The organism is Streptomyces sp. LN549, assembly GCF_043203805.1.
In the GTDB taxonomy this organism is placed as follows: domain Bacteria; phylum Actinomycetota; class Actinomycetes; order Streptomycetales; family Streptomycetaceae; genus Streptomyces.
In genome coordinates, this window is sequence record NZ_JAZHRI010000002.1 from 5257271 (window position 1) to 5369403 (window position 112133).

At 70.7% G+C, this 112133-nt stretch carries 117 protein-coding genes (2 of these 117 running past the window's edge); 83 read left to right on the top strand and 34 right to left on the bottom strand.

Annotated elements, in window-relative coordinates:
- Positions 1–173: the 3' portion of a DUF397 domain-containing protein gene (locus SH922_RS23915; RefSeq protein WP_393059921.1), read on the top strand. 37 nt of this gene lie to the left of the window's left edge; only the last 173 of its 210 coding nucleotides appear in the window; its start codon lies off the left edge, out of view; its stop codon occupies positions 171–173.
- 4 nt (positions 174–177) lie between these two features.
- On the opposite strand, the gene SH922_RS23920 is transcribed toward SH922_RS23915, so the two are convergent.
- The gene (locus SH922_RS23920) at positions 178–2346 is read right to left on the bottom strand and encodes an RNA repair domain-containing protein (protein ID WP_393059922.1); all 2169 of its coding nucleotides are present in this window, start codon (positions 2344–2346) and stop codon (positions 178–180) included.
- Positions 2346–4016, bottom strand: coding sequence for an RNA ligase family protein (locus SH922_RS23925; RefSeq protein ID WP_393059923.1), 1671 nt, complete (start codon positions 4014–4016; stop codon positions 2346–2348). The genes SH922_RS23920 and SH922_RS23925 overlap by 1 nt, the downstream gene beginning before the upstream one ends.
- 89 nt (positions 4017–4105) lie before the next feature.
- Between SH922_RS23925 and SH922_RS23930 the strand changes: the two genes are divergently transcribed.
- From SH922_RS23930 to truA, 32 genes are all read left to right on the top strand, one after another.
- Positions 4106–4315 carry a hypothetical protein gene (locus SH922_RS23930; protein ID WP_393059924.1) on the top strand — a complete coding sequence of 70 codons (210 nt, stop codon included), beginning with the start codon at positions 4106–4108 and terminating at the stop codon, positions 4313–4315.
- Between the two features lie 417 nt (positions 4316–4732).
- On the top strand, positions 4733–5041 hold the full coding sequence (gene rpsJ, locus SH922_RS23935; protein ID WP_003948644.1) for a 30S ribosomal protein S10: 309 nt from the start codon (positions 4733–4735) through the stop codon (positions 5039–5041).
- A gap of 14 nt (positions 5042–5055) precedes the next feature.
- Positions 5056–5700: a 50S ribosomal protein L3 gene (gene rplC / locus SH922_RS23940; protein WP_136328436.1), complete on the top strand. Its 645-nt coding sequence runs from the start codon at positions 5056–5058 to the stop codon at positions 5698–5700.
- Positions 5701–5704: 4 nt separating this feature from the next.
- Positions 5705–6355, top strand: coding sequence for a 50S ribosomal protein L4 (gene rplD / locus SH922_RS23945; RefSeq protein ID WP_363067025.1), 651 nt, complete (start codon positions 5705–5707; stop codon positions 6353–6355).
- A complete protein-coding gene (rplW, locus tag SH922_RS23950; protein ID WP_356322373.1) occupies positions 6355–6678 on the top strand; it encodes a 50S ribosomal protein L23 in 324 nt (107 codons plus the stop codon). Before rplD ends, rplW begins: the two co-directional genes overlap by 1 nt.
- A 39-nt stretch (positions 6679–6717) precedes the next feature.
- Positions 6718–7554 carry a 50S ribosomal protein L2 gene (gene rplB, locus SH922_RS23955; protein ID WP_145765090.1) on the top strand — a complete coding sequence of 279 codons (837 nt, stop codon included), beginning with the start codon at positions 6718–6720 and terminating at the stop codon, positions 7552–7554.
- A 12-nt stretch (positions 7555–7566) separates the two neighbouring features.
- Positions 7567–7848, top strand: coding sequence for a 30S ribosomal protein S19 (gene rpsS / locus SH922_RS23960; RefSeq protein WP_023539342.1), 282 nt, complete (start codon positions 7567–7569; stop codon positions 7846–7848).
- A gap of 42 nt (positions 7849–7890) precedes the next feature.
- A complete protein-coding gene (rplV, locus tag SH922_RS23965) occupies positions 7891–8238 on the top strand; it encodes a 50S ribosomal protein L22 (RefSeq protein ID WP_026290933.1) in 348 nt (115 codons plus the stop codon).
- Positions 8238–9074: a 30S ribosomal protein S3 gene (gene rpsC / locus SH922_RS23970; protein WP_123461067.1), complete on the top strand. Its 837-nt coding sequence runs from the start codon at positions 8238–8240 to the stop codon at positions 9072–9074. Before rplV ends, rpsC begins: the two co-directional genes overlap by 1 nt.
- A 5-nt stretch (positions 9075–9079) precedes the next feature.
- Complete coding sequence (rplP, locus tag SH922_RS23975) at positions 9080–9499, top strand: 50S ribosomal protein L16 (RefSeq protein ID WP_003966953.1); 420 nt, start codon at positions 9080–9082, stop codon at positions 9497–9499.
- Positions 9499–9723, top strand: coding sequence for a 50S ribosomal protein L29 (gene rpmC / locus SH922_RS23980; protein ID WP_024494976.1), 225 nt, complete (start codon positions 9499–9501; stop codon positions 9721–9723). Before rplP ends, rpmC begins: the two co-directional genes overlap by 1 nt.
- A complete protein-coding gene (rpsQ, locus tag SH922_RS23985) occupies positions 9723–10007 on the top strand; it encodes a 30S ribosomal protein S17 (protein ID WP_073786784.1) in 285 nt (94 codons plus the stop codon). Before rpmC ends, rpsQ begins: the two co-directional genes overlap by 1 nt.
- A gap of 107 nt (positions 10008–10114) precedes the next feature.
- Positions 10115–10483 (top strand): 50S ribosomal protein L14, encoded by a 369-nt coding sequence (gene rplN / locus SH922_RS23990; protein ID WP_003966950.1) that lies wholly within the window; start codon positions 10115–10117, stop codon positions 10481–10483.
- Between the two features lie 2 nt (positions 10484–10485).
- Positions 10486–10809 carry a 50S ribosomal protein L24 gene (gene rplX, locus SH922_RS23995; RefSeq protein WP_018550616.1) on the top strand — a complete coding sequence of 108 codons (324 nt, stop codon included), beginning with the start codon at positions 10486–10488 and terminating at the stop codon, positions 10807–10809.
- Positions 10809–11366: a 50S ribosomal protein L5 gene (gene rplE, locus SH922_RS24000; RefSeq protein WP_018550615.1), complete on the top strand. Its 558-nt coding sequence runs from the start codon at positions 10809–10811 to the stop codon at positions 11364–11366. The genes rplX and rplE overlap by 1 nt, the downstream gene beginning before the upstream one ends.
- A 2-nt stretch (positions 11367–11368) precedes the next feature.
- Positions 11369–11554 carry a type Z 30S ribosomal protein S14 gene (locus tag SH922_RS24005; protein WP_003948630.1) on the top strand — a complete coding sequence of 62 codons (186 nt, stop codon included), beginning with the start codon at positions 11369–11371 and terminating at the stop codon, positions 11552–11554.
- Between the two features lie 224 nt (positions 11555–11778).
- Positions 11779–12177 carry a 30S ribosomal protein S8 gene (gene rpsH, locus SH922_RS24010; protein ID WP_018519291.1) on the top strand — a complete coding sequence of 133 codons (399 nt, stop codon included), beginning with the start codon at positions 11779–11781 and terminating at the stop codon, positions 12175–12177.
- A gap of 21 nt (positions 12178–12198) precedes the next feature.
- Entirely contained in the window at positions 12199–12738 is a 540-nt protein-coding gene (rplF, locus tag SH922_RS24015; RefSeq protein ID WP_326738107.1) for a 50S ribosomal protein L6, read from the top strand.
- Between the two features lie 2 nt (positions 12739–12740).
- Positions 12741–13124: a 50S ribosomal protein L18 gene (gene rplR / locus SH922_RS24020; protein ID WP_018550612.1), complete on the top strand. Its 384-nt coding sequence runs from the start codon at positions 12741–12743 to the stop codon at positions 13122–13124.
- 47 nt (positions 13125–13171) lie between these two features.
- On the top strand, positions 13172–13774 hold the full coding sequence (gene rpsE, locus SH922_RS24025) for a 30S ribosomal protein S5 (protein WP_326738108.1): 603 nt from the start codon (positions 13172–13174) through the stop codon (positions 13772–13774).
- Positions 13774–13956: a 50S ribosomal protein L30 gene (rpmD, locus tag SH922_RS24030; RefSeq protein WP_018550611.1), complete on the top strand. Its 183-nt coding sequence runs from the start codon at positions 13774–13776 to the stop codon at positions 13954–13956. Before rpsE ends, rpmD begins: the two co-directional genes overlap by 1 nt.
- Position 13957: 1 nt before the next feature.
- A complete protein-coding gene (gene rplO, locus SH922_RS24035; protein WP_018550610.1) occupies positions 13958–14413 on the top strand; it encodes a 50S ribosomal protein L15 in 456 nt (151 codons plus the stop codon).
- 223 nt (positions 14414–14636) lie between these two features.
- Complete coding sequence (gene secY / locus SH922_RS24040) at positions 14637–15956, top strand: preprotein translocase subunit SecY (protein ID WP_351003254.1); 1320 nt, start codon at positions 14637–14639, stop codon at positions 15954–15956.
- Entirely contained in the window at positions 15956–16612 is a 657-nt protein-coding gene (locus tag SH922_RS24045) for an adenylate kinase (protein ID WP_393059925.1), read from the top strand. Before secY ends, SH922_RS24045 begins: the two co-directional genes overlap by 1 nt.
- 126 nt (positions 16613–16738) lie before the next feature.
- Positions 16739–17575, top strand: coding sequence for a type I methionyl aminopeptidase (map, locus tag SH922_RS24050; RefSeq protein WP_328895812.1), 837 nt, complete (start codon positions 16739–16741; stop codon positions 17573–17575).
- Positions 17576–17739: 164 nt separating this feature from the next.
- A complete protein-coding gene (gene infA / locus SH922_RS24055; protein ID WP_003956442.1) occupies positions 17740–17961 on the top strand; it encodes a translation initiation factor IF-1 in 222 nt (73 codons plus the stop codon).
- A gap of 60 nt (positions 17962–18021) precedes the next feature.
- Entirely contained in the window at positions 18022–18135 is a 114-nt protein-coding gene (rpmJ, locus tag SH922_RS24060) for a 50S ribosomal protein L36 (RefSeq protein WP_003956441.1), read from the top strand.
- A gap of 194 nt (positions 18136–18329) precedes the next feature.
- Positions 18330–18710, top strand: coding sequence for a 30S ribosomal protein S13 (gene rpsM, locus SH922_RS24065; protein WP_014154579.1), 381 nt, complete (start codon positions 18330–18332; stop codon positions 18708–18710).
- Positions 18711–18815: 105 nt separating this feature from the next.
- Positions 18816–19220 (top strand): 30S ribosomal protein S11, encoded by a 405-nt coding sequence (gene rpsK / locus SH922_RS24070; RefSeq protein ID WP_003956432.1) that lies wholly within the window; start codon positions 18816–18818, stop codon positions 19218–19220.
- A 137-nt stretch (positions 19221–19357) separates the two neighbouring features.
- Complete coding sequence (locus tag SH922_RS24075; RefSeq protein WP_003966937.1) at positions 19358–20380, top strand: DNA-directed RNA polymerase subunit alpha; 1023 nt, start codon at positions 19358–19360, stop codon at positions 20378–20380.
- A 205-nt stretch (positions 20381–20585) separates the two neighbouring features.
- Positions 20586–21089 carry a 50S ribosomal protein L17 gene (gene rplQ / locus SH922_RS24080; RefSeq protein ID WP_136328425.1) on the top strand — a complete coding sequence of 168 codons (504 nt, stop codon included), beginning with the start codon at positions 20586–20588 and terminating at the stop codon, positions 21087–21089.
- A 91-nt stretch (positions 21090–21180) separates the two neighbouring features.
- Entirely contained in the window at positions 21181–22035 is an 855-nt protein-coding gene (truA, locus tag SH922_RS24085) for a tRNA pseudouridine(38-40) synthase TruA (RefSeq protein WP_393059926.1), read from the top strand.
- A 7-nt stretch (positions 22036–22042) separates the two neighbouring features.
- Here the strand turns inward: truA and SH922_RS24090 are convergent, their stop codons facing one another.
- Both SH922_RS24090 and SH922_RS24095 read right to left on the bottom strand, forming a co-directional pair.
- Positions 22043–23914: a hypothetical protein gene (locus SH922_RS24090; RefSeq protein ID WP_393059927.1), complete on the bottom strand. Its 1872-nt coding sequence runs from the start codon at positions 23912–23914 to the stop codon at positions 22043–22045.
- Between the two features lie 53 nt (positions 23915–23967).
- A complete protein-coding gene (locus SH922_RS24095; RefSeq protein WP_393059928.1) occupies positions 23968–24822 on the bottom strand; it encodes a hypothetical protein in 855 nt (284 codons plus the stop codon).
- A gap of 67 nt (positions 24823–24889) precedes the next feature.
- Between SH922_RS24095 and SH922_RS24100 the strand changes: the two genes are divergently transcribed.
- The 4 genes from SH922_RS24100 (at position 24890) to glmM (ending at position 29779) form a co-directional block, all read left to right on the top strand.
- Complete coding sequence (locus SH922_RS24100; RefSeq protein ID WP_393059929.1) at positions 24890–26509, top strand: ABC-F family ATP-binding cassette domain-containing protein; 1620 nt, start codon at positions 24890–24892, stop codon at positions 26507–26509.
- Positions 26510–27230: 721 nt separating this feature from the next.
- Positions 27231–27674, top strand: a complete 444-nt coding sequence (rplM, locus tag SH922_RS24105; protein WP_266781688.1) for a 50S ribosomal protein L13 — start codon at positions 27231–27233, stop codon at positions 27672–27674.
- Positions 27675–27719: 45 nt separating this feature from the next.
- The gene (gene rpsI / locus SH922_RS24110; RefSeq protein WP_351003178.1) at positions 27720–28256 is read left to right on the top strand and encodes a 30S ribosomal protein S9; all 537 of its coding nucleotides are present in this window, start codon (positions 27720–27722) and stop codon (positions 28254–28256) included.
- Between the two features lie 164 nt (positions 28257–28420).
- On the top strand, positions 28421–29779 hold the full coding sequence (glmM, locus tag SH922_RS24115) for a phosphoglucosamine mutase (protein ID WP_393059930.1): 1359 nt from the start codon (positions 28421–28423) through the stop codon (positions 29777–29779).
- A 51-nt stretch (positions 29780–29830) separates the two neighbouring features.
- Here glmM and SH922_RS24120 read toward each other — a convergent pair whose 3' ends face one another.
- Entirely contained in the window at positions 29831–30796 is a 966-nt protein-coding gene (locus tag SH922_RS24120) for a DUF389 domain-containing protein (RefSeq protein WP_393059931.1), read from the bottom strand.
- A gap of 19 nt (positions 30797–30815) precedes the next feature.
- Entirely contained in the window at positions 30816–31811 is a 996-nt protein-coding gene (coaA, locus tag SH922_RS24125; RefSeq protein ID WP_219573703.1) for a type I pantothenate kinase, read from the bottom strand.
- 208 nt (positions 31812–32019) lie between these two features.
- Between coaA and SH922_RS24130 the strand changes: the two genes are divergently transcribed.
- Positions 32020–34122, top strand: a complete 2103-nt coding sequence (locus SH922_RS24130) for a hypothetical protein (protein WP_393059932.1) — start codon at positions 32020–32022, stop codon at positions 34120–34122.
- A 118-nt stretch (positions 34123–34240) separates the two neighbouring features.
- Here SH922_RS24130 and SH922_RS24135 read toward each other — a convergent pair whose 3' ends face one another.
- Entirely contained in the window at positions 34241–35149 is a 909-nt protein-coding gene (locus tag SH922_RS24135; RefSeq protein ID WP_393059933.1) for an NAD(P)-dependent oxidoreductase, read from the bottom strand.
- A gap of 84 nt (positions 35150–35233) precedes the next feature.
- Between SH922_RS24135 and SH922_RS24140 the strand changes: the two genes are divergently transcribed.
- Positions 35234–35596, top strand: coding sequence for a winged helix-turn-helix transcriptional regulator (locus tag SH922_RS24140; RefSeq protein ID WP_393059934.1), 363 nt, complete (start codon positions 35234–35236; stop codon positions 35594–35596).
- Positions 35597–35687: 91 nt separating this feature from the next.
- On the opposite strand, the gene argG is transcribed toward SH922_RS24140, so the two are convergent.
- The 5 genes from argG to SH922_RS24165 form a co-directional block, all read right to left on the bottom strand.
- Positions 35688–37133 (bottom strand): argininosuccinate synthase, encoded by a 1446-nt coding sequence (gene argG, locus SH922_RS24145; RefSeq protein ID WP_326738122.1) that lies wholly within the window; start codon positions 37131–37133, stop codon positions 35688–35690.
- A 137-nt stretch (positions 37134–37270) separates the two neighbouring features.
- Positions 37271–38194 (bottom strand): RNA polymerase sigma-70 factor, encoded by a 924-nt coding sequence (locus tag SH922_RS24150; RefSeq protein WP_393059935.1) that lies wholly within the window; start codon positions 38192–38194, stop codon positions 37271–37273.
- Between the two features lie 141 nt (positions 38195–38335).
- Positions 38336–38809, bottom strand: coding sequence for a carboxymuconolactone decarboxylase family protein (locus SH922_RS24155; RefSeq protein WP_393059936.1), 474 nt, complete (start codon positions 38807–38809; stop codon positions 38336–38338).
- 167 nt (positions 38810–38976) lie between these two features.
- The gene (locus SH922_RS24160) at positions 38977–39909 is read right to left on the bottom strand and encodes a zinc-binding dehydrogenase (RefSeq protein ID WP_393059937.1); all 933 of its coding nucleotides are present in this window, start codon (positions 39907–39909) and stop codon (positions 38977–38979) included.
- Positions 39910–39935: 26 nt separating this feature from the next.
- Positions 39936–40334: a nuclear transport factor 2 family protein gene (locus tag SH922_RS24165; RefSeq protein ID WP_393059938.1), complete on the bottom strand. Its 399-nt coding sequence runs from the start codon at positions 40332–40334 to the stop codon at positions 39936–39938.
- 143 nt (positions 40335–40477) lie between these two features.
- Here SH922_RS24165 and SH922_RS24170 point away from each other — a divergent pair, with 143 nt between their 5' ends.
- Positions 40478–41401 carry a LysR substrate-binding domain-containing protein gene (locus tag SH922_RS24170; RefSeq protein WP_393059939.1) on the top strand — a complete coding sequence of 308 codons (924 nt, stop codon included), beginning with the start codon at positions 40478–40480 and terminating at the stop codon, positions 41399–41401.
- Between the two features lie 220 nt (positions 41402–41621).
- On the opposite strand, the gene SH922_RS24175 is transcribed toward SH922_RS24170, so the two are convergent.
- The gene (locus SH922_RS24175; protein ID WP_393059940.1) at positions 41622–42050 is read right to left on the bottom strand and encodes a VOC family protein; all 429 of its coding nucleotides are present in this window, start codon (positions 42048–42050) and stop codon (positions 41622–41624) included.
- A 191-nt stretch (positions 42051–42241) separates the two neighbouring features.
- Entirely contained in the window at positions 42242–42643 is a 402-nt protein-coding gene (locus SH922_RS24180) for a YciI family protein (RefSeq protein WP_393059941.1), read from the bottom strand.
- Between the two features lie 503 nt (positions 42644–43146).
- On the opposite strand from SH922_RS24180, the gene SH922_RS24185 reads away from it, so the two are divergent.
- On the top strand, positions 43147–45030 hold the full coding sequence (locus tag SH922_RS24185) for an ATP-binding cassette domain-containing protein (protein WP_393063672.1): 1884 nt from the start codon (positions 43147–43149) through the stop codon (positions 45028–45030).
- A gap of 82 nt (positions 45031–45112) precedes the next feature.
- Here the strand turns inward: SH922_RS24185 and SH922_RS24190 are convergent, their stop codons facing one another.
- The gene (locus tag SH922_RS24190) at positions 45113–46096 is read right to left on the bottom strand and encodes an Lrp/AsnC family transcriptional regulator (protein ID WP_393059942.1); all 984 of its coding nucleotides are present in this window, start codon (positions 46094–46096) and stop codon (positions 45113–45115) included.
- Positions 46097–46229: 133 nt separating this feature from the next.
- Between SH922_RS24190 and SH922_RS24195 the strand changes: the two genes are divergently transcribed.
- The 9 genes from SH922_RS24195 to SH922_RS24235 all read left to right on the top strand — a co-directional run bounded on the left by SH922_RS24195 (position 46230) and on the right by SH922_RS24235 (position 55538).
- On the top strand, positions 46230–47711 hold the full coding sequence (locus tag SH922_RS24195; protein ID WP_393059943.1) for an MFS transporter: 1482 nt from the start codon (positions 46230–46232) through the stop codon (positions 47709–47711).
- A gap of 118 nt (positions 47712–47829) precedes the next feature.
- On the top strand, positions 47830–49677 hold the full coding sequence (gene glmS / locus SH922_RS24200; RefSeq protein ID WP_393059944.1) for a glutamine--fructose-6-phosphate transaminase (isomerizing): 1848 nt from the start codon (positions 47830–47832) through the stop codon (positions 49675–49677).
- A 28-nt stretch (positions 49678–49705) separates the two neighbouring features.
- A complete protein-coding gene (locus SH922_RS24205; RefSeq protein WP_393059945.1) occupies positions 49706–50074 on the top strand; it encodes a holo-ACP synthase in 369 nt (122 codons plus the stop codon).
- Positions 50075–50120: 46 nt separating this feature from the next.
- A complete protein-coding gene (locus tag SH922_RS24210; protein WP_393059946.1) occupies positions 50121–51587 on the top strand; it encodes an NAD(P)H-hydrate dehydratase in 1467 nt (488 codons plus the stop codon).
- Positions 51588–51639: 52 nt separating this feature from the next.
- Positions 51640–52026 carry a DUF488 domain-containing protein gene (locus tag SH922_RS24215; RefSeq protein ID WP_393059947.1) on the top strand — a complete coding sequence of 129 codons (387 nt, stop codon included), beginning with the start codon at positions 51640–51642 and terminating at the stop codon, positions 52024–52026.
- Positions 52027–52108: 82 nt separating this feature from the next.
- The gene (gene alr, locus SH922_RS24220; protein ID WP_393059948.1) at positions 52109–53278 is read left to right on the top strand and encodes an alanine racemase; all 1170 of its coding nucleotides are present in this window, start codon (positions 52109–52111) and stop codon (positions 53276–53278) included.
- A gap of 125 nt (positions 53279–53403) precedes the next feature.
- A complete protein-coding gene (locus SH922_RS24225; RefSeq protein ID WP_393059949.1) occupies positions 53404–54624 on the top strand; it encodes an alpha/beta fold hydrolase in 1221 nt (406 codons plus the stop codon).
- A gap of 39 nt (positions 54625–54663) precedes the next feature.
- Entirely contained in the window at positions 54664–55224 is a 561-nt protein-coding gene (gene tsaE, locus SH922_RS24230) for a tRNA (adenosine(37)-N6)-threonylcarbamoyltransferase complex ATPase subunit type 1 TsaE (RefSeq protein WP_393059950.1), read from the top strand.
- Positions 55225–55364: 140 nt separating this feature from the next.
- Complete coding sequence (locus SH922_RS24235; RefSeq protein ID WP_393059951.1) at positions 55365–55538, top strand: hypothetical protein; 174 nt, start codon at positions 55365–55367, stop codon at positions 55536–55538.
- Between the two features lie 115 nt (positions 55539–55653).
- Here the strand turns inward: SH922_RS24235 and SH922_RS24240 are convergent, their stop codons facing one another.
- Complete coding sequence (locus tag SH922_RS24240; protein WP_393063673.1) at positions 55654–56190, bottom strand: hypothetical protein; 537 nt, start codon at positions 56188–56190, stop codon at positions 55654–55656.
- A 195-nt stretch (positions 56191–56385) separates the two neighbouring features.
- On the opposite strand from SH922_RS24240, the gene tsaB reads away from it, so the two are divergent.
- The 4 genes from tsaB to SH922_RS24260 are packed head-to-tail and all read left to right on the top strand — an operon-like array spanning position 56386 to position 58905.
- Entirely contained in the window at positions 56386–57033 is a 648-nt protein-coding gene (gene tsaB, locus SH922_RS24245; RefSeq protein ID WP_393063674.1) for a tRNA (adenosine(37)-N6)-threonylcarbamoyltransferase complex dimerization subunit type 1 TsaB, read from the top strand.
- A complete protein-coding gene (gene rimI / locus SH922_RS24250) occupies positions 57030–57521 on the top strand; it encodes a ribosomal protein S18-alanine N-acetyltransferase (protein ID WP_393059952.1) in 492 nt (163 codons plus the stop codon). Before tsaB ends, rimI begins: the two co-directional genes overlap by 4 nt.
- Positions 57521–58624: a tRNA (adenosine(37)-N6)-threonylcarbamoyltransferase complex transferase subunit TsaD gene (gene tsaD / locus SH922_RS24255; RefSeq protein WP_393059953.1), complete on the top strand. Its 1104-nt coding sequence runs from the start codon at positions 57521–57523 to the stop codon at positions 58622–58624. Before rimI ends, tsaD begins: the two co-directional genes overlap by 1 nt.
- Positions 58621–58905, top strand: a complete 285-nt coding sequence (locus tag SH922_RS24260; RefSeq protein ID WP_393059954.1) for a hypothetical protein — start codon at positions 58621–58623, stop codon at positions 58903–58905. The genes tsaD and SH922_RS24260 overlap by 4 nt, the downstream gene beginning before the upstream one ends.
- Here the strand turns inward: SH922_RS24260 and SH922_RS24265 are convergent.
- Positions 58850–59152, bottom strand: a complete 303-nt coding sequence (locus SH922_RS24265; protein WP_393063838.1) for a hypothetical protein — start codon at positions 59150–59152, stop codon at positions 58850–58852. The two genes, SH922_RS24260 and SH922_RS24265, sit on opposite strands and share 56 nt — an antisense overlap.
- Here SH922_RS24265 and SH922_RS24270 point away from each other — a divergent pair.
- The 5 genes from SH922_RS24270 to SH922_RS24290 all read left to right on the top strand — a co-directional run bounded on the left by SH922_RS24270 (position 59042) and on the right by SH922_RS24290 (position 62833).
- Positions 59042–59875 carry an MFS transporter gene (locus SH922_RS24270; RefSeq protein WP_393059955.1) on the top strand — a complete coding sequence of 278 codons (834 nt, stop codon included), beginning with the start codon at positions 59042–59044 and terminating at the stop codon, positions 59873–59875. The genes SH922_RS24265 and SH922_RS24270 overlap by 111 nt on opposite strands.
- Positions 59876–59916: 41 nt before the next feature.
- Positions 59917–60273 carry a YciI family protein gene (locus SH922_RS24275; RefSeq protein ID WP_393059956.1) on the top strand — a complete coding sequence of 119 codons (357 nt, stop codon included), beginning with the start codon at positions 59917–59919 and terminating at the stop codon, positions 60271–60273.
- A 56-nt stretch (positions 60274–60329) separates the two neighbouring features.
- Positions 60330–61580, top strand: a complete 1251-nt coding sequence (locus SH922_RS24280) for an RNA polymerase sigma factor (protein WP_393059957.1) — start codon at positions 60330–60332, stop codon at positions 61578–61580.
- A 63-nt stretch (positions 61581–61643) separates the two neighbouring features.
- On the top strand, positions 61644–62114 hold the full coding sequence (locus SH922_RS24285; RefSeq protein ID WP_393059958.1) for a VOC family protein: 471 nt from the start codon (positions 61644–61646) through the stop codon (positions 62112–62114).
- A 53-nt stretch (positions 62115–62167) separates the two neighbouring features.
- The gene (locus tag SH922_RS24290) at positions 62168–62833 is read left to right on the top strand and encodes a hypothetical protein (RefSeq protein WP_393059959.1); all 666 of its coding nucleotides are present in this window, start codon (positions 62168–62170) and stop codon (positions 62831–62833) included.
- 24 nt (positions 62834–62857) lie between these two features.
- Here SH922_RS24290 and SH922_RS24295 read toward each other — a convergent pair whose 3' ends face one another.
- A complete protein-coding gene (locus SH922_RS24295; RefSeq protein ID WP_393059960.1) occupies positions 62858–64105 on the bottom strand; it encodes a methyltransferase domain-containing protein in 1248 nt (415 codons plus the stop codon).
- Between the two features lie 96 nt (positions 64106–64201).
- Here SH922_RS24295 and SH922_RS24300 point away from each other — a divergent pair, with 96 nt between their 5' ends.
- The 4 genes from SH922_RS24300 (at position 64202) to groL (ending at position 67839) form a co-directional block, all read left to right on the top strand.
- Complete coding sequence (locus SH922_RS24300; RefSeq protein WP_393059961.1) at positions 64202–65215, top strand: polysaccharide deacetylase family protein; 1014 nt, start codon at positions 64202–64204, stop codon at positions 65213–65215.
- Positions 65212–65541, top strand: coding sequence for a hypothetical protein (locus tag SH922_RS24305; protein ID WP_393059962.1), 330 nt, complete (start codon positions 65212–65214; stop codon positions 65539–65541). The genes SH922_RS24300 and SH922_RS24305 overlap by 4 nt, the downstream gene beginning before the upstream one ends.
- Positions 65542–65805: 264 nt before the next feature.
- A complete protein-coding gene (groES, locus tag SH922_RS24310; RefSeq protein WP_024490209.1) occupies positions 65806–66114 on the top strand; it encodes a co-chaperone GroES in 309 nt (102 codons plus the stop codon).
- 102 nt (positions 66115–66216) lie between these two features.
- A complete protein-coding gene (gene groL, locus SH922_RS24315; RefSeq protein ID WP_148020263.1) occupies positions 66217–67839 on the top strand; it encodes a chaperonin GroEL in 1623 nt (540 codons plus the stop codon).
- 81 nt (positions 67840–67920) lie between these two features.
- On the opposite strand, the gene SH922_RS24320 is transcribed toward groL, so the two are convergent.
- From SH922_RS24320 to SH922_RS24340, 5 genes are all read right to left on the bottom strand, one after another.
- Positions 67921–68949 (bottom strand): hydroxyacid dehydrogenase, encoded by a 1029-nt coding sequence (locus SH922_RS24320; RefSeq protein WP_393059963.1) that lies wholly within the window; start codon positions 68947–68949, stop codon positions 67921–67923.
- 36 nt (positions 68950–68985) lie between these two features.
- Positions 68986–69840: a carbohydrate ABC transporter permease gene (locus SH922_RS24325; protein WP_393059964.1), complete on the bottom strand. Its 855-nt coding sequence runs from the start codon at positions 69838–69840 to the stop codon at positions 68986–68988.
- On the bottom strand, positions 69837–70730 hold the full coding sequence (locus SH922_RS24330; protein ID WP_393059965.1) for a carbohydrate ABC transporter permease: 894 nt from the start codon (positions 70728–70730) through the stop codon (positions 69837–69839). The genes SH922_RS24325 and SH922_RS24330 overlap by 4 nt, the downstream gene beginning before the upstream one ends.
- Positions 70730–72058: an ABC transporter substrate-binding protein gene (locus tag SH922_RS24335; RefSeq protein ID WP_393059966.1), complete on the bottom strand. Its 1329-nt coding sequence runs from the start codon at positions 72056–72058 to the stop codon at positions 70730–70732. The genes SH922_RS24330 and SH922_RS24335 overlap by 1 nt, the downstream gene beginning before the upstream one ends.
- Before the next feature lie 134 nt (positions 72059–72192).
- A complete protein-coding gene (locus tag SH922_RS24340; protein ID WP_393059967.1) occupies positions 72193–73278 on the bottom strand; it encodes a substrate-binding domain-containing protein in 1086 nt (361 codons plus the stop codon).
- A gap of 214 nt (positions 73279–73492) precedes the next feature.
- Between SH922_RS24340 and SH922_RS24345 the strand changes: the two genes are divergently transcribed.
- On the top strand, positions 73493–75022 hold the full coding sequence (locus tag SH922_RS24345) for a right-handed parallel beta-helix repeat-containing protein (RefSeq protein ID WP_393059968.1): 1530 nt from the start codon (positions 73493–73495) through the stop codon (positions 75020–75022).
- An 8-nt stretch (positions 75023–75030) separates the two neighbouring features.
- On the opposite strand, the gene SH922_RS24350 is transcribed toward SH922_RS24345, so the two are convergent.
- Entirely contained in the window at positions 75031–75804 is a 774-nt protein-coding gene (locus SH922_RS24350) for an SDR family NAD(P)-dependent oxidoreductase (RefSeq protein ID WP_393059969.1), read from the bottom strand.
- 57 nt (positions 75805–75861) lie between these two features.
- Positions 75862–76527, bottom strand: coding sequence for an MOSC domain-containing protein (locus SH922_RS24355; RefSeq protein WP_393063675.1), 666 nt, complete (start codon positions 76525–76527; stop codon positions 75862–75864).
- Between the two features lie 89 nt (positions 76528–76616).
- Between SH922_RS24355 and SH922_RS24360 the strand changes: the two genes are divergently transcribed.
- A complete protein-coding gene (locus SH922_RS24360; RefSeq protein ID WP_393059970.1) occupies positions 76617–77507 on the top strand; it encodes a LysR family transcriptional regulator in 891 nt (296 codons plus the stop codon).
- Positions 77508–77580: 73 nt separating this feature from the next.
- On the opposite strand, the gene SH922_RS24365 is transcribed toward SH922_RS24360, so the two are convergent.
- Positions 77581–77907 carry a WhiB family transcriptional regulator gene (locus tag SH922_RS24365; protein ID WP_393059971.1) on the bottom strand — a complete coding sequence of 109 codons (327 nt, stop codon included), beginning with the start codon at positions 77905–77907 and terminating at the stop codon, positions 77581–77583.
- Between the two features lie 426 nt (positions 77908–78333).
- Here SH922_RS24365 and SH922_RS24370 point away from each other — a divergent pair, with 426 nt between their 5' ends.
- From SH922_RS24370 to SH922_RS24385, 4 genes are all read left to right on the top strand, one after another.
- Entirely contained in the window at positions 78334–78945 is a 612-nt protein-coding gene (locus SH922_RS24370) for a response regulator transcription factor (protein WP_003948568.1), read from the top strand.
- Positions 78946–79267: 322 nt separating this feature from the next.
- A complete protein-coding gene (locus SH922_RS24375) occupies positions 79268–79843 on the top strand; it encodes a sigma-70 family RNA polymerase sigma factor (RefSeq protein ID WP_148020273.1) in 576 nt (191 codons plus the stop codon).
- Positions 79844–79970: 127 nt separating this feature from the next.
- Complete coding sequence (gene guaB / locus SH922_RS24380; RefSeq protein WP_393059972.1) at positions 79971–81473, top strand: IMP dehydrogenase; 1503 nt, start codon at positions 79971–79973, stop codon at positions 81471–81473.
- Between the two features lie 105 nt (positions 81474–81578).
- Entirely contained in the window at positions 81579–82703 is a 1125-nt protein-coding gene (locus tag SH922_RS24385; protein ID WP_093692739.1) for a GuaB3 family IMP dehydrogenase-related protein, read from the top strand.
- Between the two features lie 79 nt (positions 82704–82782).
- Here SH922_RS24385 and SH922_RS24390 read toward each other — a convergent pair whose 3' ends face one another.
- Both SH922_RS24390 and SH922_RS24395 read right to left on the bottom strand, forming a co-directional pair.
- On the bottom strand, positions 82783–83352 hold the full coding sequence (locus SH922_RS24390) for a hypothetical protein (RefSeq protein WP_393059973.1): 570 nt from the start codon (positions 83350–83352) through the stop codon (positions 82783–82785).
- A 116-nt stretch (positions 83353–83468) separates the two neighbouring features.
- Complete coding sequence (locus tag SH922_RS24395) at positions 83469–84731, bottom strand: nucleotide sugar dehydrogenase (protein ID WP_393059974.1); 1263 nt, start codon at positions 84729–84731, stop codon at positions 83469–83471.
- A 248-nt stretch (positions 84732–84979) separates the two neighbouring features.
- On the opposite strand from SH922_RS24395, the gene SH922_RS24400 reads away from it, so the two are divergent.
- From SH922_RS24400 to SH922_RS24430, 7 genes are all read left to right on the top strand, one after another.
- Positions 84980–86686 (top strand): glycerol-3-phosphate dehydrogenase/oxidase, encoded by a 1707-nt coding sequence (locus SH922_RS24400; protein ID WP_393059975.1) that lies wholly within the window; start codon positions 84980–84982, stop codon positions 86684–86686.
- A gap of 467 nt (positions 86687–87153) precedes the next feature.
- Positions 87154–89115 (top strand): protein kinase, encoded by a 1962-nt coding sequence (locus SH922_RS24405; RefSeq protein ID WP_393059976.1) that lies wholly within the window; start codon positions 87154–87156, stop codon positions 89113–89115.
- Between the two features lie 179 nt (positions 89116–89294).
- Complete coding sequence (locus tag SH922_RS24410; RefSeq protein ID WP_393059977.1) at positions 89295–92054, top strand: protein kinase; 2760 nt, start codon at positions 89295–89297, stop codon at positions 92052–92054.
- A gap of 132 nt (positions 92055–92186) precedes the next feature.
- Positions 92187–93866, top strand: coding sequence for a serine/threonine-protein kinase (locus SH922_RS24415; protein WP_393059978.1), 1680 nt, complete (start codon positions 92187–92189; stop codon positions 93864–93866).
- Positions 93867–94083: 217 nt separating this feature from the next.
- Positions 94084–95712: a succinic semialdehyde dehydrogenase gene (locus tag SH922_RS24420; RefSeq protein WP_393059979.1), complete on the top strand. Its 1629-nt coding sequence runs from the start codon at positions 94084–94086 to the stop codon at positions 95710–95712.
- 55 nt (positions 95713–95767) lie between these two features.
- Positions 95768–97603, top strand: coding sequence for a GMC oxidoreductase (locus tag SH922_RS24425; protein ID WP_393059980.1), 1836 nt, complete (start codon positions 95768–95770; stop codon positions 97601–97603).
- A 309-nt stretch (positions 97604–97912) separates the two neighbouring features.
- Positions 97913–99667: a peptidase gene (locus SH922_RS24430; RefSeq protein WP_393059981.1), complete on the top strand. Its 1755-nt coding sequence runs from the start codon at positions 97913–97915 to the stop codon at positions 99665–99667.
- Positions 99668–100036: 369 nt separating this feature from the next.
- On the opposite strand, the gene SH922_RS24435 is transcribed toward SH922_RS24430, so the two are convergent.
- Positions 100037–100354, bottom strand: a complete 318-nt coding sequence (locus tag SH922_RS24435) for a chorismate mutase (RefSeq protein WP_393059982.1) — start codon at positions 100352–100354, stop codon at positions 100037–100039.
- 341 nt (positions 100355–100695) lie between these two features.
- On the opposite strand from SH922_RS24435, the gene guaA reads away from it, so the two are divergent.
- The 4 genes from guaA to SH922_RS24455 all read left to right on the top strand — a co-directional run bounded on the left by guaA (position 100696) and on the right by SH922_RS24455 (position 105306).
- Positions 100696–102282: a glutamine-hydrolyzing GMP synthase gene (gene guaA, locus SH922_RS24440; protein ID WP_393059983.1), complete on the top strand. Its 1587-nt coding sequence runs from the start codon at positions 100696–100698 to the stop codon at positions 102280–102282.
- A 173-nt stretch (positions 102283–102455) separates the two neighbouring features.
- The gene (locus tag SH922_RS24445) at positions 102456–103226 is read left to right on the top strand and encodes a class II aldolase/adducin family protein (protein ID WP_393059984.1); all 771 of its coding nucleotides are present in this window, start codon (positions 102456–102458) and stop codon (positions 103224–103226) included.
- A gap of 126 nt (positions 103227–103352) precedes the next feature.
- Positions 103353–104618: a hypothetical protein gene (locus tag SH922_RS24450; RefSeq protein WP_393059985.1), complete on the top strand. Its 1266-nt coding sequence runs from the start codon at positions 103353–103355 to the stop codon at positions 104616–104618.
- A gap of 178 nt (positions 104619–104796) precedes the next feature.
- Positions 104797–105306, top strand: coding sequence for a DoxX family protein (locus SH922_RS24455; protein WP_393059986.1), 510 nt, complete (start codon positions 104797–104799; stop codon positions 105304–105306).
- On the opposite strand, the gene SH922_RS24460 is transcribed toward SH922_RS24455, so the two are convergent.
- Positions 105213–105476, bottom strand: a complete 264-nt coding sequence (locus SH922_RS24460; RefSeq protein ID WP_393059987.1) for a hypothetical protein — start codon at positions 105474–105476, stop codon at positions 105213–105215. The genes SH922_RS24455 and SH922_RS24460 overlap by 94 nt on opposite strands.
- Positions 105463–106779, bottom strand: a complete 1317-nt coding sequence (locus SH922_RS24465) for a PspC domain-containing protein (protein WP_393059988.1) — start codon at positions 106777–106779, stop codon at positions 105463–105465. Before SH922_RS24465 ends, SH922_RS24460 begins: the two co-directional genes overlap by 14 nt.
- A gap of 172 nt (positions 106780–106951) precedes the next feature.
- On the opposite strand from SH922_RS24465, the gene SH922_RS24470 reads away from it, so the two are divergent.
- Together SH922_RS24470 and SH922_RS24475 are read left to right on the top strand one after the other, a co-directional pair.
- Positions 106952–108250 (top strand): PspC domain-containing protein, encoded by a 1299-nt coding sequence (locus SH922_RS24470; RefSeq protein WP_393059989.1) that lies wholly within the window; start codon positions 106952–106954, stop codon positions 108248–108250.
- Positions 108234–108938 (top strand): LuxR C-terminal-related transcriptional regulator, encoded by a 705-nt coding sequence (locus SH922_RS24475; protein ID WP_393059990.1) that lies wholly within the window; start codon positions 108234–108236, stop codon positions 108936–108938. The genes SH922_RS24470 and SH922_RS24475 overlap by 17 nt, the downstream gene beginning before the upstream one ends.
- Before the next feature lie 19 nt (positions 108939–108957).
- On the opposite strand, the gene SH922_RS24480 is transcribed toward SH922_RS24475, so the two are convergent.
- Positions 108958–109731, bottom strand: coding sequence for a GNAT family N-acetyltransferase (locus SH922_RS24480; RefSeq protein WP_393059991.1), 774 nt, complete (start codon positions 109729–109731; stop codon positions 108958–108960).
- Positions 109732–109774: 43 nt separating this feature from the next.
- Entirely contained in the window at positions 109775–110821 is a 1047-nt protein-coding gene (locus SH922_RS24485) for an NlpC/P60 family protein (RefSeq protein ID WP_393059992.1), read from the bottom strand.
- Between the two features lie 355 nt (positions 110822–111176).
- On the opposite strand from SH922_RS24485, the gene SH922_RS24490 reads away from it, so the two are divergent.
- On the top strand, positions 111177–111530 hold the full coding sequence (locus tag SH922_RS24490) for a hypothetical protein (protein WP_136327614.1): 354 nt from the start codon (positions 111177–111179) through the stop codon (positions 111528–111530).
- 113 nt (positions 111531–111643) lie between these two features.
- On the opposite strand, the gene SH922_RS24495 is transcribed toward SH922_RS24490, so the two are convergent.
- On the bottom strand, positions 111644–112133 hold the final stretch of the coding sequence (locus SH922_RS24495) for an NlpC/P60 family protein (protein ID WP_393059993.1). It continues 686 nt past the right edge of the window; the window shows 490 of its 1176 coding nt (coding positions 687–1176); its start codon lies off the right edge, out of view — the gene reads right to left on this strand; it ends in the stop codon at positions 111644–111646.

Consider the following 112133-nt stretch of genomic DNA (forward strand, 5'->3'; position numbering starts at 1 on the left):
TGAAGTGGTTCAAGAGCAGCTACAGCAGCGGCAGCGAAGGTGATTCCTGCGTCGAGGTCGCGGCAGCCCCCGACTCGGTACACGTCCGCGACTCGAAGAATCTGCCGGGGCCGCAGCTCACCTTCGGCGACGACGCGTGGGCGGGTTTCGTCCCGTACGCCGCTGGGCGCTGACTCCTTACATACGTACCGGGGCCAACGACGCGTCCCGGATGCCGCGCAGCACCTCCGCCCCGATCTCCGCCAGCCGGTGCGCCCCCGGCGGCGTCGCACCGAGCCCGATCGCGTACCCCGTGCGACCGCCGGCCGTGAGCGGGCGCGGCCAGATGCGGCAGTCGGCGGCGCCCGCGTCGGCGAGGGCGGCGGTCAGGGCGAGGAGCCGGCCGCGTAGCCGCCCCTCGTCGGGGCCGCCCGGGGGTACGGAGGCGAGGGCCCAGGAAGGGTGCAGGTCGGGGAGGCGCGGCGGCGCGCACAGCAGCGACCGCGGGTCGTCCCCGTCCCCCGCAGACTCCAGGATCTCCCAAGCCCGGTACAGCTCGGCGGCGAGCAGTTCGCGGCCGGCGACGGACACCTGCGCGGTGCAGGAACGCACCGGGGCGGTCGGGGTCAGCACCGTAACCGGGGCACCGGTTGCCGCAGCCCCGCCCACCGCCTCGTCCCAGTCCCACACCGCCCACGTCGCGAAGAAGTGCCGGAGCAGCGCGAGCGGCAGCAGGTCGCCGGCCTCGTGTGCGGTACGGGCCGCGAGCACGGACCAGGCGAGGCCCGGCAGGCCGCCGCAGGGCGCGGAGTCGAGGCCCCTCGCGCCCGCCCACGCCTTGACGTCCCGGGCGAGAGCGGCGAACGCGTCACGGTGCGGATCCGCCGCCGCGAGCACCGCTTCGGCGTCGCTGACCGCGCTGAGCGCGACCGCCGCCGCCTCGCCCAGCTCGGTGCGGCGGGCGACCGCCTCGGCGGGGGAGAGGGTGCCGGTCGCCACGGTGACCAGGTCGACTCGGAGGGCGTCGAGATGCCAGCGCAGGCCGGGCACCCGGGCGCCCGCCACCTCACGCAGATCCCGCGCCTCCGGGAACGCGGCGGTCAGTCGTTCCCGTACACCTGCCGGGTCGGGGGCGCCGGGCAGTGCGGCGACCAGGTCCAGGTCGGCCCCGGGTGCCGCACAGCCCATACGCCGGGAGCCGACGACGTGGACGCGGGCGCCGGGGAGGGCGGCGGCGATCCGTTCCGTAACCCCTTCAGCGGCAGCAAGGGGCGGGCCCAGCTCCACCCGTACCCCGTAGTGGTCGGAGACGTACAGGCCCCCCGGGTCGGGGGCGTCGCCGGTCAGGGCCGCCGACCGGGCTCGCAGCCTCTCCGTACGCAGCAGGACCCTGTCCAGCCGGGAGACGCGGCCCGACAGCGAGGAGACGGCGGCGAGGGGGTTCACCGACGGGTCGAAGGTGGGAGTGGTGTCGGCGGGGCCGTGCACCTCGATCCAGGCGTCCGTCATCGCCAGGCGGGCCTGCGGACGGTCGCCGCCGTCGTTGAAGTCGCCGACGAGCAGCAGTTCGCCCTCGATGGCGGCCAAACCCGTTGCCAGGTCGGCCAGTTCGGTGTCGCGGCGAGTGGCGCCCTCGGGGGAGTGGTCGCTGCTGAGATGGGTGACGGCCACCGTGACGGGGCCCTCGGCCGTCTCCACGACGGCCGCGGTCACCGCCTTGTGCGGGCCGAGTGCGTGCAGAGCCGCCTCGCTCACGGGTAGCCGGCTGAGCAGCAGCAGACCGCAGTCCGGTACGTCACGGCCCGCCGGGTCGGTGGCGAGGACGTACCCGTCCCGTACCCAGTCGCAGTTCAGCAGCAGCTCCAGCAGCGCGGGCTCCGCCTCCTGGAGCGCGATGACATCCGCGTCCGCCGCGCGCAGGGCATCGAGCAGCAGCGGGCGGCGCCGGGTGGTGTCGATGCGGTCGCTGTCGTACCGGTCCCAGAGGGTGTTCCAGGTGAGGACCGTGAGCGGGGCGGACGGGCCCGGCGGCCCGGGGGCGGCCGGTTCCCAGGTGCCCGTGGCCGGGGAGAAGGCGTGCGGGGTGCGGGAGGTGAAGTAAGGGGACGGGAGCCGACGCGGGGTCCGGATCCGGCCCGCGTCCGTGGTGTCGATCCGGTCGGTGCCCGTGGACCGGTCCCACACCACCTCGCCGTCCGCTTCGAAGAACAGCACCCGGTGCCAGGGGACGTCCCCGCCGGGGGTGAACCGTTCCAGCGGCACCCGCTTGGGGTCCCGGCCGCGCTGGGCGACGCCCAGGACGAAGCGCGCCGGGTCGAAACGGGCGTCCCAGCGGACCCGGTGGTAGATCTCCTCGCTCGTACGCATCAGGTCCGGTCCTCCACGGTTCCGCTCGTCCCGATGTACCAGGTGCGGTGGGCCTGGCCGGGATACGGGGGTACGAAGCGGCGCAGCTGGGAGGCCAGGACCTCCGGGGGCACCGGGTGGCTGCGCCGGCCGTTGCGCGCGGTCAGCTCGTCCTCGCCGATCCACGCCACGGCGTGGGTGATCAGGGCGTCCTTGCGGGCGGCGACCGCATGCACCAGGGAGCGCTGGTGCGGGTTGAGCGAGGTGGCGTCCCAGACCACGGTGGCGCCGGGGACCAGGGCGGCGTCCAGGCGGCCCAGCCCCTCGCGCAGGACGTCCGCGTTGGCGCTCTGGTCGGCACGCGATCCGCGGGCCTGGCGCAGGTCGTCGAGCGAGAGATACGTGGCGATGCCCGGCAGACCGCGGCCGAAGGTGCTCTTGCCGCTTCCGGAGGGGCCGACCAGGTGGATCAGGCGCGGGAAGTCCCCGGACCGCCACCGCCAGGTCGCGGCGACCGCCTCCTCCGCGGTGCTGATGCGGCCCAGCGCGTACGCCTCGCGGGCCTGCGCCAGGCAGCGCGCGGCGGCGTCCGGCTCCAGGCCGGAGAAGGCCTCGGGCAGTCCGTCCGGTTCGCGCACGTCCTGGGCGTGCAGGGCCGACCACTCCACTTGCTCGCGGGCCTCGGGCGTCTCGGTCAGCTCGGCGGCCAGTGCGTGCAGGACGGGCAGGTCGGCGGCGAGCGACATCCGCGCCAGGCCGCTGTGGCGCTCCTCGTCCGGGTACGGGCGGTGCAGCGCGGGGTACAGGCCGACGAGGTCCGCGGTCCGGCGGGCGAGCGGCATCCCCAGCGGTCCGGCGAGCGCCGGTGCGAGTGCGGACCGGCGGGTGCGGTGCAGCAGGGCGGCGAGCACCCCGGCCAGCCGGTCGTCGCCCGTACGGCCCAGCGCGTCCAGCGCGTCACCCGTCGCGAGAGCCGCGGCCGCGTCGCCCGGACCGGTGCCCGCCGCGACGGCGAGTGCCGCCGGGTCCACCGGGGCGCCCGAACGCACGGCCCACAGGGCGGCGGCCGGACCCAGCCCGTTCTCGACCACCTCCGCGTGCATCCAGTGCGTGTCCGTCGTCACGTGGCCCGGCCGCACCCACTTGGCCACCCGCCGCCCGAACGCAGCGGCCGGAAAGCTCTCGGCGGGACGGACGACGTACCCCTCCTGGCGCTCCGTATCCGGCTTCAGCGCGCGCAGCGCCTTCTCGGCCCGGACGTCGAACACTCCGCGCCACAGCACCGCCGGTGTGGGGATCCCCAGGTCCCGCAGGAAGTCCACGGTCCGGTCCCAGCCCAGGCAGAGCTCCCCGTCCCAGACGGAGAATCCGTAGAAGTGGCTCGCGAGGTCCTCGTACGGGATCGAATGCCGGGCGAACATGTTCTCGCCGCAGATCCGCCGCCCCGCCGGGATACGGGGACCGATGCGGCCCTGGAGCGCCTTGACCCAGCCCCGGGAGGGGTGGTGCGCCGAGTCGAGGGAGCGGGCGTGCAGTCCGTCCGCGTACAGGGTGGTGTTCTCGCCGTCCAGCTTCTCGGTGACCACGACCTCGGAGCCGGTCAGTCCGGCGAGGTCGGCCAGGCGCACGTCGTCCGAGGTGGCCCCGGGTGACCAGGGCAGATGCGCGGTCCTTGGATAGTGCGTACGCATCTGCCGTGCCCCCGTGAGTCGCCGTCCCCGGCCGGTCACTCTAGGGGCGCGGGCTTGCCACACTCGACCGAATTCCGGGTGAGGTGCGGGTGCACGCGAACTACACCTTCGTCTCGACGTACGCGTCCTATTTCTTCAACAACGAGTGCGGCGTCCACGACGGGTACTACCACCCCGTCTTCCCGGGCGCAGCTGACACCGGCGCCCCCGCCACCGGCCCGGCCAAGGACCCCTACGACCGCAGCCGGACCCTCCTGGAAGAGGATGTCGAGGGCTGCGGGACGAACACCCGCGACTGACGCCGCCGGCGGCCGGAGCGTGCCCGCGTTTGACCATTCATCCGCGGGGGGTAGGATCTCCGGCCCGATTGGCCAGGCTCGTGCCCCGTATGGCACACTGACCAGGTTGCTCGGTTGAGTGTCAATGCTGCGCGCCTCCCGCCGGGAGGACCGGAAGCGAGTCCCACAGTACTCGTCGGCCCTGTAAGGGCCGGACGTACGGGAATCTTTCGGGAAGCGTATGTGTGGCACCGGCCAGGCGCCCGGTGGGGTTTCACCCCCGGCATCCGCGGTCTCAGGCCCGCACCCCCTTGGTTGGGATCTTCTTCGGGAGATTTTCGTAGAGGGGATGCGACACGCCCGACCGCGTGGGTCGGAGGCGGAGTTACCAGAACCTCGGGTTCCAGAGCGTTACGAGAGACAGGACTACTAGTAGCCATGGCGGGACAGAAGATCCGCATCCGGCTCAAGGCCTACGACCACGAGGTCATCGACTCCTCGGCGAAGAAGATCGTCGAGACGGTGACCCGCACTGGTGCGTCGGTCGCGGGCCCGGTGCCGCTGCCCACTGAGAAGAACGTGTACTGCGTCATCAAGTCGCCGCACAAGTACAAGGACTCTCGCGAGCACTTCGAGATGCGCACGCACAAGCGCCTCATCGACATTCTCGACCCCACGCCGAAGACGGTTGACTCGCTGATGCGCCTCGACCTGCCGGCTGGCGTCGACATCGAGATCAAGCTCTGAGGGGACGGGCCGAGATGAGCAAGAACATCAAGGGCGTCCTGGGCGAGAAGCTCGGCATGACCCAGGTCTGGGACGAGAACAACCGGGTTGTCCCGGTGACCGTCGTCAAGGCCGGTCCGTGCGTCGTGACGCAGGTCCGCACGAACGACAGCGACGGCTACGAGTCGGTCCAGATCGCCTTCGGCGAGATCGACCCGCGCAAGGTGAACAAGCCCCTCAAGGGTCACTTCGCCAAGGCCGACGTGACCCCCCGCCGCCACCTGGTGGAGCTCCGCACCCCTGACGCCAGCGAGTACACGCTGGGCCAGGAGATCACCGCCCAGGTGTTCGAGTCCGGCGTCAAGGTTGACGTCACGGGCAAGAGCAAGGGCAAGGGCTTCGCCGGTGTCATGAAGCGTCACAACTTCAAGGGCCTCGGCGCCGGTCACGGCGTCCAGCGCAAGCACCGTTCCCCCGGTTCGATCGGTGGCTGCGCCACCCCTGGGCGTGTCTTCAAGGGCATGCGCATGGCCGGCCGGATGGGTAACGAGCGCGTCACCACCCAGAACCTGACCATCCACGCGGTTGACGCGGAGAAGGGTCTGCTGCTCATCAAGGGCGCAGTCCCCGGTCCGAACGGCGGCCTCGTCCTGGTCCGTACCGCGGCCAAGGGGGCTTGAGGTAATGAGCACCATTGACATCCTTTCGCCGGCAGGCGACAAGGCCGGTACCGTCGAGCTCCCCTCGGAGATCTTCGACGCGAAGACCAGCGTTCCGCTGATCCACCAGGTCGTCGTCGCACAGCTGGCAGCTGCCCGTCAGGGCACGCACAAGACCAAGACCCGCGGCGAAGTCCGTGGTGGTGGGCGCAAGCCGTACCGCCAGAAGGGCACCGGCCGTGCGCGCCAGGGTTCGACCCGCGCGCCGCAGTTCGTCGGCGGTGGCGTCGTCCACGGCCCGCAGCCGCGTGACTACTCGCAGCGCACCCCCAAGAAGATGAAGGCCGCCGCCCTGCGCGGTGCCCTCTCCGACCGGGCGCGTCACTCCCGCATCCACGTCGTCACCGGCGTGGTCGAGGGTGGAGTCTCCACGAAGGCCGCGAAGTCGCTGTTCGGCAAGATCTCGGAGCGCAAGAACGTGCTCCTGGTCGTCGACCGCAACGACGAGGCCGCGTGGCTCTCCGCACGCAACCTGCCCCAGGTGCACATCCTGGAGCCGGGCCAGCTGAACACGTACGACGTGATCGTCTCTGACGACGTGGTCTTCACCCAGGCCGCCTTCGAGTCCTTCGTGTCTGGCCCCCAGACCGCTGAGACCGAAGGGAGCGACGCCTGATGAGCGAGGCGACCGTTACCAGCAAGACCTACGACGACCCGCGTGACGTTCTCGTCAAGCCGGTTGTCTCGGAGAAGAGCTACGCGCTGCTCGACGAGAACAAGTACACGTTCATCGTCGCGCCCGGCTCCAACAAGACCCAGATCAAGCAGGCCGTGGAAGCGGTCTTCTCGGTCAAGGTCACCGGGGTCAACACGATCAACCGTCAGGGTAAGCGCAAGCGCACCAAGACCGGTTTCGGCAAGCGCGCTGACACCAAGCGCGCCATCGTGACCCTCGCTGAGGGCGACCGTATCGACATCTTCGGCGGCCCGACCTCCTAACGGAGGTCGAGTCGTCCGGAATCGGACGAGGACTGAGAAATGGGTATCCGCAAGTACAAGCCGACGACCCCGGGCCGTCGTGGCTCCAGCGTCGCCGACTTTGTCGAGATCACGCGGTCCACGCCGGAGAAGTCGCTGGTCCGCCCCCTGCACAGCAAGGGCGGCCGTAACAACACCGGTCGTGTGACCGTTCGCCACCAGGGTGGTGGCCACAAGCGCGCCTACCGCGTGATCGACTTCCGTCGTCACGACAAGGACGGCGTGCCGGCCAAGGTCGCGCACATCGAGTACGACCCGAACCGCACCGCGCGCATCGCGCTCCTGCACTACGCGGACGGCGAGAAGCGCTACATCATCGCGCCGCGTGGCCTGACGCAGGGCGACCGTGTCGAGAACGGCCCGGCCGCCGACATCAAGCCTGGCAACAACCTGGCGCTGCGCAACATCCCGGTCGGTACGACCATCCACGCCATCGAGCTGCGGCCCGGCGGCGGCGCGAAGTTCGCCCGTTCCGCGGGTGCCTCCGTGCAGCTGCTGGCGAAGGAGGGCACCATGGCCCACCTTCGTATGCCGTCGGGTGAGATCCGCCTGGTCGACGCCCGCTGCCGCGCCACGATCGGCGAGGTCGGCAACGCCGAGCAGTCGAACATCAACTGGGGCAAGGCCGGTCGCATGCGCTGGAAGGGCGTTCGCCCGTCCGTCCGCGGTGTTGCGATGAACCCGGTCGACCACCCGCACGGTGGTGGTGAAGGCAAGACCTCCGGTGGACGTCACCCGGTCTCGCCGTGGGGTCAGAAGGAGGGTCGTACTCGCTCGCCGAAGAAGGCATCGAGCAAGTACATCGTCCGCCGCCGCAAGACGAACAAGAAGCGCTAGGAGCGGGTTTAGATGCCGCGCAGTCTCAAGAAGGGGCCCTTCGTCGACGGCCACCTCATCAAGAAGGTGGACGTACAGAACGAGGCAGGCACCAAGAACGTCATCAAGACCTGGTCCCGTCGCTCGATGATCATCCCGGCCATGCTGGGTCACACCATCGCGGTGCACAACGGCAAGATCCACGTCCCGGTGTTCGTCACCGAGTCGATGGTCGGCCACAAGCTCGGCGAGTTCTCGCCGACTCGCACCTTCCGCGGCCACGTCAAGGACGACCGGAAGTCGAAGCGCCGCTAGCGCGGGGTGGAAACGACTATGACTCACACCGAAGGGACAACCATGGAAGCCAGGGCCCAGGCGCGGTACATCCGCGTCACGCCCATGAAGGCCCGCCGAGTGGTGGACCTCATCCGTGGCATGGATGCCACGGAGGCTCAGGCGGTCCTGCGTTTCGCCCCGCAGGCCGCGAGCGTGCCGGTTGGCAAGGTGCTTGACAGCGCCATTGCCAACGCTGCACACAACTACGACCACCCTGACGCCTCTTCGCTGGTCATCAGCGAGGCGTACGTGGACGAGGGCCCGACCCTGAAGCGGTTCCGTCCGCGTGCTCAGGGCCGTGCCTACCGGATCCGTAAGCGGACCAGCCACATCACCGTGGTCGTCAGCAGCAAGGAAGGAACCCGGTAATGGGCCAGAAGGTAAACCCGCACGGGTTCCGGCTCGGCATTACCACGGACTTCAAGTCCCGTTGGTACGCCGACAAGCTGTACAAGGACTACGTCAAGGAAGACGTTGCCATTCGTCGCATGATGACGAAGGGCATGGAGCGAGCCGGCATCTCGAAGGTTGAGATCGAGCGCACCCGCGACCGCGTCCGCGTTGACATCCACACCGCCCGCCCGGGCATCGTCATCGGCCGCCGCGGCGCCGAGGCCGACCGCATCCGTGGCGAGCTGGAGAAGCTGACCGGCAAGCAGGTCCAGCTGAACATCCTCGAGGTCAAGAACCCCGAGGTGGACGCTCAGCTGGTGGCCCAGGCCGTCGCCGAGCAGCTCTCCTCCCGCGTCTCCTTCCGTCGTGCCATGCGTAAGAGCATGCAGAGCACGATGAAGGCCGGCGCCAAGGGCATCAAGATCCAGTGCGGCGGTCGCCTCGGCGGCGCCGAGATGTCCCGCTCGGAGTTCTACCGCGAGGGCCGCGTGCCCCTGCACACCCTCCGTGCGAACGTCGACTACGGCTTCTTCGAGGCCAAGACGACCTTCGGCCGCATCGGCGTGAAGGTCTGGATCTACAAGGGCGACGTCAAGAACATCGCCGAGGTCCGCGCCGAGAACGCTGCTGCCCGTGCGGGCAACCGCCCGGCCCGTGGCGGCGCTGACCGTCCGGCCGGCCGCGGTGGCCGTGGTGGCGAGCGTGGCGGTCGCGGCCGCAAGCCGCAGCAGTCGGCTCCGGCCGCCGAGGCCCCCAAGGCCGAGGCGTCCGCCGCTGCTCCGGCGGCTGAGAGCACCGGAACGGAGGCCTGACCGAAATGCTGATCCCCCGTAGGGTCAAGCACCGCAAGCAGCACCACCCGAAGCGCAGCGGTATGTCCAAGGGTGGCACGCAGGTTGCGTTCGGCGAGTACGGCATCCAGGCGCTGACCCCGGCGTACGTGACGAACCGTCAGATCGAGTCCGCTCGTATCGCGATGACCCGTCACATCAAGCGTGGCGGCAAGGTCTGGATCAACATCTACCCGGACCGTCCCCTGACGAAGAAGCCTGCCGAGACCCGCATGGGTTCCGGTAAGGGTTCTCCCGAGTGGTGGATCGCGAACGTCAAGCCGGGTCGGGTGATGTTCGAGCTGTCCTACCCGAACGAGAAGATTGCTCGTGAGGCGCTCACCCGCGCTGCTCACAAGCTTCCGATGAAGTGCCGGATTGTTCGGCGCGAGGCAGGTGAGTCGTGATGTCGGCCGGTACCAAGACGTCCGAGCTGCGCGAGCTGGGCAACGAGGAGCTCCTCAACAAGCTCCGCGAGGCCAAGGAAGAGCTGTTCAACCTCCGCTTCCAGGCGGCGACCGGACAGCTCGAGAACCACGGCCGGCTCAAGTCCGTCCGTAAGGACATCGCCCGGATCTACACCCTGATGCGTGAGCGCGAGCTCGGCATCGAGACGGTGGAGAGCGTCTGATGAGCGAGAAGACTGTGACTGAGACGAACACCGACCGCGGTTTCCGCAAGACCCGTGAGGGTCTGGTCGTCAGCGACAAGATGGACAAGACCGTCGTCGTCGCTGTCGAGGACCGCGTCAAGCACGCGCTGTACGGCAAGGTCATCCGCCGTACGAACAAGCTCAAGGCTCACGACGAGCAGAACGCCGCCGGCGTCGGCGACCGTGTCCTCCTCATGGAGACCCGGCCGCTGTCCGCCACGAAGCGGTGGCGCATCGTCGAGATCCTCGAGAAGGCCAAGTAATTCCTGAGGGGCATTCCCCTCAGGCAGGTTCCGCCAGGCTCGGCGGGGGTTCGTTCCGGTAACGGAGCGGCCCCCGCCGGGAACCGGCAGACGATCAGGAGATAGACGTGATCCAGCAGGAGTCGCGACTGCGCGTCGCCGACAACACGGGTGCGAAGGAAATTCTCACCATCCGTGTTCTCGGTGGCTCGGGTCGCCGCTACGCGGGCATCGGTGACGTCATCGTCGCCACCGTCAAGGACGCGATCCCCGGTGGCAACGTGAAGAAGGGTGACGTCGTCAAGGCCGTCATCGTTCGCACCGTCAAGGAGCGTCGTCGTCAGGATGGCTCGTACATCCGCTTCGACGAGAACGCCGCTGTCATTCTGAAGAACGACGGCGACCCCCGCGGCACCCGTATCTTCGGCCCGGTGGGCCGTGAGCTGCGCGAGAAGAAGTTCATGAAGATCATCTCGCTCGCGCCGGAGGTGCTGTAAGCATGAAGATCAAGAAGGGCGACCTGGTTCAGGTCATCACCGGTAAGGACAAGGGCAAGCAGGGCAAGGTCATCGTTGCCTACCCTGCTCAGGACCGCGTCCTCGTCGAGGGTGTCAACCGGGTCAAGAAGCACACGAAGGCCGGTCAGACCGCTCGCGGTTCGCAGACCGGTGGCATTGTGACGACCGAGGCGCCCGTCCACGTCAGCAACGTGCAGCTGGTTGTTGAGAAGGACGGCAACAAGGTCGTTACTCGCGTCGGCTACCGCTTTGACGACGAGGGCAACAAGATCCGCGTTGCCAAGCGCACCGGTGAGGACATCTGATGACTACCACCACTGCGCCGCGTCTCAAGACGCGCTACCGCGAGGAAATCGCCGGCAAGCTGCGTGAGGAGTTCTCCTACGAGAACGTCATGCAGATTCCCGGTCTGGTCAAGATCGTGGTCAACATGGGTGTGGGCGACGCCGCCCGCGACTCCAAGCTGATCGATGGCGCCGTGCGCGACCTCACCACGATCACCGGTCAGAAGCCGGCCGTCACCAAGGCCCGCAAGTCGATCGCGCAGTTCAAGCTGCGCGAGGGGCAGCCGATCGGCTGCCACGTCACCCTCCGTGGTGACCGCATGTGGGAGTTCCTGGACCGTACGCTGTCGCTCGCGCTTCCGCGTATCCGTGACTTCCGTGGCCTGTCGCCGAAGCAGTTCGACGGCCGTGGCAACTACACCTTCGGTCTCACGGAGCAGGTCATGTTCCACGAGATCGACCAGGACAAGATCGACCGGGTCCGGGGCATGGACATCACCGTGGTCACCACGGCGACCAATGACGACGAGGGTCGTGCCCTCCTTCGTCACCTCGGCTTCCCGTTCAAGGAGAACTGACCGTGGCGAAGAAGGCTCTGATCGCTAAGGCCGCCCGTAAGCCGAAGTTCGGCGTTCGCGGGTACACCCGCTGCCAGCGCTGCGGCCGGCCCCACTCCGTCTACCGCAAGTTCGGCCTGTGCCGCGTGTGCCTTCGTGAGATGGCTCACCGTGGCGAGCTGCCGGGCGTGACCAAGAGCTCCTGGTAATTCTCCTTCGCCCTTTGGGCGTTGGGAATCACCGGAGACTCTCGGTAAGCATCTGGTCGGCAGGAGCCCGCCCTCACATGCCGTAGGCTTGTGGGGTTGGGCGCCTGCCGCCCAAGACCGACTTACTACGCCGTAGGTCCCCGCACCGCACCCGTCCTGCCTCTGAGTAGGGAGAGGGATGGCGCATACAGGAAACCCCGGCGAGAGAGGCCGAAGGCCAACTCATGACCATGACTGATCCCATCGCAGACATGCTCACGCGTCTGCGTAACGCGAACTCGGCGTATCACGACGACGTCACGATGCCGCACAGCAAGATCAAGTCGCACATCGCGGAGATCCTCCAGCAGGAGGGCTTCATCACGGGCTGGAAGGTCGAGGACGCCGAGGTTGGCAAGAACCTCGTCCTCGAGCTGAAGTTCGGCCCGAACCGCGAGCGCTCGATCGCCGGCATCAAGCGAATCTCGAAGCCGGGTCTGCGTGTATACGCAAAGTCCACCAATCTGCCGAAGGTTCTCGGCGGCCTGGGCGTGGCGATCATCTCCACGTCCCACGGTCTCCTGACCGGCCAGCAGGCCAGCAAGAAGGGCGTAGGTGGGGAAGTCCTCGCCTACGTCTGGTAGTCGGGAACGGAGGAATAGCTCATGTCGCGAATCGGCAAGCTCCCCATCCAGGTTCCCGCCGGTGTGGACGTCACCATCGATGGCCGTACGGTCGCGGTGAAGGGCCCCAAGGGCACCCTCTCGCACACCGTTGCGTCGCCGATCGAGGTCACCAAGGGTGAGGACGGCGTCCTGAACGTCGCCCGCCCGAACGACGAGCGTCAGAACAAGGCCCTTCACGGCCTGTCCCGCACGCTGGTGGCGAACATGATCACCGGTGTGACCCAGGGATACATCAAGGCGCTCGAGATCAGTGGTGTCGGTTACCGCGTCCAGGCGAAGGGCTCCAACCTGGAGTTCGCCCTGGGCTACAGCCACCCGATCCTGATCGAGGCCCCGGAGGGCATCACCTTCAAGGTGGAGTCCCCCACGAAGTTCACCGTCGAGGGCATCGACAAGCAGAAGGTCGGCGAGACCGCGGCCAAGATCCGCAAGCTGCGGAAGCCTGACCCGTACAAGGCCAAGGGCGTCAAGTACGCCGGCGAGGTCATCCGCCGCAAGGTCGGAAAGGCTGGTAAGTAGCGATGGCATACGGCGTAAAGATCGCCAAGGGCGACGCCTACAAGCGTGCAGCCCTCAAGCGTCGCCACATCCGCGTCCGCAAGCACATCTCCGGTTCGCCGGAGCGTCCGCGCTTGGTTGTGACGCGTTCCAACCGCCACATGGTGGCTCAGGTCATCGACGACATCGCGGGCCACACGCTCGCGTCGGCGTCGACCCTGGACGTCTCCATCCGTGGTGGCGAGGGCGACAAGAGCAGCCAGGCCAAGCAGGTCGGGGCCCTGGTCGCCGAGCGTGCCAAGGCCGCAGGCGTCGAGGCCGTCGTGTTTGACCGCGGTGGTAACCAGTACGCCGGGCGGATTGCCGCTCTGGCTGACGCCGCCCGTGAAGCCGGGCTGAAGTTCTAAGCCCCGGTTCCTACGCACAGCGGACGTAACAGAGAGAGGTAAATCCAATGGCTGGACCCCAGCGCCGCGGAAGCGGTGCCGGTGGCGGCGAGCGGCGGGACCGGAAGGGCCGTGACGGCGGCGCAGCTGCCGCCGAGAAGACCGCGTACGTCGAGCGCGTCGTCGCGATCAACCGTGTCGCCAAGGTTGTGAAGGGTGGTCGTCGCTTCAGCTTCACCGCGCTGGTCGTGGTGGGCGATGGTGACGGCACCGTCGGTGTCGGTTACGGCAAGGCCAAGGAAGTTCCCGCGGCCATTGCGAAGGGCGTTGAAGAGGCCAAGAAGAGCTTCTTCAAGGTTCCGCGTATCCAGGGCACCATCCCTCACCCGATCCAGGGCGAGAAGGCTGCGGGCGTCGTTCTGCTCAAGCCTGCTTCCCCCGGTACCGGTGTTATCGCCGGTGGCCCGGTGCGCGCCGTTCTGGAGTGCGCCGGCGTTCACGACATCCTGTCGAAGTCGCTCGGGTCTTCCAACCCGATCAACATCGTGCACGCGACCGTGGCGGCCCTCCAGGGCCTGCAGCGTCCCGAGGAGATCGCGGCTCGCCGTGGTCTGCCCCTCGAGGACGTCGCCCCCGCGGCTCTCCTTCGTGCTCGTGCGGCGGGTGTGTAATGGCTCGCCTCAAGATCACGCAGACGAAGTCGTACATCGGCAGCAAGCAGAACCACCGCGACACCCTGCGTTCGCTCGGGCTCAAGCGCCTGCACGACGTGGTTGTCAAGGAGGACCGCCCCGAGTTCCGCGGAATGGTTCACACCGTCCGCCACCTCGTGACGGTTGAGGAGGTCGACTGACATGGCGGAGAACAAGCCGCTGAAGGCGCATGACCTCCGGCCTGCCCCGGGTGCCAAGACCGCCAAGACCCGTGTGGGTCGTGGTGAGGCATCCAAGGGTAAGACCGCTGGTCGTGGTACCAAGGGCACCAAGGCCCGTTACCAGGTTCCGGAGCGCTTCGAGGGTGGCCAGATGCCCCTCCACATGCGTCTCCCGAAGCTCAAGGGCTTCAAGAACCCGTTCCGCACCGAGTACCAGGTCGTGAACCTGGACAAGCTCGCGACGCTCTACCCCGAGGGTGGAGAGGTCACGGTGGCCGACCTGGTCGCCAAGGGCGCTGTGCGTAACAACCACCTCGTCAAGGTCCTCGGACAGGGCGAGATCTCCGTGGCGCTGCAGGTTTCGGTTGACGCCGTTTCCGGCTCCGCCAAGGAGAAGATTGCCGCTGCCGGCGGCACTGTCACCGAGCTCGTCTGAGACAACTCGGACCATTCGGTGGCCTGAACATCCGACCGGGGATGCCTCTCATATGGGGCATCCCCGGTTGGTCGTTCCTAGGGGGGCATGTACGCCGGTAAGGTGGCCTCCGTTGCTGTGGTAAGCCCTGGGCGCAACCGCCCTGGGCTCTTTGGCTATTACGTATTCATCGATCCTCAAGACCGTCACCTCTACGCATTGCGCGGGGGTCGCAGGAGGCACCGTGCTCACCGCGTTCGCCCGGGCGTTCAAGACGCCCGACCTGCGCAAGAAGCTGTTCTTCACGCTCGGCATCATCGTGCTCTACCGGCTCGGGGCGCACATCCCGGTACCGGGAGTGAGCTACGAGAACGTCCAGACCTGTGTTGATCAGGCAAGCAAGGGCAACAACAGCCTCTTCGGCCTGGTGAACATGTTCAGCGGTGGTGCACTGCTGCAGATCACGATCTTCGCGCTCGGCATCATGCCGTACATCACGGCCAGCATCATTCTTCAGCTGCTGACCGTGGTGATTCCCCGACTCGAGGCGCTCAAGAAGGAGGGGCAGTCCGGCCAGGCAAAGATCACGCAGTACACGCGTTATCTGACGGTCGCACTCGCCATCCTGCAGGGCACCGGCCTGGTGGCCACCGCACGCAGCGGTGCGCTCTTCAGCGGATGCCCGGTCGCCGACCAGATCGTCCCGAACCAGTCGATGTTCACGACGGTCGTCATGGTCATCACCATGACCGCCGGTACCGCCGCCGTCATGTGGCTCGGTGAGCTCATCACCGACCGCGGCATCGGCAACGGCATGTCGATCCTGATGTTCATCTCGATCGCCGCCAGCTTCCCCGGCGCCCTGTGGGCCATCAAGACGAGCGGCAAGCTCGCGGACGGCTGGATCGAGTTCGGCACCGTCATCCTGATCGGCTTCGTGATGGTGGCCCTCGTCGTCTTCGTCGAGCAGGCCCAGCGCCGTATCCCGGTGCAGTACGCGAAGCGCATGATCGGGCGCCGGTCGTACGGTGGTACGTCCACCTACATCCCGCTGAAGGTGAACCAGGCGGGTGTGATCCCCGTCATCTTCGCTTCTTCGCTGCTCTACATCCCGGCCCTGATCGTCCAGTTCTCCAACTCCACCGCGGGCTGGGCGACCTGGATCCAGGACCACTTCGTCAAGGGCACCCACCCGTACTACCTGACGACGTACTTCCTGTTGATCGTCTTCTTCGCCTTCTTCTATGTGGCGATTTCGTTCAACCCCGAGGAAGTCGCCGACAACATGAAGAAGTATGGTGGCTTCGTCCCGGGTATCCGGGCCGGTCGACCTACTGCCGAGTACCTGAGCTACGTGCTCAACAGGATCACTTGGCCGGGATCGCTGTACCTGGGTCTGATCGCTCTTGTGCCGACGATGGCGTTGGCAGGCTTCGGTGGCGCGAACCAGAACTTCCCGTTCGGCGGGACGAGCATCCTGATCATCGTGGGTGTGGGTCTGGAGACCGTGAAGCAGATCGAGAGTCAGCTCCAGCAGCGCAATTACGAAGGGTTCCTCCGCTGATGCGAATCGTCCTCGTCGGCCCGCCGGGTGCCGGCAAGGGAACGCAGGCTGCGTACCTTGCCAAGAACCTGTCGATTCCGCACATCTCCACGGGCGACCTCTTCCGCGCCAACATCAGCCAGGGCACTGACCTTGGCAAGCAGGCCCGCGCCTTCATGGACGCGGGGCAGCTGGTGCCGGACGAGGTCACGATCGGGATGGCCAAGGACCGCATGTCCCAGCCGGACGCGGTCAACGGCTTCCTGCTCGACGGCTTCCCGCGCAACGTGGGCCAGGCCGAGGCTCTCGATGTGATGCTCAAGGACGAGGGCGTAAAGCTGGACGCGGTACTCGACCTCGAGGTTCCCGAGGACGAGGTCGTGAAGCGGATCGCGGGCCGCCGGGTCTGCCGCAACGAGAGCGCGCACGTGTTCCACGTGACGTACAACCCGCCGGAGAACGAGGGTGTCTGCGACACCTGTGGCGGCGAGCTGTACCAGCGCGACGACGACAGCGAAGAGACGGTCCGCACCCGGCTCGAGGTCTACCACACGCAGACCGAGCCGATCATCGACTACTACAGGGCGCAGAACCTGGTGGTCACCATCTCCGCGCTCGGCAAGGTCACCGATGTGACCGAGCGGGCCATGGAGGCTCTGAAGTCCGACGAGGGCTGAGAGAGAACACCCGTCATACATGCAGTGCAGTCGGCCGCGGCGTCCTTGGGCGCCGCGGCCGACTGTTTGCGCCGTATCGTTGAATACGCCGCAGCCGTCACCGTCCATCCAGAAAGGCGCCGCGCAATGGTGCAGATCAAGACCCCCGAGCAGATCGCGAAGATGCGTGAGGCGGGGCTGGTGGTCGCTGCCATTCACGCGGCCACCCGTGAGGCGGCGGTGCCCGGCGCCACCACGCAGGACCTGGACCAGGTCGCCCGCAAGGTGATCGCCGACCACGGCGCGAAGTCGAACTTCCTCGGGTACGGCGGATTCCCCGCGACGATCTGCACCTCGGTCAACGAGGTCGTCGTCCACGGCATCCCGGACGACAAGACCGTCCTCAAGGACGGCGACATCATCTCCATCGACGCCGGCGCGATCATCGACGGCTGGCACGGCGACGCCGCGTACACGGCCTTCGTCGGCACCGGTCATGCTCCGGAGCTCGTCGAGCTCTCCCGGGTGACCGAGGAGTCGATGTGGGCGGGCATCGCCGCGATGAAGGTGAACAACCGCCTGGTCGACATCTCGAAGGCGATCGAGTCCTACATCCGCCGTCAGCCCCGTCCGGCGACGGGCAAGTACGGCATCATCGAGGACTACGGCGGGCACGGCATCGGCACCGAGATGCACATGGACCCGCACCTGCTGAACTATGTCGCCCGCAAGCGCGGCAAGGGCATCAAGCTGGTCCCGGGCCTCTGCCTGGCCATCGAGCCGATGGTCTCCCTCGGCACGGCCCGCACCGAGGTGCTGGAGGACGAGTGGACCGTCATCACCACCGACGGCACCTGGTCCTCCCACTGGGAGCACAGCATCGCCCTCACGGAGCAGGGCCCGCTGGTCCTGACCGCTCCGGACTGCGGCCGCGAGAAGCTGGCGCAGTACGGGGTGGAGGCGGCGCCCGACCCGCTGGGCTGATTGAAAGCCACCGTGAGGTCTAAGGATCTCCCGCGGTGGGCAAACTTGACGGATTCGTCTTTTGGAGTCCGCTGACGTAGACTGACTCGTCGGCTCTCGTGCATCCGTGTGTCCACATACGAGTGACGGAAGTCGATCAAGGTAGCCGATTCGAAAGGCGAAGCGTGGCCAAGAAGCAAGGTGCCATCGAAATTGAGGGCACCGTGATCGAGTCCCTCCCGAACGCCATGTTCAAGGTGGAACTCCAGAACGGTCACAAGGTCCTCGCGCACATCTCCGGCAAGATGCGGATGCACTACATCCGAATCCTTCCGGACGACCGGGTCGTGGTGGAGCTCTCCCCGTACGACCTGACGCGTGGCCGGATCGTCTACCGCTACAAGTAGATCTTGCCCACATCTCGCTTCGGCGGGGTGGTGGCACTGACCCGGAGAACCTGACATCCCATGAAGGTCAAGCCGAGCGTCAAGAAGATCTGCGACAAGTGCAAGGTGATCCGCCGTCACGGTCGGGTCATGGTCATCTGCGACAACCTGCGCCACAAGCAGCGCCAGGGCTGACGCACGACCCCCTCGCATCTCGCAGTACTTCGCGCGACGCACGTAAACGTACATACGCAGTGCCCGTCCAAGCCACGGCTGACGACACCTCCGGCGGGGGCCGGGGACCCGGGCGTACCACCTCTCCCAGCGAGAGGTCGGCGGTCGGGAGTGGCGCTGCGGAAGACCCCCGACATAACAACTGGAGCCATTGAATGGCACGCGTTTCAGGTGTTGACATCCCGCGCGAAAAGCGCGTGGAGGTTGCCCTCACCTACGTCTTCGGTATCGGGCGCACCCGGTCCAAGGAGATCCTCGCCGCCGCCGGCGTGAACCCGAACACCCGCGTTCGTGACCTGGCCGAAGAGGACCTGGTCAAGATCCGCGAGTACGTGGACGCCAACCTCCGCACCGAGGGTGACCTTCGCCGCGAGATCCAGGGCGACATCCGCCGCAAGATCGAGATCGGCTGCTACCAGGGCATCCGCCACCGTCGCGGTCTGCCGGTCCACGGCCAGCGCACCAGCACGAACGCTCGTACCCGCAAGGGCCCGCGTCGCGCGATCGCCGGTAAGAAGAAGCCGGGCAAGAAGTAGTCCTCAGCGGACGCACTGCGAGCGTCCGGATCTCCGGACATCCGCAGTATCCAGCGGTCTTCGCTGTAGGACCGATCACCTCCCCTCTCCATCTGGAGTCAAGACATGCCCCCCAAGGGTCGTCAGGGCGCAGCCAAGAAGGTGCGTCGCAAGGAAAAGAAGAACGTCGCTCATGGGCACGCCCACATCAAGAGCACGTTCAACAACACCATCGTCTCGATCACGGACCCCTCGGGCAACGTGATCTCCTGGGCCTCCGCCGGCCACGTCGGCTTCAAGGGCTCGCGCAAGTCCACCCCCTTCGCCGCGCAGATGGCCGCCGAGTCGGCCGCCCGCCGCGCGCAGGAGCACGGCATGCGCAAGGTTGACGTCTTCGTGAAGGGTCCGGGCTCCGGCCGCGAGACCGCGATCCGCTCCCTGCAGGCCACGGGCCTGGAGGTCGGTTCGATCCAGGACGTCACCCCGACGCCGCACAACGGCTGCCGTCCGCCGAAGCGTCGCCGCGTCTGATTCGTCACGGCCGGTGACGGCCGTGCGTCAGTAGCGTGGGTACGGGCGGTATGCCCCCTACGGGGGTGTGCCGCCCGTATCCTTGTTTCATCTGTCGGGTGTCAAATAGTGGGCGCCCACGACTGAAGGATTCACACATGCTTATCGCTCAGCGTCCGTCGCTGACCGAAGAGGTCGTTGACGAGTTCCGCTCGCGGTTCGTCATCGAGCCGCTGGAGCCGGGCTTCGGCTACACGCTCGGCAACTCCCTGCGCCGCACGCTCCTCTCCTCGATCCCGGGTGCCGCTGTCACCAGCATCCGCATCGACGGTGTCCTGCACGAGTTCACCACCGTGCCGGGCGTCAAGGAGGACGTGACCGACCTCATCCTCAACATCAAGCAGCTGGTCGTCTCCTCGGAGCACGACGAGCCGGTCGTGATGTACCTGCGCAAGCAGGGTCCCGGCCTGGTCACCGCTGCTGACATCGCCCCGCCGGCCGGTGTCGAGGTCCACAACCCGGACCTCGTCCTGGCCACGCTGAACGGCAAGGGCAAGCTGGAGATGGAGCTGACCGTCGAGCGCGGTCGCGGCTACGTCTCCGCCGTCCAGAACAAGCAGGTGGGCCAGGAGATCGGCCGGATTCCGGTCGACTCCATCTACTCGCCGGTGCTCAAGGTCACGTACAAGGTCGAGGCGACCCGTGTCGAGCAGCGCACCGACTTCGACAAGCTGATCGTCGACGTCGAGACCAAGCAGGCCATGCGTCCCCGTGACGCCATGGCGTCGGCCGGTAAGACCCTGGTCGAGCTGTTCGGTCTGGCGCGCGAGCTCAACATCGACGCCGAGGGCATCGACATGGGCCCGTCGCCGACGGACGCCGCGCTCGCTGCCGATCTGGCGCTGCCGATCGAGGAGCTGGAGCTCACGGTCCGCTCGTACAACTGCCTCAAGCGCGAGGGCATCCACTCGGTGGGCGAGCTCGTGGCCCGCTCCGAGGCGGACCTGCTCGACATCCGCAACTTCGGTGCGAAGTCGATCGACGAGGTCAAGGCGAAGCTGGCCGGTATGGGCCTGGCGCTGAAGGACTCGCCTCCCGGCTTCGACCCGACCGCCGCGGCCGACGCCTTCGGCGCGGACGACGACGCGGACGCCGGTTTCGTGGAGACCGAGCAGTACTAGGACGCCTCCGGCCGGGGTGCCCAGGTTCTCTGGGTGCCCCGGACCGGGCGAGGGCTTCGTCCTCGATCGCCGGACGGGCTTGATCTTCGGGCTGAGGCTCGATGTCGGGCGCGGACGGCGTACGAAAACTTCCGTGTGGCGACCGCCGCACGGGAACTGACACCGGTACCTGATACGGCCGGTGCAGCACACAAGGAGAAAAACCATGCCTCAGCCCGCCAAGGGTGCCCGTCTGGGCGGCAGCGCTGCGCACGAGAAGCTTCTTCTCAACAACCTCGCGAAGTCGCTGTTCGAGCACGGCCGCATCACCACGACCGAGGCCAAGGCCCGCCGCCTGCGTCCGGTCGCCGAGCGTTTCATCACCAAGGCGAAGAAGGGCGACATCCACAACCGTCGCCTGGTGCTGCAGTCGATCACGGACAAGGGCATCGTGCACACGCTCTTCACCGAGATCGCCCCGCGGTACGAGAACCGCCCCGGTGGTTACACCCGCATCACCAAGATCGGCAACCGTCGTGGCGACAACGCCCCGATGGCCGTCATCGAGCTGGTCGAGGCCCTGACCGTGGCGCAGGCTGCCACCGGTGAGGCCGAGGCCGCCACGAAGCGTGCGGTCAAGGAAGACGCCCTCAAGAAGGACGAGACCCCGGTCGAGTCCGTCGAGGACGCCAAGCCGGCCGAGGCCGACGAGGAGTCCAAGGACGCCTGAGCGTTCTGAGACCTCTGGGACGGGCCCGCATCACCCTTCGGGGCGGTGCGGGCCCGTTTCGCTGTGTACGGATCTTGAGAGGATCGCTGGTGTGAGTGACGTGGTGGAGCCCGGCTTCGTACGGGTGCGGCTGGACCTGGCCTACGACGGCAAGGACTTCTCGGGCTGGGCGAAGCAGACCGGCCGGCGGACCGTTCAGGGGGAGATCGAGGATGCGCTGCGGACCGTGACCCGCTCCCCGCGCACCTACGACCTGACCGTGGCCGGGCGTACCGATGCCGGAGTGCACTCCCGGGGCCAGGTCGCACATGTGGACCTGCCGGCCGAGGTGTGGGCCGAGCACGCTTCGATGCTGCTGCGGCGGATGGCCGGGCGGATGGCGCCCGATGTGCGGATCCGGCGGATCGAGGAGGCGCCGGCCGGGTTCAACGCCCGCTTCTCGGCACTGTGGCGCCGGTACGCCTACCGGGTGTCGGACGGGCCCGGCGGGGTCGATCCGCTGGTGCGCGGTCATGTGCTGTGGCACGACCGGCAGTTGGACCTCGACGCGATGAACGCGGCGGCGGCGCGCATGACCGGGGAGCACGACTTCGCCGCGTACTGCAAGAAGCGCGAGGGTGCGACGACCATCCGGACGCTGCAGAAGCTGAGTTGGGTACGTGACGAGGCGTCCGGAATCATCACCGGGACCGTGCAGGCCGACGCCTTCTGCCACAACATGGTGCGTGCGCTGGTGGGGGCGATGCTGTTCGTGGGCGACGGACGCCGCCCGTATCCGTGGCCGGCCGAGGTGCTGGCGGCCCGGGTGCGCGATCCCGGGGTGCACGTGGTGCGGCCGCACGGACTGACGCTGGAGGAAGTCGCCTACCCGGCCGACGAGTTGCTTGCGGCCAGGGCGGTGGAGGCGCGCAACGTGCGGACGCTTCCGGGGGCCGGTTGCTGCTGACGGCCGGTCAGGGGGCTGTGCGCCTGCGCCGGCGCAGCGCGGCCATGAGGACCCCCGCCAGGTACAGGGCCGCGCCGCTCAGCAGCGAGGAGCGGAACCAGCCGACCCGTGGACTCCACCACGCGAGGACCGCGGCCGCGCCGACGGCCACCAGCGCTGCGGTACGGGTCAGCCACCAGCGGCCCGTCCGTGGGGTGTCGGGGCCGGGCGCGGGCGGATGGCTGCCGGTGCTCGTCGTCATCGTGTCGCGCATGCCCGCCAGGATGGAGCGGCGGGCCTGTACCCGGGCGCCGGGGATCTCGCCGAGGACCTCGGTGTCCCCGCCGAAGCCCGGCGGGGCCGGCGGCATCCCGAGGGCCGTCACCAGTTCGGCCTGGTGGCGTACCGGGTCGCCGGTGGCCCGCAGGATGTGGGCCAGCGGGCGCGGGTCCGCGAGCCGGTACAGGTGGGCCAGCTCCCCGGCGACGGCCTGCACATCGGCGTGGTCCGGGGCGGGGGACTCGGCGTCCCAGGTGTGCGTCGCGATCTGATGGCCCTGGTGGAGGGCGGTGACGGTGCAGCGCTCGGGGGTGCGGTGCAGGACCAGGACGGGCCAGCTCTCACCCATCGTGAAGATCTCGGCCGCCTCGGTCAGCGGCTCCTCCGGGAGCAGCGCCGCGCGTCGGCCGCGGAGGGCCTCCGGGACCACCTCGACATAGCTGTAGCCCTCGCCCGCCGGGGCCGTGCGCAGGGAGTACCCGCAGAACAGGGCCGCCTGTGCCACGGCGGCCGGGGGTGCGGGGATGATGGCGACCGCGCGCGGGGTGAGGGCCGCCCAGTCGGGGGCGGCGGCGGGCGCCCGGGGCGGGCGGCTGAAGAACGGGGTCTCGGCGGCGAGGTCGAGCCGGACCTCGGACCGGGCTTCGAGGAACTCGGAACGGGGGTCGCCCAGCCTGCTCCACGGGTACTCGGTGGCGTGGACGCCGATGGCCCGGAACACGTCGAGGGCCTCGGCCGGCCGGTCGGCCATGATCAGCATCAGGGCCAGGTCGTTGCGGAAGCCGGCCGCCTCGCGGTCGCCCGCCCCGTCGTAGGTGTCGGAGAGGGCCAGGGCGCGGGAGATGGCCGCCTCGACCTTCGGACCGTACGGGTCAGGGCCTTCGGGCTCGTCCGCCTCGGACAGCCGGTACTCCAGCGCCGCCTGGAGCGGCAGCGCGTGCAGCTTCGAACCGGGCGGGGCGGACTCGGCCACCTGCTCCGCGTACCGGAACATCTCCTCGTGCGAGCCGTACCACTTGGCGCACAGGTACTGCAGCGCCTGCGCGTGGCAGCCGAAGTGGTGCGGGTCGCGGGCCTCGGCCTCGGCGAGATACGCGTCGAAGACCTCGCGCGGGGCCTGCATGCCGCGGGCGTGGGTGAGCGCGATGCGCCACGGGACCGGGTCTGCGGGGTTGAGCTCGGCCGCGGCGCCGATCACCGGCACGGCGTCCTCCAGGAGCGCGAAGAAGGCCTGGAACTGGTCCCGTTCGACGTCCTTCGCGCGGGCGCCCGTCCGTACCTTCCATGCCTGGTGAAGGTGGAAGTCGGCGACGACCAGGAGGGCGTCGGGGTCGTCGGGGGACTCCGCGAGCCAGGCGTCCAGCCAGCCGTCGTGGTGCAGCGCGGTACGGGCCAGCCGGCTCACGTACGCGTCCCTGCGTTCCCACTGGGCGTGCTCCCGCGTCGCGGCGAGGAGTTCCCGGGCCGGGGCGTGGTCGCCCGCCGTGGCCGCGGTGAGGGCGGCGCGCAGCGGGGCGTCCGGCGGGTCCAGGACCACGGCCTCGTCGGGCGCCAGGTCGACGCCGACGGCATCGCGGTGGCGCAGGATGCGCAGGAAGGAGACCAGGAAGACGAGACGCACAGCAGCGGTCCTCCGCATCCGGGAGAGTTGGCTGAACCGAAGGACGGGCGGGGTCAGGTGGCGGGGGCGGTGGCCGCCGCCGAGGCCTGGACCTCGCCGCGGTGGCGGATCTGGCGGAACGTGAAGTTGGTCAGGTCGTCACCGACGGCGAACACGTTCTTGTCGGCCTTGGTCACGTCCTTCCCACTGGTGAAGCCGCTGATAGCGAAGTAGGCGTACCGGCCGTAGGAGTTGGCGGTGCGGCGGCACACGGAACCAGTGCCGCAGAAGACGGGCACACCGGATCCGCTGAGCGCCGCGATGCTGCCGCTGGACTGCCGGGCGGCCTTCTTGGCCTGGGCCTCCGTCTCGAAGACCGCGAGGCCGACCGTCACGGCCACCCCGCTGCGGCTGTACGTGGCCCGGATGAGCTGGTCACAGCCGTTGTTCGTGAGGATCGAGCCCAGCGCGTCCTTGGTGGCCGTGGCGCACTTCGAGGTGAGGTGCGTCGCGCCCTTGGAGTAGACGCGGTCGCCCATCGTCAGCTTCTTGCCGGGGAAGAAGGCGTCGACCGTGAAGGGCGCCCGGTCCTTCTTCGCGTCGGATATGTAGTCCTTCGGGTCCGGCGGGGGCGGCGGGGCCACCGACGAGAACGACGGTTCGGGCTCTGCCGTGTCGCTCGGCAGAGCGGTCGCCGACGGCAGCTCGCTCGCGTTCTTCCCGGACGTGCCGCCGGAGTCGTTCTTGTTGGTCGAGATGACCGCGGTCGCCACGATCGCGGCGACCGCCGCGGTGGCCAGCGCGCCCCCGCCGATCATCAGCCACTTCTTGCGCCTGGCGCGTGCCGCGGATGTCTCGGCCAGCGCCGCCCAGTCCGGAGTCCCAGTGCCCCCGGGCCCCCAGGAGGGCCCCCCTTGCCCAAAGCTCATGCCGCGAATCCTAGACGCAACCTAATCCGGTTGGGCCAGAGCTTCGCGGCCCGTGACAATGCTGTACATGGGACATCTTGAAGCAGGCCATCTCGAGTACTACCTACCGGACGGGCGGGTGCTGCTCGGCGATGCTTCGTTCCGCGTCGCGGACGGCGCCGTGGTCGCCCTCGTCGGGGCGAACGGCGCCGGGAAGACCACGCTGCTGCGGCTGATCGCCGGGGAGCTCCAGCCGCACGGCGGCTCGGTGTCGGTGAGCGGCGGACTCGGCGTGATGCAGCAGTTCGTCGGCTCGGTGCGTGACGAGCGCACGGTGCGCGACCTGCTGGTGTCCGTCGCCCAGCCCCGGATCCGCGAGGCCGCCCACGCCGTCGACCGGGCCGAGGAACTGATCCTCACCACCGATGACGAGGCCGCGCAGATGACGTACGCGCAGGCACTGAGCGACTGGGCGGAGGTGCGCGGGTACGAGGCCGAGACGGTCTGGGACATGTGCACGATGCAGGCGCTCGGAGTCCCGTACGAGAAGGCGCAGTGGCGCGAGGTCCGCACCCTGTCAGGCGGTGAGCAGAAGCGACTGGTGCTGGAGGCGCTGCTGCGCGGGCCCGACGAGGTGCTGCTGCTCGACGAGCCGGACAACTATCTGGACGTCCCCGGCAAGCGCTGGCTCGAGGAGAAACTGAAGGAGACCCGCAAGACGGTCCTCTTCGTCTCCCACGACCGGGAGCTGCTGTCCCGGGCCGCCGAGAAGATCGTCAGCGTGGAGCCAGGCCCGGCCGGCAGCGACGTATGGGTGCACGGCGGCGGATTCGGTACGTACCACGAGGCCCGCAAGGAACGGTTCGCGCGCTTCGAGGAACTGCTGCGCCGCTGGGAGGAGGAGCACGCCCGGCTGAAGGCCCTCGTCCTGCGGATGCGGCAGCAGGCGGCGAACAGCCCGGACATGGCCAACCGCTACCACGCGATGCAGACCCGCTTCAAGAAGTTCGAGGACGCCGGCCCGCCCCCGGAGCCGCCGCGCGAGCAGGACATCAAGATGCGGCTGCGCGGCGGCCGGACCGGGGTGCGGGCGGTGACCTGCAAGAACCTGGAGCTGACCGGCCTGATGAAGCCGTTCGACCTGGAGATCTACTACGGGGAGCGCGTCGCCGTCCTCGGCTCCAACGGGTCCGGCAAGTCACACTTCCTGCGACTGCTGGCGGGGGGCGATGTGGCGCACACCGGAGAGTGGAAGCTCGGCGCACGCGTCGTGCCGGGGCACTTCGCGCAGACCCACGCCCATCCGGAGCTGCTGGGCAAGACGCTCGTCGAGATCCTGTGGACGGAGCACGCCAAGGACCGGGGCGGGGCCATGTCCGTACTGCGGCGGTACGAGATGGAGCGGCAGGGGGACCAGGCCTTCGAGAGGCTGTCCGGTGGGCAGCAGGCCCGCTTCCAGATCCTGCTCCTGGAGCTGGCCGGCACCACCGCGCTGCTGCTGGACGAGCCGACCGACAACCTGGACCTGGAGTCGGCGGAGGCCTTGCAGGACGGGCTGGAGATGTACGACGGGACGGTGATGGCCGTCACGCACGACCGGTGGTTCGCGAAGTCCTTCGACCGGTACCTGGTCTTCGGTTCGGACGGTTTCGTGCGGGAGACGACGGAGCCGGTGTGGGACGAGCGGCGGGTCGAACGGGCGCGGTAACGCCTCCGGCGGCGCCCCGGACCGGGGCGGGGGTTCCGTCCTCAATCGCCGGACGGGCTTTTGTGCGGGTGCCCCGCGGGGCACCTTGTCCGGTGGGTGGGGGTGGGGTCCCTCCGGGGCGTCTCCTCAGAAATGGCGTGTGCACCCGGGTCCGTGGGGGACCCGGGTCGTACGCCATTTCCTGCGGGGACTCCCCTGCACGCCCCCACCCGGCATCAGTCGCGTCTGCACGCCGGTGAGACGACTGCCGCAGACGCGAGGCGGCCGGGTCCGGGGCCGTGCAGGGGAGTCCCCGCAGGACGACGAACAGATACCCGGGTCCATCGCGTACCGGCGGAACGTTCGTCGTTTGAGGAGACGCCCCGGAGGGGCCCCGGGCCCCCACCCACCGGGCCACGGCGAACCCCCGCGGGGCACCCGCACACAAGCCCGTCCGGCGTTTGAGGACGGAACCCCCAGCCCAGGAGACCCGGAACCCCACGCGCCCGCCCGGCCGAGGGACCCGTTTTGACCCGTCCGGGGCGGGCCGGGTAGTCTCGGTGACTGTTATACGTATTGGCTTCGTCGTTCTCACGCGAAGGGCCCTTACGTAGGTTCCCTGGAGCAGTTACCAGTGGCTCGCATACGGGCAGCGTCCCCGGCATTGTGAGCCCCAGCTGCATATCGCTTCAGAGGTGCCGTGTGTCTGGACCCCATCCACTGAAGAAGCGAAGGCTACGAAGTGCGTACGTACAGCCCCAAGCCCGGCGATGTCACTCGCCAGTGGCACATCATTGACGCCGAGGACATCGTTCTCGGCCGTCTGGCCACGACGGCCGCGAACCTCCTCCGAGGCAAGCACAAGGCGATCTACGCCCCCCACATGGACATGGGCGACTTCGTCATCATCATCAACGCCGACAAGGTTCACCTGTCCGGCAACAAGAAGACCCAGAAGATGGCGTACCGCCACTCCGGGTTCCCGGGTGGTCTCCGCTCCGTGCGTTACGACGAGCTTCTCGCGAAGAACCCCGAGAAGGCTGTCGAGAAGGCCATCAAGGGCATGATCCCCAAGAACACCCTGGGCCGTCAGATGATCTCGAAGCTGAAGGTCTACGCGGGCGACCAGCACCCGCACGCTGCGCAGCAGCCGGTCCCGTACGAGATCACCCAGGTCGCGCAGTAGTTCCGGCCTCCCCCCAAAGACGTAAAGAAAGATCTGAGGAGAATCGTGGCCGAGACCACTGCAGAGACGCCCGTCGAGGGCACCGAGGTCACCGAGGGCGAAGAGACCTTCGCCGAGGTGACCACCTTCGAGTCGGAGGTCCCCGTCGAGGGTGAGTACACCTCCGAGTCGCTCGCGGGCCGCTTCGGCGACCCGCAGCCGGCGGCCGGCCTGGGCCGTCGCAAGAACGCCATCGCCCGCGTCCGGATCGTTCCGGGCACCGGCAAGTGGAAGATCAACGGTCGCACCCTTGAGGACTACTTCCCCAACAAGGTGCACCAGCAGGAAGTCAACGAGCCCTTCAAGGTGCTCGAGCTCGACGGCCGCTACGACGTCATCGCCCGCATCTCGGGTGGCGGCGTCTCCGGTCAGGCCGGCGCCCTGCGCCTCGGCGTGGCCCGCTCGCTGAACGAGGCGGACGTGGACAACAACCGCGCCACGCTGAAGAAGGCCGGCTTCCTCTGCCGTGACGACCGTGCGGTCGAGCGCAAGAAGGCCGGTCTCAAGAAGGCCCGTAAGGCCCCGCAGTACAGCAAGCGCTAAACCGCCTGCTCAACCGCGTTACACGTTCGCCCCGGCGGCACACTCGTGCTGCCGGGGCGTTCGTTTATTGACAGCCACGGGCATATAACGGCATAAGGCATTCATAGGCTTGTTGCTTACTTAGTCTGAATTTTTGCGTTTCGGAGCACTTTCGGAGGACACCAGTGGGACGACTCTTCGGCACGGACGGCGTGCGCGGTGTCGCCAATGCGGACCTGACGGCCGAGCTCGCGCTCGGGCTCTCGGTCGCGGCGGCGCACGTACTGGCCGAGGCAGGGACCTTCGAGGGCCATCGGCCGACGGCCGTGGTGGGCCGCGACCCCCGAGCCTCCGGAGAGTTCCTGGAGGCCGCAGTGGTGGCCGGCCTCGCCAGCGCGGGCGTCGACGTCCTGCGCGTCGGCGTGCTCCCGACCCCCGCCGTGGCCTACCTCACGGGCGCGCTGGGTGCCGACATCGGAGTGATGCTCTCCGCCAGCCACAACGCCATGCCGGACAACGGTGTCAAGTTCTTCGCCCGCGGCGGCCACAAGCTCGCCGACGAGCTGGAGGACCGCATCGAGACGGTCTACGAGCAGCACCGCACCGGTGAGCCGTGGGCCCGGCCCACCGGCGCCGGCGTCGGCCGGATCAGCGACTACGCCGAGGGCTTCGACCGTTACGTCGCCCACCTCATCGGCGTGCTCCCCAACCGGCTCGACGGGCTGAAGGTCGTCCTCGACGAGGCTCACGGCGCCGCCGCCCACGTCTCGCCCGAGGCGTTCGCACGGGCCGGGGCCGAGGTCGTCACCATCGGTGCCGAACCGGACGGTCTGAACATCAACGACGGCTGCGGCTCCACGCACCTGGCGCTGCTCCGCGCCGCCGTCGTCGAGCACGGTGCCGACCTCGGCATCGCGCACGACGGCGACGCCGACCGCTGCCTGGCCGTGGACGGAGCGGGCGAGGAGATCGACGGCGACCAGATCCTGGCCGTGCTCGCCCTCGCCATGCGCGAGGCCGGACAGCTGCGCAAGGACACCGTGGTCGGCACCGTGATGTCGAACCTCGGCTTCAAGATCGCCATGGAGCGCGAGGGCATCCATCTCGTCCAGACCGGGGTCGGCGACCGCTACGTCCTGGAGTCCATGAAGGCCGAGGGCTACGCCCTGGGCGGCGAGCAGTCCGGACACGTCATCGTCCTGGACCACGCCACGACCGGCGACGGCACGCTGACCGGCCTGATGCTGGCGGCCCGGGTCGCCGCCACCGGCCGTTCGCTCGCCGATCTGGCCGGTGTGATGGAGCGCCTGCCGCAGGTCCTCGTCAACGTGCCGGACGTCGACAAGTCCCGCGTGGGCACCTCCCCGGAGCTGGCCGCGGCCGTCGCCGAGGCCGAGCGCGAGCTCGGCGCCACCGGCCGCGTGCTGCTGCGCCAGTCGGGCACGGAGCCGCTGGTACGGGTCATGGTCGAGGCCGCCGACATCGAGCAGGCGCGCGCGGTGGCCGGACGCCTGGCCGACGTGGTGAAGTCCGCGCTGGGCTAGTCAGGAGCGACCGGTGGGCGGGTGCGCGGCAACGCGCACCCGCCCACCGGTTTACGCGTCCGTGGCCACGGGCCGCTTCGGGTGCGTCCGCTGGTGGCGGAGGGCCACCACCCACAGCCCCTTCTGCGCCAGCAGCGTCAGCGTCCCCGCGAGCACGATCCCGCCGAGGTTCGCCAGCAGTTGCTGGATGGAGCCCGTCATCTGGCTGTAGTCGTTGTAGCTGAACGCCACTGCCGCGTTGGCCGCGGCCGGCACGGTCGTCACCGAGATCGCGACACCGATCAGCGCCCCGGACTTCGCCGAGGTCAGAGAGAGCGTTCCGGCGATGCCCGCGAGGAACGCCACCACGAACGACATCCAGTCCGGCTGCCAGATGAACGCGGTGTTCGGCCGGGGCGCCTCGACCATCGAGTCGTTGAACAGGCCGAAGACGTCCATCAGCCAGGCGAAGCCGGCCGTCAGCGCCATCGCCGCGGCGAAGCCGCCGACCAGCGCCCACAGGGACCGCAGAACCAGACGCGGGGCGCGCTGCACCAGTGCCGTGGAGATACCGGCCAGCGGCCCGAACTCCGGACCCACCGCCATCGCGCCCACGATCAGGATCGCGTTGTCGAGCATCACACCGCAGGCGGCGAGCATCGTCGCGACCGAGAGGAACGCGACGTAGGTGATGGAGAACGTCGACTCCTCGTGGGTGACGTCCGTCAGCTCCTCCCACAGCACCGCGTCCGCACCCTCGCCCGGTGCGGCCTCCTCGGCCCGGTCGGCACTCGCGGAGAGCGTCAGGTCCATGTTCTCGACGGTGATCGACCCGTACTCGCCGACCCCGAGCCGCCGCAGCGCCCCGATCAGCTCGTCGCCCGCCTCGCGCGCCACGTCGCACAGCACCACATCGCCCACCGGGTCGCGCGCCACCCCCGGCAGCACTGCGAGATGGGCGGTGCCGACGGTCCGCTCAAGCAGGCCCGTCACCTCGTCCGTGTGGTCGGCCGGGACTATCAGGCGTAGATGCAGCACGCGTGCACCCTTTCCGGAGTCAGAGCTTGCGCAGGGACAGCCGCTGGACCTTGTGGTCGGGGCCCTTGCGCAGCACCAGCGTGGCACGGCCGCGGGTCGGCGCCACATTCTCCACCAGGTTGGGCTTGTTGATGGTCCGCCACATCGTCGCCGCGTACTCCATCGCCTCCGCCTCGGAGACCTGCGTGTACTTGCGGAAGTACGAGGACGGGTCCTGGAACGCCGTGGCGCGCAGCTTGCGGAAGCGGTTGAGGTACCAGGTCTCGATGTCCTCGGGCCGCGCGTCCACGTACACGCTGAAGTCGAAGTAGTCCGCGAGCCCGACCCTGGTCCGGCCGTCCTTGCCGGGCAGGGCGGGCTGCAGCACGTTCAGCCCCTCGACGATGAGGATGTCCGGACGCCGTACGGTGAGCCGCTCGCCCGGCACGATGTCGTAGATCAGGTGCGAGTAGACGGGGGCCGTCACCTCGTCCTTGCCCGCCTTGATGTCGGCGACGAAGCGGGTCAGGGCGCGCCGGTCGTACGACTCCGGGAAGCCCTTGCGCGACATCAGCCCGCGTGCGTGGAGCTCCTTCATCGGCAGCAGGAAGCCGTCCGTGGTCACCAGCTCCACCCGCGGGTGCTCCGGCCAGCGTGCAAGCAGCGCCTGGAGGATGCGGGCGCTGGTGGACTTGCCCACCGCGACACTGCCCGCGACTCCTATGACGAACGGGGTCCCGCGCTGCTCCCCGTGCCCGTTGCCCGCGTCCCCGAGGAAGGTGTTCAGGGCGCCGCGCAGCCCGGAGGTGGCCTGGACGTACAGATTGAGGAGGCGCGAGAGCGGCAGGTAGACGTCCCGCACCTCGTCGAGGTCGATGACGTCCCCGAGTCCGCGCAGCCGCTCCACCTCGTCGGCGGTCAGCGGCAGCGGCGTCTTGTCGCGCAGCGCGCTCCACTCCGCCCGGGAGAGGTCGACGTACGGCGTCGCGGCGGGTTCGGCGCGTCGGTTCGTGCTCCGTGTCGGCGAAGTGATCACGGGTTCATTGTTGCGGGAGTTCGACGGGAGTTCGAACGGAGTGGGGGGTGGGCTCGGTCACGTGGGGGAGTGGGAGCGGCCGGGCACGGTTCGGCCGATCGCTGCGACCGAGGCCGGTCCACGGCGTGGTGCACCGTCTTGCACGAATGCATTCATAGTGTCCCTTTTTATGCTACGAACTCATTCCGCGCCGGGTCGCCGGCGCCGCGTGGCGCCCCTGACCGGAGCCATGGTCCTCACGGCGGCGATCGTGGCGGTGTCACTCCTGCCCGGTGCCGTGCCGGTCACGGGCAGCAACGCCGCAGCCGTGTCGCCCACACTGGTGGACGAATCGTTCACCGGGGCGACGGCGGACAGTGACTTCACCGCAGTGGGACCGGCCTGCCTGACGGGGGCCGCTCCCGAGCAGCCACCTGCCGGGAACGCCGCCCATCCGCTGGGCGGTTGCCCCGATACGGCGGTGGGACCCGTTCCGCCGCGCAACGGGGCACCGTACGGCTACCTCCAGCTGACGGACGCGGGCAACGACCGGTCCGCGGCGGTGATCCACAACAAGGCGCTGCCCGCGAACGAAGGGCTGGAAGTCTCCTTCGACCAATGGCAGTACGGGGGGACACCGGTCGCGAACCCGGCGGACGGCATCTCGTTCTTCCTGGTGGACGGGGCATCCGATCTGTCCGCGCCCGGGGCGTTCGGCGGGAGCCTCGGCTACGCGCAGAAGCTGCCGAACGACGACCCGAGCATGGATTTCGTGCCGGGCGTCGACCATGGATATCTGGGCGTCGGCCTGGACGTCCTGGGGAACTACTTCGGCGACTGGGAGCACCGCGGCAACGGCTGCGCGCGACGTTCCCCAGCCGGTACGGGATTCCGGATTCCGGGACCGGGGAGCAACATGGTCACGGTGCGGGGGCCCGGCCACGGTACCGAGGGCTACTGCTTCCTGGCCGCCACCACGACCAACCTGACGACGTCGGCGCCCTGGCCGTCCACCCTGCCCGGCAAGCTGCAGGGGCCGACCACCGCGGCGGACCTCCCTGCGGGGACGACGCCCGAACAGGCGCAGCAGATCCTGGAGGCGTCCCGCCGCACCGTGACGGTGCGGGTGAGTCCGGCTCCCGACCCGGTGCTGACGGTGCTGGTCGACTTCCATGACGGGAACGGGACCCGGCAGGTCCTGGAAACGGCCGCACCCCAGCCGGTCCCCGCCACGTACAAGTTCGGCTTCGGCGCGTCGACGGGGGGCTTCACCGACGTACATCTCCTCCGTACGCTCTCCGCCCACTCGCTGAACCCCCTGCCGGACCTCAACCTCGTGAAGCAGGTCAGCGTCGCCGAACCGCTGCCCGAGGTGATCGTGCCGGGGACGCGGGTGCCGTACGAATTCGTGGTGACGAACTCGGGGGAGACCGACCTGTCCGACGTCACCGTCGAGGACCCCACCGTCGGACCGGTGAGCTGCCCCTCCACGACCTTGGCCCTCGGCGCGACGATGACCTGCACGGCGTCCTACACCGTCACCGGACGCGATGTCGGCCGCGGCTACATCGCCAACACCGCGGAAGCATCCGGAAGGAGCGGTGAGGAGACAGTCGTCTCCCCGCCGTCGAGTGTGAATCTGCCCCTGGGCGGCGAGGTCGGTCTGGCCCTCGACAAGCAGGTGGACGACTCGGAGCCGTACGCACTTGGGGACGAGGTGGAGTACAGCTACGTGGTCAGCAATGTCACCGACAACCCGGTGGAGGATCTCCTGATCCACGACGACCTCCTCGAGGACGTCACGTGTGAGTCCACCGCGCTGGCCGAGCAGGGCACGCCGGGCGACAGCACCACCTGCACGGGCACCTATGTGGTGGACGAGGACGACGTGGAGCGGGGGAGCGTGGTGAACCACGCGGTCGCGACGGGCAACGGCGGCGCGGTGAAGTCGCCGCCCGACGAGGCGACCATCCGGGTCACCATGCCGACTCCCACGCCGACGCCGACGCCGACCCCCACCCGTACGCCGACCCACAAGCCGACCCATACGCCGACCCACACACCCACGCACAAGCCGACCCACACACCCGGTCCGACGCCGACGCACACATCTCCGTGGCCCGCGCCGACGCACACATCTCCGTGGCCTGCGCCGACGCACACATCTCCGTGGCCTGCGCCGACGTCCTCACCCCCCGGCCACGGGGGCGAGATGCCGGACACCGGGGCGCCGATGCTGCTTCCGCTCGGCATCGCCACAGTGATCGCGGCGGCGGGCGGTGCGCTGATCCTTGTGCAACGCCGGCGGAAGGCCGTGACGCACGGCTCCTGACCCCGCCCGCTTGATGCAAGGACCGGCCCGGCGCCCACGGCGCCGGGCCGGTCTGCGTCCGGACAGGTGGGGCCGGCAGGGTGTTCAGCGGTCCGGCGGTCCGGCGTCCGGCATCCGGTCAGCGCGGTCCTCGGATGCCGTCGATGATGCGGGTCCAGTTGTCGCCGCCGTGTCCGTTCTCGATCGCGCGCCGGTAGTGGGCCTGCACAGCCAGGGGGAGCGCAAGGTCGAGCCCGAGCGAGGTGCTGGTCTCGACGATGTGGTCGGACGTGGCGCCCATCATGGTGACCGTGCTGAGCTCGCCGGGATGCTCGCCGGCGTCCAGCGCGGTGCCGGGGTTCTCCTCGCCGGCCCTCATGATGTCGCCGATCGAGTCGGCGGAGGAGAGCAGCTCCGGCAGCGCTTCCCCGGCCGTCAATCCTGCGGTGCCGAGCATCGCAGTCGCGTGCATCAGTGCGGACAAGGTGGTGAGGAATACCGCGAGTTGGGCCTGATACATCATCTGGGCGAGGCCCGGGTCCGCGCCCAGGTGCTTCGGTGTTCCGATCAGTGCCAACGCCGCCAGGTGGCTCTCCCGCACCTCGTCGCGGCCGCTGTAGTAGACATGCGCTGCCTCCGTGCCGACCATCGGCGCGGGGACCATGACGCCTCCGGTGAGGAAGCCGGCGCCGTGGTCCGCTGCCCAGGTTGCCGCCTCGCGTGAGCGGTCGGGAGTGTCGGAACTCAGGTTGACCAGCGTCCGGCCGGCCAGTGACGCGGTGGTGCTGCCGAGGATGTCGTACATCGCCTGGTAGTCGGTGAGGCTGAGGATGACGAGGTCACTCGCTTCGACTGCTTCGCCGGGCGTGGCCGCGAGCGTTGCTCCGGCTGCGACGACGCCGTCGGCCCGGCCGGCGGTGCGGTTCCAGACGGTGACAGGGTGTCCGGCGGCAAGGAGGGTGCGGGTCATCGCCTGCCCCATCGGGCCGAGCCCGATCACGGTGACAGCGCTGTCCTGCCGGGTGGTGTGGCTCAGTTGTTCGTTCACCCCTCCATGCTCGGAGAGGGGCCCTACTCTCGGAAGTACCCACTATTTTCTGCGGTACTTACCTTTTAGTAAGGGTGATCAGCGATGGCCAGGGCGCCGAGAATCGGGCCGTACATCTGCGGCATCGACGCCGGGCTCGACGTGGTGAGCGGCAAGTGGAAGGGGCTGATCCTCTGGGAGCTCGACGCCCATGGAGTACGCCGCTTCGCCGAGCTCCGTCGTGGTCTGCCGGGAGTGAGCGAGAAGATGCTGACGCAGCACCTGCGTGAGATGGAGGCGGACGGTCTCGTGCACCGGAAGGTGTATGCCGAGGTGCCGCCGCGGGTGGAGTACTCCCTGACCGAGCACGGGCACACGCTCAACCAGGCGCTCGGACCGCTCGGCGCCTGGGGAGTTGAGCGGATCCGTCGCGAAGGCTCCGAAGTGGTCGAGACCTCACACGGATAGGCACATAGTCAACCGGCCCGGGGTGGCGGACAGCGAAAAGGCCGGCCAGGCGCGCAGGGCGCCGGGCCGGCCTGTTTCTCGGAGCGGGGTGCTAGTCCGTACCGGACTCCATCGCCGCACGGTCCAGCATCTCGTCGGCTTCGGAGACCTCGCCGCGGGAGGCGATGGCCTGGGCGCCGCCCTCGGGCAGCGAGCCGATGAGGCCGGTGGCGGCGGCCTGGGCCGCGCCGATGGCCGGGTTGGCGGTGCCGATCAGGCCGAGGCCCGCGTACTGCTCCAGCTTGGCGCGGGAGTCGGCGATGTCGAGGTTGCGCATCGTGAGCTGGCCGATCCGGTCGACCGGGCCGAACGCGGAGTCCTCGGTGCGCTCCATGGACAGCTTGTCCGGGTGGTAGCTGAACGCCGGGCCCGTGGTGTCGAGGATCGAGTAGTCCTCGCCGCGCCGCAGCCGCAGCGTGACCTCGCCGGTGACGGCGGTGCCGACCCAACGCTGGATCGACTCGCGCACCATCAGCGCCTGCGGGTCCAGCCAGCGGCCCTCGTACATCAGACGGCCGAGGCGGCGGCCCTCGTTGTGGTACTGGGCGAGGGTGTCCTCGTTGTGGATCGCGTTGACCAGGCGCTCGTACGCGGCGTGCAGCAGGGCCATGCCGGGGGCCTCGTAGATGCCGCGGCTCTTGGCCTCGATGATCCGGTTCTCGATCTGGTCGGACATGCCCATGCCGTGGCGGCCGCCGATGCCGTTCGCCTTCATCACCAGGTCGACGGCGGAGTCGAACTTCTCGCCGTTGATGGTCACGGGGCGGCCCTGGTCGAAGCCGATCGTGACGTCCTCGGTCTCGATCTCGACCGAGGGGTCCCAGAACTTCACGCCCATGATCGGGTCGACGGTCTCGACGCCGGTGTTCAGGTGCTCCAGGGTCTTCGCCTCGTGCGTGGCGCCCCAGATGTTGGCGTCGGTGGAGTACGCCTTCTCCGTGCTGTCGCGGTAGGGCAGGTCATGGGCGACCAGCCACTCCGACATCTCCTTGCGGCCACCGAGCTCGGTCACGAAGTCCGCGTCCAGCCAGGGCTTGTAGATCCGCAGGTGCGGGTTGGCGAGGAGACCGTAGCGGTAGAACCGCTCGATGTCGTTGCCCTTGTACGTGGAGCCGTCGCCCCAGATCTGTACGTCGTCCTCGAGCATCGCCCGCACCAGGAGCGTGCCGGTGACGGCGCGGCCGAGCGGCGTGGTGTTGAAGTACGCGCGCCCGCCCGAGCGGATGTGGAACGCCCCGCAGGTGAGCGCGGCCAGCCCCTCCTCGACGAGTGCCGCACGGCAGTCGACCAGTCGCGCGAGCTCGGCGCCGTAGGCCTTGGCGCGGCCGGGCACGGAGGCGATGTCGGGCTCGTCGTACTGACCGATGTCGGCGGTGTAGGTGCACGGGACAGCGCCCTTGTCGCGCATCCACGCGACCGCGACCGAGGTGTCGAGGCCGCCCGAGAAGGCGATGCCGACGCGCTCGCCGGTGGGCAGGGAGGTGAGGACCTTAGACATAGGAAGATTATGCATCATCTCGCATGATCATGCAACGCGAGGTGGATTCTGGGCCTCCGGACCCCGGAAACCCACCATGGCACGGAGCGTCCCGGGCGGCAGATCGGCAGGTCGGGCCACCCGGACCGGCTCCGGGGTCACTCCGTCTGCCGGCGTGCCTGCTTCACCTCGTCGTTGACGGTCCAGGCGTCGGCAACCGGTCCGAGGTGGCCGAGCTTGTCGGGGTTGATCACCGAGCGGATGGTCTGGATCTGCCCGTCGAGCACGTCGAGAGCCAGGGTGTGGAGGACCCGGCCGTCCCTGTCGCGGAAGACGGCGCCGGGCTGAGCATTGACCTCGTGCGGCTCGAACGTCACGTCGATCCGGGCCATCAGCGGGAAGACGGAGGCCAGCAGCCGGGCCACGTTCTCGGCGCCGACGACGGCCCTGGCCAGCTGCGGGGCCTTGCCGCCGCCGTCCCCGACCATCTGCACGTCGGCGGCCAGCAGATCCCGCAGGCCGCCGACGTCGCCTTCGCGCAGGGCGTCGAAGAACCGCCTCGCCAGCTCCTCACGCTCCTGACGGTCCGCTTCGAACCGCGGCCTCCCGGCCTCCATGTGCCGCCGCGCCCGTACCAGCAGCTGCCGGCACGCCGCCTCCGAACGCCCCACCGCCGAGGCGATGTCGTCGAACCCGAAGCCGAACACCTCACGCAGCACGAACACCGACCGTTCGAGCGGGCTGAGGCGCTCCAGCAGCAGCAACGCAGCCATCGAAACCGAGTCGGCCAGCTCCGCCGAGCGCGCCGGATCCTGATACGGATCGCTCAGCAGCGGCTCGGGGAACCACGGGCCCACGTACTCCTCCCGCCGCACCCGGGCGGAGCGCAGCACGTCGATCGAGATCCGCGTCACCGTGGTGGACAGGAACGCCTTGACCGACGTGGGAAGGGTTGCCGAGCCGTCGAAGCGCAGCCATGTCTCCTGCACCGCGTCCTCGGCCTCGCTCACGCTGCCCAGAATCCGATAGGCGATCGAGAACAGCAGGGGCCGCAGCTCCTCGAACTCTCCGACCTTGTTCACGTCGCATCTCCCTTGAGGACTGCCGCGGGCCGGTCCGGCACGGGGGCACGTTCCGGTGAGTGTGTGGGACGCCGGCAGGGCCGTGCGACGCCCCGTGTCCGGGGCCTACGGCCGTGCCCCGGACGGGGCGTCGACGTCCACTCAGTGGAACTGTCCGGCCTCGTAGTCGCCGGCCGGCTGCTGGGCGATGATGTTCAGCCGGTTCACCGCGTTCATGAAGGAGACCAGCAACGCCAGGGCGGTGAGCTGCTCCTCGTCGTAGTGCTTCGCGGCCCGCGCCCACACCTCGTCGCTGACCCCGTCGGCCGCGTCCGCGACCCTCGTCCCCTGTTCCGCCAGCTCCAGCGCGGCGCGTTCGGCCTCGGTGAAGACCGTGGCCTCGCGCCACGCCGCCACCAGGTGCAGCCGCACCGAGGTCTCGCCGGCCGCGGTGGCCTCCTTGGTGTGCATGTCGATGCAGACGGCGCAGCCGTTGATCTGACTCACACGCAGTGCCACCAGCTCCTGCGTCGCGGCCGCCAACGGTGAATCCTTGAGCGTCTTGCCCGCCGACATGAAGTGCTTGAGGGCCTTGGCGGCGGTGGGGGCGGCGAAGTAGTTCAGTCGCGCGTCCATGGTGTGCTCCTCCGTGCTCGTCGCTGGGTACACCCCTTAGGACGAGACAGCCCGGCGCCCTGTGACACGGACATGGGAGCTCCCCTTCACGGCGGCGCGGAGAGCTCCTGTCCGCGGCGGGCCTGGCGCTGCTGCGCGAAGGCGCGAAGGCTCGAAGGCGCGCACCCTCACCCCACCGTCAGCACCGCGTTCCCCCGCACCCGCCGTCCCCGGATGTCCGCGATGACCTCGCCCGTGCGGGACCAGTCCCGCACCGAGCCGATCTCCGGGTGGAGACGGCCGCCCGCCACCAGCCGGACCAGCGTGGCGAGGTCGTCGGCGTACGTCGTGTCCGCGCGGGTGTAGTCGAAGTGGGCGATACGGGCCTGGGCCGGGCCCTTGAAGAAGTCGAAGAAGTCCAGCGTGACCGGGTTGCGGCTCGCCTGGCCGAACCAGACCAGCAGCCCGCCCGGGGCCAGCCGGGCCAGGGCGGTGGGCAGGGAGTCTCCCCCCACCGACTCCAGGACGATGTCGTACGGGCCCCGCGCCTCGTCCGGTGACGTCACCACCTCGACCGCGCCCAGGTCCAGCAGCCTCGCCCCGCGTTCCGGTGTCGCGCTGACCGCTGTCACGGCCGCACCCGACGACGCGGCCAGCTCCGTGACGTAGTGGCCGACGCCCCCGCTCGCCCCGGTGACCAGCAGCCGCCGGCCCGCCACCGGGCCCGCCGCCCGGAGCAGGCGCAGCGCGGTGATGCCCGCCAGGGGGAGGGCCGCCGCCGTCACCGCGTCGATGCTGTCCGGGAGTCCGGCGATGCTGTGGACGGGCACCGCGACGCGCTCGGCCCAGCCGTACGCGGGCGGATGGGCCACCACACGTGTCCCGGCCGCCGGGCCCGTGCCGTCGGCCGCCGCCCGGACGACCGTGCCGGCGACATCCTTGCCGGGCCGCCAGCCCTCCCACCGCCGGTCGAGCTGCCCGTCCAGCTGGAACGTCTCGCCCCGGTTGACGGAGTACGCCTCCACGGCGATCAGTGCTTCATCGGCAGCCGGACCGGGCTCCGGTGCCTCGCCGAGGACGACCGTTCCGCCGCGTTCGGGGTCGGGAAGCTGCGCTCGCACGAGATCTCCTCTCCTCATGCTCATACTCATGCGAAGACGACGGTCTGGGCGTGGAGCGTGTCGAAGTGCTCGCGTACGGAGGCGATGCGGCCTCCCCGTACCGTGAACACGGCCAGGCAGTGCTGGTCGTACCTGGCCCCCTTCCGGGTCAGCCCTCGTGTGTTCCATTCCGCCAGGACGCGCTCGCCCTCCGCGATCACGCCCTCGAACTCGATCTCCACCGATTCCGGCACCAGCCGGGCGACCATCTGCGCCACGAACTCGTCGAAGATCTCGTCCGGCCCCGTCCACGTGCCCGACACCGGCAGATCCCCGGCGAGCGTCCAGGTGACGTCGGCGTCGAAGAACGCGCGCAGCCGGTCCATGTCACCCGCGACGAGCGTGTGCATGTAGTCGAGGACGACGTCCTTGGGGGTGGTGTCCATGATTTCGATGGCCCTTCCTGTGGTTCCGCTCCGACTTCTGAAGGCTAGGAAGAGGAGGCCCGTGCAGGGAAAGACCTGTTCTCGATCGGTCCAGAACCGACCGGCATCACCGCTGGTCGGCCTGGGCTCGTATGCTGCTGCGCATGTCAGAACTGCGGCGCCTGCGCTACTTCCTGGCCGTGGCCGAGGAACGCAACTTCACCCGCGCCGCCGAGCGGCTCCACATCGCCCAGCCCGCCCTGAGCCGGCAGATACGCGAACTGGAGAAGGAGTTGGGCGTCCAGCTCCTCGACCGCACCACCCACTCCGTCGAACCGACCGAAGCCGGGCGGGTGTTGATGGAACGAGGTGCCGCACTCCGCGAAGACGCCGACCGGCTCTGGCGCGACGTACGCGGCTTCGCCGGAGGCGAGCACGGCACGCTGGCCTTCGGGTACAGCACGAGTACGAGTTACGAGACGGCCCCCGCACTCCTCGCCGCCCTGGCCGAACGCCTGCCGGGCATCACCGTCACCACGCGCCTGCTCCCCACCGCGGAGATCCTGGCCGGTGTCGCCGACGGCACCCTCGACGCGGGCCTCGTCCGCTGCCCGCCGCCCACGCCCGAGCTCGTGCGGACGCTCGTACGGCTGGAGCCGCAGGGCGTCCTCATGGCCGCCGGACACCGCTTGGCAGCCGAATCAGTCATCGACCCCACCGCTCTCGCCGCCGAAACCCTCCTCGTCCACCCGCGCGAGGCCAACCCCGGCCACTACGACGCGATCATCGGCATCCTGGACCGCGTCGGCATCCACCCGGAGCTGATGCTGCGCCCACTGTCGTTCGACGCCGGTCACACCCCGGTGGTGCGCGGCGACGCCGTCTCCGTGGTCGGTGGTTCGGCCGCGTCCAGCCTGCCCACGGGGCTGGTGTGGAGGCCGCTGGCCGGGGGAGTCGCCATCGAGCTGCACCTGCTGACGAGGGGACGCGGCGCGCGCCCCGTCGTGGCCCAACTCCTCCGTACGGCAGGCGAGACGGCCCGTTCCGGTGGCTGGCTGCGCTCGCCGGACGCGGCGGCAGCGCAGTAGCGGCGAGCTGTGAGTGAAGTGGGCGGTTCTCGGGAGTCCCGTACGCATCGGCCGACTGGCCACCTGGACAGGGCCGCCGAGCGCCTCGAGGACCTGCCGCGCACACGCGCGCCGCAGGTCCTCGTTGTGTGAGGGGACCGCGCACCGGACGCGGCCGGCAGCGTGGCCCCGCAACCCCACCGCGTGGGGCGGGGCAGCGGGAGGGCGCGTTCGCGGTCCCTCAGTCGATACAGAACTCGTTGCCCTCGATGTCCTGCATCGGGATGCACGAATCATTACCGTCGTACAGCGTTCGCACGTGTACCGCGCCGAGCGGGACCAGCCGTGCGCACTCGGCCTCGAGTACGGCGAGGCGCTCCTCGCCCACCAGTCCGGTCCCGACCCGCACGTCGAGATGCAGTCGGTTCTTGGCGGCCTTCCCTTCGGGGACGCGCTGGAAGTACAGGCGCGGACCCACCCCTGAGGGGTCACTGCAGGCAAACCATGAATCCCGCTGCTCAGGGGGCAGTGAGAGCTTGAAGTCGTCCCAAGTGGCAAACCCCTCCGGTGGGGGCGGTACGACGTATCCCAACACCTCGCACCAGAAACGAGCGAGGCGCTCAGGCTCGGCGCAGTCGAAGGTCACTTGGAACTGCTTGATCGATGCCATCGGCCCTCCACGTGCTGTTCGGCGAAACCCGGATGTCCACGACGCCTGGAGATGCGGACACACCACCGGGGATGCATCGACGTCCTGCCTGTCGTCGTGCGACTTGGTGATCGCGGGCAAGGCCGGCGAGCCTGCCACGTGATCATCCGAGGCTCAACCAGTTTTTCAATGCTGACGGTATCCGGCCCGGTTCAGTGTTCGGTCAGGGAGTCGGTCATCACCTGGCGGACCTCGACGGGCTGTTGCGTCGGTACGCCGCCGGGGCCGGGGGCCGCGGAGATGCGGGCGGCGATCTCCAGGGCGCGTTCCTCGGACTCGACGTCGAAGACGTTGAACCCGGCCAGGAACTCCTTGAACTCGGCGTACGGACCGTCGGTCACCATCGGGGCGGCCGCGCCGTCCGCCCGGACGATCTTGGCCTGGCTCGGGTCCGCGAGGGCGGTGAAGGAGACCATCTCACCGCTCGCGGTCAGCTCCTTCGAGAGGGCCTGGTAGTAGTTGAAGTGTGCGGCGATGTCGCCGGGCGCCCATGTGTCCATCGGCTCGTCGAACACTCCGCCGTCGTGGTTGACCATCAGCATGAACTTCGGCATGAGAACTCCTCGGTGGTATCCGCAGCGCCCTTGCGACGCTCTCACCCCATGAACGGGGCCGCCGAGGAGTTCTCTACATCGTTCGCGAAGATCCTCGAAGAATCTTTGGCCGCACCTGCCGGGGGTGGCGGCTGACCGCGACCAGGGCGGCATCGGGGCTCCCGGTACCTGCTGTGCGGAGGCGAGGAGTCCGGCGAGCCCCATGGTCAAGGGTGCATGCCGTGCCGGTCCCCGGAGGAGGCGGAGTCGGCGCCCGCGCCCGTTTTCGGGCATCGGCGCCCGAAAACCCACCCGTCACAGGTGTTTCAATCCTCGGCGATTCGGCCACGGCCCGCCTCGTCGCGGCTCTCTCGGCGCAGGGGAAACGTTCGCGGACCCTTGCCGTTGCTGAGGTCGCACGCGTCCGGAATCGAGCGCGTTCGATTCGTTGCGGTCTTCGTTATGCCGTGCACCGCCGAGCCATCCAGGTGCGGCACCGAGTCCCAGGAGGGACGCAGGTGACTGTGACTGACGCCTTGACCGCGCACTCGGATACACCGCCGCCACCACCCCCGGCCGCCCTCGACTTCCAGGGAAAGCACGGCAAGAACCCCCTGGCCGAAGCCGGTTTCCGCACCATGTGCGGGCGCCTTCCCGCCGTCCTGAAGCACACGGTCCGACTCGCCTGGGCGGTGGACCGGACCGCCGTGCTGATTCTCCTGCTCTGCCAGCTCCTCACCGGCACCGCGGCCGCCCTCACGCTCGCCTTCACCGCGAAGGCGATGGCCTACCTGCTCGCCGCGGATCCCGTCTCCGAACGTCTGCACGGCGCCTTGCCCGCCCTGGTCGTGGTGGCCGGCGCCGCCGGGGCGGGCCGCCTCAGCATGGCGCTCGCCTCGTACGCCGAACGCCGCATCACGCCGCTGCTGATGACCGAGGCCGACGTGGCGCTGGTCGCCGCCGTGTGCCGGGTCGAGGTGGCGGCGTACGGCGAGGACGGTTTCGCGGACCGGCAGGAAGCCGCCGAAGTGGGCGTCACCCGCACCACCACCATGGTCAACGACGCGCAGCGGTTCATGGCCGCCGGCGTCCGTATGGTCGCCGCGGGCGGCGTCATCACCGTCCTGCACTGGGTCATGCTTCCCGCCCTGCTGCTCGCCGTGCTCCCGGCCGGGCTCGGTGCGATCCTCCGGGCCCGCGTGGACTACGAGACCCACTACCTCAACGTCGGCGACCGCAATGTGCGCGGCATGACGCGCTGGTGGGCCACCTCCGCCCGGTACGGCGACGAGGTCCGCGCCAACGGCATGACCGGGTACCTCCTGTACTGGTATCGGGCGCTGTCCGAACGCATCGACCGGCGCACCCTGGGCGCCGCACCACGACAGCTGCGCATCGACGTGTCCACCAGTGCTGCCAGCGGTGTCTTCCTGTTGGGCACCTGGGCGCTCCTCGCCTGGCTGGCAACCACGGGCGCCGTCCCGCTGCCGGTCGCCGCGACGGCCGTCCTCGCCGTGCAGACCGCCCTTGCCGCACTCTCCCAACTCGTGGTCCAGGGCGCCGCGCTGTTCCACACCTCGCTCTATCTCGCCGACATGCGTGCGTTCCTCGACATGGCCGACGCGCGCGCCCCGAAGCGCGGCGAGCTGACGATTCCGGAGCAGGTGGACGAGATCCGTCTCGATGAGGTGGTCTATCGGTACCCGGGGAAGGAGGAGCCCGCCGTGAACGGCATCTCCCTGAGCCTGCGCCGGGGCGAGATCCTGGCCGTGGTCGGCGAGAACGGCTCCGGCAAGTCCACGCTCACCAAGCTCATCACCGGCATCCTCCTCGCCGACAAGGGCCGCGTGCTGTGGGACGGCATCGACCTGGCGCGGGCCGACGCCGAGGCCGTGTGGAAGCGGACCGCGCTCGTACCGCAGAACTTCGCCACCTGGCCGCTGCGGGCCCGCGAGAACGTCACGCTCGGCCAGCCCAAGTCGTGGGACGACGAGCTGGTGTGGAAGGCCGTCGACGCCGTAGGCATGCGCGAGGCCATCGAGGAACTGCCGAAGCGGCTCGACACCCTCCTGGCCCGTGAACTGTTCGGCGGAGCGGAACTCTCCGGCGGGCAATGGCAGCGGCTCGCGTGCGGACGCGCGCTGTACCGGGGGACTCCGCTGCTGATCCTGGACGAGCCGACCTCACAGATGGACGCCCGTGGAGAGCACCAGATCTTTCTGGAGATCAAGCGGCTGGCCGCCGACTGCATGACGATCGTCGTGACCCATCAGCTGGAGAACACGCGCCTGGCCGACCGGATCATCGTCATGGAGCACGGCCGGGTGATCGAGGACGGTACGTACGACGACCTGATCCACGCAGGGGGCCTGTTCGCCGAACTCGTCGCCCTGGCCCAGGACCGGTGACGGCCGGCTGACCACGCCGCCCGTTCCGTGACGCGTTCCGTGACGCGTCCCGCTCCCCGCCCTTGAGGACGGGGAGCGGAGGTCAACCCCGGAACGGCCGGTACGTCAGCTGCTTGACGCGCCGCAGGAACGGCATCGATTCCACGTGCTCGACGCCCTCCAGCGCGCCCAGGCGCTCGCTCAGGTAGCGGTACAGGTGTCCGGTGTCGCGGGTGATCACCACCGCCACCAGGTTGGACGGGCCCGTGGTCGCCGCCGCGTAGGCGACCTCCGGGTGGGTGGCGAGCGCCTCGCCCACCGTGTGGAGGGCGCGGGGCGCGGCGGTGATGCACAGCATGGTCGGGTGGCGGAAGCCGAAGTGGCCGGAGTCGAACTCGACGTCCACGTACAGCGCGCCCGAGGCCACGAGCCGGTCCATGCGGCGTTTCACCGCTGATTCGGAGCGGCCCGTCGCCTTCTGGAGTTCGGGGTACGTGGCCCGGCCGTCCGCCTCCAGCGCGGCGACCAGCGGCTCGTCCTCGGTGGTGATGACGGCCGGCCCGGGGTGCTCCGGTAGAGGCGCGGTGGCCAGGGCGGCTGCCTGTTCGGGGGACAGCGCGCCGCTCTTGTGGAGCCAGCCGGACGGGCCGCCGTAGAAACGGTGCAGCAGCTGGTGGGCGCGGATGTCGACGATGTGCGGGGTACGCGGCAGCTTGCCGAGGAGCAGGTCGTCCGCGTCGTCCCGGGAGCGGACGTTCGCCGTGCAGGTCACCTCCGTACCGCCCGAAGTGAGGCCGATCCAGGCCGTGTCCGGGCGCTTGGCCAGGGCCTCGGCGATGGCCGTCGCACCCTCGGGCGCGCAGCGCACGCGCAGCAGCCAGTGGTCGAGCGAGTCCTCGGCTGCCGCGCAGCGGACCCCGACGACCCGGAGGCCCGCCTCGGACCGCAGCCGGCGGAAGCGACGGGCCACGGTCTGGTCGGAGACGCCGAGCACGGTGGCGATCCGGCTGAACGGGGCGCGGGCGTCCAGCTCCAGCGCGTGCAGGATCTGGAGATCGAGGGCGTCGCCCACTGTGGTGGATTCCATGGGTGATGGCCTCGTTCATGTCGAATTCCGGCGCATGACGGTCTCCGGCCATTGGTTTCGGCCGCACCTCTCCGATCGTACGGGAGTGGTCGCAGGCCACGCCGAAGCCGTACAGACGTACAGGGAGAAACACATGCGCAAGTGGGGGCCGCTCACCGCGGTCTGTCTGGGGACGTTCATGCTGCTGCTCGACGTCACGATCGTCATCGTGGCGTTGCCCGACATGGCGCGAGTGCTGGACGCGTCGCTCCCCGACCTGCAATGGGTCATCGACGGCTACGCGCTCGCGCTGGCCGCGCTGCTCCTCGGCATCGGGGCCGCCGCCGATCTGCTCGGGCGGCGCAAGGTCCATGTCGCGGGCGTCGGGCTCTTCGCCGTCGCCTCGCTGGCCTGCGGGCTCGCCTCGTCGCCCGCGCTGCTGGTGGCCGCGCGCGGGGTCCAGGGGGTGGGCGCCGCCGCGATGTTCGCGACCACGCTGCCGTTGCTCGCCTCCGTCTACCAGGGCAGGGAACGGTCCGTCGCGCTCGGGCTGTGGGGTGCGGTGAGCGGGGGCGCCGCCGCGATCGGGCCGGTGGCCGGCGGGCTGCTGACCGAGGGGCCGGGGTGGCGCTGGATCTTCTTCGTGAACCTTCCGGTCAGCGTCGCCGCCATCTGGCTGACGGCCCGGACCGTGCCCGAGTCGCGCGGGGCGCAGGGCCGGCGGATCGACTGGGCGGGGACCGTGAGCTTCGCGGTGTTCGCGGGGGCGGCGACGTACGCCGTCGTACGGGCGGGGAGCCTGGGATGGACGTCGGGGCGCACGCTCGCCACGTTCGGGATCGCGGCGCTCGCGCTGCTCTGCTTCGTGCTCGTCGAGCGGCGCGTCGAACACCCGCTGCTGGAGCTGTCGTTGTTCCGGAAGTCCGCGTTCACCGGCGTGATGGCCGGGGCGCTCGCGTACAACACGGCGGCCTTCGCCGTCCTGCCGTACACCTCGATCTGGCTGCAGACCGTGCTCGGGCTCAGCCCCGTCCAGGGCGGCCTGGCGCTCCTGCCGCTGGCCGCGACGGCCTTCGTGGTGGCGGCGGTCGGCGGGCGGCTGCTGCACGGGGTGCAGCCGAGGCTGGTCATCGGCGTCGGGCTCGCCCTGATCGGCGTCGGCACGCTCGGCCAGGCGGTCCTCGGCGCGGGCTCCTCATGGCCGGCGCTGCTGCCGGGGCTGATCGTCGCGGGCATCGGCACCGGGCTGGTGTCCCCGGCCCTCGCGGGCGCCGCGCTCGCGGCGGTGGAGCCGGAGCGCATGGGCATGGCGGGCGGCGCGGTCAACACCTTCCGGCAGCTCGGGTACGCCTTCGGGGTGGCGGTGTTCGGGACGGTGCTGACCTCGCGGATGGGGGAGACGCTGAGCGAGGGGCAGTCCCACGCCCTCGCGGGCGGCGGTGCGCCGGGGCTGCGGGCTGCGGGGGTGCCGGAGCATGCGCTGCGGGCGGCGTTCGCCTCGGGGCTGAACACTGCGGCCGTGGTGGCCGGGGTGGTGGGGATTGTCGCGGGGGTGGCGGTGCTGGTGCTGGTCAAGGGGGCACGGGAGGGTGCCGAGAGCCCGGTGCCGGCGGCGTTGCGGGTGCCCGCACGGTAGATGAGGGCCGAGCCCGACGGGCTCGACGTGCCCGACCGGCCTGGTTTGTGGGCTTGAAATAGTGGTTGCTTCTGCGACTATGCGAAGAACAGGGGCTGGTGACCAGGAAAGGACCACTATGTGCGGAATCGTGGGTTACGTCGGTGGGCAGTCGGCGCAGGACGTCGTCGTCGCCGGTCTCAAACGGCTGGAGTACCGGGGGTACGACTCCGCCGGGATCGCGATCCTCGCCGACGGGGGACTGGCCGCCGCCAAGAAGGCCGGGAAGCTCGTCAATCTGGAGAAGGTGCTGGTCGAGCGGCCGCTGCCGGCCGGCAGCGCCGGGATCGGGCACACCCGGTGGGCCACCCACGGCGGCCCCACCGATGCCAACGCCCACCCGCACCTCGACAACGCCGGACGCGTCGCCGTCGTCCACAACGGGATCATCGAGAACTTCGCCGCCCTGCGCGCCGAGCTCGGCCGGCGCGGCCACGACCTGCTCTCCGAGACCGACACCGAGGTCGTCGCCCACCTTCTCGCCGAGGCGTTCTCGCAGTGCGCGGACCCGGCGGAGGCGATGCGGCAGGTCAGCCGGCGCCTCGACGGGGCCTTCACGCTCGTCGCCGTGTTCGCGGACGCGCCCGACGTGGTGGTCGGGGCCCGGCGGAACTCGCCGCTCGTCGTCGGGGTGGGGGACGGCGAGGCCTTCCTCGCCTCCGACGTCGCCGCGTTCATCGCCCACACCCGCTCCGCGATCGAGCTCGGGCAGGACCAGGTGGTCGAGCTGCGGCGGGAGGGGGTCGTGGTCACCGGGTTCGACGGGGAGCCCGCCGAGGTGCGTGCGTACCACGTGGACTGGGACGCCTCCGCCGCCGAGAAGGGCGGCTACGCCTCCTTCATGCTCAAGGAGATCGCCGAACAGCCCAAGGCCGTCACCGACACCCTCCTCGGCCGGATCGACCCGGAAGGCACGCTCCACCTCGACGAGGTGCGGATCACGCGGGGTGAGCTCCGCGAGGTCGACAAGGTGGTGATCGTCGCCTGCGGGACCGCGTTCCACGCCGGGATGATCGCCAAGTACGCCATCGAGCACTGGACCCGGATCCCGTGCGAGACCGAGCTCGCCAGCGAGTTCCGCTACCGCGACCCGATCCTGGACCCGCACACCCTCGTCATCGCCATCTCGCAGTCCGGCGAGACCATGGACACCCTGATGGCGCTGCGGCACGCCCGCGAGCAGGGCGCGAAGGTCCTCGCCATCTGCAACACGAACGGGTCGACGATCCCGCGCGAGTCCGACGCCGTGCTCTACACGCACGCCGGTCCCGAGGTCGCCGTCGCCTCGACCAAGGCGTTCCTGACCCAGCTCGTCGCCTGCTACCTCGTCGCCCTCTACCTCGGCCAGGTCCGCGGGACCAAGTGGGGCGACGAGATCCGCACCGTCATCCGTCAGCTCTCCGAGATCTCCGGATCCGTCGAGCGGGTCCTGGGGACCATGGAGCCGGTACGCGCGCTGGCCCGGTCCCTGGCCTCGCACGACACCGTGCTCTTCCTCGGCCGGCACGTCGGCTATCCGGTCGCCCTGGAAGGCGCGTTGAAGCTCAAGGAGCTCGCGTACATGCACGCCGAGGGGTTCGCCGCCGGTGAGCTCAAGCACGGGCCGATCGCGCTCATCGAGGAAGGTCTGCCGGTCGTCGTCGTGGTGCCGTCCCCGGCCGGGCGCTCCGTGCTGCACGGCAAGATCGTGTCGAACATCCAGGAGATCCGGGCCCGCGGCGCCCTCACCATCGTCATCGCCGAGGAGGGCGACGAGGAGGTCGTTCCGTACGCCGACCACCTCATCCGGATCCCCGCAACGCCTACGCTACTTCAGCCGCTGGTCGCGACCGTGCCGTTGCAGGTCTTCGCCTGCGAGCTGGCGACGGCCCGCGGCAACGAGGTGGACCAGCCGCGCAACCTGGCGAAGTCCGTCACCGTGGAGTGAGCCGGCAGTCAACAGTGAGGGTGCGTACGTGATCATCGGGGTCGGGATCGATGTGGCGGAGATCGAGCGGTTCGACGCGGCGCTGGAGCGTACGCCACAGATGGCCCAACGTCTTTTCCTGGAGCAGGAGTTGCTGCTGCCCAGCGGTGAGCGGCGCGGAATCGCCTCGCTGGCCGCCCGGTTCGCCGCCAAGGAGGCCCTCGCCAAGGCGCTCGGCGCGCCAAGCGGACTGCTGTGGACCGACGCCGAGGTGTACGTGGAGGAGACCGGGCAGCCCCGGCTGCGGGTCCGGGGCACGGTTGCCGCGCGCGCCGCGGAACTGGGCGTACGGCAGTGGCACGTGTCGCTCAGCCATGACGCGGGGGTGGCCTCGGCGGTGGTGATCGCGGAGGGGTGAGCCCGTCCGCGTGCCGAGGGCGCGCTCCCGTGCGTACGTTGGAGCCATGCGTACTGCGTACAGCGTTCAGACCGTACGGGCCGCCGAACAGGCCCTGATGGCAAGGCTCCCGGAGGGCGCGCTGATGCAGCGCGCCGCGGCCGGACTCGCGGCGGCCTGCGCCGATCTGCTGCGGCGCGGCGGCCGGGTCTACGGCTCCCGGGTCGTCCTCCTCGTCGGCAGCGGCGACAACGGCGGCGACGCGCTGTACGCGGGGGCCAGGCTGGCGCGGCGCGGCGCGGGCGTCGTGGCCGTGCGCGTCTCGCCGGGCCGGGCCCACGAGGGCGGCGTCGCCGCGCTGATCGCGGCGGGCGGGCGGGTGATGGACGGCGGTGACGTGGCCCCGCACCGCGACTGGGGCGGGCACATCGACCTCGTCGTGGACGGCATCACCGGCATCGGCGGGCGCGGCGGACTGCGGCCGGACGCCGCCGCCGTGGTGGAGCACTACGCGGCGCACGGCGTGCCCGTCGTCGCCGTCGACCTGCCGAGCGGCGTCGAGGCCGACACCGGCGAGGTGCTGGGGGCCGCCGTGCGCGCGGACGCGACCGTCACCTTCGGGGCGTACAAACCGGCGCTGCTCGTCGACCCGGCCGCCGAACGGGCCGGGGCCCTGCACCTCGTCGACATCGGGCTCGGCGCCGAACTGCCGGACGTACCCGATCTGGAGGCGCTCCAGTACGCGGACGTCGCCGCGCTGCTGCCCGTGCCGGCCGCGGAGAGCGACAAGTACCGGCGCGGCGTCGTCGGCATCGTCGCCGGATCGGCGCGATACCCGGGGGCCGCGGTGCTGGCCGTCTCCGGGGCGCTGCGCGGCGGGGCGGGGGCCGTGCGCTACGTCGGGCCGGGGGCCGACGCCGTCATCGCGCGCCATCCGGAGACGCTGGTCCACGCCGGCCCGCCCTCCAAGGCCGGGCGCGTGCAGACGTGGGTGGTCGGGCCGGGGCTCGGCGACGGCACGGACGCCGTCGAGGCGGTCTCCGACGTGCTGGCCACGGACGTGCCCGTGCTCGTCGACGCCGACGGACTGCGGCTGCTGGACGCCGCCGTCGTGCGGGCGCGCACAGCGCCCACCGTCCTCACCCCGCACGCCGGGGAGGCCGCGGCGCTGCTCGGCGTCCCGCGCGAGGAGGTCGAGGCGGGGCGGCTCGCCGCCGTACGCGAACTCGCCTCACGGTTCCGTGCCACGGTCCTGCTCAAGGGGTCGACGACGCTGATCGCCACCGACACCCCGCACACGCCCGTGCGGGTCAACCCGACCGGCACCTCCTGGCTGGCCACCGCCGGCAGCGGCGACGTGCTCTCCGGGCTGACCGGCTCGCTGCTCGCCGCGGGCCTCGCCCCGCGCGACGCCGCGTCCGTCGGCGCCCACCTCCACGGCCTCGCCGCCCGGCACGCATCGGACGGCTCCCCGGTCGCCGCGCAGGACGTCGCGGAGGCGATCGCGGTGGCATGGCGGGACGTACGGGCCTGAGTGATGCTGGGACGGGTCACAGGGGGTGCGGCAGCGAAGGGAGTGGTCGGTCGTGGGCAGCGGCGGTGACGTGCGGGTACGGCGGGTGTACGACCCCCGGGAGGACGGCGACGGCATCCGTGTCCTCGTCGACCGGCTGTGGCCGCGCGGCGTGGCCAGGGAACGGGCCGCGATCGACCGGTGGCTCAAGGACCTCACCCCGTCGGACGAGTTGCGCTCCTGGTACCACGAGGACCGCTCCGAGACCCGGTACGACACCTTCGTGGACCGCTACCGCGCCGAGCTCGCCGACCCCGTGCACACCGCGGCCGTGGACGAGCTGACGGCGCTGGTCCGCGAGGGCGGTCCGGTGACACTGGTCACGGCGGTCAAGGACGTCCCGCACAGCCACGTCCCGGTCCTTGTCGACCATGTGGAACACGAGTTGCACCACCGCTGACGTGCGCGTCCACCGAAACGCCGCGCCCTGCCGCGGCCGCCGCCCGAGGGCTCTGCCGTACGCCTCTGAGACACTGGGCACGATGAACGAGACAGCGTCCTTGAGAGCCCGTGCCGAGATCGACCTCCCCGCACTCCGCGCCAACGTGCGCGTTCTGCGGGCCCGGGCGTCCGGGGCGCAACTCATGGCCGTGGTCAAGTCCGACGCGTACGGGCACGGCGCGGAGCGCTGCGCCCGCGCCGCGCTCGAAGCGGGCGCCACCTGGCTGGGCACCGCCACCCCGCACGAGGCGCTCGCCCTGCGCGCGGCCGGTCTCGGCGGCCGGGTGATGTGCTGGCTGTGGACGCCGGGCGGGCCCTGGCGCGAGGCGATCGAGGCCGACATCGACGTGTCGGTGAGCGGCATGTGGGCGCTGCGCGAGGTCACCGCGGCGGCAGCGGAGGCGGGCCGGCCCGCCCGTGTCCAGCTCAAGGCCGACACCGGCCTCGGACGCAACGGCTGCCAGCCCGCCGACTGGCCCGAACTGGTCGCCGCCGCCCGCACCGCCGAGCAGGCGGGCACCGTCCGCATCACCGGCCTCTGGTCCCACTTCGCCTGCGCGGACGAGCCCGGGCACCCGTCGATCACCGCCCAGCTGGACACCTTCCGCGACATGGTGGCGTACGCGGAGAAGGCGGGCGTCGAGCCCGAGGTACGGCACATCGCGAACTCCCCGGCGACGCTGACGGTCCCCGAGTCGCACTTCGACCTCGTGAGGACCGGGATCGCCATGTACGGCATCTCGCCCGCCCCCGAGCTCGGCACCCCCGCCGACTTCGGACTGCGTCCCGTGATGACGCTCGCCGCGTCCATCGCCCTGGTCAAGCGGGCGCCGGCCGGTCACGGCATCAGCTACGGGCACCACTACACGACGTCCGCGGAGACCACGCTCGGCCTGGTGCCGCTCGGTTACGCGGACGGCATTCCGCGCCACGCGTCGGGCCGCGGTCCAGTCCTGGTCGGCGGCGTCCGGCGGACGGTCGCGGGCCGGGTGGCCATGGACCAGTTCGTCGTCGACCTCCACGGGGACGAGCCGGCGGTGGGCAGCGACGCCGTGCTGTTCGGCCCGGGGGACCGGGGCGAGCCGAGCGCCGAGGACTGGGCGCAGGCGGCCGACACGATCGCGTACGAGATCGTCACCCGGATCGGCGGCCGGGTGCCGCGCGTCTACCGGGACGACGAAACGCCGGAGGGCCCCTCGGCCGGGTCCTGACCGAACAAGCGCCCCTGACCAGGCACGATCTGAGCACGCCGTGGGACGGCCGGACAAGATCGCGGGAGACCGGACCGGTCCTTCGGCCCGACGGACACGACACGACCGACGAGGAGCGCGGCACGGTGAGTGAGATCAGCGCGGTGGACGCGGTGGCGACGGCCGCTTCGGCGGCCGGCTGGCGCCGGGCGGGGATCGCCGGGGCCGCCATAGGTGTGATCGCCGCAGGCGCGGCGGCCGGGGTCGCGGTCGAGCGGCTGACGGTCGGCCGCGGCATGCGCAAGCGGGCGAGGCTGGCCCTGGACGCCACCGGACCGTACGGCTCGCTGCGCGGGCTGCCGGGCCGGGCGACGGCCGATGACGGCACCGAGCTGTACTACGAGATCGACGAGGTCGACCCGGGCAGCGGTACGGGCACGGGCGGCACGCCTCCCGGCTCCGCCGCCGGTCCGCGCAGGCGCCGTCTCTTCGGGCGCAAGGCCCCCGCCCCGGTGACGGTCGTCTTCAGCCACGGCTACTGCCTCAGCCAGGACTCCTGGCACTTCCAGCGGGCGGCCCTGCGCGGCATCGTGCGCACCGTCCACTGGGACCAGCGCAGCCACGGCCGCTCCGAGCGGGGCCGGGCGCAGGCACAGGGCGTGCACGTCGGCATCGACCAGCTCGGTCGCGACCTCAAGGCCGTGATCGACGCGGCCGCCCCCGAGGGTCCGCTGGTGCTGGTCGGGCACTCCATGGGCGGCATGACGATCATGGCGCTGGCCGACCAGTACCCGGCCCTGATGCGCGACCGGGTCGCCGCCGTCGCCTTCGTCGGCACGTCGAGCGGGAAGCTCGGCGAGGTCAACTTCGGGCTTCCGGTGGCGGGCGTGAACGCGGTGCGGCGGGTGCTGCCAGGCGTGCTGAAGGCGCTCGGCTCGCAGGCGGAACTGGTGGAGCGGGGGAGGCGGGCGACCGCGGATCTCTTCGCCGGGCTGATCAAGCGGTACTCGTTCGGCTCGCGGGACGTGGACCCGGCGGTCGAGCGGTTCGCCGAGCGGCTCATCGAGTCCACGCCGATCGACGTCGTCGCGGAGTTCTACCCGGCCTTCGCCGAGCACGACAAGAGCAATGCGCTGCCGCTGTTCCGGGACGTCCCGGTGCTGATCCTGGCGGGCGACAAGGACCTGGTGACGCCCAGCTCGCACAGCGAGGCGATCGCGGACCAGCTGCCCGACGCGGAGCTGGTCATCGTCCCGGACGCCGGGCACCTGGTGATGCTGGAGCACCCCGAGACGGTGACGGACCGGCTGGCGGACCTGTTGGTGCGGGCCGGAGCCGTACCGGAGTCCTCCGAGGCCCGTGGGTGAGGGCCGCGGCCGTACCCGAATCCTCTAACGTTGGCGGGCATGGAAGCACCGCACAACAGCCCGGCGGCTGAGGCCGCCGGATCCGCCGCGCACGACACCGTCACCGTGGCGCTGGCCGTCGAATCACCCGAACAGATGCAGGCCCTGGGCCGCCGGATCTCCGGTGTCCTGCGCCCCGGCGACCTGGTGATGCTCAGCGGCGAGCTCGGCGCCGGGAAGACGACCCTGACCCGTGGTCTCGGCGAGGGACTGGGCGTGCGTGGCGCCGTGACGTCCCCCACCTTCGTGATCGCCCGGGTCCACCCCTCGCTCGGTGACGGCCCGGCGCTCGTCCACGTCGACGCGTACCGCCTGGGTGGCGGGCTCGACGAGATGGAGGACCTGGACCTCGACGTGTCGCTGCCGGATTCGGTGGTGGTCGTCGAGTGGGGCGACGGCAAGGTCGAGGAGCTCTCCGACGACCGGCTCCAGGTGCTGATCGACCGCGCGGTCGGCGACACGGACGACGAACGGCGCGAGGTGACGCTCGTGGGCGTCGGCACACGGTGGGCGGGGCTGCGGGCGGAGTCCTGGGCCCCGTGGGACGTGGCGGGGGTCTGAGAGGCTGTCGACCGGGTCCCGTTTCCGACAGGGTGTCGGCAAATTGTTGCGCGGGGCGGTGCGGGCGTGGTGACATGGAGGGCGAGAGCAGGTTAGGTCTGCCTAACCGTGCCTTCCACCCGGAGCCCGAGGAGGCGTCCATGCCGACATCCGAGCGTGACGTGCAGCCGCCGCGGGCGGTATCGATGAGAGACCTGCTCGCCGCCGGGGCGGCGGCCGACGCGGTCTCCACCCCACCGGTCGAGCCGCGCCCGCGCGGCGCGGCTCCCACGCCACGAGCGGGCAAGCCCTCGGGTACCGGGCGGGCAGCCTGAACCCCCCTGCGGGCGGGCCGGCCGGGCTTGATTCCCACGGCACGGCTGCAAGAGACCGGCCGGGCTTGACGGGCCAGAGCCCGCTCTCTATCCGGCCTGATCCAAACGAAAGACCCTAGGGGACGACGACGACCTTCGCGCCCACCGTCGCGAACCTCCACACCACGTCGCCGTCCGCACGGGACATCCGTACGCCGCCCGCCTTCAGTGTCGGGTCCGGGCTCTCCATCGAGCCGTCCTGGGCGGCGCTGAAGCCGATGGCCACGTCGTTGTTGGTCGCGAACCGGACCACGTGCTCGATCGGCACCCCGTCCGAGCCCGTGACGCTGCCGGAGCGCGAACTCACCCGGTAGGTGCCCGGCAGTGCGCTCACCGCGCTCGGCATCACCTTGAAGGTCCGGGTCGACTTGTTCTTCGCGTTCACCAGCCACACCCGGCGGTCACCCAGCGCGTACACCACGCGCATGCCCGTGCCGGACGCGGCGGGAACGGCGAGCGGGTTCTTCTTCGGCTTCGCCTTGGCGTGCCCGCCCGTGGCCGGTGCGCTGCTGGACGCCTTCGGCGTGACGGCGAGGTTGTCGGGGACGTTCGCCGATGCCTGGTAGGCCAGGAAGCCGACCACGGCGACGGCCGCCGCGGTGAGTGCGGCCACGATTCCCGAGCTGCCCCTAGCCACCGTTCGCGCCTCTTTCGCCGTTGCAGTCCGTTGTAAGTCGTACAAGCGTTTACACGTACTCCGCGTATACCCGGTGACGGTAGCACCGGAGCACCCCCGCACCGGGACGCCGTACGGGGCGCAGTGCCGCCCTCGGAGGAGCCGTAGGCTGTTTAGGTGCTCTTGCTCGCTATGGATACCGCCACCCCCGCCGTCACCGTCGCCCTGCACGACGGGACCCGCGTCGTCGCCGAGTCCGGTCAGATCGACGCCCGGAGGCACGGGGAGCTGCTGCTGCCCGCCGTCGACCGGGTCCTCGCCGAGGCCGGTGTGACGCTCGACGCCGTGACGGACGTGGTCGTGGGCGTCGGCCCCGGTCCGTACACCGGGCTGCGGGTCGGCCTGGTGACAGCGGCGACGTTCGGCTCGGCGCTGTCCGTGCCCGTGCACGGGCTGTGCACCCTGGACGCCCTCGCGTACGCCGCGGGGCAGGCCGGGGTGGAGGGCCCGTTCGCCGTCGCGACGGACGCCCGCCGCAAGGAGGTGTACTGGGCGCGGTACGAGGACCCCCGCACCCGGACCGGTGAACCCGCCGTCGACCGGCCCGCCGACATCGCCGAGCAGCTCGCGGGCCTCCCCGTCGCCGGGGCGGGCGCGGTGCTCTACCCGGACGCGTTCCCGGACGCACGCGGCCCCGAGCACGTCGCCGCCGGTGCGATGGCCGCCCTCGCCGTCGAACGCCTCGCCGCGGGTGGCGAACTGCTGCCGCCGCAGCCGCTCTACCTGCGCAGGCCCGACGCGCAGGTCCCGAAGAACTACAAGGTGGTCACGCCGAAGTGACCGCCACGACCGCAGTGCTGCGCGAGATGCGCTGGTGGGACATCGACCCGGTGCTCGACCTGGAGCACGAGCTGTTCCCGGACGACGCCTGGTCGGCCGGCATGTTCTGGTCCGAACTGGCGCATGCACGCGGACCGCAGGCCACCCGCCGCTATGTGGTCGCCGAGGACCCGGTCACCGGCCGGATCGTCGGATACGCGGGCCTCGCCGCGGCCGGCGACCTCGCCGACGTGCAGACGATCGGCGTCACTCGCGGCCACTGGGGCGGCGGGCTCGGCTCCGAGCTCCTGACCGACCTGCTGAAGCACGCCACGGCCTTCGAGTGCGCCGAGGTGCTTCTGGAGGTCCGGGTCGACAACACCCGGGCACAGAAGCTGTACGAGCGCTTCGGCTTCGAACCGATCGGCTTCCGCCGCGGCTACTACCAGCCGGGCAACATCGACGCACTCGTCATGCGCCTCCACGTACAAGAAAACGAGACTGACTGATGGCTGACGAACCGCTCGTACTCGGTATCGAGACCTCCTGCGACGAGACCGGCGTCGGCATCGTCCGAGGGACGACACTGCTCGCCGACGCCGTCGCGTCCAGCGTCGACACGCACGCCCGTTTCGGCGGCGTCGTGCCCGAGATCGCCTCCCGCGCGCATCTGGAGGCGATGGTCCCCACGATCGAGCGCGCCCTGAAGGAGGCCGGTGTCACCGGCCGCGACCTCGACGGCATCTCCGTCACCGCGGGACCCGGACTCGCCGGCGCCCTGCTCGTCGGCGTCTCGGCGGCGAAGGCGTACGCGTACGCGCTGAACAAGCCGCTGTACGGCGTGAACCACCTCGCCTCGCACATCTGCGTCGACCAGCTGGAGCACGGCCCGCTGCCCGAGCCGACGATGGCGCTGCTGGTCAGCGGCGGTCACTCCTCGCTGCTGCTCGCCCCCGACATCACCAACGACGTGCGGCCCCTCGGAGCGACCATCGACGACGCGGCCGGCGAGGCCTTCGACAAGATCGCCCGGGTACTGCAGCTCGGTTTCCCCGGCGGTCCCGTCATCGACCGTCTCGCGAAGGAGGGCGACCCGAAGGCCATAGCGTTCCCGCGCGGCCTGAGCGGCTCGCGCGACCCCGCGTACGACTTCTCCTTCTCCGGTCTGAAGACCTCTGTCGCCCGCTGGATCGAGGCGAAGCGCGCCGCGGGCGAGGAGGTGCCGGTACGGGACGTGGCGGCGTCCTTCCAGGAGGCCGTGGTGGACGTGCTCACGCGAAAGGCCGTCCGTGCCTGCAAGGACGAGGGCGTCGACCACCTGATGATCGGTGGCGGTGTCGCGGCCAACTCGCGGCTTCGGGCGCTCGCCCAGGAGCGGTGCGAGCGGGCCGGTATCCGGCTGCGCGTGCCGCGCCCCGGGCTGTGCACCGACAACGGGGCCATGGTCGCCGCGCTGGGCGCGGAGATGGTGGCCCGCAACCGGCCCGCCTCCGACCTGGAGCTCTCGGCGGACTCCTCGCTGCCGGTCACCGAGACCCACGTACCGGGCGCGGACCACACCCACACGCACGACCACGTGCACGAGATCAGCAAGGACAACCTGTACTCATGAGCGGGAACGGCACCACCGTCGCGCTGATGTGGGAGGCCCGGGCCACCGAGGGCCGGGGCGCGGAGCTGCTGGAGTGGGCGCGCGCCCGCACCGGCGAGCTGGCGCGGCCCCCGCTGCGCAGCGAGCTGCTGCGCGCCCCGCAGGACCGTGTCCTGGTCATCACCTGGTGGCGGGGCGCGTACGGCGACGAGCTGCCGGAGCTGCCCGAGCCGGACGCGGAGGCCGTCACCCGGCCGGTGCACCGCTGGCGCTTCGAGTCCCTCGGGCCAGCAGACCGGTGATGATCGCGTCGAGTTCGCCGGCCACCTCGTAGTCGGCGGCGTACGCCCGCCAGTCGTCCTTGATCGCGGTGAGGCGGGGCAGCTCCGCCGCGTCCTCGGCGGTGACCATCTCGGGGAAGTACCGGGTGGACGGCGGGTGCCCGGCGCGGCGGGCGGCGGCCCTGCGGAAGACCAGGTCGCCGTAGACGTAGCTCCAGATCGTCCGGTAGGCCCGTACCGCCTGCCCGGGGGAGAGGCCGCAGGCCATCGCGCAGTCGATGATGTCTGCCTGCTGCTCAGCTCGGGGCAGTTCGCCGCGTTCTACTTCGTCTCGCTCTGCCTGCAGCAGGTGCTCGGCTACGGCCCGACCGCGGCCGGAGTCGCCTTCCTGCCGTTCAGCGCGGGCGTGGTCGTGGGCTCGGTGATCGCCACCCGTACGGTCGCGGCGCTCGGCACCCGGCGGCTGCTGGCGATCGGCGGCGCGCTGGCCGCTCTCGGTATCGCCGGATTCGCGGTCACCGCCGGTACGGACGGCACCTTCCTCACGTTCGTCCTCGGCCCGTCCGTGGTCTCCGCCATCGGTATCGGCATGTGCTTCGTCCCGCTCGGCACCGCGGCCACGACCGATGTCGCCCCCGGGGAGACCGGCATGGCCTCCGGGCTGCTGAACAGCTCCCGGCAGGTGGGCGGCTCGCTGGGACTCGCGGTCCTGGTGACGGTCGCCGCGCAGGTCAGCGGGGACTCGAACCGCCCGGCCGACCTGGTCTCCGGATACGCGACGGCGTTCTGGGCCGCTGCCGGACTGCTCGCGGCGGGGGCGTCGGCGGCCCTGGTGATCCTCCCGGACACGCGGAGGACCGGGCGGGCGGACACCTCCGGAACAGCCCCGGCCGCCGCGCCGACGGCGGTCCCGGTGGCCGGTCCGGAAGATTCTGCGAAGAATTCCGTGGGGACTGTCGATCCGGCCGTGTCCCGTTCGACGCAAGGGTGAGAGGCAGGGAAAGCCCCCGCCCTCCCGACCGAGGAGTCACCATGCCGCGCTTCATGTCGCTCATCCGCATCGACGAGCAGGCCGCCGCCGGGTTCGAGCCCGACCCCGACTTCGAGAAGCGCATGGGCGCCCTGTTCGAGGAGATCACCAAGGCGGGCGTGATGCTGGAGACGGCCGGCCTCACCCCGACAGCCCAGGGCACCCGCGTCCACTGGTCCGGCGGCAAGCTCAGCTGCACCGACGGACCCTTCACCGAGACCAAGGAAGTCGTCGGCGGGTACGCCATCCTCCAGTGCAAGGACAAGGACGAGGCACTGGAATGGACCAAGCGGTTCCTGCAGTGCCACCCGGACAGCTGGAGCGTCACCTCCGAGATCCGGGCCATCGACGAAGCCTGACCGGCACGGCCGGTCGCGCTTGCCCGGGTACCGGGTGGCTGCTCTGATGGGTGGCCGTGACGGCAGCGAGCGCGGTTGAAGCGGTGTTCAGGATCGAGTCCGCGCGGATCATCGCCGGTGTCGCCCGGATCGTCCGGGACGTGGGCATCGCCGAGGAACTCGCGCAGGACGCCCTGGTCGCCGCGCTGGAACAGTGGCCGGAGTCGGGCGTCCCGGACAACCCGGGAGCCTGGCTCATGGCCACGGCCAGGCACCGCGCGATCGATCTCGTACGCCGCCGCGAGACGTACGCCCGCAAGCTGGCGGAGATGGGCCGCGACCTGGACACCGTCTCCGGCGAACCGGACCCGGGCGCCGCGGACCCGGACCGCATCGACGACGACCTGCTGCGGCTGATCTTCACCTCCTGCCATCCGGTGCTCTCCACCGACGCCCGGATCGCCCTCACCCTGCGCCTCCTGGGCGGCCTCACCACCGAGGAGATCGCCCGCGCCTTCCTCACCACCGAGCCGGCCGTCGCACAGAGGATCGTCCGCGCCAAGCGGACACTCGGGCGGGCCGGAGTTCCCTTCGAGGTGCCGTACGGCCCCGAGCGCGCCGCCCGGCTCGGATCGGTGCTCGAAGTCATCTACCTCGTCTTCAACGAGGGCTACGCCGCGACCGCCGGCGACGACTGGCTGCGCCCCGGGCTCTGCGAGGACGCCCTGCGCCTGGCCCGGGTGCTGGCCGGGCTGATGCCCCGGGAGCCCGAGGTCCATGGGCTGGCGGCCCTGCTGGAGCTGCAGGCCTCGCGCACCGCCGCCAGGACCGGGCCGGACGGTGCCCCGGTGCTGCTCGCCGACCAGAACCGGGCCCGCTGGGACCGGCTGCTGATCCGCCGCGGCTTCGCGGCCCTGCTCCGGGCGAGCGAGACGGCTGCGGAGGCGGGGCAGCCCCTGGGGCCGTACACCCTCCAGTCCGCCATCGCCGCCTGCCACGCCCGGGCGGTGCGTTACGAGGACACCGACTGGGCCGCCATCGTCGCGCTGTACGACCGGCTCGCCGCCCTGACCCCGTCACCGGTCGTCGGGCTCAACCGCGCCGTCGCCGTCTCCATGGCCGAGGGCCCGGCCGCCGGCCTCGTGCTCGTCGAGGCCCTGGCCGCCGACCCCGCGCTCAGGGGTTACCACTTGCTGCCGAGCGTCCGCGGGGATCTGCTGGAGCGGATGGGGCGTACGGACGAGGCACACGCCGAGTTCGTACGGGCGGCGGAACTGACCCGCAACGAACGGGAACGGGCGCTGCTCCTGGGCCGGGCCGGCCGATGAGTTCCGGGCCCGGCTCCGGTCTACCCTGCACGGCATTTCGCACCACCGAGTGAGGAGAAGACCATGCAGAAGGTCACCACGTTCCTGTGGTTCGACAAAAACCAGGCCAAGGAGGCGGCGGACCACTACATCTCCGTCATCGGCGGCGACTCGCGCGTCCTGGACGTGACCCGCTGGACCGCGGCCTCACCGGGCGAGGAAGGCTCGGTGATGACCGTACGGTTCCAGCTGGACGGCGCCGAGTACATCGCGTTCGACGGCGGCCCCGAGTTCCCCTTCAGCGAGGCCGTCTCCCTCTCCGTCGAGTGCGCGTCGCAGGAGGAGGCGGACCAGCTGTGGGACAAGCTCACCGCTGACGGCGGTCAGGAGAGCCAGTGCGGCTGGCTCAAGGACAGGTTCGGCGTCTCGTGGCAGATCATCCCGCCCGGCCTCGGTGAGGCCCTGACCGATCCGGACCCGGACAAGGCGGCCCGCGCCATGAAGGCGATGCTCGGCATGAAGCGGCTCGACATCGAGGCCCTGCGCAACGCCTGACATGTGAACACTCGGGCGCGGGGCGGCGTCCGGCGCTCGGTAAGGTCTGGCCCATGTCCGCTCGTTCAGCGCTTCCGCCGCCCCCGCCGCCCGTGGAGATACGCACCTGGCCCGACCGGGGGGCGCTGCTCGCCGACCGGGCCTTCATCCTGGGCGCGTTGGTGAAGATGCACATCGGGCCCGGACGGCTCGGGCTGTTGTGGATGTGGGGAGCCCTGGGTGCGCTCGGCTGGGCGCTGATCGGCACCGCGTTCGTCACCTTCGAGCAGTCGTACGACATCTTCAGCTCATTCTTCGGCGTGGTCATGCTGGCCATGGGCGCCTGCTGCCTGGTGCCGGCGATCATCCTCGTCGTCATCGGCCTGCGCCGGGACCGGCGGATCCGCCGACTGCTCGTGCAGTGGGGCGCGTTGGACCGCGATCCGGCGAGCGACGCCGCGCTCCGGCTGCCTGGTGCGAGCCTGGCCTGGCTGCTGGGCTCCTTCGCGCTCTGCGCCGCCGGACTGTACGCCTGCTTCGCGGTGCCTGCGGGTGCGGTCAGGGGAGACGACACCTACGGCCTGATGGCCCTGGTGATGGGCCTCGGGTTCATCGGCTGGCTCATCGGCCTCGTCGGCATCACCAAGGCTTTCTGGCACCGGCGTTGGGTCCTGCGGACGATGGCCGGTGCGGCCGCGCCCGAGCCCCTGATCTCCTTCGGCGGCGGCGCCCACCGCTGACCCCGGACCGGAGGCCGGCCGCAGTCACCCGCGGACGGCCTCCGGGCCGGTCACGGGACGGCCGACCAGCATCGTCGGCGCGTCCGCTACCCGGGTCAGGAAGACGGTCGCCGCGTTCGGGCCCTGGAGCTTCATCTTCCTGCGCAGTTCCTCCGGTTCGACCGCCGAGCCGCGCTTCTTGACCGTGAGGACGCCGACCTTCCGCTCCCGCAGCAGCGCCTTCAGCCGCTTCATGTTGAACGGGAGTTGATCGGTGATCTCGTAGCCGGCGGTGTACGGGGAGTCGTACAGCTCGTCGCTCGTGACGTACGCGATCATCTCGTCGAACAGCCGTCCGTGGCACCGCTCCACGATGTCGGCGACCAGATGCGCCCGGATCACCGCGCCGTCAGGCTCGTACAGATAGCGCCCCACCGGACCGACCGGCGGGGCGGGCAGCGCGGCCGGGGCGGACAGGGTGGCGCCCGACGGGAGCAGGGTCGCGCGGTACGAACCGGCCTCGAAGCCCTCGCCGAACCAGAGCACCGCCTCCTTCACGTCGCCGCCGTCCGAGATCCACTCGGCCTCCGCCTGCGGCCCGATCGCCTCGTGCGGGACGCCCGGGGCGATCTTCAGCGCGGCCCTGGGCGCCTTCAGCGCGGCCGCCGTCGCCCAGGACAGGGGCGGGGAGTACGCCTCCGGGTCGAAGATCCGGCCGCGTCCGCCCCGGCGGGCCGGGTCGACGAAGACCGCGTCGTAGGGCGAGGTGTCGATCTCCGTGACGTCGGCGCACCGCACCTCGATCAGTGCGTCCAGGCCGAGCGCGGCGGCGTTCGCGCGAGCCACTTCGGCGGTCAGCGGGTCGCGGTCCACGGCGAGCACGGAGATCCCGGCCCGGGCCAGGGCGATCGCGTCGCCGCCGATCCCGCAGCAGAGGTCGGCGACGCTGCGCACCCCGGCGTCCGCGAACCGGCGGGCGCGGTAGCCGGCCACCGAGGTGCGGGTCGCCTGCTCGACCCCGTTCGGCGTGAAGAACATCCGGTGTGCGTCCTCGGCGCCGAACTTCGCCACCGCCCGCTGTCGCAGCCGGGCCTGCCCCAGCGCCGCCGAGACGAGGCCGGCCGGGTGGCTGCGGCGCAGCCGGGTGGCGGTGGCCAGTTCGGTGGCGGGGTCGTACGACCGCAGCCCGGCCAGCAGCCCGGCGCCCTCGGGGGTGCGCAGGGCCAGGAAGGCGGCGAGGGGGTCGGGGGCGTCGGACGGGCCGGTCGGGGCGAGAGCGTTCACCCGCCCCATTGTGGGCCAGTCGGCTGCGCGCCAGCCGGGGGACCGTGCGGGGCGGGCGCTGTGTCGGGCCGGATGCCCGATCCCGGGCTGGCAGGATGCGGCGCCATGCAGCCAGTACGACAAAAGGAAGAATTCGACATGAAGAGGCGCAGACCGGGTGCGATGTCGGACGGGCAGGGGCGCGACAGGCGCGGGCAGGGGCACCTGAGGCGCCGGCCGGGCTACGCGGTCCTCGCCGCGCTCCTGGTCGCCGCCGTCGGCTCGGGCTGCGCGGCCGAGACCGGTGATCGTGCCCCGGCCGATCCGGGGCAAGCGTCCGCGGCCGGGGCCGGGCAGCAGGGCGGCCCTCCGGCGGGAATGGCGGGCTCCGTCGCGGCGCAGGCGGAGAAGGCGCGCCGCGCCCAGGCCGCACGGGCCGTCGCCGCCAAGAAGTGGGGCCTGGCGAGCACCCCGCTGGCTCCGCCGGCACCGCCCGCCGCGAAGCCGCGCATCACCACCCGCAAGGGCTTCGAGGTCGAGGGCGGGGACGCGCTGCCGCCGGTCTTCACCGCGGTCCCCACCAAGGAGAAGATCGTCTTCCTGACGATGGACGACGGGGACGACAAGGACCCCGAGCTGCTGCGGATGATGTCGGAGCTGAGCATCCCGTACAGCGCCTTCCTCAGCGACTACCTGGTGCGCGACGACTACGGGTACTTCAAGGAGGCCCAGGCCCGCGGTGTCGTCCTCGGCAACCACACGCTGAACCACCGTTACATGCCGGGCCTCTCCTCCGAGGAGCAGAAGCGGGAGATCTGCGACCAGCAGGACATCATCGAGCAGCAGTACGGCGAGCGCCCCCGGCTCTTCCGGCCGCCGTACGGCAACTACAACGGCGACACCCTGCGGATCGCCAAGTCCTGCGGCATCACGGCCGTGCCCCTGTGGGCGGCGGAGGCGTTCCCCGACCACATGGAGTGGCGGGAGAAGGACCAGGACCTGCACCCCGGCGACATCATCCTCACGCACTTCCGCGGCAAGAAGGACTGGAAGGGCAGCATGCCCGACCTGATCCGGTCCGTCATGAAGGTCATCACGGACAAGGGATACGCGGTGGCCCGGCTGGAGGACTACGTATGAGAAGGGCGCACCGGCTGCTGGCCGGACTGCTGACCGCCGGTGCGCTCCTGACCGTCACCGCCGGCTGCGCGCAGTCGGTGGACCCGATCGAGCGGCTGGGCCGGAAGGCGGCGCAGCGGATGAACCCGTCGCCGAGCGCCCCGGAGGCGCGGCCCGCGGCGGTGCGCGGTGATCACGGGGCGCCGGGGGCGATGGTCGTCATCGCCTGCGGCCGCCCCGCGGCGGCCGGGGGATCCCGGGTGCGTCCGCCGTTCCGCTGGTGGCCGGAGCGGCCGGGGTCGCACGACGGGGCGGCAGTGGATGCGGGGTGCCGCCGGCGCACCTGACGTGCGGAACGGTCCGGGCACTCGTGGCGTTCTCCCTGTGCCGGGCGGCTTCCGGCGGAGGACGGCCGGACGCCACGAGGGGCGTGAATTGGCACTCCGCTTGACCGAGTGCTAATCGCGGTCATAGTCTCAGTGCTGGCACTCCCCACTGGAGAGTGCCAGCAGTACTGTGCGACCGGCAGGTCCGGCACCCGCGACGACGGGCCCACCTGGTCGCCACCCAAAGACTGATAACCCCGTGAGATCTCCGAAGGGGGAGACCGGATCGTGTCGACCAGCACCAAGGTTGCGATCAAGCCGCTCGAGGACCGCATTGTGGTCCAGCCGCTCGACGCCGAGCAGACCACGGCCTCCGGCCTGGTCATTCCGGACACTGCCAAGGAGAAGCCCCAGGAGGGCGTCGTCCTGGCCGTGGGCCCGGGCCGCTTCGAGAACGGCGAGCGCCTTCCGCTCGACGTCAAGACCGGCGATGTCGTGCTGTACAGCAAGTACGGCGGCACCGAGGTGAAGTACAACGGCGAGGAGTACCTCGTCCTCTCGGCTCGCGACGTGCTCGCGATCATCGAGAAGTAATTCACCCACGTTTGCTTCTGTTCTGCGCCCCTGGCCCCCTGCGAAATAACTAGCCGGGCGGCGAGGGGCGCAGTTCTTGTTTTGAGAGGACAGTTCAGCTCCATGGCGAAGATCCTGAAGTTCGACGAGGACGCCCGTCGCGCCCTCGAGCGCGGCGTCAACAAGCTTGCCGACACGGTCAAGGTGACGATCGGCCCCAAGGGCCGCAACGTCGTCATCGACAAGAAGTTCGGTGCGCCCACCATCACCAACGACGGTGTCACCATCGCGCGCGAGGTCGAGCTGGACGACCCGTACGAGAACCTCGGTGCCCAGCTGGTGAAGGAGGTGGCGACCAAGACCAACGACGTAGCCGGTGACGGTACGACCACCGCCACCGTCCTGGCCCAGGCGCTGGTCCGCGAGGGCCTGCGCAACGTGGCCGCGGGCGCGTCCCCGGCCGCCCTGAAGAAGGGCATCGACGCCGCGGTCAAGGCCGTGTCCGAGGAGCTCCTCGCGACCGCCCGCCCGATCGAGGACAAGTCCGACATCGCCGCCGTGGCCGCGCTCTCCGCGCAGGACACCCAGGTCGGCGAGCTCATCGCGGACGCGATGGACAAGGTCGGCAAGGACGGTGTCATCACCGTCGAGGAGTCCAACACCTTCGGTCTGGACCTCGACTTCACCGAGGGCATGGCCTTCGACAAGGGCTACCTGTCCCCGTACATGGTGACCGACCAGGAGCGTATGGAGGCCGTCCTCGACGACCCGTACATCCTGATCCACCAGGGCAAGATCGGCTCGATCCAGGAGCTGCTGCCGCTCCTGGAGAAGGTCATCCAGGCCGGTGCCTCCAAGCCGCTGCTGATCATCGCCGAGGACGTCGAGGGCGAGGCCCTGTCGACCCTGGTCGTCAACAAGATCCGTGGCACCTTCAACGCCGTCGCGGTGAAGGCCCCGGGCTTCGGTGACCGCCGCAAGGCCATGCTCGGCGACATCGCCACCCTCACCGGTGCGACCGTCATCGCCGAGGAGGTCGGCCTCAAGCTCGACCAGGCCGGTCTGGACGTGCTGGGCACCGCCCGCCGCGTGACCGTCTCCAAGGACGACACCACCATCGTCGACGGTGGCGGCAAGTCCGACGAGGTCGCCGGCCGCGTCAACCAGATCAAGGCCGAGATCGAGTCCACGGACTCCGACTGGGACCGCGAGAAGCTCCAGGAGCGCCTGGCGAAGCTGGCCGGCGGGGTCTGCGTGATCCGCGTCGGTGCGGCCACCGAGGTGGAGCTCAAGGAGAAGAAGCACCGTCTGGAGGACGCCATCTCCGCGACCCGCGCCGCGGTCGAGGAGGGCATCGTCTCCGGTGGTGGCTCCGCTCTGGTCCACGCCGTCAAGGTCCTCGAGGGCAACCTCGGCAAGACCGGCGACGAGGCCACCGGTGTCGCGGTCGTGCGCCGCGCCGCCGTCGAGCCGCTCCGCTGGATCGCGGAGAACGCGGGCCTCGAGGGCTACGTCATCACCTCGAAGGTCTCCGAGCTCGACAAGGGTCAGGGCTTCAACGCCGCGACCGGCGAGTACGGCGACCTGGTGAAGGCCGGCGTCATCGACCCGGTCAAGGTCACCCGCTCCGCGCTGGAGAACGCCGCGTCCATCGCGTCGCTGCTGCTCACGACCGAGACCCTGGTCGTCGAGAAGCCGGCCGAGGAAGAGGCCGAGGCCGGTCACGGTCACGGCCACTCGCACTAGCGTGTAGCTGCCCCGCGCAAGCGGTGAGGCCCGGCACCCCGTGAGGGGTGCCGGGCCTTTTGCGTGTTCGAGACCCGGGGGTCACGCCGAGCGTGACAACGCGTCCCCGTACACCGGGTCCGCGAAAGGCCGGCCGCTCGCGAACCGTTCCAGCTCGTCCAGCGCCTGGTCAGCCATCCGGTGCAGCTCGTTGCCCAGCGACCCCGCGACATGTGGAGTCAGCAGTACGTTCGGCAGTTCGTACAGCGGTGAGGACGCCCGCGGCAGGTCGGGGTCCGTCACGTCCAGGACCGCGTGCAGCCGCCCGCTCGTCAGCTCGGGTAGCAGCGCGTCCTCGTCGACCAGCGAGCCGCGCGCCGTGTTGATCAGCGTCGCGCCCGCCGGCATCGCGGCCAGCTGGGCGGCGCCGATGAGATGACGCGTCTCCGGCAGCTGCGGGGCGTGCACCGAGACGACGGAGCTGCTCGCGCACAGGTCGTCGAGCGAGGTGAGGCGGACACCCAGTCGCGCCGCTCCCTCCTCGCTGACGTAGGGGTCGTACAGCAGGACGTCGAGATCGAAGGGGCGCAGCAGCTCGATCACCCGCCGGCCGATGCGGGAGGCGCCGACGATCCCCACCGTGCGGCGGTAGTTGCCGGTGCCGTGCAGCTCCGCGAGCCAGTCGTGGCCGGTGCGCAGGGCGCGGTAGCGCTGCGCGGAACCCAGGACCTGCTTGCCCGCGAAGAGGATCGCGGCGAGGGTGAACTCGGCCACCGGCAGCGCGTTGGCCCCGGCCGCGGAGGTGACGGCGATGCCCCGTTCCCAGCAGGCGTCGGTGATGTGGTGCTTCACGGACCCGGCCGCATGCACCACCGCACGCAGCCGCGGGGCGGCGGCCAGCACCGGCGCGGTGAGCGGCGTCGCGCCCCAGCAGGTGAGGAGCACGTCGGCCTCGGCGAGCGCGGCCGCCACCTCGGGCGTCGGATCGGCCAGGTCATGGGCGACGAGACGGGTGTCCGTACGGGTGAGCTCGGCCAGCCGGGTGTGGTGACGTTCGGCGAGGAGGCGTCCGGCGATGCCGGGACCCATCGCGAGCAGGGCCCGGGGCCGGTTGTCAGTGGCGTGCTGCATGGGGGAACTCGTACTCCTCGGGGCTCGCGTGGACGGTCACTTGACGCTTCCGGCGGTCAGTCCCGCCTTCCAGTGCCGCTGCAGGGAGACGAAGGCGACGATCAGCGGGATGACGGCGAGCAGGGAGCCGGTGACGACGAGGGGGTAGAAGCTCGGTTCGCCATGGGTGTTGGTGTTCCACGAGTACAGACCGAGGCTCAGCGGGAAGAGCTTGCGGTCCGAGAGCATCACGAGGGGGAGGAAGAAGTTGTTCCAGATCGCGGTGAACTGGAAGAGGAAGACGGTCACGAAGCCCGGCATGACCATGGGCAGCCCCACGGACCAGAAGATCCGCAGCTCACCCGCCCCGTCGATACGGGCTGCCTCCAGCGCCTCGTTCGGTATGTAGCCCGAGCTGAACACCCGGGCGAGATACACGCCGAACGGGTTGACCAGCACCGGGATCAGCACCGACCAGTAGGTGTTGACCAGGCCGGTCCTGGACGCCAGCAGATACATCGGCAGGGCGAGCGCGGTGGTGGGGACCAGCACACCCATCAGCACCAGGCCGAACAGCTGCTCCTTGCCCCGGAATTCGTACTTGTCGAAGGCGTATCCCGCGGCCACGCAGATCAGCGAGCAGACGATCGCCCCGCCGCCCGCGTACAGAAGGCTGTTGAGGTACCAGCGGAAGTAGATGCCGTCGCCGTAGGCGGCGAGGTTCGACAGGTTCTCGCCGAGGTTGAAGCCGTCGAAGGAGAACGCGTTGCCGGCGAGCAGGTCTCCGGTGTCCTTCGTGGCGGCGGTGACCAGCCAGACGAGCGGGAAGAGCATGTAGACGACGGCGAGCAGCAGGAAGCCGTTGACGGCTGTCTTCGACATCCAGCGGCCGCGGGAGGCGGGGGAACTCATGCTTTCTTGCCCTTCCGGCCGGTGAAGCGGGTGACGACGAAGGACAGCAGCGCGGCCGTGAGCGCCAGCAGGATGGAGGCGGCCGCGGCGAGCCCGTAGTCGTTGCGCTCGAAGGCCGCGGTGTACGCGTACATGTTCGGCGTCCAGGTGGAGGTGACGGCGGAGCCGGTCCCCTTGTTGAGGATCAGCGGCTCGGTGAACAGCTGGAGCGAGCCGATGACGGTGAACAGCGCGACCATCACCACGGAGGCGCGGATCAGCGGGACCTTGATGGCGATCGCGGTCCGCCAGGCGCCCGCCCCGTCGACCGTGGCCGCTTCGAGTACGGAGCGGTCGATGGCCTGCAACGCGGCGTAGAAGATCACCATGTTGTAGCCGAGCCACTCCCACAGCGCGATGTTGACGACGGAGGGCAGGGCCCCTTCGGGCGAGAAGAAGTCGAATCCGATGCCGCCGGACTCCATGGCGCTGACCACCGGGCTGAGCTGCGGGGTGTAGAGGTACACCCAGATCAGCGCGGCGATGATGCCGGGCACGGCGTGCGGCAGGAACAGCGCGAGCTGGAAGAACCGGCGGGCGCGGGCCAGCGTGGAGTCCAGCAGCAGCGCGAGGGCGAGGGCTCCGACGAGGAGCAGCGGGATGTAGAAGAGGCAGTATCCGAGGAGTACGCCGAAGCCCTCGCGGAACGCCCGGTCGCCCAGGGCCGCCGTGTAGTTGTCGAGTCCGCTGAAGACGGTCTCGGTGCCGCCGAAGCCCAGGCCGGACTGCTTCTCGGTGAACAGGCTGAGCCAGACCGCGTATCCGATCGGCAGCACCATCGCCAGCGTGAACAGTACGAAGAAGGGCCCCAGCAGGATGGCGGCGGCTCTGGTCGTCCGGGCGCGCTTCATCAGCCTGCGTCCTCGACCTTCAGACCGCGCTTCTTCAGCTCGGCGACGGTGGCGTCTTGCCCGGCCTCCACGGCGTCCTTGATCGTGGTTCCGCCGCTCGCGACCTTGCCGAACTGGTCCTTCATCGTGGTGTTCGTGGTCCCGGTCGTCGGGCCCCAGCTCCAGTTCGGGCCGATGGACGTCGCGGCGTCCTCGAACACCTGGTAGATGTCCTCGCCGCCGTAGAAGTCCGCGTCGAACGCCTTCTTCGCGACCGGGCGCAGGGACGCCGCGGCCGGGAAGGCGCTCGACGTGCCGGACTCGATGCGGGCCTTGATGCCTTCCGGGGTGGTCGACATCCAGGTGGCGAACTCGACCGCCGCCTTCGCCTTCTTGCTGGTCTTCGTCACCGCGAAGGTGGAGCCGCCGAGCATGCCGCTGGCCGGCTTCCCGTCCCAACTGGGCATCGGGGCGACGGCCCACTTGCCGCTCTGCTCGGGCAGCGTGCCCTTGAGGACGCCCGCGCCCCAGGCCGCGCCGAGGTAGCCGACGGTGCCGCCGTTCTTGAGGGAGTTGGTCCACTCGGGGCTGAAGGAGGCGTTGGCGCGGATCAGGTCGTCGTCGAGCAGACCCTGCCAGTAGTCGGCGACCTTGTTGGTCGCGGCGTCGGTGGTGTTGACCTTCCAGGTGTCACCCTCGGGCTTGTACCACTGGGCGCCGGCCTGCCAGGCCATCGCCTGGAACGTGGTCGGGTCGTCGGGGAAGAACGTACCGATCCGGGCCTTCTTGTCGGCCTTCTTGACCTTCACCGCGGCCTTGCGGAAGTCGTCCCAGGTCTTGGGGACTTCGACGCCGTACTTCTCGAACAGGTCCTTGCGGTAGTAGAACGACTGCGGCGAGGCGTCGAAGGGGACGGCCCAGTTCTTGCCGCCGAGTGTCGTCAGCTCCACCGCCTGGGGCAGCAGCTTCTTCCTGATGTCCTCGGTGAAGTACTGGCCGATGTCCTGGAGGGCGCCCTGGCTGACGTACTCCGGAAGCTGCGGGTACTCGATGGAGACCAGGTCGGGGGCGTTGCCCGCCTTCACGGCGTTGGAGATCTTGGCGTAGCCGCCCGCGTTGCCGGACGGGATCTCCTCGTACACCACCTTGATGTTCTTGTGGGAGGCGTTGAACGCGTCAACGACCTCCTTGGACCCCTTGGTCCAGCCCCAGAAGGTGATGCTGACGGGCTTGCCGTCACTTCCGGCGGCGGAACTGTCGTCTCCGCTGCCGCCACAGGCCGTGAGAACGGCGAGGGCGGTGGCGGCGCCGACTACGGCGAGGGACGTTCTGCTCGAACTGCGGCTCACAGCGAGGCTCCTGAACAGGCGGCGACATTGGCGTTGGCCGTGATCCTTGAACCAGCCGTGACCGAAGTCAAGAGCGAAAGAGCGATTGATCGAAAAAAGATCAAAAGAGTTGCGTACGGAAGCCCCGGGAGTGCCTACCGGAGGGGCGCTCCGCAGGAGTCCCTGACCCGCAGTTGCGGGAGCAGTGTCATGTGCCGCCGGGGGGCGCCGGCGCCTTGGCCCAGCCGCTCCACCAGCAGCTCCGTCGCATGGCGGCCCACCTCGCGCTTGGGCGGGGCCACGGCGGTGAGCGGGGTGTCCGCGAGGGCCGCCACCTCGTCGTCGTACGCGATCAGCGCCAGGTCCTCCGGGACCCGTACGTCGAGCTCCGCCAGGCGCTGGACCACCTGGATCGCGTCGACGTCGTTGTGGATCAGCGCTGCCGTCGCCACCCCCGAGCGGACCGCCGCGCGCAGTGCCTGCACGGCTTGCTCGAACGCCTCCGGCGCCAGTTCGGCCGGTACGGAATCGATCACGTCCTGCGGTGCGCGCAGCCCGAGCACGGTCAGCGCCTCCGCGTACCCGGAGCGCACCGCGAGGGCGGTCGGGGAGTCCGCCCGGGCCATCAGCAGGGGCGCCCCGTGTCCGAGTTCCACCAGGTGGCGCACGGCCAGCAGCACCCCGTGCGCATGGTCCGAGCAGACGCGGTCGAGGCCGTCCAGGGGGGATCCGGCGGCGGGCATGCGCTCCAGCAGGACGGTCGGGACGGGCAGTGAGCTGATCCAGTCGCCGAATGCCGACGGGTCGCCGGGGTGCTGCCAGCCGGGCGCGACCAGCAGGCCCTCGGCGCCCGCGGAGAGCAGCCCCTCGGTGCGGGCGTGGTCCTCCTGCGGCCGGTAGTCGGAGATCCGCAGGATCAGCCTGGCGCCCGCCCGGGCTGCGGCTTCGTGGGCACCCCGGATGACCTCGGCGAAGTAGTAGGTCGCCGAGGGTGCGAGCATGCCGAGGACCAGGCCGTTGCCCGCGCCGCCGGGCGCCGCGGCGGGGGCGGCGTCCTGGGGCCAGGACACCGAACCGTGGACCCGGTCGAGCAGGCCGCGGCCGGCCAGGTCCTCGACGTCCCGGCGCACCGTGACGGGCGAGACCCCCAGCTGCGATGCCAGGTCCGACACCCGGGCGGAGCCCCGGTCCCGTACCAGCCCGAGCAGGCGGTCATGACGTTCAGCAGCACTTTCGCGCACAGCGGCAGTCCCCTCGCAGTGTGTGGCTCGGCCCCTGGCCCGGCCGGTGCCGGAGCCGATGTCCGACCCTAGACCAACGTGATCGAACGATGGGAGTTTCGATCATTCAAACGCTATCCATTGACGTTCGATCAATCCGAGTCCAGGATTCCCGGCGATGCCGATCAGGCCGTTCCCGGCCCGCCCCGACCCTGACTGTTCGTACGGAGGAATTGTGAGACATCGCGTCACCGCCGCGGCGCTCGCGGCCCTGACTGCCGCTGCCGGTCTGACCTTCGCAGGCCCGAGCGCCGCGCAGGCCGCACCCGCCGGCCGCACCTTCCACGTCGACTGCGGCGCCGCCCCGGAGGGGGCCACCGGCAGCAGGCAGCATCCCTGGACCACCCTCGCCGAAGCCAACGCGCACCCCTACGGGCCCGGCGACCGGCTGCTCTTCAGGCGCGGCGCCACCTGCACCGGCACCCTCGCGCCCACGGGCACCGGATCCGCCCACGCACCGTTCACCATCGCCGACTACGGCAACGGACCGGCCCGCGCCAGGCTCGACGGAGCCGGCGCCCACGACACCGTCCTGCTCTCCAACATGCAGTACGTGCACCTCAGGGCCCTGGAGATCACCAACGCCGACAACCCCGGCAGCGAGCGCAACGGAGTCCGCCTGCGCCTGACCGACTACGGAGTCGCCCGCGGCTTCGACATCAGCGGCCTCTTCATCCACGACGTCCGCGGCGGCGACTACAAGACCGTCTCCGGCTCCAGCGCCATCCACATCGCCGTCGAGGGCACGGCGAAGGCCAGTTGGTACGACGGCCTGGACATCGGCCACAACCGCATCGAGGACGTCGACCGTGAGGGCGTCTACTTCAAGTCGACGTTCTCCAAGCGCGACCTGGTCGGCGGGCAGCAGGACCCGAACGTCTACCCGGGGGAGTGGACTCCCAGCACCGGCGTCCGTATCCACCACAACACGCTGAAGTCCCTGGCCGGCGACGGCATGAAGCTCGACACCACCAGCGGCGCCCGCGTCGACCACAATCGGGTCGACGGCTTCCAGCTCCGCTCGCCCTCCGCCAACGCGGGCATCTGGACGTTCAACACCGACGACACGACCGTCGAGTACAACGAGGTCTCCGGTGGCGGCAACACCCACGACGGCATGTCCTTCGACGCCGACGGCGCCTCGCAGAACACCGTCTTCCAGTACAACTACAGCCACGACAACAAGGGCGGCTTCCTGCTGATCTGCCCCTACAGCGGCGCGAAGACCATCGGCACGGTCGCCCGCTACAACGTCAGCCGCAATGACGGCGCCCGCCTGATCCAGAACTGCTGGGGCCCGATCCTCGGCACCGAGATCTACAACAACACCTTCCACAACAAGGAGCAGATCCCCGGCCACCTCGTCCAGGACGACGCCGGCAGCCCCGCCACCACCCAGCACGAACTGTCCATCCGCAACAACGTCTTCGTCAGCGAAGGCACCGGCGGCTACGCGTTCAAGAACCCGACAGCCGGGCTCTCCTTCGACCACAACGCCTTCTACGGCATCGACATGACGCGCCCGAACCCCGGCGGCATCACGGCCGACCCCAAGCTGCGGGACGACTTCCGGCTCGGCGCGGGTTCGCCCGCCCTCGCCGCCGGAGCCGTCATCGAGGACAACGGCGGCAAGGACTACTTCGGCAACCGCCTCAAGCCCGGCGCCCCCAACATCGGCGCCTACGCGGGCAGCGGCGTGCGGTAACCCGCCGCTCACTGAGGTCCGTACTTGCGGCCTGTCTTGGAGGTCATCCCTCCGAGCAGGCCGCGCGGCGTCAGCTTCACCAGCCCCATCAGCGCCTTGTACCGCGGGTCCGGCACCGAGACCGACTTGCCGCGCGCCAGGTCCGCCAGGGCCGTGGCCACCAGCTTGTCGGCGTCGAGCCACATCCAGCCCGGGATGTTGCCCGTGCCCATGCCGGCCCGCTGGTGGAACTCCGTCCGTACGAAGCCGGGGCAGAGCGCCATCAGCCGAACGCCCGAACCGGCCAGGTCCTTCGCCGCGCCCTGGGTGAACTGCACGACCCACGCCTTGGACGCCCCGTACGTACCGCGCGGCACGAACGCGGCCACGGAGGCCACGTTCACGATGCCGCCCCTGCCCCGCTCCTTCATACCGGCCGCGGCAGCCGAGGTCAGCCGCAGGACCGCCTCGCAGTGCACCTTCAGCATCGCCAGTTCATCCGCCATGGGGACGTCGAGAAAGTGGCCCTTGTTGCCGAACCCGGCGTTGTTGACCAGCAGATCGACCGACTCCTTGCGGTCGGCCAGCCGGGCCTCGACGGCGGCGATCCCGTCGTCGAGGGACAGGTCCGCGGTCAGCACCTCGGCCTCGATGCCGTGCCGGTCGTGCAGTTCGGTGGCCTGTTCCCGCAGCCGGTCGGTGTCGCGGGCCACCAGGACGAGGTTGTGCCCCTCGGCCGCGAGCCGCCGCGCGAAGGCGGCCCCGATGCCCGCGGTCGCGCCCGTAATCAGTGCAGTCGTCATACGCGGCACGTTAGTGCCCGGTGCACACCTGCGGACGACCCGCCCACCCCTGCCCGTTCACCCCTGACGCGCCGCGTACGCGCGCGCCTTCCGCAGCGCCCCGGGGTGCAGGGCCTCGCCTGCCGGAAGCAGCAGCGGCAGCAGCTCGTTCCGGGTCGTGACGGCCCGGAACTGCAGCTCCACCGTCACCTCGTGGCCGGGCCGGTGCACGATCTCGACCGGGTCGCCGGCCCGGATGCTGCCCGGCGTGATCACTCGGAGGTACGCGCCGGGCACGGCCGCCTGCGTGAACCGCTTGACCCAGCGCTCCTCGTCGAGGTGGCCCGCGAACGTGCGGCACGGGATCCGGCCGGAGGTGACCTCCAGGACCAGCTCGGCACCTATCCGCCAGCGCTCGCCGATCAGCGCGCCGCTGACCGTCACACCGCCCGTGGTCAGGTTCTCGCCGAAGGAGCCGTTGGGCAGCGGACGCCCCAGCTCCCGCTCCCACGCGTCGAGCTCCTCGCGGGCGAAGGCGTACACGGCCTGGTGCGAGCCGCCGTGGTGGCGCAGGTCGCAGACCGCGTCCCCGGCAAGCCCGCTGCCGCCCTCACCCTCGGGACCCGGGTCGCAGACCCGTACGAGCCCCTCGACGGGGCGCTTGTCGATCCCGGTCATGCCGCCGGGGGCGTCGGTGCAGGACGCCGCCCTGGGGTGGCCCGCGTTCACGGTCAGCACAGTCATCGCAGTCATGCCCGAACGCTAGCGACTCCCGACTCAAAGTCGCACGTCGATAATTCGCAGCTGACCCAAGATTCCCTTATATTCGAAGGGTGATCGAAGCCCGTCATCTCCGAGTCCTGCGCGCCGTGGCCGGTACCGGCTCCTTCTCCGCCGCCGCCCGCGAGCTGGGCTGCACCCAGCCCGCCGTGAGCCAGCAGATGAAGGCGCTGGAGTCCTCGGCGGGCACCACGCTGCTCATCCGCACCGGACGCGAGATGCGGCTGACGCAGGCGGGTGAGGCGCTCGTGCGCCACGCCTCGGGCATCCTCGCCGGACTCACCGCCGCCGAGGAGGAGGTCGCCGCGATCGCCGGGCTGCGGGCCGGCCGGGTCCGGCTCGTCTCCTTCCCGAGCGGCAGCTCCACCCTGGTCCCGGGCGCCCTCGCGGCGCTCCGGGCCGCCCATCCCGGCACCAGGGTCTCCCTGGTCGAGGCCGAGCCGCCCCGCTCGGTGGAGATGCTGCGCGACGGCGACTGCGACATCGCGCTGGCCTTCCGGTACGGCACGCCGGGCTCGGAGTGGGACGACCTGGTGGTGCGCCCCCTGCTCACCGACCGGCTGATCGGACTGGTCCCCGAGGGCCACGAGCTCGCGGACCGGGCCGAGGTGGGCATCGGCGAACTCGCCGGTGAGCCGTGGATCGCCGGCTGCCCGCGCTGCCGCCGGCAGCTGGTGGAGGTCTGCGAGGCGTCCGGCTTCACCCCGCGGATCGACTTCGCGACCGACGACTACCCGGCGGTGATCGGCCTGGTCGGCGCGGGCCTCGGGGTGGCCGTCCTGCCTGCGCTGGCGATCGAGTCGGTACGCCCCCGGGGCGCCCGGACCGTCACCGTGGAGCCGGCCATCGAGCGCGAGATCGTCGCGCTGACCCTGCCGGACCTGGCGCAGGTCCCGGCCGTGGCGGCCACCCTGGACCAGCTGTCGCATGCGGCGGCACGCTGAGGGATCCACCGGCGGGCCCACGGGCCCGAGCGGACCGAAGAAACGTTTCTGCCCTTGTGGAGTGCGGTGGGGGTCAGCCGTGTCCGGGCGGGAACGAGGGTGCGGCCGCGGTGATCAGCCGGTTGCGGGCGCGGCCCATGAGCTCTTCGCGCTCGTCCTCCGTCAGTCCGCCCCACACTCCGTAGGGCTCGCGTACCGCCAGTGCGTGGGCCGCGCACTCGGCGCGTACCGGGCATCGCATGCAGACCTCTTTCGCGGAGGTCTCGCGGGCGCTCCTGGCGGCTCCGCGTTCCCCCTCGGGGTGGAAGAACAGTGAACTGTCGACCCCTCGGCAGGCCGCCAGCAGCTGCCAGTCCCACAGATCGGCGTTGGGTCCGGGAAGGCGGGAGAAATCTGCCATTGCTTGTCCCCTCGAAACCATGCTGAGTCGGAAACGTCGTGGTCGTCCGTGTCGTGGTCGTCCGTCGTACCGTGCCCATGACCGTACATCTACGGTGTTAGTAGATGTAAATATGACTGATTGCGAATCTAGCCACAGACACCAGCAAAAGGGAAGAAAACCCGCTAAATGGTGCATAAGTTCCTGAAAAGGTTCGGTTGACGGCTGGACAACCCCGTGGCGCTCTCCTCCGTGGCCGACCCCTCACGTAGAGTGCCGAACTCGGTCGTCCGACCCGTAACTCTTTCGAGTGACCATCGTTGAGAGGGCGGAGGCGGTTGGCAGAGAAAGCGATCGGGCAAGTGTCCGAGAGCGTCAACCGCACAGGTGACGACTTGTAACAGCCTGGAGGCTCAAGGTGACGCGCATCAGCTTCGGAGGGCGGTCATGACATCCGTTCTCGTCTGCGACGATTCCCCGCTTGCCCGAGAAGCGCTCCGTCGCGCGGTCGCGACCGTGCCCGGCGTCGAGCGTGTGACGACGGCGGCCAACGGGGAGGAAGTCCTCCGCCGCTGGGGTGCCGACCGTTCGGATCTGATTCTGATGGACGTACGCATGCCCGGTCTGGGTGGTGTGGAGACCGTCCGTCGACTGCTCTCCGCCGACCCCGGGGCGCGGATCATCATGCTGACCGTCGCCGAGGACCTGGACGGTGTCGCGCTCGCGGTCGCCGCCGGGGCCCGCGGATATCTGCACAAGGACGCCTCCCGGGCGGAGCTCCGGGCGACCGTCACCCAGGCCCTGGCCGATCCGACGTGGCGGCTCGCCCCGCGCCGGCTGCGCTCGGCCGAGATGGGTGCGGCGCCCACGCTCACGGCGCGTGAGATCCAGGTGCTCGAAGGGATGAGCCACGGCCGCTCCAACGCGGAGATCGGCCGTGAGCTGTTCCTCTCCGAGGACACGGTGAAGACGCACGCCAGGCGCCTGTTCAAGAAGCTCGGCGCCTCGGACCGCGCGCACGCGGTGGCGCTCGGTTTCCGCTGGGGCCTGGTCCGCTGAGGGCGGGCCTTGACCGGCCGCCGATCCATCCCCCGTCCGCTCGCGGGCGGACGGGGCGACCTCGGGCGAGGGGTGCGGAGCCGGGTCGTGTCCCCGGACGCGACCTGCTCGTACCCAGCCCGTGCAGCCCGCCGCCCCGGCGGCATGTGACGCTTCCCGGCCGATGACGCATCCTTGAGACGTGGAGTTCCTCGGGAACGATTCGGTCGAGCGGAAGGGGAGGGCGCAGGACATGACTTCCGGCGCACCCGCTCATAACGCTTCAGTGCACAACTACGGACGCGGTGCCGCGGATGACGCGGCGCCGGGGCACCATGGTTCGATGCGCGAGGACGGAACGACGGTGATCGGTGCCCTGGTGCATCGCGCCGTCGAGGGCGACGCGCAGGCCACCCATGATCTGCTGGCCCACGTCCACCCCCTCGCGCTGCGCTACTGCAGGTCCCGGCTGAACCGGCTGCCCGGTGATGCCCGTCACTTCGTGGAGGACCTGGCGCAGGAGGTCTGTGTCGCGGTGCTGATGGCGCTGCCGCGGTACAAGGACACCGGCAGGCCCTTCGAAGCCTTCGTCTTCGCCATCGCCGGCCACAAGGTGGCCGATCTCCAGCGGGCCGCGATGCGGCACCCGGGATCGACCGCGGTGCCCTCCGACGAGATGCCGGAGCGGCCGGACGATTCGCTCGGGCCCGAGGAGCGGGCGCTCCTCAGCAGCGATGCCGCCTGGGCCAAGAAGCTCCTCGCCAACCTTCCGGAGAACCAGCGCGAGCTGCTGGTCCTGCGGGTCGCCGTCGGGCTCACCGCGGAGGAGACCGGACAGATGCTCGGCATGTCGCCGGGTGCCGTCCGGGTCGCCCAGCATCGTGCGCTCAGCCGTCTTCGGGCCCTCGCGGAGCAGTGAGCCGGGGCCTGCCGGGTCCCGTAGAAAGCTACAGAACCTCCAGGTGATCTTGCCCATGGAATGAGACACCCCCGGAGGCCGTTAGCATGGACATCCGCACCGATCAAGGCCATTTGGGGAAGGTGTCATGACTGCAAACGTCGACGGAGTGCCCGAGAAATTCGCGACGCTCGGGCTGACATACGACGACGTGCTGCTGCTGCCGGGCGCATCTGAAGTGCTGCCCAACGCGGTCGACACCTCGACGCTCATCTCGCGGAACGTACGGGTGAACATCCCGCTGCTCTCCGCAGCGATGGACAAGGTGACCGAGGCCCGTATGGCCATCGCCATGGCCCGTCAGGGCGGTGTCGGTGTACTGCACCGCAATCTCTCGATCGAGGACCAGGTCAACCAGGTCGACCTGGTGAAGCGGTCCGAGTCCGGCATGGTCACCGACCCGATCACGGTCAGCCCGGATGCGACGCTCGGCGAGGCCGACGCGCTCTGTGCCAAGTTCCGCATCAGCGGCGTCCCGGTCACCGACCCGGCGGGCAAGCTGCTCGGCATCGTCACCAACCGCGACATGGCGTTCGAGTCGGACCGCTCGCGCCAGGTGCGCGAGGTCATGACGCCGATGCCGTTGGTCACCGGCCGGGTCGGCATCTCCGGCGTGGACGCCATGGAGCTGCTGCGCCGCCACAAGATCGAGAAGCTTCCGCTGGTCGACGAGGCGGGCATCCTCAAGGGCCTCATCACGGTCAAGGACTTCAAGAAGGCCGAGCAGTACCCGAACGCGGCCAAGGACGCCGAGGGCCGCCTGCTCGTCGGCGCGGCCGTCGGCGCCAGCCCGGAGGCGCTGGACCGCGCCCAGGCGCTGGCCGGGGCCGGTGTGGACTTCCTGATCGTCGACACCTCGCACGGCCACAACAGCAACGCCCTCAACTGGATGGCGAAGATCAAGTCGGCCGTGAACGTCGACGTCATCGGCGGCAACGTCGCGACGCGCGACGGCGCCCAGGCCCTGATCGACGCCGGCGTGGACGGCGTGAAGGTGGGCGTCGGACCCGGCTCGATCTGCACCACGCGGGTGGTCGCCGGCATCGGCGTCCCGCAGGTCACCGCGATCTACGAGGCCGCGCTGGCCGCCCGTGCGGCGGGCATCCCGGTCATCGGAGACGGCGGCCTGCAGTACTCCGGCGACATCGGCAAGGCGCTCGCCGCCGGTGCCGACAGCGTGATGCTTGGCTCCCTTCTCGCGGGCTGCGAGGAGTCCCCGGGCGAGCTCCAGTTCATCAACGGCAAGCAGTTCAAGTCGTACCGAGGCATGGGTTCGCTCGGCGCGATGCAGTCCCGTGGACAGGGCCGCTCGTACTCGAAGGACCGGTACTTCCAGGCCGAGGTGTCCTCCGACGACAAGCTCGTCCCCGAGGGCATCGAGGGCCAGGTGCCCTACCGCGGCCCGCTGGCCAACGTGCTGCACCAGCTCGTCGGCGGTCTCCGCCAGACGATGGGGTACGTGGGCGCCGCCTCCGTCGACGAGATGGAGCGCAAGGGCCGCTTCGTGCGGATCACCTCGGCGGGTCTCAAGGAGAGCCACCCGCACGACATCCAGATGACGGTCGAAGCACCGAACTACAGCAGGAAGTAACGCGACAGCGCAGGTGAGGGGCGGTCCGGGGTTCCCGGAACCGCCCCTCCTGTGTGTGTCGGGGATACTGGACAGCGCAGACGTAGAGGGAAAGGCCACACCATCGTGACTGAGATCGAGATCGGGCGCGGCAAGCGCGGCCGCCGGGCATACGCATTCGACGACATCGCCGTCGTCCCGAGCCGCCGGACCCGCGACCCGAAGGAGGTCTCGATCGCCTGGCAGATCGACGCCTACCGCTTCGAGCTGCCGTTCCTGGCCGCCCCCATGGACTCCGTCGTCTCCCCGCAGCACGCCATCCGCATCGGTGAGCTCGGCGGCCTCGGCGTGCTCAACCTGGAAGGCCTGTGGACCCGGCACGCCGACCCGCAGCCGCTCCTCGACGAGATCGCGGAGATGCCCGTCGACTCCGCGACCCGCCGGCTCCAGGAGATCTACTCCGCCCCCATCCAGGAGGAGCTGATCGGGCAGCGCATCAAGGAGGTGCGCGACTCCGGTGTCGTCACCGCCGCCGCGCTCTCCCCGCAGCGCACCGCCCAGTTCTCCAAGGCCGTCGTCGACGCGGGCGTGGACATCTTCGTCATCCGCGGTACGACGGTCTCCGCCGAGCACGTCTCGGGTGCGGCCGAGCCGCTCAACCTGAAGCAGTTCATCTACGAGCTGGACGTCCCGGTCATCGTCGGCGGCTGCGCCACGTACACCGCGGCCCTGCACCTGATGCGTACGGGCGCGGCCGGTGTCCTCGTCGGCTTCGGCGGCGGCGCCGCGCACACCACGCGCAACGTCTTCGGCATCCAGGTCCCGATGGCGACCGCCGTCGCCGATGTGGCCGGTGCCCGCCGCGACTACATGGACGAGTCCGGCGGCCGGTACGTGCACGTGATCGCGGACGGCGGCGTCGGCTGGTCCGGCGACCTGCCGAAGGCCATCGCCTGCGGTGCGGACGCCGTGATGATGGGCTCCCCGCTGGCCCGCGCGACGGACGCGCCGGGCCGTGGCCGCCACTGGGGCATGGAGGCCGTCCACGAGGACGTGCCGCGCGGCAAGCTGGTCGACCTCGGTTCCGTCGGGACGACCGAGGAGGTCCTCACGGGCCCCTCGCACACCCCCGACGGTTCGATGAACATCTTCGGCGCGCTGCGCCGGGCGATGGCGACGACGGGGTACAGCGACCTCAAGGAGTTCCAGCGCGTCGAGGTGACGGTGGCGGACTCGCAGCACCGTCGCTGACTGTTCCTTGTACGACAGGAGGGCCCGGACCGCGAACGCGGTCCGGGCCCTCCTGTGTGTCCCTGCGTGCTGTCCGTGACTAGTCGGACGTCTTGCGGGCCGTGGAGAAGGCCACCACAGCGGCGACCGCGAAGAACACGAAGCTGAGGGCGTCGGAGTCTTCCTTCCACACCGTGTTCAGGTCGCTGAAGTGGTCGAAGAAGATCTCGGTGACCGACAGCGGGAGCTGCTTGCTGATGATGATCGCTTCACCGAGCAGCTGGCCGAGGTAGACGCCGACCAGCGCGAGGGCGCCACTGATGACGGGCAGGGCGGGGTTGCGACCGCCGAGCTTGCCGGCGGCGAAGCCGACGATGGCGCCGACACCCACGGCCGCGTAGCCGATCTCGTGCTTCGTGGCGCCGATGATCGCACCGTAGATCCCGGCCGCGACGAGGGCTGCGACGAACGCCACGAGTATGCCGAGGCCCACGTTGTTGCGAGCCGGTGCCACCGGGGCGAACGGTGCGCCGCCGCCGGGCTGCTGGCCCGCGAACGGGTTGCCGGTCGGGGCGCCGGGCTGGGGCTGGCCGGGCTGCGCGGCATACGGGTTGCCGGGCTGGGGCTGGGCGTCGTACGGCTGGTTCGGCGGTGGTACGGGCGTGCTCATGGTGGGTTCCCCCTGGGACGTGGCGCACGGATGTGCGATGAGTGACGCCGCAGGCTAGCAGTCGGTTCCGACAATGACCCACCGGAATCCTTGGGGGGACTGAGCGGGGAGCTGATTCAGAGCCGGTGCGCGGCCCCCGCCGGGGTCGCGCCACGGGTGTCGAGAAGGAGCTGCGCCTTCACCGCGAGGCCCTGGAGGTCGTAGGTGCGGTGGTGCTGGAGCAGCACCGTCAGATCGGCGCTGGAGGCCGCTTCGTACAGGGAATCGGCACGGGGGACCGGGAGTTCGCGTACGCGCCAGTCCAGGACGTGCGGATCGTGGTAGCCGATCTGGGCCCCCATGTCCATCAGCCGGGTGGCGATCTCGCGGGCGGGGGAGGCCTCCTGGTCGGCGAGGTCGGGCTTGTAGGTGACGCCGAGGAGCAGGACCCGGGCGCCGCGGACGGACTTCCCGTGCTCGTTGAGGAGGGTGGCGCAGCGCTGGATCACGTACTGCGGCATCCGGTCGTTGATCTCCTGGGCGAGCGAGACCATCCGCAGCGGGTGCCCGGGGGTGCGGCTGTTGTACGGGAGGTAGCCCGGGTCGACCGGGACGCCGTGGCCGCCGACGCCGGGGCCGGGGCGGAAGGGCTGGAAGCCGAAGGGCTTGGTCTCGGCGCACCGGATGACGTCCCACAGGTCGACGCCGAGGTCGTGGCAGAGCACGGCCATCTCGTTGACCAGGGCGATGTTGACGTGCCGGAAGTTGGTCTCCAGGACCTTCGCCATCTCGGCCTCGCGCGGGCCGCGGGCGCGGACGACCTTGTCGGTGAGCCGGCTGTAGAAGGCGGCGGCCGACTCGGTGCAGGCGGGGGTGAGGCCGCCGATGACCTTGGGGGTGTTGGCGTAGACGTGGGTGCGGTTGCCGGGATCGAGGCGGCTGGGGGAGTGGGCGAGGTGGAAGTCGCGTCCGCCGCGCAGCCCGGAGCCCTCTTCGAGGAGGGGGAGCAGGAAGTTCTCGGTGGTGCCCGGGGGGACGGACGATTCCAGCAGCACGGTGGTGTGCGGGCGCAGCCGGGCGGCCAGCGCGCGGGCCGCGTCGCCGACGCCGGTGAGGTCGAGGGTGCGGTCGGGGCCCAGAGGGGTGGGGGCGCAGATCACGGCGGTACGGACCCGGCCCAGCTCGGCCTGGTTGGTGGTGAGGCGAAAACCCCCGGAGAGCATCCGGCGGATGTCGGACGCGGTGAGCGATCCCTCGACGGGGGTGCGGCCCGCGGAGAGTTCCGCGAAGGCCCGGGGGTCGGTGTCGTAGCCGATGGTCTGGATACCGGCTGAGACGGCGGCTTGGGCGAGGGGCAGGCCGAGGTGACCGAGTCCGATGACGGCGAGGTCTGCAGGCACGTGGGTGGCCGTCCTTCCCTAAGACCATGAGGACAGAAAGCGCAACTGCTGGGGACAGCGCAATGTCAGACTAAGCGTAAATATGACCTATATGTCGCATTGTGTGGCCCTCGTCGTCGGGGTGTTGTCCACAGGCGGTGGCTGAAGTCGCGGAGCGCGGACAGAATCGAGAGGTGGGCACGGGTACCCGACCCCGCGGTCGGACCGCATCCCCGTGCCGGACCACCCCGATCTACCGGGAGGCAGCAGTGAGGACAGCGACACTGGGACCCGCGGAGCGCGTCGAGGCGCTCGCCGCGATGGCCGAGCGCGAACTGGACGTGCTGGTCGTGGGGGCGGGCGTGGTCGGCGCCGGGACGGCGCTGGACGCGGTGACGAGAGGGCTCTCGACCGGGCTGGTCGAGGCCCGGGACTGGGCGTCCGGCACGTCGAGCAGGTCGAGCAAGCTGATTCACGGTGGGCTGCGCTATCTGGAGATGCTCGACTTCGCGCTCGTCCGTGAGGCGCTGAAGGAGCGCGGGCTGCTCCTGGAGCGCCTCGCTCCGCACCTGGTGAAGCCGGTGCCGTTCCTCTACCCGTTGCAGCACAAGGGCTGGGAGCGGCTGTACGCCGGTTCGGGCGTCGCGCTGTACGACGCGATGTCGGTGTCGTCCGGGCACGGCCGCGGACTGCCCGTGCACCGGCACCTCTCCCGCAGCCAGGCCCTGCGGGTCGCGCCGGCGCTGAAGCGGGACGCCCTGGTGGGGGCCCTGCAGTACTACGACGCCCAGATGGACGACGCCCGCTATGTGGCGACGCTGGTGCGCACCGCCGCCGGGTACGGCGCTCAGGTGGCGAACAGGGCGCGGGTGATCGGCTTCCTCCGGGAGGGCGAGCGCGTCGTCGGCGCCCGGGTGGAGGACGTCGAGGCGGGCGGTGAGTACGAGGTCAGGGCCAAACAGGTGGTCAATGCCACCGGCGTCTGGACGGATGACACGCAGGCGCTGATCGGCGAGCGCGGCCAGTTCCACGTACGGGCGTCCAAGGGCATCCACCTGGTCGTCCCGAAGGACCGCATCCACTCCTCCACGGGCCTGATCCTGCGCACCGAGAAGTCGGTCCTCTTCGTCATCCCGTGGGGAAGGCACTGGATCGTCGGCACGACGGACACCGACTGGGACCTCGACAAGGCGCATCCGGCGGCGTCCAGCGCGGACATCGACTATCTGCTCGAACACGTCAACTCGGTCCTGGCCACCCCGCTGACCAGGGACGACGTCGAGGGCGTCTACGCGGGCCTGCGGCCGCTGCTGGCCGGCGAGTCGGACGCGACCAGCAAGCTGTCGCGCGAGCACACGGTGGCACACCCGCTGCCGGGCCTCGTCGTCGTCGCGGGCGGGAAGTACACGACCTACCGGGTGATGGCCAAGGACGCCGTCGACGAGGCGGTGCACGGTCTCGACCAGCGGGTCGCGGAGTGCGTCACGGAGGAGATCCCGCTGCTGGGAGCCGAGGGCTACCGCGCCCTGTGGAACGCACGGGCCAGGATCGCCGCCCGCACCGGCCTCCACGTCGCCCGGGTGGAGCACCTGCTGAACCGGTACGGCTCCATGACCGAGGAGATCCTGGAGCTGATCGTCGCCGACCCGGTGATGGGCGAACCGCTGCCGTCCGCCGACGACTACCTGAAGGCCGAGATCGTGTACGCGGCCTCGCACGAGGGGGCCCGCCACCTCGACGACGTACTGACCCGGCGCACCCGGATCTCCATCGAGACCTTCGACCGGGGCACGCGCTCCGCACGGCTGTGCGCGGAGCTGATGGCGCGGGTGCTCGGCTGGGACCAGGGCCGGATCGATCGCGAGGTCGCGCACTACGAGAAGCGGGTGGAGGCGGAACGGGAGTCGCAGCGGCAGCCCGACGACCTGACTGCGGACGCGGCGCGGCTGGGAGCGCCGGACATCGTGCCCATTTAGGGCCTGTTGCCGGGATCGTGGAGGTCCGCCGGTCACTTGCCGCATTCCCTCCCGCCCTCCCGCCTGTCCGCCTGCCGCCCCGCCCGCCGGTCGCCTCCGCCGGGCGGGGCAGGGGCGTGGGGCGCCGGAACTCCGGTGCGCACGGCGTGGGTTCGAAGGTGGCGATGGCGACCCGGGGCAGGCCGTCGGGGCGGTACGTCGGGGCGGGCGGGGAATGCGGCGGTTCGGAGCATCGCTCTGGACGACGGGCCGTGGTAGGCAGGGGGGTGCCTGGGTGAGATGTGGTTCCCTGGGCAGGGAACAGTGGGGCGAGCGGCCGTGGCGCGGCAGCGCCGCGGGTACGGGCCCGGCAGGAAGTCCCTTCCTCCGGCCGCATCGTGACGGTCCCCGGACCCGGCACCAGGACCGGTCCCGGGGTGAGGGACAATGAACGCTCTGCCAGGGCGGGTTGATCGCAGAGGGGACGCATGTCGGAGGCGGAGCAGGCACGGGGGCCCCAACGGGACAAGGACGGACGTCTTCTCGCGGGGCGGTACCGGCTCGGAGAGGTGCTCGGCCGGGGCGGAATGGGCACGGTCCACCGCGCGGTCGACGAGACGCTGGGCCGCACGGTCGCGGTCAAGGAACTGCGGTTCCCCTCGGCGATCGACGACGACGAGAAGCGTCGGCTCATCACGCGCACGCTGCGCGAGGCCAAGGCGATCGCCCGGATCCGCAACAACGGCGCGGTCACGGTCTACGACGTGGTCGACGAGGACGACCGGCCGTGGATCGTCATGGAACTCATCGAGGGCAAGTCGCTGGCCGAGGCGGTGCGCGAGGACGGCGTCCTGACACCGAAGCGGGCGGCCGAGGTAGGCCTCGCCATCCTCGACGTGCTGCGCTCGGCGCACCGCGAGGGCATCCTGCACCGCGACGTGAAGCCGTCCAACGTGCTGATCTCCGAGGACGGCCGGGTCGTGCTGACCGACTTCGGGATCGCCCAGGTCGAGGGCGACCCGTCGGTCACCTCCACCGGCATGCTCGTCGGCGCCCCCTCGTACATCTCGCCTGAACGGGCCCGCGGGCACAAGCCGGGACCGCCGGCCGACCTGTGGTCGCTCGGCGGACTGCTGTACGCGAGCGTGGAGGGCTGCCCGCCGTACGACAAGGGGTCCGCGATCGCGACCCTGACCGCCGTGATGACCGAACCGCTGGACCCGCCGAAGAACGCGGGCCCGCTGGAGGAGGTCATCTACGGGCTGCTCGCCCGGGACCCCGAGCAGCGGCTCGACGACGCGGGCGCGCGCGCCCTGCTCAACGACGTCATCAACGCCTCGGAGAAGCCGGAGCTCCCGGTGCCGCCGCCGGCCGATGCCACCCAGGTGATGGCGCTCCCCAAGAACGTGGCCGACGCCCCGCCCACGGCGGCGCGGAAGTCCGGTGAGACGGGCGAAGGCGCCCGCGACCGGCTGCGCGGGGCGCTGCGCTCCGTGCGGAACGCGAAGGCGGCACCCGCCGCGGCCGCCGGCGCCGGTGCTGCCGCAGCGGCCTCCGTCCCGGCCCGGCCGAGCGCGGCTCCCGCGACGGCCACGGCCTCCCCGTCGGGAGCCGTACCGCCGCCGCGTCCGGCCACCTCGCCGGTCACTGCGCCCCGCGCGTCCCTCACGGACGTGGTGCCGCGCCGCACGCTGGCGATCATCGCGGCCGTCATCGTGCTCGCCGTGCTCGGCGCGGTCCTCGCGCTCACGCTCGGCGGGGACGACAAGGGCTCCGACAACGCGGGCAAGGGCAAGGACGGCACGTCCGCCTCGGCCGGATCCTCCGCCGGCAGCGGCTCCGGTGGCTCCGGTGGCTCCACCGACACGGAACAGGGCAGCGGCAAGGAGCAGGGCAAGGACGAGGGCGCGAAGGACAGCGCCGGCCAGGGCGAGGGCGACGACTCGGGCAAGGGCTCGGGCGACGCAAAGGACGAGAAGCCGGACGACGCCGTGCCCGCCGGATTCCGGGCGGTCGAGAACAAGCAGTTCCACTTCTCCATGGCGATGCCCGAGAACTTCCGCTTCGACAAGACCGCAGGCGCCAACTCCGGCGCCATCTACAACGTCAGCGGCGGCTTTCCCCGGATTCAGGTCGACTACACCGACTCGCCCGGCGGCGACGCCGCCGCGGCATGGAGAGCCGCCAGGGCCGCCGTCGCGGCCACCAGCAACGGCTACCACCACCTCGCGATAAACGAGGTCCAGTACAACGGCTACCCGACCGTCGCCGACTGGCAGTTCGAGCGTACGCAGCAGGGGCAGCGGGTCCGGGTGATCAACCGGGGCTTCAAGGTCGACGGCGGGCACGGATACGCGATCATGATCAGCTGCAAGGCCGACGAGTGGGACAGCAAGGAGTGCCGGACGCTGCGCAGGACGGCGTTCGACACGTTCAAGCCGCTCGACTGAGGGAAGCTGTGCGGCCGGGTTGCGCCGACCCTGCCGCGCGGCCGCCTCATGCCACGTATTGTGAGAGCCCGAAGACCGTACGCAGCCGAAGCCGCAAGCCAATTGCACAGCAAGTGACCGCAATTGACGGTTTCGTGCGGTCTGTGTGACCGGGGGACAGCGCGCTCTGGGGAGGCGTCGTGGACGACTATGCGGGTCGGGTACTCGCCGACCGCTACCGCCTTCCGCTGCCCCCGTCCGATGAGTACGAACTGGTCGAGACCCGGGCGTTCGACACCTACAGCGGCCAGGAGGTACTGGTCCGTCAGGTGCCGTTGCCCGAGGTCGTGGACGCCGAGGTGCTCGACGCGGACGGGCTGCCCAGGGCGGCGCGGCGGACGAGCGGGCGCACGGTGCGCAGGTCCACCGATCCGGCGGTCCGGCGTGCCATCGAGGCCGCCCAGGCGGCGGCCCAGGTGCCCGACCACCCGCGCCTGGACCAGGTCTTCGACGTGTTCGCCGAGGCCGGTTCGCTCTGGATCGTGAGCGAACTGGTCGCGGCCCGGCCGCTTGCGGCCCTGCTCGCGGAACACCCGCTCAATCCGTACCGGGCCGCCGAGATCGGCTCCGACGTCCTGACCGCGCTGCGCGTCCTGCACGCCCACGGCTGGACACACCGCAACATCACCGTGCGCACGGTGCTCATCTGCGACGACGGACGCGTCGTGCTGACCGGCCTGGCGGCCGGGGCGGCGGAGGAGGCGCTCTGCGGGTACGTTCCGGTGCCGCGCACCGACGACGACGGCGAGGGCGGCTACGGCGCCCCCGCGATCGAGTCGGGGCCCACGGGCCCGTACGCCCCACCCGCGGCCGAGCCCGAGGGTGCCGATCCGTACGGCCTGTCAGGGGCGGAGCCGGGCGGTACCGATCCGTACGGTCCTCCCGAGGTGCCCGGCTCCCGCGGGCCCGCGGCCATCGAGTCGGGGCCCGGGGGTGCTCCGGTGCAGTCCTACGGAGCCGGCGAGCTGGAGTCCGTGCGCCGGCCGCCGCCCGCACCGCCCGCCACCGTGCCCGTCCCCGCTTCCGAGGCGGGAAGCGCGCAGGCGCGGGCCGCGCGAGCGGGTGCCATCGCCGCATACCGTGCGGGCGCCCGCGCAGCCGCCCGGGTCAGCGAGGAGGAGCGCCGGGCCGGTACGGACGAGGCGCAGGACACCGGCATCCTTCCCGCCCCGCGGCCCGCCCACCCGCAGCCGCCCCTCACCCGGCCCGGCATCCCGGCCGGGTACGACGCCCAGGACCTCTACGACGACGAGGATCCGTACGACGACGAGGGCGACGGCTTCGGCAGCGGTGACTTCGACGGCGGTGACGGCGGTGACGGCGGTGACGGCCAGGCACCGCCCCGGCGGCTCCACCTGACCGGTTCCTGGGACGACGGCCCCGGCCGCGGGCGCCCGGTGCCCGCCGGGGGCTCCAGCGAGGACGCCCTGCGCGCCGACTCCCGGCGTCAGGGCGCCACCCCGGCCGTACGCCCGCAACTGCCCGCCACCACCCGCGAGACCGCCCCGGGCCGCTGGGACGAGATCGTCGCCGGAAGCAGTGACCAGCCCGCGTACCGAGGCCCCGCCACCACTCTCGCGGCCGAGCGGGCCCGGCAGGCCCGGATCGCCGTCGTCGGCGCGGTCACCGAGCGCTGGGCGCCCGAGCAGGCCGGGCCGGTCCACGAGAACTGGCAGCTGGCACCGCCCATCGGTCCCTCCACCGACCTCTGGGCGCTGGGTGCCCTGCTCTACCGCGCCGTACAGGGCCACGCCCCGTATCCGGAGGAGAACGCCGCCGAACTCGTCCAGATGGTCTGCGGCGAACCGCCCGCCTTCGCCGAGGAGTGCGGGCCGCTGCGGCCCGTCGTCGAGTCGCTGCTGCGGCAGGACCCCACCGAGCGCCCGGACTTCGAGGAGCTGCGCGGCTGGCTGCGCTCCCTCGTGCGGTCGGCACCCGAGCCGGAGGCCGGTCTCGACGTCGTGACGCTGCCGTCCCCCGACGCCACCCGGCTGCCCGTCGTGCGCCGCCGCGGTGAGCTCGTCCGCAAGCGCCGCGGCCGACGCGGCGGGGCGGCGCACGGCCGGCACCGTCACACCAAGGAACGGCTGGAACCCGCGGAGCGGGCCACGCTTCAGCCGCGCGAGCCCAGGAACCCCAAGCCGCCGCGCGAGCCGAAGGGCCCGAAGGCGTTGCGCACCCCGCCCCGCCCGCAGCAGGAGGGAAGGCACGCGCCGCGCCGGCTCGGCCGGCTGCTGCTCGTCCTGATCCTGCTGGTCCTGGCCGCGGCGGTCGCGTACGCGGTGATGTTCATGCCCAAGTCCGGTACGGAGTCCGGGGCCGGCGCCGGCCCCTCCCGTACCGCGTCCGGAGCGCCCGAGCCCGGCTCCCAGGACTCCGGGGAGCCGTCACCTTCGCGCTCCTCCGGCGCACAGCAGCCGCAGACCAGCCGCTCCGCCGTCGCGCTCGCACCCGGCTACACCCTGCGCAAGGACGCCGAGGGCTTCGAGGTCGGGACGCCCAAGGGCTGGCAGCGCAGCCCGGCCAACGCGGACCGTCAGATCCGTTACGGGAGCGACGGATTCAGCCTCGTCGTCGTCCCCGGCCGCGACACCGTGAAGGCCAACGGCGCCGACCCGCTCGACTACCAGCGCGACAAGGAACCGGAGTTGAAGCCGTTCCGCGACTCCAGCTGGGCGTCGGCGAGCGGTCTGCGCCGGATCGACGTCGGCCGGCAGGCCATGGCGGAGGGCCAGTTCACCTGGCGGGACGCCGGCGGCCGCGAGGTCTACGTCCGCAACCTCGTGATGGTCGTCGAGGGCCGCTACCACATCCTCCAGGTCATCGGCCCGGAGGACCAGCGCGACAAGGTGACCGAGATCTACCAACAGGCCAGCGTCTCCTATCGCGTGACACAGTGAAGACAAGCGCTTCGACGGCGTGCGGTCCGGCGGAGCGACAAGCATCACAGTGCGGTCTCGTGAGCGGTGCGAGGTTCCGTGGCCGTACTTCCGCTCCGTAACCTGTCATCCGAAGGAACGGGGCGGGGACACGTGGATCGATCACAGGGCACGGAAGCGGGACTGGTGCTGGCCGGGAGGTACCGGCTCGGCGAAGTCCTGGGACGCGGCGGCATGGGCAAGGTCTGGCGCGCCCATGACGAGGTGCTGCACCGCACCGTCGCCGTCAAGGAACTGACCGCCGGGCTGTACGTCGCCGAGGCGGACCGGGTCGTGCTGCACGCACGCACCCAGAAGGAGGCCCGCGCCGCCGCCCGCATCACGCACCCCGGCGTGGTCACCGTCCATGACGTGATCGAGTACGACAACCGGCCGTGGATCGTCATGCAGTACGTCGACGGACCGTCACTTGCCGACCAGGCCAAGGAGTCCGGCGAGATCGAGCCGCGCGAGGCCGCCCGGATCGGGCTCCATGTGCTGGGCGCCCTGCGCGCGGCACACGCCGCCGGGGTGCTGCACCGTGATGTGAAGCCGGGCAACGTCCTGCTCGCGCGGGACGGCCGGGTGCTGCTGACCGACTTCGGGATCGCGGCGATAGAGGGCGACTCGACCATCACCAGGACCGGTGAACTGGTCGGTTCCATCGACTACCTGGCACCCGAGCGGGTCCGCGGCGGCGACCCGGGTCCCGCCTCCGACCTGTGGTCGCTGGGCGCGACGCTGTACACCGCGGTCGAGGGGCGCTCGCCGTTCCGCCGCACCTCCCCGATATCCACGATGCAGGCCGTCGTCACCGAGGACCCGCCGGTACCCGCCAGGGCCGGGGCGCTCGCCCCCGTCATCACGGCGCTGCTCCGCAAGGAACCCGAGGACCGGCCGTCGGCCGCGGAGACGGAACGGATGCTGCTGGAGGCCATGGAGGGGCGAGAGCCCCGGTCGGCCCAGGCGTACGTCCCCACGCAGCGGGTCCCCGAGGAGGTGCTGCGTTCCATGGGTGCCGACGGCGGCACCTCCGGCGGCGGGACACCGCACGGTGGCACGGCCCAACTGCCCTACCCCGGGCCCGCTGTGGCCCCCGGCTCCGCGCCGGTCACCCGGCGCAGCCGCGGCCGGTGGCGTACGACGGTCGTGGTCATCGCCCTGGCGGCACTGGTGGGCGGCGGCGCGGGCATCGCCGCGATGCTGTACGCGAACCGCAATGACGCGGACACCGGGAGCGGCGGCACGGCATCCCACGGCACCCGGTCGCCGGGGCCGGTCACCGCCACGCCCACTCCCACCCCGACGCCCTCGCCGGACCCGGCGAAGGAGGGCGTGCCGGACGGCTGGCGGCGGGTGGAGGATCCCTCCGGGTTCAGCATCCTCATGCCGATCGGCTGGGAGCGACGGGTGGACGGCACCAACATCGACTACACCCCGGACGACGGTGTGCACTACCTCCGCGTCAGCGTCGACCCGGCGCCCGACTTCGAGGACTCGTACACGCACATGCAGAACCTGGAGACGAGCCTGCGCGAGCGGCTGCCGGACTACCGGAGCGTGGAGATGAACAGCAACGTCTACCGCGACTGCCCCGGATCCATCTGGGAGTTCACCTGGACCGAGAAGGACGGCGCCGGACCGCGGCACGCCATCGACCAGATGTACTACGCGAAGGAGGGCGGCCCGGAGTACGCGCTGTACATGACGGGGCCGGCGGACGACTGGGACATCACCAGGGACCGGTTCAACACGATGCTGCGCAGCTGGCGCGCGCCGGCCGACACCGACTGATCCAACGGGACGCGCAGGAGTTTTTCGAGCGGCCGGCGGAGCGGCTCAAGATTCACTCCTCCTGAGCGGGGGAGCGGAAGGTAGCCCCTGATCAGCGGTTATCCAGCCAGTGATCACTGGCTGGATTGGCGGGCGGTGGCAGGGGCTGTTGTGGGGACTGTGAAAAGCTGTTACCCACGGGTACCCAAAGCATCCGGCTCGACGTACTCTCGCCCTCATGACGGACTCGCAGGCCTCCACGTCCACCTCCGCCGCAGCTGTCGGCACCAACCCGGTGGCCGCCGTGCCCGCGGGCGTGCGCACGGCCGCCGATGTCGTGACGCCCGAGGTGATCGCCCAGCTGACCCGCGGCGTCGTCGGCTCCGGCCGTACGGCCAACCACACCCCCTTCACCGGCGAGAAGCTGGCCGACCTGCCCGAGTCCACCCCCGAGGACGTGGCGACCGCCTACGAGCGGGCCCGTGCCGCCCAGCCCGCCTGGGCCGCGACACCGGTCCGGGCCAGGGCCGCCGTGCTGCTGCGCTTCCACGACCTCGTCATCGACCGCCAGTCGGAGGTCCTCGACCTCATCCAGCTGGAGACCGGCAAGGCCCGGCTGCACGCCCACGAGGAGGTGCTCGCGGTCGCCGTCGCCGCCCGGCACTACGGCCGCAGGGCAGGCGCCTACCTGAAGCCGAAGCGGCACACCGGTGTCGTGCCGACCCTCACCAAGGTCACCGAGCTGCGCCAGCCGCGCGGCGTCGTCGGCCAGATCGCGCCGTGGAACTACCCGTTCGAGCTGTCCGTCGGCGACGCGCTGCCCGCGTTCGTCGCCGGCAACGCAGTGGTGATGAAGCCGGACACGGAGACCGCGCTGACCGCGCTGTGGGCCCGTGACCTGCTCATCGAGGCCGGGCTGCCGGCCGAGGTCTTCCAGGTCGTGCTCGGAGACGGCCCCGTGGTCGGCCCCGAGGTCGTCAAGCACGCCGACTACGTCTCGTTCACCGGCTCCACCCGCACCGGCCGCGAGGTCGCCCAGAGCGCCGCGGCCCGGCTCGTCGGCGTCTCGCTGGAGCTCGGCGGCAAGAACGCGATGCTGGTCCTGAAGGACGCCGACGTGGAGAAGGCCGCCGCCGGCGCCGTCCGCGCCTGCTTCTCCTCCGCCGGCCAGCTCTGCATCTCCATCGAGCGGCTGTACGTCCACGAGTCCGTCGCCGACGACTTCGTGGCGCGGTTCGCCGCCCGTACGAAGGCGATGCGGCTCGGCAACTCCCTCGCGTACGGCGCCGACATGGGCTCGCTCGTCGGCGAGCGCCAGCTGGAGACCGTCAGCCGGCACGTCGCCGAGGCCGTCGAGAAGGGCGCCAAGCTCGTCGCCGGCGGCGTCGCCCGACCCGACATCGGCCCGCTGTTCTACGAGCCGACCATCCTCGACGGCGTCGAGGCCCCGATGGCCGTCTGCAGCGAGGAGACCTTCGGACCGGTCGTCTCCATCTACCGCTTCAGCGACGAGGACGAGGTCGTCGCCCTGGCCAACGCCACCCCGTACGGCCTCAACTCGAGCGTCTGGACCAAGGACGGCAGGCGCGGCCACCAGGTCGCCGCCCGGCTGCGGACCGGCACGGTGAACATCAACGAGGGCTACGCCCCCGCGTACGGCAGCGTGCAGTCCCCGATGGGCGGCATGAAGGAATCCGGCCTCGGCCGCCGCCACGGCTCCGAGGGCATCCTCAAGTACACCGAGGCCCAGACCGTCGCCCAGCAGCGGCTGATCCCGCTCGCCCCGTCCTTCGGGATGGACGACGCGAAGTACGCGGCCTTCATGAGCCGCAGCCTCAAGGCGATGAAGGCCTTCCGCCTGCGCTGACCGTCCCGTCCGTCCCCTTCCCGCCCAGGTTTCTCGTACCGCACCGAGGAGAGCCATGTCCCAGGTCAGCCCTGCCCGGAATCAGTCCGTGGACCCGGAAGCAGCCGATGACGACGCCGCGTACGACTACGACGTCCTGATCGTCGGTTCGGGCTTCGGCGGCGCGGTGTCGGCGCTGCGGCTGACCGAGAAGGGGTACCGGGTCGGTGTGCTGGAGGCGGGCCGGCGCTTCACGCCCGGCACCTTGCCCAAGAACTCCTGGGACCTGAAGAACTACCTCTGGGCCCCCGCTCTCGGCCTCTTCGGCATCCAGCGCGTGCACCTGCTCGGCAAGGTGATGGTGCTGGCCGGTGCCGGGGTCGGCGGCGGCTCGCTCAACTACGCCAACACGCTGTACGTGCCCCCGACGCCGTTCTTCGAGGACCGGCAGTGGGCGCACATCACCGACTGGCAGGACGAGCTCAAGCCGTACTACGACCAGGCCACGCGCATGCTCGGGGTACGGCTCAACCCGACGATGACGCCCTCGGACGTCCATCTGAAGGCGACCGCCGAGGTCATGGGCGTCGGCGACACCTTCCATCTCGCGCCCGTCGGCGTCTTCTTCGGCGACGGCAAGGACGCCGACGGCACGGCGACGGCGAAGCCCGGCGGCACGGTCGCCGACCCGTACTTCGGCGGCGCCGGCCCGGCCCGCAAGGCCTGCACCGAGTGCGGCGAGTGCATGACCGGCTGCCGGCACGGTGCGAAGAACACCCTCAACGAGAACTACCTCCACCTCGCCGAGAAGGCCGGAGCGGTCATCCACCCGATGACGTCCGTCGTCGCGGTCACGGACGACCCGGACGGCGGGTACCACGTCTCCACCGTGCCGACCGACCGCCGGAAGAAGGGCAGGCCCACACTGCTGCGGGCCCGCAAGGTGGTCATCGCGGCGGGCACGTACGGCACCCAGACCCTGCTGCACACCATGAAGGACCAGGGGCTGCTGCCCCGGCTCTCGGACCGGCTCGGCGAGCTGACCCGGACCAACTCCGAAGGGCTCGTCGGCGCGCAGACATCCGACCGCCGCTACCGCAAGAAGCACGGCACCAAGGCCGACTTCACCAAGGGCGTCGCCATCACCTCGTCGATCCACCCCGACGAGAACACCCACATCGAACCGGTCCGCTACGGCAAGGGATCCAACGCGATGGGCGGGATGACGATCCTCCAGGTCCCCTACGGCACCCACCGGGTGCTGGGCTGGCTCGGCAACGTGGTCAAGCACCCGACGGTCGCCGCGCGCTCGCTCTCCAACCGGCGCTGGTCGGAGCGGACCATCATCGGGCTCGTCATGCAGTCGCTGGACAACTCCCTGACCGCGTACCGCAAGCCCCGCGGCATCGGGAAGGGGCTGCTCACCGCCCGCCAGGGCCACGGCGCACCCAACCCGACCCAGATCGCCGAGGCGACGCAGAGCGCGACGCTGCTCGCCGCCGAGATCAACGGCTTCGCGGGATCCAACATCGGCGAGCTGATGGGCACCCCGCTCACCGCGCACTTCCTCGGCGGCTGCCCGATCGGCGCGAGTGCCGAGGAGGGGGTCATCGACCCGTACCACCGGCTGTTCGGCCACCCGGGCATCTCCGTCGTCGACGGTTCCGCGGTCTCCGCCAACCTCGGCGTCAACCCGTCGCTGACGATCACCGCCCAGGCGGAGCGGGCCATGTCCTTCTGGCCCAACAAGGGCGAGCGGGACCTGCGCCCGGCGCAGGGTGAGGCGTACGAACGGCTGTCGGCGGTCGAGCCGCAGGCGCCGGCCGTCCCGAAGGAGGCGTTCGGCGCGCTGAGGCTGCCGTTCCTGGGAATGCCGGCGGTGCCGCCGAAGAAGACCACGAAGGCGGAGTAGGGGCGGACCGGGCGGACCGGTCCGGACAGCAGAAGGGGCTGCACCCCCCTCCGAGTGCAGCCCCTCACGCTCTACCGGTGAAGCCGCGTTACGGATGTGACCGGTGGTTCCGCATGAATGACCTGCAATACGTCCTGATGGTTGCCCTCGGGACGACGACATTCCGGTGTGAGCTCGATCACGCCCTGCGACGTGCCCGATTCGTGATCCGAACGCGCGCAACTATTCCCGCACGCCCCTGGTCGTACCCATGTCGCTGTCTCGCTGTCACAGCGGTCACACAGCTCCCGACGACCCCAAGGGCCCGAGATGAGAAGCACGACCCCGAGAGCAACTCTCCGTCGCGTCACCGGAGGTTTCGCCGCTGTCGGCCTGCTGGCCGCCGGCGCTCTCGCCCTGAACACGCCGGCGCAGGCCGCGGTCCCCGAGTTCACCCTCGGCGGCCCCGCCGAGACCGCGCTGCACCCGTATCCGGCCACGGGCGCTCCGCAGAAGGCGACCCTGGACTTCACGGTCAACAACCCGTCCGAGGACGAGGAGAACGGGTCCTTCGGCGAGGAGTACACCGTCCGCTTCGACCTCAGCGGGATCGCCGGTGTCGCGGATGTTTCCTTCAACCGTGAAGGCAGCGGCGACGCCGACTGCACCATCACCGGGACGACCGCCGTCTGCCACGACTGGGGCGTCTATCCCGGTCTGAGCACCGTCGCCGAGCTCGATGTGACCGCGGCCAAGGGCAGCAAGGACGGGGACACGGGGCCCATCGAGGTCACCGCGGAAGCGGACGGGGCGACATTCACGTCGTTCTCCGCCCACGTCGGCATCGGCGGCCCCGACCTGTCGATGAAGAGGCTCCCGTTCAAGACGAAGCTCAAGCCCGGCGACAGCCAGCCGGTGCCCGTCACCTTCACCAACAACGGCACCCGCGCGGCCGAGGGCGTGCTGCTCACCCTGCGGCACACCCGCGGCATGGCGTTCACCGAGCGGTACGAGAACTGCGAGTACAGCGAGGCCGAGCTGGGCATGGGCAGCCCCGGCGCCTGGACCACCGCGTTGTGCTCCTTCGACGGCAGCTACGAGCCGGGCGCCACGTACACGCTGGCCGAGCCGCCCACCATCAAGGCCACCACGCGCGCGTTCTACGACTCGTTCCTCTACAGCATCACGGAGGACGGCTCGGCCGCCCGCGCCGCGGAGCGGGCCGGTGCGCGGTACAGCTCCGGCGAGGGCACCACGCTGACCCTTCGCAAGGCCCCGACGACGCGCTCGGCGGACCTGGAGCCGGGCGACAACCAGCAGGACGTCGACTTCCAGACCACCAACAGCGCCGACTTCGCGGCGTACGGGGCGCGGGCCGAGGGCGCCGCGGGCGACTCGGTCGACGTGACGGTCGGATTCCGTAACCGGGGGCCGGCCTGGATCGGGTACATCCGCTCCGGCGAGGACGTCGCCACGGTGGACATCACCGTGCCCCAGGGCGCCACGGTCGTCGGCAAGCCCGCGTCCTGCCGCGGTGTGACCGCGGACGGTGAGTACCGCGAGAACCAGAAGGCCGCCCCGCGCTACTTCTGCTCCACGCCGATGTCCGTCCGCGAGGACGCCGACTTCGCCCTTCCCTTCAAGCTGAAGATCGACAAGGTGGTCGCGGGGGCGTCCGGCAAGGTGCTGGTCCGCAACACCCACCTCGCCGCCCCCGGCCTGCCCTTCGACCCGAAGCCCGCCAACAACACCGCGTCCCTGGTGCTGAACGGCAAGGACTCGGGCCCGGGCACCGCCGGCGCCACCACCGGCGGAGCCACCTCGGGCTCGGGCGGAACGGCCGCCACCGGCGGTTCCACCGGGGGCTCCTCGGACAGCGGCGGCACGGCTGGTGACTCCGGCGGTTCGGCCGGCTCGTCCTCGACCGGCACGGCCACCGGCGGCGGTTCCGCCGGCGGTGGCACCGGGGGCGGGCTCGCCTCCACCGGCTCCGTCGCGCTGATGACGGGCGGCGCGGCTCTTGTCGCCCTGGCCGTGGGCGGTGTCCTCTTCACGGTGTCCCGCCGTCGTCGCGTGACCCGCTGAAACCCGGTCCGGACACCTGCCCCCCGAGGGCTGGTGTTCCGGACGGAGAACGGCCGGCTCCGGGCGTCCCCGGAGCCGGCCGTTCGTGGAGAGACCGGCGAGCGGTCCCTCCGAGTGACCGGGCTGCTGTCCCCTGCCGACCGGTCACGCACGCCGGTGCGCGGTCCCACGGCGTACATGCAGTACGCCACACGCCCCGGCGGAGCCACGCGTGGTTTCTTCTTCCAAAGCCGCCCCTGGCTGGCACGGACACCGGGACCAACGAAGCCGTGCGGGGCCCGGTCACGCGCCGTACGGGTGAGAGTCCGCCCGAACTGGGATACGCCCGTACAGCCCTGTCCGCCCTTGGGGCGCCTGACCTGCGGTGTGTCACACGCGGCCGCGGCACAGCTCCAGCAGGGTCATCGCGAGGGAGGTGCCGGGCTTGCCCAGCGCGTCCCGGTACTGGCCCAGGATCTCCATCTCGCGGGAGAGGCTGACCCGGCGGCCGCCGGAGGTGATCCGGGCCTCCTGGATGACCGTGGAGACCGCCATCCGTTCCTGGACGAGGCCGATGATCCGGTCGTCGAGGGCGTCGATGCGCCCGCGGGCGTCCGCGATCAGGGACGCGGCCTCGTCGGTGTGCGCGCCGGTCACCTCGGTGGCGGTCCTGGCGGGGGCGGGCTTGGCGGTCGCGGTGCTGCTCATGTCGGGTCTCCCGGTTGATTGGGGCTCCCCGGGGCCGACCGGGCCCGGAACGCCAGAACGCCCCGGGCCTGTCGGCCCGGGGCGCCTGGAACGTTGCTTGTCAGTTGCTCAAGCAGCACGACCATGGCAGCCGGCGGGCCGGGTGCCATAGGTAAAGACGAAGATCGTGTGCTGACGCATGACGACAGTATGGACCCGGTGCCGGGCCCGGGCCAACGCCCGGCCCGGATGGTGAGACGGCCGCGTGTCCGCACCCTCGGCCCCGGTGCGACGAGGGTTGCCCCCGGCCGCCGGTAGAATCGGAAGTACCGACCCCCTCTCCACCGCCGGAAGGCCGCCCCGTGCCAGCAGCACCCCCCGCCGCCCCCGACACCACCACCGACGTGGTCCTCGTTGTCGACTTCGGCGCGCAGTACGCCCAGCTCATCGCCCGACGCGTCCGTGAGGCCCGGGTCTACAGCGAGATCGTGCCGTCCACGATGCCGGTGGCCGAGATGCTGGCCAGGAACCCCCGGGCGATCATCCTGTCCGGCGGACCCTCCTCGGTGTACGCCGAGGGCGCGCCCTCGCTCGACCGCGCACTGTTCGAGGCCGGGGTCCCCGTCTTCGGCATGTGCTACGGCTTCCAGCTGATGGCCACCACGCTCGGCGGCACCGTCGACGACAACGGTGCCCGGGAGTACGGCCGCACCGCGCTCACCGTGTCCAAGTCCGGCTCCACCCTCTTCGAGGGCACGCCGGACGAGCAGTCGGTGTGGATGTCGCACGGCGACGCCTGCTCCGCCGCCCCCGAGGGCTTCACCGTCACCGCGTCCACGGACGTCGTCCCGGTCGCCGCCTTCGAGAACGACGAGAAGAAGCTCTACGGCGTCCAGTACCACCCCGAGGTCCTGCACTCCACGCACGGCCAGCAGGTCCTGGAGCACTTCCTCTACCGCGGCGCCGGCATCGAGCCGAACTGGACGACCACCAACGTCGTCGAGGAGCAGATCGCCCTGATCCGCGAGCAGGTCGGCACCAAGCGCGCCATCTGCGGCCTGTCCGGCGGAGTGGACTCGGCGGTCGCCGCGGCCCTCGTTCAGAAGGCCATCGGCTCCCAGCTGACCTGCGTGTACGTCGACCACGGTCTGATGCGCAAGGGCGAGACCGCACAGGTCGAGAAGGACTTCGTCGCCGCGACCGGGGCGAAGCTGAAGGTCGTCGACGCGGAGAAGCGCTTCCTCGACGCCCTGGCCGGCGTGTCCGACCCGGAGCAGAAGCGGAAGATCATCGGACGCGAGTTCATCCGCGTCTTCGAGCAGGCCCAGCTGGAGATCCTCCAGGAGGACGGCCCCGAGGTCGCCTTCCTCGTCCAGGGCACGCTCTACCCGGACGTCGTCGAGTCCGGCGGCGGCACCGGCACCGCCAACATCAAGTCCCACCACAACGTGGGCGGGCTCCCCGACGACATCGAGTTCCAGCTCGTCGAGCCGCTGCGCCAGCTGTTCAAGGACGAGGTCCGGATGGTCGGCCAGGAGCTCGGCCTGCCGGAGGAGATCGTCCAGCGCCAGCCCTTCCCCGGCCCCGGCCTCGGCATCCGGATCGTCGGCGAGGTCACCAAGGAGCGGCTCGACCTGCTCCGCGAGGCCGACGCCATCGCCCGCGAGGAGCTGACGGCGGCCGGCCTGGACCGTGACATCTGGCAGTGCCCGGTGGTCCTGCTCGCGGACGTCCGCAGCGTCGGCGTCCAGGGTGACGGCCGCACCTACGGTCACCCGATCGTGCTGCGCCCGGTCTCCTCCGAGGACGCCATGACGGCGGACTGGTCGCGACTGCCGTACGAGACCCTCGCCAAGATCTCCACCCGCATCACCAACGAGGTCGCCGACGTCAACCGCGTCGTGCTCGACGTGACGAGCAAGCCGCCGGGGACCATCGAGTGGGAGTAGTCCTCCCACTTGGCTTCCGCGGCGATGCCGCCGTCCGTTCCCACGGGCGGCGGCATCGCCGCGTTCCCGGCCCGAATCGATGGCCGATACCTCTGGTCACCTGCGGCGACCGGCGGTAACTTCCGATCCCGTACGCCTGATCCCGTACGCCCGGGAGCACCCGAGGAGTCGCCATGCCCGAGCCCACACCCGTACCCGTGGACCAGCTCCACTTCGCCATGCCGCCCGTCCACACCTCCGTGGAGGAGGAGCGAGCCCATCGCAAGGAACGCCTGGCCGGGGCGCTGCGCCTGTTCGGGGAGTACGGGTACGAGGACGGCGTCTCCGGACACATCACGGCACGCGACCCGGAGTTCGGCGACTGCTACTGGGTCAACCCCTTCGGCGCCCCCTTCGACGGGCTGCGGCCGGACGAGCTGATCCTGGTCAACGGTGAGGGCCAGGTCGTCGAGGGGAGCCGGCACGTCAACCAGGCCGCGTTCGCCGTCCACGCACAGGTGCACCGGGCCCGCCCCGACGTCGTCGCGGTAGCGCACACCCACTCCGTGCACGGCAGGGCGCTGGCCGCGCTGGGGGAGCTCGTCGATCCGATCACCCAGGAGGCCTGTGCCTTCTACGAGGACCACGCGCTCTACGACGCGTACACCGGGGTCGTCGTGGACGAGGAGGAGGGGCGGCGGATCGCGGCCGCGCTCGGGCCCCGCAAGGCCATCGTGCTGCGCAACCACGGGCTGCTGACCGTGGGCGACTCGGTGGACGCGGCCGCCTGGTGGTTCCTCGCGCTGGAGCGGTCCTGCCAGGTCCAGCTGGCCGCGCGGGCGGCCGGGAAGCCCGTGCTGATCGAGCACCGGGACGCGGTCACCACCCGCGAACAGCTCGGCAGCGACCTGGTCGCCTGGATCAACTACCAGCCGCTGTGGCGCCGGATTTCTCGAACATTCTGACGATCCCGCCCGCCCGGTGTGCCCCGATGCGGGAACCTCCCGCCCCGTACGGCACAATTCGCAGCAATCACAGCCGAGTTGGATTGATCAACGGCTGTACCGGGGTGGGAAAGGGCGGCGTTCTCCGTGGCGTTGGACGAGGCGAGACAAGGCACGCACGGCGGTGGCTGTACGTGTGGCGACTGCCCCCACGGAGCGCGCCAGGGACACCGGCGCGCGGTCGCCGCCTTCCTGGCCAAGCGGGACGAGCTCGCCGCAGGGCAGGGGCTTCCCGCCGGGGTCGCCCAGTCCCCCTCCGCGACCCGGCAGTGGGTCTCGGACGAGCTGACCCAGTCCGCGCGCGCCGTCGCCGACCGGGGCCGCGAGGCCGGTGACGCCTGGCTGTACCGGGTGTGGCAGCGCACCCTGGTCATCGTCTGGGGCGCCGTCGCCGTGCTGGCCGTCGCCGAGGCCGCCACGGCCATCGGGGCCGGCTGGACCCACGCCCGCACCGCGGGCCTGGTCGCCGGACTCGTCACCGCGGGGCTGCTCACCGCGGCCGCGCACGTCCACCGGGCACGCGGCGGCCTCCTCGCCCCGCTGATCGGCGAGGACAACCGGCTCTCCACCTCCCGTGCGGTCGCCGCGTCGTGGGTGCTGCTCGCCGTCTTCTCCGTCCTCGTCCTCGCCCTCCAGCTGGCGGGCGCCTCCGGCCACGCACAGCGCGACGCGCTGATCGAGGGCCTGGACCTGGCGCGCGGCGCCGGGGTGGTGACCGTGCTGGCGCTGGTGTGCGCCATCGCGGTGGTCGTCCGGCGGGTGGTGAGCGTACGGGTGCTGTCCGGGCGGCTGCAGAAGCTGCGGGCCGACCGGCCGCGCGCCGCCGACCTGCTCACCGACGACTCCGGTCGGGGCGGGTTCACCGATGTGCAGTACGTGCTGGTGAGCACCGTCGCCGTCGTCTTCGCCGCGGTCCGGCTCGCCCGCCGGCCCGAGCAGCTGCCCGATCTGCCGTGGGGCCTCGCCCTGCTGGTGGCCGTCTCGGCGGCCACCTACTTCGCCGGGAAGTACACCGAGGGCGGCCGGCCCGTGGTGCTGTCGGTGGTCCGGGCCCGTGAGGCGGGCGACCTGGACGCACCGATCCGTACCGGCGACGACATCGAGATCCGCGGCGCGGGGTTCGTGCCGCCCGGCGCCGGGGCCCCGGACCGGCTGGCCCGCATGGTCGTGCGGATCGGCCCCGTCCACGTACACGTCCCGATGGTCCCGGTCACCGGCGGCTTCGCCAACCCGACCGACACCGTGCTGACCGTGCCGGTGCCGGTGGAGGTGGAGCCGGGGGTGGTCGAGGTGCAGGTGGTGACCGCGTCCGGGGCGGAGTCGAACCGGGTCGCGATCGATGTGACCGACTGACCCGGGCCGCACGGCCGTGGTATCCGACGCGTGGTGAACCCGACCGCACACCTGGTGAGCCGGGCGTTCGGGGCGTACGTATGGTCTGGTGACGGGCCGAACGGTCCGGCGAGGGTCGAACGGCTCTGTGGGCGGACCCGGCGGTCCGGCGACAGGGGCTGCGGAAGGCGGGAGAACCATGCGCGGGTACGGCACGAACGGGCGCGGTCTGGGTGAGGCCAGGAGCCTGGGGGAGCTGGCACGGGAGCATGCCCTGCTGCCTCTGCGGATCTTCCTCGGCGTCACCTTCATCTACGCCGCGCTCGACAAACTGACAGACAGCGCCTTCTTCCACGCCACAGGACCGGGATCGATCGGCGAGCAGATGACCGCCGTCCGCGACTCCTCCGCGATCCCGGCCCTCGTCGACCTCGCGCTGAAGAGCCCGTCCGGCTTCGGATACGCCATCGCCTTCGGCGAGCTCGCCGTCGGCATCGGCACGCTGCTGGGCCTGTGGACCCGGATCGCGGCACTCGGCGGGGCGCTGATCTCGCTCAGTCTGTGGCTCACCGTCAGCTGGCAGGTCTCGCCGTACTACCTCGGCAACGACCTGATCTACCTCATGGCCTGGCTGCCGCTGCTGCTCGGCGGGGCCGCGTCGTTCTCCGTGGACGCCTTCCGCGTGACTCGGCGGCGGCGGATCCGGTAGGCGATCCAGGTCACGGTGGCGGCCAGCCACAGGCCGCCCACGAAGAGCGCGACGAAGAAGACCCACGGGGCGTTCCACAGGTCCGCCGCGTCGGCCGCGTAGCCGCCCGCCAGCGCCAGCATCACCAGGCCCGCGACGGCCCGTCCGGGCCGGAACTCATGACGCAGCACGGGTGACCTCCACCTGTCCGATGCCGACTTCCAGATCGAGCTCGACCGTGCCGGCCGGCTTGCTGCCCTCGGCCGGCGGCAGCGTCCGGTGCTCGTTCTGCGAGGGACGGATGTCCACATCGCCCTGGCGGCGGTCGGCCGGCAGCGCGATGTCACCGAGTCCGGCCCGCGCGTACACCTTCACGGTGACCGACTTCGGTACCCGCACGACGATCCGGCCCGCACCGAGCCCCACCTCGGTCCTGACCGTGTCACCCACGGGCACGGCGACCCGGGTGAGGTCCAGCTTCGCCTCCCCGGAGCCCAGTTGGTACCGCGGCTGCACCGCGGCGGCCGACGCGGGCCGCCACTCCTGGCGTGCCCAGTCGGTGGTGATGTCCTTGGGCAGGGCGGACGCACCTGCGAGCAGGCCGGCCGTGATCATCGCCAGCAGGAGCGTGCCGAAACCGGTCCGGCCGGCGAAGGCGCTGATCAGCATCCCCAGCCCGAAGACCGCGAGCGCTGCGGCCAGCCCGATCTGCAGACTCGTACCGAGCGGGTGCGAGTCCCAGCTCAGGCCCGCGCCCAGACCGCCCGCGATCATCGCGTTGACGAAGACGGCACCGCCGATCGACCGCGGCCCCCGGGCCTCCCGCGACCGCTGAGGCGGGCGGAACGGGGCGTCGGCCGTCGCCCGGCGCGCGCCCTGCGCCCGGCCGTCGAGCACGGTGTCCGGCGGTCCCCACAGATAGCCCGCACCGACCGGCCCCGTGGTCCCGTCCTTGACGATCGGGTCGCGCCACCAGGACGGGCCGGACGGCGTCGGGGGTGCCTTCACCTCGGGCGGCGCGTCCGAAACCGCCCGCTCGGCCGCCGGATGCGTCCGCTCCTGCGGATCGGCCGTCCTGCGGTGCTGCGTCCAGACGGTGAAGCCGATGACGGCGAGCGAGAGCATCGCGGAGAACGCCAGTGTGCCGCTGTTGCCCAGCATGGACAGGAACAGCCCGCAGCCGATCAGCGCGCACAACACCGCGATCAGCGACGACCCCTCGACCCGGCCCGACAGCAGCCGGCGCGCCTCGTTCTCCTCCTCGCCCTCCAGCGGGATCAACAGCCACGCGAAGCCGTAGAAGATCAGCCCGAGGCCGCCGGTCACGGAGAGGACACCGAGCACGATCCGGAAGATCACCGGATCCACGTTGCAGTACCGGCCGAGCCCGCCGCAGACCCCGGCCACCACCTTCTGCCGCGAACTGCGGTGCAGCTGCGGTACGGGCCCGGGGGGCGGTACGACGCCGGGCGGCGCATCCTGGGGAACGGTCATGGCTCCATGGTGACGGGCGCCGGCCCCTTCCGGCACCCGTGCCGACCCTGGCCCGTCCCTGATATCCGCCCGGCCGACCCTGAGGGGCCCGCGCAGCTCTCCGCCGGTCTCAGGGTAGATGTGGGGGCCGACCCTGATGCCATCACCCGCACGGACGTGTGACGATCAGGTCATGCCAGCCGCCACGTCCCGAGCCGCAAGCTCCCGCACCCCCGACCTGGAGGAGCCGCCCCAGCGCAAGCTGTACCGCAGCGCCGACGGGCGGCTGCTCGGCGGAGTCGCACGCGGTCTCGCCGGACACCTCGGGCTGCCGGTCGCCTGGGTGCGGTTCGTCTTCCTCGGGCTGTTCTTCGCGGACGGCCTCGGTGCGCTCCTGTACGCGGTGTTCTGGATCGTCGTCCCGCTCGGCGTCGGCGGCGTGGACGGCCCGCGGTCCGTCTTCGAGACCGCTCCCGACGGCACCCGCAGACTCCGCAAACCGGACAAGGGTCAGGTCTTCGCCCTCATCGCGCTGTTCATCGGCGCCCTGATCTTCGTCGGCAACGTCGACATGGGCAGCAAGGCCGACCGCTACATCTGGCCCACCCTGCTCATCGGTGCCGGATCCGTCCTGGTGTGGCGCCAGGCCGACAACGCCCGCCGCGCCCGCTGGATGGAGGTCGGCAGCCGCCGCCGGGTCCTGCACCTGGCCCGCGGCCTGGCCGGCGTCGCCCTGGTCGGCCTGGGTCTGGCCGGCTTCATGGTCGTGCGCGGCTCCGCCGCCCAGCTCGGCAACGTCCTCACCGCGGCCATCGCCGTGCTCACCGGCATCGCCCTGCTGGCCGGCCCCTATCTCGTCCGGATGACCCAGGACCTCTCCCAGGAACGCCTGATGCGCATCAGGGCCCAGGAACGAGCCGAGGTCGCCGCCCACGTCCACGACTCGGTGCTGCACACCCTCACCCTGATCCAGCGCAACGCCGATGACGCGGGCGAGGTCCGCAGGCTGGCCCGCGCCCAGGAACGCGAACTGCGCAACTGGCTCTACAACCCCGAGGGCACCGGCAAGGACGAGGACGACGAGCCCGAGACCCTGGCCGAGGCCGTCAAACGCGCCGCGGCCGAGGTCGAGGACAAGCACGGCGTCCCGCTGGAGGTCGTCGTCGTCGGTGACTGCCCGCTCGACGAGAAGCTGGCCGCACAGATGCAGGCCGCACGCGAGGCGATGGTCAACGCCGCCAAGTACGGTGGCGAGGGCGGCGCCGTCCAGGTCTACGCGGAGGTCGAGGGCCGCACGGTCTTCGTCTCGGTGCGCGACCGGGGTCCGGGATTCGACCTGGATTCCGTACCGGGGGACAGAATGGGCGTACGAGAATCAATCATCGGCCGGATGCAGCGCAACGGCGGTACCGCACGGCTGCGTTCGGTGCCCGGCGGGGGCACGGAAGTCGAGCTGGAGATGGAGAGGACGAGCGATGAACGGGACCACTGAGGCGACCGGGGGCCACGAGGGCCCGGAGCGCCGGGTACGAGTCGTGCTCGTCGACGACCACCGGATGTTCCGCACCGGAGTACAGGCCGAGATCGGCCGCACCGAGGAGACCGGTGTCGAGGTCGTCGGCGAGGCCGCCGACGTCGACCAGGCGGTCACCGTCATCACGGCGACCCGCCCCGAGGTCGTCCTCCTCGACGTCCACCTCCCGGGGGGCGGCGGCGTCGAGGTGCTGCGCCGCTGCGCCCCCTTCATGGGCGCGGTCGAGAACCCGGTGCGCTTCCTGGCGCTGTCCGTCTCGGACGCCGCCGAGGACGTGATCGGCGTCATCCGCGGCGGCGCCCGCGGCTATGTCACCAAGACCATCACCGGCGACGACCTCGTCGACTCGGTCTTCCGGGTCCAGGACGGCGACGCGGTGTTCTCGCCCCGGCTGGCCGGCTTCGTCCTCGACGCCTTCGCCTCGACGGACGCCCCGCCGGTCGACGAGGATCTCGACCGGCTGACCCAGCGCGAGCGCGAGGTGCTGCGGCTGATCGCCCGCGGATACGCGTACAAGGAGATCGCCAAGCAGCTGTTCATCTCGGTGAAGACGGTCGAGTCGCACGTCTCGGCGGTGCTGCGCAAGCTCCAGCTCTCCAACCGGCACGAGCTGACCCGCTGGGCGACGGCGCGACGGCTGGTCTGAGCCGGACGCGGACGGCCGGTCAGACGCCCTCGCGTTCGGGGTCGAGCGAGATGTTCAGCTTCTCGCCGATCCGGCGGTAGCCGATGGCGGCGTAGATCCGCTCCACATCGGCGTCGCCCGGCTCCAGCCAGACCACCCGGCAGCCCCGCGCGAACGCGGTCTCCGTCAGATGGACGGAGAGCGCGGCCCCGATGCCTCGGCGGCGGAAGTCCGCCGCGACCGCGAGACCCGCCAGCTCGCTGAGACCGTCGACCGGGACCGAGCAGCCGCCCGCGCCCGCCGGGGTGCCCCCGACGGTCGCGAGGGCGGCGACCCCGCCGTCCGCGGCGGCGGTGCGCAGCCACTGGGCCGTACCGGCCTCGGGCTCACCCGTCCCGCCGTAGCCCAGGTGCTGGACCAGGGCTGCGGCCTCGAACTCCGCGTCCGTGGCGGGCTCCGCCATCACCAGGCCGTCCACCGGCTTCGGCGGCAGCAGACCGCCGGGGGCGCAGGCCAGGAGCGGGGCGCGGTTCTCCGCGGTGAACCCGGCGGCCAGCAGTGCGGGTTCGACCGCAGGTGCCCAGGTGGGCAGGAACTCCAGGCGCGGCATCCGGTCCCGTTCGCGGAAGGCCGCGATCAGGGCGTCGAGTTCGGCGGGCGTCGGCTCGGCGCCCTGGTCGGGAATCGCGTAATTGGCGTACTTCAGGGACCAGTTCGGGTTGTAGCGGATCACGAACGGGCCGACCCGGACGTGGTCCGGGGAGCGGAGCGTGAGCGTACGGGCATGGGTCTGGACGTCGACGTCCATGGGCATGTGCGAGTTTCCTTCAGGCCGTTCCGGTTCGTCGGCCGGGAGCCTATGCCACCCGGGTCGCTCCCGCGAAAGGCATTTGGTCGATCGGTGCGACGCGGACCGGGGCTCCCGGGCGCGGGGCGTGGATCATCTGGCCGTTGCCGACGTAGAGGCCGACGTGGCTGATGCCCGAGTAGAAGAACACCAGGTCCCCGGGGGCGAGTTCGGAGCGTGCGACGCGCCGGCCCGCGTTGATCTGGGTGTACGTGGTCCGGGGGAGCGAGAGGCCGGCGGAGCGGTAGGCGGCCTGGGTGAGGCCGGAGCAGTCGAACGAGGAGGGCCCGGTGGCGCCCCAGACGTAGGGCTTGCCCAGGGCGGTGTAGGCGAAGGCGACCGCTTCGGCGGCGCGGGCGTTGGGCGCCTGGGCCGAGCCGCGCGGGGCGCTGCGGTCGGCGTGGGCGCCGCCGCGGCCGCCCTCGGAGGCGTCGTAGGAGGCGCGCTCGGCGGGGGAGAGGCGGGCGAGCAGCTGTCGGGCCTCGGCGAGTTTGGTGCGGACCGTCGCCTTGTGCTCCTTCAGGGCGGCCTGGCGGGCGGCGAGCTCGGTCAGCTGACCGGCGGCCTCGGCACGGACCTGGGCCACGTCCGCGACGCGGCGCTGCACGGCGCGGACCTCGGTGGCGCGCCGCTCGCCGGCCCGGTCCACGTACGAGGCGCGCTGGAGGTACTGGTCGGGGTCCGAGGAGAGCGCCAGCTGCACGGCGGGGTCGATGCCCCCGGAGCGGTACTGCGCGGCGGCGTACGAACCCAGCGCGTCGCGTGCGGCGTTGAGCCGGTCGGTCCTGCGGGCGGCCTCGTCGCGCAGGGCGTCCACGGACTTGGCGGTGGCGGCGGCCTTCTCCTTCGCGCCGTTGTACTGCTCGGTGGCGACCTCCGCCTCCCGGTACAGCCGGTCCACCTCGGCCTTCACCTGGGCGGGGGTCGGCGCCGGATCGGCGTGCGCGGATCCCGGCAACGCGGCGGCGGTCGCGGCCCCGGCGAAGGCGAGCGTCGCTGCGGTGCGGGCAGCAGAGCCGGTGTACGGGCGCTGCTTGGGTTTCCGGTGCGCTGCCACGAGGGCGGGCGTCCTTCCTTTCGACGGCCCGCCGGGGTCTACCGACGGGCCCGCCCGGTCCGGCGGCGGGCCGCCAACAGGGGGAGCGGCCCGCCGCCGAACCTCGGCGGGGTGACCGGGAACGCCGTCCGGGTGCGGATCGGCGGTGTGCCGGCCACCTGGACAGGGACGCTAAACCCGGGACACGGGAAAGAGTTGTAATGACGCCTATTGTCTTAACTTGGCGTTGCGTTGTCGCCGGATGATCGGAAAAATTGCACCAGAGTCAGGCAATTGGTGCATCTCGCGGTCAAGTGGTCACTTAGGTCGACCGGGCTGCGGAGTGCTGATATGGCCGGGGCTAGGCTGCGGAACCATGCGTGTACTCATCGATGTCTTCGTCGCCCTGCACATCATCGGCATCGCCTCTCTGCTGGGCGGTTTCCTCACCCAGATGAAGGCGATGGGTGCGGGCACGGCACGGTTCGTCCCGGCCATGCTGCACGGCGCGCTGACCATGCTGGTCACCGGAATCGCACTGGTCGGGCTCGACCAGGCCGACGACCACCCGGTGAACAACGTCAAGATCGGCATCAAGCTGCTGATCCTGGTCGTGATCCTCGGGCTCGTCTACGTCAAGCGCGACGAGGAGAAGGTCGACAAGGGCCTCTTCGCCGCGGTCGGCGGACTCACGATCGTCAACATCTTCATCGCCACGCTCTGGACCTGAGCCGTGTCACCGGCGCATGAGAACGCCGCTGTCCGAACCCCATGGGGTCCGGACAGCGGCGTTCTCATGACCTGGGCTTGGGCTCGGACCCGGGCTTGGGTCTGGAAGCCCGTCTAGCCCGGTCGCACGCTTCCGTAGATCGGCATGTAGAAGATCGACTCCTCGCGCACGTTCGCCCCCGGCTTCGGCGCGTGGATCATCATGCCGTCGCCCTTGTAGATGCCGACGTGGCTGATGTCGTCGTAGAAGAAGACCAGGTCCCCGGGCTGCAGGTCCGCCGTGGCGATCCGGGTGCCGACGTTCACCTGGTCCCAGGTGGTCCGCGGAATGTCGACGCCGGCCGCCTTCCAGGCCGCCTGGGTGAGCCCCGAGCAGTCGTACGAGGCCGGGCCGGTGGCCCCCCAGACGTACGGCTTGCCGAGCTGCGCCCTGGCGAACGCCATGACCTTCTCGGCCTTGGTCGAGGCGTCGGTCCCGGAACCCGTGCCGGTGCCGGTGCCGGTCCCGCTTCCGGTGTCCGTACCGCTTCCGGTGTCCGCCTCCTTGGCGGCCTCCTCGGCCTTGCGGGCAGCCTCGGCCTTCGCGGCGGCCTGCTTCTTCGCC

Bases quoted from the DNA above. Each gene is read 5' to 3' on its own strand.
- SH922_RS23920 (WP_393059922.1), bottom strand. From the start codon at position 2,346: ATGCGTACGAGCGAGGAGATCTACCACCGGGTCCGCTGGGACGCCCGT.
- SH922_RS23925 (WP_393059923.1), bottom strand. From the start codon at position 4,016: ATGCGTACGCACTATCCAAGGACCGCGCATCTGCCCTGGTCACCCGGG.
- rpsJ (WP_003948644.1), top strand. From the start codon at position 4,733: ATGGCGGGACAGAAGATCCGCATCCGGCTCAAGGCCTACGACCACGAG.
- rplC (WP_136328436.1), top strand. From the start codon at position 5,056: ATGAGCAAGAACATCAAGGGCGTCCTGGGCGAGAAGCTCGGCATGACC.
- rplD (WP_363067025.1), top strand. From the start codon at position 5,705: ATGAGCACCATTGACATCCTTTCGCCGGCAGGCGACAAGGCCGGTACC.
- rplW (WP_356322373.1), top strand. From the start codon at position 6,355: ATGAGCGAGGCGACCGTTACCAGCAAGACCTACGACGACCCGCGTGAC.
- rplB (WP_145765090.1), top strand. From the start codon at position 6,718: ATGGGTATCCGCAAGTACAAGCCGACGACCCCGGGCCGTCGTGGCTCC.
- rpsS (WP_023539342.1), top strand. From the start codon at position 7,567: ATGCCGCGCAGTCTCAAGAAGGGGCCCTTCGTCGACGGCCACCTCATC.
- rplV (WP_026290933.1), top strand. From the start codon at position 7,891: ATGGAAGCCAGGGCCCAGGCGCGGTACATCCGCGTCACGCCCATGAAG.
- rpsC (WP_123461067.1), top strand. From the start codon at position 8,238: ATGGGCCAGAAGGTAAACCCGCACGGGTTCCGGCTCGGCATTACCACG.
- rplP (WP_003966953.1), top strand. From the start codon at position 9,080: ATGCTGATCCCCCGTAGGGTCAAGCACCGCAAGCAGCACCACCCGAAG.
- rpmC (WP_024494976.1), top strand. From the start codon at position 9,499: ATGTCGGCCGGTACCAAGACGTCCGAGCTGCGCGAGCTGGGCAACGAG.
- rpsQ (WP_073786784.1), top strand. From the start codon at position 9,723: ATGAGCGAGAAGACTGTGACTGAGACGAACACCGACCGCGGTTTCCGC.
- rplX (WP_018550616.1), top strand. From the start codon at position 10,486: ATGAAGATCAAGAAGGGCGACCTGGTTCAGGTCATCACCGGTAAGGAC.
- rplE (WP_018550615.1), top strand. From the start codon at position 10,809: ATGACTACCACCACTGCGCCGCGTCTCAAGACGCGCTACCGCGAGGAA.
- rpsH (WP_018519291.1), top strand. From the start codon at position 11,779: ATGACCATGACTGATCCCATCGCAGACATGCTCACGCGTCTGCGTAAC.
- rplF (WP_326738107.1), top strand. From the start codon at position 12,199: ATGTCGCGAATCGGCAAGCTCCCCATCCAGGTTCCCGCCGGTGTGGAC.
- rplR (WP_018550612.1), top strand. From the start codon at position 12,741: ATGGCATACGGCGTAAAGATCGCCAAGGGCGACGCCTACAAGCGTGCA.
- rpsE (WP_326738108.1), top strand. From the start codon at position 13,172: ATGGCTGGACCCCAGCGCCGCGGAAGCGGTGCCGGTGGCGGCGAGCGG.
- rpmD (WP_018550611.1), top strand. From the start codon at position 13,774: ATGGCTCGCCTCAAGATCACGCAGACGAAGTCGTACATCGGCAGCAAG.
- rplO (WP_018550610.1), top strand. From the start codon at position 13,958: ATGGCGGAGAACAAGCCGCTGAAGGCGCATGACCTCCGGCCTGCCCCG.
- SH922_RS24045 (WP_393059925.1), top strand. From the start codon at position 15,956: ATGCGAATCGTCCTCGTCGGCCCGCCGGGTGCCGGCAAGGGAACGCAG.
- map (WP_328895812.1), top strand. From the start codon at position 16,739: ATGGTGCAGATCAAGACCCCCGAGCAGATCGCGAAGATGCGTGAGGCG.
- rpmJ (WP_003956441.1), top strand. From the start codon at position 18,022: ATGAAGGTCAAGCCGAGCGTCAAGAAGATCTGCGACAAGTGCAAGGTG.
- rpsM (WP_014154579.1), top strand. From the start codon at position 18,330: ATGGCACGCGTTTCAGGTGTTGACATCCCGCGCGAAAAGCGCGTGGAG.
- rpsK (WP_003956432.1), top strand. From the start codon at position 18,816: ATGCCCCCCAAGGGTCGTCAGGGCGCAGCCAAGAAGGTGCGTCGCAAG.
- SH922_RS24075 (WP_003966937.1), top strand. From the start codon at position 19,358: ATGCTTATCGCTCAGCGTCCGTCGCTGACCGAAGAGGTCGTTGACGAG.
- rplQ (WP_136328425.1), top strand. From the start codon at position 20,586: ATGCCTCAGCCCGCCAAGGGTGCCCGTCTGGGCGGCAGCGCTGCGCAC.
- SH922_RS24095 (WP_393059928.1), bottom strand. From the start codon at position 24,822: ATGAGCTTTGGGCAAGGGGGGCCCTCCTGGGGGCCCGGGGGCACTGGG.
- SH922_RS24100 (WP_393059929.1), top strand. From the start codon at position 24,890: ATGGGACATCTTGAAGCAGGCCATCTCGAGTACTACCTACCGGACGGG.
- SH922_RS24140 (WP_393059934.1), top strand. From the start codon at position 35,234: ATGGCCAGGGCGCCGAGAATCGGGCCGTACATCTGCGGCATCGACGCC.
- argG (WP_326738122.1), bottom strand. From the start codon at position 37,133: ATGTCTAAGGTCCTCACCTCCCTGCCCACCGGCGAGCGCGTCGGCATC.
- SH922_RS24155 (WP_393059936.1), bottom strand. From the start codon at position 38,809: ATGGACGCGCGACTGAACTACTTCGCCGCCCCCACCGCCGCCAAGGCC.
- SH922_RS24165 (WP_393059938.1), bottom strand. From the start codon at position 40,334: ATGGACACCACCCCCAAGGACGTCGTCCTCGACTACATGCACACGCTC.
- SH922_RS24170 (WP_393059939.1), top strand. From the start codon at position 40,478: ATGTCAGAACTGCGGCGCCTGCGCTACTTCCTGGCCGTGGCCGAGGAA.
- SH922_RS24175 (WP_393059940.1), bottom strand. From the start codon at position 42,050: ATGGCATCGATCAAGCAGTTCCAAGTGACCTTCGACTGCGCCGAGCCT.
- SH922_RS24180 (WP_393059941.1), bottom strand. From the start codon at position 42,643: ATGCCGAAGTTCATGCTGATGGTCAACCACGACGGCGGAGTGTTCGAC.
- SH922_RS24190 (WP_393059942.1), bottom strand. From the start codon at position 46,096: ATGGAATCCACCACAGTGGGCGACGCCCTCGATCTCCAGATCCTGCAC.
- SH922_RS24195 (WP_393059943.1), top strand. From the start codon at position 46,230: ATGCGCAAGTGGGGGCCGCTCACCGCGGTCTGTCTGGGGACGTTCATG.
- glmS (WP_393059944.1), top strand. From the start codon at position 47,830: ATGTGCGGAATCGTGGGTTACGTCGGTGGGCAGTCGGCGCAGGACGTC.
- SH922_RS24210 (WP_393059946.1), top strand. From the start codon at position 50,121: ATGCGTACTGCGTACAGCGTTCAGACCGTACGGGCCGCCGAACAGGCC.
- alr (WP_393059948.1), top strand. From the start codon at position 52,109: ATGAACGAGACAGCGTCCTTGAGAGCCCGTGCCGAGATCGACCTCCCC.
- tsaE (WP_393059950.1), top strand. From the start codon at position 54,664: ATGGAAGCACCGCACAACAGCCCGGCGGCTGAGGCCGCCGGATCCGCC.
- SH922_RS24235 (WP_393059951.1), top strand. From the start codon at position 55,365: ATGCCGACATCCGAGCGTGACGTGCAGCCGCCGCGGGCGGTATCGATG.
- tsaB (WP_393063674.1), top strand. From the start codon at position 56,386: ATGGATACCGCCACCCCCGCCGTCACCGTCGCCCTGCACGACGGGACC.
- tsaD (WP_393059953.1), top strand. From the start codon at position 57,521: ATGGCTGACGAACCGCTCGTACTCGGTATCGAGACCTCCTGCGACGAG.
- SH922_RS24260 (WP_393059954.1), top strand. From the start codon at position 58,621: ATGAGCGGGAACGGCACCACCGTCGCGCTGATGTGGGAGGCCCGGGCC.
- SH922_RS24265 (WP_393063838.1), bottom strand. From the start codon at position 59,152: ATGGCCTGCGGCCTCTCCCCCGGGCAGGCGGTACGGGCCTACCGGACG.
- SH922_RS24275 (WP_393059956.1), top strand. From the start codon at position 59,917: ATGCCGCGCTTCATGTCGCTCATCCGCATCGACGAGCAGGCCGCCGCC.
- SH922_RS24285 (WP_393059958.1), top strand. From the start codon at position 61,644: ATGCAGAAGGTCACCACGTTCCTGTGGTTCGACAAAAACCAGGCCAAG.
- SH922_RS24290 (WP_393059959.1), top strand. From the start codon at position 62,168: ATGTCCGCTCGTTCAGCGCTTCCGCCGCCCCCGCCGCCCGTGGAGATA.
- SH922_RS24295 (WP_393059960.1), bottom strand. From the start codon at position 64,105: ATGGGGCGGGTGAACGCTCTCGCCCCGACCGGCCCGTCCGACGCCCCC.
- SH922_RS24300 (WP_393059961.1), top strand. From the start codon at position 64,202: ATGCAGCCAGTACGACAAAAGGAAGAATTCGACATGAAGAGGCGCAGA.
- SH922_RS24305 (WP_393059962.1), top strand. From the start codon at position 65,212: ATGAGAAGGGCGCACCGGCTGCTGGCCGGACTGCTGACCGCCGGTGCG.
- groL (WP_148020263.1), top strand. From the start codon at position 66,217: ATGGCGAAGATCCTGAAGTTCGACGAGGACGCCCGTCGCGCCCTCGAG.
- SH922_RS24320 (WP_393059963.1), bottom strand. From the start codon at position 68,949: ATGCAGCACGCCACTGACAACCGGCCCCGGGCCCTGCTCGCGATGGGT.
- SH922_RS24325 (WP_393059964.1), bottom strand. From the start codon at position 69,840: ATGAGTTCCCCCGCCTCCCGCGGCCGCTGGATGTCGAAGACAGCCGTC.
- SH922_RS24330 (WP_393059965.1), bottom strand. From the start codon at position 70,730: ATGAAGCGCGCCCGGACGACCAGAGCCGCCGCCATCCTGCTGGGGCCC.
- SH922_RS24350 (WP_393059969.1), bottom strand. From the start codon at position 75,804: ATGACGACTGCACTGATTACGGGCGCGACCGCGGGCATCGGGGCCGCC.
- SH922_RS24355 (WP_393063675.1), bottom strand. From the start codon at position 76,527: ATGACTGTGCTGACCGTGAACGCGGGCCACCCCAGGGCGGCGTCCTGC.
- SH922_RS24365 (WP_393059971.1), bottom strand. From the start codon at position 77,907: ATGGCAGATTTCTCCCGCCTTCCCGGACCCAACGCCGATCTGTGGGAC.
- SH922_RS24370 (WP_003948568.1), top strand. From the start codon at position 78,334: ATGACATCCGTTCTCGTCTGCGACGATTCCCCGCTTGCCCGAGAAGCG.
- SH922_RS24375 (WP_148020273.1), top strand. From the start codon at position 79,268: ATGCGCGAGGACGGAACGACGGTGATCGGTGCCCTGGTGCATCGCGCC.
- guaB (WP_393059972.1), top strand. From the start codon at position 79,971: ATGACTGCAAACGTCGACGGAGTGCCCGAGAAATTCGCGACGCTCGGG.
- SH922_RS24390 (WP_393059973.1), bottom strand. From the start codon at position 83,352: ATGAGCACGCCCGTACCACCGCCGAACCAGCCGTACGACGCCCAGCCC.
- SH922_RS24405 (WP_393059976.1), top strand. From the start codon at position 87,154: ATGTCGGAGGCGGAGCAGGCACGGGGGCCCCAACGGGACAAGGACGGA.
- SH922_RS24420 (WP_393059979.1), top strand. From the start codon at position 94,084: ATGACGGACTCGCAGGCCTCCACGTCCACCTCCGCCGCAGCTGTCGGC.
- SH922_RS24425 (WP_393059980.1), top strand. From the start codon at position 95,768: ATGTCCCAGGTCAGCCCTGCCCGGAATCAGTCCGTGGACCCGGAAGCA.
- SH922_RS24430 (WP_393059981.1), top strand. From the start codon at position 97,913: ATGAGAAGCACGACCCCGAGAGCAACTCTCCGTCGCGTCACCGGAGGT.
- SH922_RS24435 (WP_393059982.1), bottom strand. From the start codon at position 100,354: ATGAGCAGCACCGCGACCGCCAAGCCCGCCCCCGCCAGGACCGCCACC.
- SH922_RS24445 (WP_393059984.1), top strand. From the start codon at position 102,456: ATGCCCGAGCCCACACCCGTACCCGTGGACCAGCTCCACTTCGCCATG.
- SH922_RS24455 (WP_393059986.1), top strand. From the start codon at position 104,797: ATGCGCGGGTACGGCACGAACGGGCGCGGTCTGGGTGAGGCCAGGAGC.
- SH922_RS24465 (WP_393059988.1), bottom strand. From the start codon at position 106,779: ATGACCGTTCCCCAGGATGCGCCGCCCGGCGTCGTACCGCCCCCCGGG.
- SH922_RS24470 (WP_393059989.1), top strand. From the start codon at position 106,952: ATGCCAGCCGCCACGTCCCGAGCCGCAAGCTCCCGCACCCCCGACCTG.
- SH922_RS24475 (WP_393059990.1), top strand. From the start codon at position 108,234: ATGAACGGGACCACTGAGGCGACCGGGGGCCACGAGGGCCCGGAGCGC.
- SH922_RS24480 (WP_393059991.1), bottom strand. From the start codon at position 109,731: ATGCCCATGGACGTCGACGTCCAGACCCATGCCCGTACGCTCACGCTC.
- SH922_RS24490 (WP_136327614.1), top strand. From the start codon at position 111,177: ATGCGTGTACTCATCGATGTCTTCGTCGCCCTGCACATCATCGGCATC.